The 115,343-nt window shown below is 40.8% G+C and carries 96 protein-coding genes and 2 tRNA genes (2 of these 98 cut by a window edge); 55 read left to right on the top strand and 43 right to left on the bottom strand.

The features are described 5' to 3' along the window. Together E4S40_RS12965 and E4S40_RS12960 are read right to left on the bottom strand one after the other, a co-directional pair. Positions 1 to 1,480, bottom strand: partial view of a carbohydrate binding family 9 domain-containing protein gene (locus E4S40_RS12965; RefSeq protein WP_135074818.1) — the 5' portion only. It extends 737 nt beyond the left edge of the window; only the first 1,480 of its 2,217 coding nucleotides appear in the window; the start codon lies at positions 1,478 to 1,480; its stop codon lies off the left edge, out of view. 166 nt (positions 1,481 to 1,646) lie between these two features. Beyond that, entirely contained in the window at positions 1,647 to 2,564 is a 918-nt protein-coding gene (locus tag E4S40_RS12960; RefSeq protein WP_135074815.1) for a DMT family transporter, read from the bottom strand. A 123-nt stretch (positions 2,565 to 2,687) separates the two neighbouring features. Here E4S40_RS12960 and E4S40_RS12955 point away from each other — a divergent pair, with 123 nt between their 5' ends. Then, a complete protein-coding gene (locus E4S40_RS12955) occupies positions 2,688 to 3,719 on the top strand; it encodes a proline iminopeptidase-family hydrolase (protein ID WP_135074812.1) in 1,032 nt (343 codons plus the stop codon). 29 nt (positions 3,720 to 3,748) lie between these two features. On the opposite strand, the gene E4S40_RS12950 is transcribed toward E4S40_RS12955, so the two are convergent. From E4S40_RS12950 to E4S40_RS12925, 6 genes are all read right to left on the bottom strand, one after another. Beyond that, positions 3,749 to 4,408, bottom strand: a complete 660-nt coding sequence (locus E4S40_RS12950) for a hypothetical protein (RefSeq protein WP_135074809.1) — start codon at positions 4,406 to 4,408, stop codon at positions 3,749 to 3,751. 165 nt (positions 4,409 to 4,573) lie between these two features. Continuing rightward, complete coding sequence (locus tag E4S40_RS12945; RefSeq protein ID WP_135074806.1) at positions 4,574 to 5,680, bottom strand: acyltransferase family protein; 1,107 nt, start codon at positions 5,678 to 5,680, stop codon at positions 4,574 to 4,576. Positions 5,681 to 5,771: 91 nt separating this feature from the next. Further along, positions 5,772 to 6,416, bottom strand: a complete 645-nt coding sequence (gene trhA, locus E4S40_RS12940; RefSeq protein ID WP_135074803.1) for a PAQR family membrane homeostasis protein TrhA — start codon at positions 6,414 to 6,416, stop codon at positions 5,772 to 5,774. Between the two features lie 4 nt (positions 6,417 to 6,420). Further along, the gene (locus E4S40_RS12935; protein ID WP_135074800.1) at positions 6,421 to 7,263 is read right to left on the bottom strand and encodes a sulfurtransferase; all 843 of its coding nucleotides are present in this window, start codon (positions 7,261 to 7,263) and stop codon (positions 6,421 to 6,423) included. Between the two features lie 104 nt (positions 7,264 to 7,367). Next, positions 7,368 to 7,967, bottom strand: coding sequence for a DUF2911 domain-containing protein (locus tag E4S40_RS12930; RefSeq protein ID WP_135074797.1), 600 nt, complete (start codon positions 7,965 to 7,967; stop codon positions 7,368 to 7,370). Between the two features lie 291 nt (positions 7,968 to 8,258). Further along, positions 8,259 to 11,705, bottom strand: a complete 3,447-nt coding sequence (locus tag E4S40_RS12925; RefSeq protein ID WP_135074794.1) for a ThuA domain-containing protein — start codon at positions 11,703 to 11,705, stop codon at positions 8,259 to 8,261. Between the two features lie 161 nt (positions 11,706 to 11,866). Here E4S40_RS12925 and E4S40_RS12920 point away from each other — a divergent pair, with 161 nt between their 5' ends. Then, positions 11,867 to 14,188, top strand: a complete 2,322-nt coding sequence (locus tag E4S40_RS12920; RefSeq protein ID WP_135074791.1) for a glycoside hydrolase family 3 protein — start codon at positions 11,867 to 11,869, stop codon at positions 14,186 to 14,188. A 41-nt stretch (positions 14,189 to 14,229) separates the two neighbouring features. Here E4S40_RS12920 and E4S40_RS12915 read toward each other — a convergent pair whose 3' ends face one another. The 12 genes from E4S40_RS12915 to E4S40_RS12855 all read right to left on the bottom strand — a co-directional run bounded on the left by E4S40_RS12915 (position 14,230) and on the right by E4S40_RS12855 (position 27,595). Then, the gene (locus E4S40_RS12915; RefSeq protein WP_135074788.1) at positions 14,230 to 15,375 is read right to left on the bottom strand and encodes a galactokinase; all 1,146 of its coding nucleotides are present in this window, start codon (positions 15,373 to 15,375) and stop codon (positions 14,230 to 14,232) included. 27 nt (positions 15,376 to 15,402) lie between these two features. Beyond that, the gene (locus E4S40_RS12910; RefSeq protein ID WP_135074785.1) at positions 15,403 to 16,428 is read right to left on the bottom strand and encodes a LacI family DNA-binding transcriptional regulator; all 1,026 of its coding nucleotides are present in this window, start codon (positions 16,426 to 16,428) and stop codon (positions 15,403 to 15,405) included. A 136-nt stretch (positions 16,429 to 16,564) separates the two neighbouring features. After that, complete coding sequence (locus E4S40_RS12905; RefSeq protein WP_135074782.1) at positions 16,565 to 17,542, bottom strand: M28 family peptidase; 978 nt, start codon at positions 17,540 to 17,542, stop codon at positions 16,565 to 16,567. Next, positions 17,532 to 19,025: a cysteine--tRNA ligase gene (gene cysS, locus E4S40_RS12900; protein ID WP_135074779.1), complete on the bottom strand. Its 1,494-nt coding sequence runs from the start codon at positions 19,023 to 19,025 to the stop codon at positions 17,532 to 17,534. Before cysS ends, E4S40_RS12905 begins: the two co-directional genes overlap by 11 nt. A 239-nt stretch (positions 19,026 to 19,264) precedes the next feature. Next, positions 19,265 to 19,483, bottom strand: coding sequence for a type II toxin-antitoxin system HicB family antitoxin (locus E4S40_RS12895; RefSeq protein WP_135074776.1), 219 nt, complete (start codon positions 19,481 to 19,483; stop codon positions 19,265 to 19,267). A gap of 380 nt (positions 19,484 to 19,863) precedes the next feature. After that, positions 19,864 to 21,390, bottom strand: coding sequence for a bifunctional phosphoribosylaminoimidazolecarboxamide formyltransferase/IMP cyclohydrolase (gene purH / locus E4S40_RS12885; RefSeq protein WP_135074773.1), 1,527 nt, complete (start codon positions 21,388 to 21,390; stop codon positions 19,864 to 19,866). A 94-nt stretch (positions 21,391 to 21,484) separates the two neighbouring features. Beyond that, complete coding sequence (locus tag E4S40_RS12880) at positions 21,485 to 22,705, bottom strand: succinylglutamate desuccinylase/aspartoacylase family protein (protein ID WP_135074770.1); 1,221 nt, start codon at positions 22,703 to 22,705, stop codon at positions 21,485 to 21,487. Then, positions 22,683 to 24,554: a CBS domain-containing protein gene (locus tag E4S40_RS12875; RefSeq protein WP_135074767.1), complete on the bottom strand. Its 1,872-nt coding sequence runs from the start codon at positions 24,552 to 24,554 to the stop codon at positions 22,683 to 22,685. Before E4S40_RS12875 ends, E4S40_RS12880 begins: the two co-directional genes overlap by 23 nt. A 121-nt stretch (positions 24,555 to 24,675) precedes the next feature. After that, positions 24,676 to 25,137 carry a hypothetical protein gene (locus E4S40_RS12870; RefSeq protein ID WP_135074764.1) on the bottom strand — a complete coding sequence of 154 codons (462 nt, stop codon included), beginning with the start codon at positions 25,135 to 25,137 and terminating at the stop codon, positions 24,676 to 24,678. A 65-nt stretch (positions 25,138 to 25,202) separates the two neighbouring features. After that, positions 25,203 to 25,763, bottom strand: coding sequence for a phosphoribosylglycinamide formyltransferase (gene purN / locus E4S40_RS12865; protein WP_135074761.1), 561 nt, complete (start codon positions 25,761 to 25,763; stop codon positions 25,203 to 25,205). A gap of 79 nt (positions 25,764 to 25,842) precedes the next feature. Further along, a complete protein-coding gene (locus E4S40_RS12860; protein WP_135074758.1) occupies positions 25,843 to 27,159 on the bottom strand; it encodes a S41 family peptidase in 1,317 nt (438 codons plus the stop codon). Between the two features lie 43 nt (positions 27,160 to 27,202). After that, complete coding sequence (locus tag E4S40_RS12855; protein ID WP_135074754.1) at positions 27,203 to 27,595, bottom strand: Dabb family protein; 393 nt, start codon at positions 27,593 to 27,595, stop codon at positions 27,203 to 27,205. Positions 27,596 to 27,737: 142 nt separating this feature from the next. Between E4S40_RS12855 and E4S40_RS12850 the strand changes: the two genes are divergently transcribed. Next, entirely contained in the window at positions 27,738 to 28,718 is a 981-nt protein-coding gene (locus tag E4S40_RS12850; protein WP_135076453.1) for an aldo/keto reductase, read from the top strand. 146 nt (positions 28,719 to 28,864) lie between these two features. Beyond that, a complete protein-coding gene (locus E4S40_RS12845) occupies positions 28,865 to 29,398 on the top strand; it encodes a hypothetical protein (protein WP_237563194.1) in 534 nt (177 codons plus the stop codon). Positions 29,399 to 29,685: 287 nt separating this feature from the next. Here E4S40_RS12845 and E4S40_RS12840 read toward each other — a convergent pair whose 3' ends face one another. From E4S40_RS12840 to E4S40_RS12810, 6 genes are all read right to left on the bottom strand, one after another. Next, complete coding sequence (locus tag E4S40_RS12840; protein WP_135074748.1) at positions 29,686 to 30,123, bottom strand: nuclear transport factor 2 family protein; 438 nt, start codon at positions 30,121 to 30,123, stop codon at positions 29,686 to 29,688. Between the two features lie 777 nt (positions 30,124 to 30,900). Further along, complete coding sequence (gene typA, locus E4S40_RS12830; RefSeq protein WP_135074745.1) at positions 30,901 to 32,706, bottom strand: translational GTPase TypA; 1,806 nt, start codon at positions 32,704 to 32,706, stop codon at positions 30,901 to 30,903. Between the two features lie 116 nt (positions 32,707 to 32,822). Next, positions 32,823 to 33,509: a hypothetical protein gene (locus E4S40_RS12825; protein WP_135074742.1), complete on the bottom strand. Its 687-nt coding sequence runs from the start codon at positions 33,507 to 33,509 to the stop codon at positions 32,823 to 32,825. Positions 33,510 to 33,522: 13 nt separating this feature from the next. Next, on the bottom strand, positions 33,523 to 33,870 hold the full coding sequence (locus E4S40_RS12820) for a PadR family transcriptional regulator (RefSeq protein WP_135074739.1): 348 nt from the start codon (positions 33,868 to 33,870) through the stop codon (positions 33,523 to 33,525). A gap of 82 nt (positions 33,871 to 33,952) precedes the next feature. Beyond that, the gene (locus E4S40_RS12815; protein WP_135074736.1) at positions 33,953 to 34,408 is read right to left on the bottom strand and encodes a YciI family protein; all 456 of its coding nucleotides are present in this window, start codon (positions 34,406 to 34,408) and stop codon (positions 33,953 to 33,955) included. Between the two features lie 6 nt (positions 34,409 to 34,414). Then, the gene (locus tag E4S40_RS12810; protein WP_317129228.1) at positions 34,415 to 35,794 is read right to left on the bottom strand and encodes a TIGR00341 family protein; all 1,380 of its coding nucleotides are present in this window, start codon (positions 35,792 to 35,794) and stop codon (positions 34,415 to 34,417) included. A 376-nt stretch (positions 35,795 to 36,170) separates the two neighbouring features. Here E4S40_RS12810 and E4S40_RS12805 point away from each other — a divergent pair, with 376 nt between their 5' ends. The 5 genes from E4S40_RS12805 to pgi all read left to right on the top strand — a co-directional run bounded on the left by E4S40_RS12805 (position 36,171) and on the right by pgi (position 41,494). Next, the gene (locus tag E4S40_RS12805; protein WP_135074731.1) at positions 36,171 to 36,533 is read left to right on the top strand and encodes a response regulator; all 363 of its coding nucleotides are present in this window, start codon (positions 36,171 to 36,173) and stop codon (positions 36,531 to 36,533) included. 617 nt (positions 36,534 to 37,150) lie between these two features. Beyond that, positions 37,151 to 37,948 (top strand): MlaE family ABC transporter permease, encoded by a 798-nt coding sequence (locus E4S40_RS12800; protein ID WP_135074728.1) that lies wholly within the window; start codon positions 37,151 to 37,153, stop codon positions 37,946 to 37,948. Positions 37,949 to 37,950: 2 nt separating this feature from the next. Continuing rightward, positions 37,951 to 38,703: an ABC transporter ATP-binding protein gene (locus E4S40_RS12795; protein WP_135074725.1), complete on the top strand. Its 753-nt coding sequence runs from the start codon at positions 37,951 to 37,953 to the stop codon at positions 38,701 to 38,703. Further along, the gene (locus tag E4S40_RS12790; RefSeq protein ID WP_135074722.1) at positions 38,700 to 39,680 is read left to right on the top strand and encodes an MlaD family protein; all 981 of its coding nucleotides are present in this window, start codon (positions 38,700 to 38,702) and stop codon (positions 39,678 to 39,680) included. The genes E4S40_RS12795 and E4S40_RS12790 overlap by 4 nt, the downstream gene beginning before the upstream one ends. A gap of 161 nt (positions 39,681 to 39,841) precedes the next feature. After that, entirely contained in the window at positions 39,842 to 41,494 is a 1,653-nt protein-coding gene (gene pgi / locus E4S40_RS12785) for a glucose-6-phosphate isomerase (RefSeq protein WP_135074719.1), read from the top strand. Positions 41,495 to 41,657: 163 nt separating this feature from the next. On the opposite strand, the gene E4S40_RS12780 is transcribed toward pgi, so the two are convergent. From E4S40_RS12780 to recQ, 4 genes are all read right to left on the bottom strand, one after another. Beyond that, positions 41,658 to 42,122 (bottom strand): gliding motility lipoprotein GldH, encoded by a 465-nt coding sequence (locus tag E4S40_RS12780; protein ID WP_135074717.1) that lies wholly within the window; start codon positions 42,120 to 42,122, stop codon positions 41,658 to 41,660. Further along, positions 42,103 to 43,413 carry a PSP1 domain-containing protein gene (locus E4S40_RS12775; RefSeq protein WP_237563193.1) on the bottom strand — a complete coding sequence of 437 codons (1,311 nt, stop codon included), beginning with the start codon at positions 43,411 to 43,413 and terminating at the stop codon, positions 42,103 to 42,105. The genes E4S40_RS12780 and E4S40_RS12775 overlap by 20 nt, the downstream gene beginning before the upstream one ends. 127 nt (positions 43,414 to 43,540) lie before the next feature. Continuing rightward, positions 43,541 to 44,830 (bottom strand): phosphoribosylamine--glycine ligase, encoded by a 1,290-nt coding sequence (gene purD / locus E4S40_RS12770; RefSeq protein ID WP_135074713.1) that lies wholly within the window; start codon positions 44,828 to 44,830, stop codon positions 43,541 to 43,543. Between the two features lie 14 nt (positions 44,831 to 44,844). Further along, complete coding sequence (recQ, locus tag E4S40_RS12765) at positions 44,845 to 47,025, bottom strand: DNA helicase RecQ (protein WP_135074711.1); 2,181 nt, start codon at positions 47,023 to 47,025, stop codon at positions 44,845 to 44,847. Positions 47,026 to 47,113: 88 nt separating this feature from the next. Between recQ and E4S40_RS12760 the strand changes: the two genes are divergently transcribed. Together E4S40_RS12760 and E4S40_RS12755 are read left to right on the top strand one after the other, a co-directional pair. Beyond that, positions 47,114 to 48,082: a KpsF/GutQ family sugar-phosphate isomerase gene (locus tag E4S40_RS12760; protein ID WP_135074709.1), complete on the top strand. Its 969-nt coding sequence runs from the start codon at positions 47,114 to 47,116 to the stop codon at positions 48,080 to 48,082. Positions 48,083 to 48,090: 8 nt separating this feature from the next. Continuing rightward, entirely contained in the window at positions 48,091 to 49,164 is a 1,074-nt protein-coding gene (locus tag E4S40_RS12755) for a mannose-1-phosphate guanylyltransferase (RefSeq protein WP_135074707.1), read from the top strand. Here E4S40_RS12755 and rlmB read toward each other — a convergent pair whose 3' ends face one another. Both rlmB and E4S40_RS12745 read right to left on the bottom strand, forming a co-directional pair. Further along, positions 49,165 to 49,941, bottom strand: coding sequence for a 23S rRNA (guanosine(2251)-2'-O)-methyltransferase RlmB (gene rlmB / locus E4S40_RS12750; protein WP_135074705.1), 777 nt, complete (start codon positions 49,939 to 49,941; stop codon positions 49,165 to 49,167). Next, a complete protein-coding gene (locus E4S40_RS12745; protein ID WP_135074703.1) occupies positions 49,914 to 51,149 on the bottom strand; it encodes a GWxTD domain-containing protein in 1,236 nt (411 codons plus the stop codon). Before E4S40_RS12745 ends, rlmB begins: the two co-directional genes overlap by 28 nt. A 61-nt stretch (positions 51,150 to 51,210) precedes the next feature. On the opposite strand from E4S40_RS12745, the gene E4S40_RS12740 reads away from it, so the two are divergent. Beyond that, complete coding sequence (locus E4S40_RS12740; RefSeq protein ID WP_135074701.1) at positions 51,211 to 51,987, top strand: class I SAM-dependent methyltransferase; 777 nt, start codon at positions 51,211 to 51,213, stop codon at positions 51,985 to 51,987. A 47-nt stretch (positions 51,988 to 52,034) separates the two neighbouring features. Here E4S40_RS12740 and E4S40_RS12735 read toward each other — a convergent pair whose 3' ends face one another. Continuing rightward, positions 52,035 to 55,016, bottom strand: a complete 2,982-nt coding sequence (locus E4S40_RS12735) for a glycosyltransferase family 117 protein (RefSeq protein ID WP_135074699.1) — start codon at positions 55,014 to 55,016, stop codon at positions 52,035 to 52,037. Between the two features lie 161 nt (positions 55,017 to 55,177). On the opposite strand from E4S40_RS12735, the gene trxA reads away from it, so the two are divergent. The 6 genes from trxA to E4S40_RS12705 all read left to right on the top strand — a co-directional run bounded on the left by trxA (position 55,178) and on the right by E4S40_RS12705 (position 59,920). Beyond that, a complete protein-coding gene (gene trxA / locus E4S40_RS12730) occupies positions 55,178 to 55,498 on the top strand; it encodes a thioredoxin (RefSeq protein ID WP_135074697.1) in 321 nt (106 codons plus the stop codon). Positions 55,499 to 55,585: 87 nt separating this feature from the next. Beyond that, positions 55,586 to 57,007, top strand: coding sequence for an MBL fold metallo-hydrolase (locus E4S40_RS12725; protein ID WP_135074695.1), 1,422 nt, complete (start codon positions 55,586 to 55,588; stop codon positions 57,005 to 57,007). Positions 57,008 to 57,112: 105 nt separating this feature from the next. Further along, positions 57,113 to 58,516, top strand: coding sequence for a hypothetical protein (locus E4S40_RS12720; RefSeq protein ID WP_135074693.1), 1,404 nt, complete (start codon positions 57,113 to 57,115; stop codon positions 58,514 to 58,516). Positions 58,517 to 58,544: 28 nt separating this feature from the next. After that, positions 58,545 to 59,126 carry a YeeE/YedE family protein gene (locus E4S40_RS12715; protein WP_135074691.1) on the top strand — a complete coding sequence of 194 codons (582 nt, stop codon included), beginning with the start codon at positions 58,545 to 58,547 and terminating at the stop codon, positions 59,124 to 59,126. Between the two features lie 12 nt (positions 59,127 to 59,138). Further along, positions 59,139 to 59,630 (top strand): DUF6691 family protein, encoded by a 492-nt coding sequence (locus E4S40_RS12710; RefSeq protein WP_135074689.1) that lies wholly within the window; start codon positions 59,139 to 59,141, stop codon positions 59,628 to 59,630. A gap of 205 nt (positions 59,631 to 59,835) precedes the next feature. Next, positions 59,836 to 59,920: transfer RNA gene (locus E4S40_RS12705), tRNA-Ser, on the top strand. Between the two features lie 74 nt (positions 59,921 to 59,994). Here E4S40_RS12705 and E4S40_RS12700 read toward each other — a convergent pair. From E4S40_RS12700 to mltG, 3 genes are all read right to left on the bottom strand, one after another. Further along, positions 59,995 to 60,909 (bottom strand): YihY/virulence factor BrkB family protein, encoded by a 915-nt coding sequence (locus E4S40_RS12700; protein WP_237563192.1) that lies wholly within the window; start codon positions 60,907 to 60,909, stop codon positions 59,995 to 59,997. Between the two features lie 66 nt (positions 60,910 to 60,975). Further along, positions 60,976 to 61,383, bottom strand: coding sequence for an acyl-CoA thioesterase (locus tag E4S40_RS12695; RefSeq protein WP_135074685.1), 408 nt, complete (start codon positions 61,381 to 61,383; stop codon positions 60,976 to 60,978). Further along, positions 61,383 to 62,435, bottom strand: coding sequence for an endolytic transglycosylase MltG (gene mltG, locus E4S40_RS12690; RefSeq protein WP_135074683.1), 1,053 nt, complete (start codon positions 62,433 to 62,435; stop codon positions 61,383 to 61,385). Before mltG ends, E4S40_RS12695 begins: the two co-directional genes overlap by 1 nt. Positions 62,436 to 62,569: 134 nt before the next feature. Here mltG and E4S40_RS12685 point away from each other — a divergent pair, with 134 nt between their 5' ends. The 5 genes from E4S40_RS12685 to E4S40_RS12665 all read left to right on the top strand — a co-directional run bounded on the left by E4S40_RS12685 (position 62,570) and on the right by E4S40_RS12665 (position 68,003). Beyond that, positions 62,570 to 63,700 carry a peroxiredoxin family protein gene (locus E4S40_RS12685; protein ID WP_135074681.1) on the top strand — a complete coding sequence of 377 codons (1,131 nt, stop codon included), beginning with the start codon at positions 62,570 to 62,572 and terminating at the stop codon, positions 63,698 to 63,700. Beyond that, positions 63,697 to 64,110 carry a (deoxy)nucleoside triphosphate pyrophosphohydrolase gene (locus E4S40_RS12680; RefSeq protein ID WP_135074679.1) on the top strand — a complete coding sequence of 138 codons (414 nt, stop codon included), beginning with the start codon at positions 63,697 to 63,699 and terminating at the stop codon, positions 64,108 to 64,110. The genes E4S40_RS12685 and E4S40_RS12680 overlap by 4 nt, the downstream gene beginning before the upstream one ends. 8 nt (positions 64,111 to 64,118) lie before the next feature. Continuing rightward, positions 64,119 to 64,748 carry an L-threonylcarbamoyladenylate synthase gene (locus E4S40_RS12675; RefSeq protein WP_135074677.1) on the top strand — a complete coding sequence of 210 codons (630 nt, stop codon included), beginning with the start codon at positions 64,119 to 64,121 and terminating at the stop codon, positions 64,746 to 64,748. A gap of 12 nt (positions 64,749 to 64,760) precedes the next feature. Next, positions 64,761 to 65,384 (top strand): WbqC family protein, encoded by a 624-nt coding sequence (locus E4S40_RS12670; RefSeq protein WP_135074675.1) that lies wholly within the window; start codon positions 64,761 to 64,763, stop codon positions 65,382 to 65,384. Positions 65,385 to 65,465: 81 nt separating this feature from the next. Further along, positions 65,466 to 68,003, top strand: coding sequence for an ATP-dependent Clp protease ATP-binding subunit (locus E4S40_RS12665; RefSeq protein ID WP_135074673.1), 2,538 nt, complete (start codon positions 65,466 to 65,468; stop codon positions 68,001 to 68,003). A 69-nt stretch (positions 68,004 to 68,072) separates the two neighbouring features. Here the strand turns inward: E4S40_RS12665 and E4S40_RS12660 are convergent, their stop codons facing one another. Further along, positions 68,073 to 68,360, bottom strand: coding sequence for a hypothetical protein (locus E4S40_RS12660; RefSeq protein WP_135074671.1), 288 nt, complete (start codon positions 68,358 to 68,360; stop codon positions 68,073 to 68,075). A 54-nt stretch (positions 68,361 to 68,414) separates the two neighbouring features. After that, on the bottom strand, positions 68,415 to 70,124 hold the full coding sequence (polX, locus tag E4S40_RS12655; RefSeq protein WP_135074669.1) for a DNA polymerase/3'-5' exonuclease PolX: 1,710 nt from the start codon (positions 70,122 to 70,124) through the stop codon (positions 68,415 to 68,417). Between the two features lie 202 nt (positions 70,125 to 70,326). On the opposite strand from polX, the gene E4S40_RS12650 reads away from it, so the two are divergent. From E4S40_RS12650 to E4S40_RS12635, 4 genes are read left to right on the top strand one after another with little or no spacing between them, the layout of a single operon-like run. Further along, positions 70,327 to 70,725, top strand: coding sequence for an EVE domain-containing protein (locus E4S40_RS12650; RefSeq protein WP_135074667.1), 399 nt, complete (start codon positions 70,327 to 70,329; stop codon positions 70,723 to 70,725). Further along, positions 70,722 to 72,344 carry a transcriptional regulator gene (locus E4S40_RS12645; RefSeq protein WP_135074665.1) on the top strand — a complete coding sequence of 541 codons (1,623 nt, stop codon included), beginning with the start codon at positions 70,722 to 70,724 and terminating at the stop codon, positions 72,342 to 72,344. Before E4S40_RS12650 ends, E4S40_RS12645 begins: the two co-directional genes overlap by 4 nt. 34 nt (positions 72,345 to 72,378) lie before the next feature. Continuing rightward, entirely contained in the window at positions 72,379 to 72,927 is a 549-nt protein-coding gene (gene pyrR, locus E4S40_RS12640; protein WP_135074663.1) for a bifunctional pyr operon transcriptional regulator/uracil phosphoribosyltransferase PyrR, read from the top strand. Positions 72,928 to 72,929: 2 nt separating this feature from the next. Further along, positions 72,930 to 73,856, top strand: a complete 927-nt coding sequence (locus E4S40_RS12635) for an aspartate carbamoyltransferase catalytic subunit (protein ID WP_135074661.1) — start codon at positions 72,930 to 72,932, stop codon at positions 73,854 to 73,856. A 3-nt stretch (positions 73,857 to 73,859) separates the two neighbouring features. Here E4S40_RS12635 and E4S40_RS12630 read toward each other — a convergent pair whose 3' ends face one another. Next, on the bottom strand, positions 73,860 to 74,468 hold the full coding sequence (locus E4S40_RS12630) for an outer membrane beta-barrel protein (RefSeq protein ID WP_135074659.1): 609 nt from the start codon (positions 74,466 to 74,468) through the stop codon (positions 73,860 to 73,862). A 96-nt stretch (positions 74,469 to 74,564) separates the two neighbouring features. On the opposite strand from E4S40_RS12630, the gene E4S40_RS12625 reads away from it, so the two are divergent. From E4S40_RS12625 to E4S40_RS12610, 4 genes are all read left to right on the top strand, one after another. Next, entirely contained in the window at positions 74,565 to 75,281 is a 717-nt protein-coding gene (locus tag E4S40_RS12625) for an ABC transporter ATP-binding protein (protein ID WP_135074657.1), read from the top strand. Continuing rightward, complete coding sequence (locus E4S40_RS12620; RefSeq protein ID WP_135074655.1) at positions 75,274 to 76,914, top strand: putative ABC exporter domain-containing protein; 1,641 nt, start codon at positions 75,274 to 75,276, stop codon at positions 76,912 to 76,914. Before E4S40_RS12625 ends, E4S40_RS12620 begins: the two co-directional genes overlap by 8 nt. Before the next feature lie 94 nt (positions 76,915 to 77,008). Continuing rightward, a complete protein-coding gene (locus E4S40_RS12615; protein ID WP_135074653.1) occupies positions 77,009 to 78,376 on the top strand; it encodes a cystathionine beta-synthase in 1,368 nt (455 codons plus the stop codon). Positions 78,377 to 78,399: 23 nt separating this feature from the next. Then, positions 78,400 to 79,053, top strand: a complete 654-nt coding sequence (locus E4S40_RS12610; RefSeq protein WP_135074651.1) for a DUF2189 domain-containing protein — start codon at positions 78,400 to 78,402, stop codon at positions 79,051 to 79,053. On the opposite strand, the gene E4S40_RS12605 is transcribed toward E4S40_RS12610, so the two are convergent. Further along, entirely contained in the window at positions 79,025 to 79,759 is a 735-nt protein-coding gene (locus E4S40_RS12605) for a lysophospholipid acyltransferase family protein (RefSeq protein WP_317129227.1), read from the bottom strand. The genes E4S40_RS12610 and E4S40_RS12605 overlap by 29 nt on opposite strands. Positions 79,760 to 80,073: 314 nt before the next feature. On the opposite strand from E4S40_RS12605, the gene rpsA reads away from it, so the two are divergent. Further along, the gene (gene rpsA / locus E4S40_RS12600) at positions 80,074 to 81,828 is read left to right on the top strand and encodes a 30S ribosomal protein S1 (RefSeq protein ID WP_135074649.1); all 1,755 of its coding nucleotides are present in this window, start codon (positions 80,074 to 80,076) and stop codon (positions 81,826 to 81,828) included. 356 nt (positions 81,829 to 82,184) lie between these two features. On the opposite strand, the gene E4S40_RS12595 is transcribed toward rpsA, so the two are convergent. Further along, a tRNA-Cys gene (locus E4S40_RS12595) sits at positions 82,185 to 82,255 on the bottom strand. 414 nt (positions 82,256 to 82,669) lie between these two features. Here E4S40_RS12595 and E4S40_RS12590 point away from each other — a divergent pair. The 22 genes from E4S40_RS12590 to E4S40_RS12485 all read left to right on the top strand — a co-directional run bounded on the left by E4S40_RS12590 (position 82,670) and on the right by E4S40_RS12485 (position 110,224). Beyond that, positions 82,670 to 83,932 (top strand): c-type cytochrome, encoded by a 1,263-nt coding sequence (locus E4S40_RS12590; protein WP_135074647.1) that lies wholly within the window; start codon positions 82,670 to 82,672, stop codon positions 83,930 to 83,932. A gap of 33 nt (positions 83,933 to 83,965) precedes the next feature. After that, positions 83,966 to 87,046, top strand: a complete 3,081-nt coding sequence (locus E4S40_RS12585; protein WP_135074645.1) for a TAT-variant-translocated molybdopterin oxidoreductase — start codon at positions 83,966 to 83,968, stop codon at positions 87,044 to 87,046. Positions 87,047 to 87,063: 17 nt separating this feature from the next. After that, entirely contained in the window at positions 87,064 to 88,428 is a 1,365-nt protein-coding gene (nrfD, locus tag E4S40_RS12580) for an NrfD/PsrC family molybdoenzyme membrane anchor subunit (protein WP_135074643.1), read from the top strand. Between the two features lies 1 nt (position 88,429). Continuing rightward, entirely contained in the window at positions 88,430 to 88,963 is a 534-nt protein-coding gene (locus tag E4S40_RS12575; protein ID WP_135074641.1) for a DUF3341 domain-containing protein, read from the top strand. An 11-nt stretch (positions 88,964 to 88,974) separates the two neighbouring features. Next, positions 88,975 to 89,601 carry a c-type cytochrome gene (locus E4S40_RS12570; protein ID WP_135074639.1) on the top strand — a complete coding sequence of 209 codons (627 nt, stop codon included), beginning with the start codon at positions 88,975 to 88,977 and terminating at the stop codon, positions 89,599 to 89,601. A gap of 2 nt (positions 89,602 to 89,603) precedes the next feature. Continuing rightward, positions 89,604 to 90,899 (top strand): quinol:cytochrome C oxidoreductase, encoded by a 1,296-nt coding sequence (locus tag E4S40_RS12565; protein ID WP_135074637.1) that lies wholly within the window; start codon positions 89,604 to 89,606, stop codon positions 90,897 to 90,899. Positions 90,900 to 90,922: 23 nt separating this feature from the next. Further along, a complete protein-coding gene (locus E4S40_RS12560; RefSeq protein ID WP_135074635.1) occupies positions 90,923 to 91,942 on the top strand; it encodes a cytochrome c oxidase subunit II in 1,020 nt (339 codons plus the stop codon). 24 nt (positions 91,943 to 91,966) lie between these two features. Next, positions 91,967 to 93,853, top strand: a complete 1,887-nt coding sequence (locus tag E4S40_RS12555; protein WP_135074633.1) for a cytochrome c oxidase subunit I — start codon at positions 91,967 to 91,969, stop codon at positions 93,851 to 93,853. Continuing rightward, the gene (locus E4S40_RS12550; protein ID WP_135074631.1) at positions 93,834 to 94,916 is read left to right on the top strand and encodes a COX15/CtaA family protein; all 1,083 of its coding nucleotides are present in this window, start codon (positions 93,834 to 93,836) and stop codon (positions 94,914 to 94,916) included. Before E4S40_RS12555 ends, E4S40_RS12550 begins: the two co-directional genes overlap by 20 nt. Next, complete coding sequence (cyoE, locus tag E4S40_RS12545) at positions 94,913 to 95,818, top strand: heme o synthase (protein WP_135074629.1); 906 nt, start codon at positions 94,913 to 94,915, stop codon at positions 95,816 to 95,818. The genes E4S40_RS12550 and cyoE overlap by 4 nt, the downstream gene beginning before the upstream one ends. A 1-nt stretch (position 95,819) precedes the next feature. Further along, on the top strand, positions 95,820 to 96,401 hold the full coding sequence (locus tag E4S40_RS12540) for a cytochrome c oxidase subunit 3 (protein WP_135074627.1): 582 nt from the start codon (positions 95,820 to 95,822) through the stop codon (positions 96,399 to 96,401). Between the two features lie 25 nt (positions 96,402 to 96,426). Beyond that, positions 96,427 to 97,203: a cytochrome c oxidase subunit 3 gene (locus tag E4S40_RS12535; protein ID WP_135074625.1), complete on the top strand. Its 777-nt coding sequence runs from the start codon at positions 96,427 to 96,429 to the stop codon at positions 97,201 to 97,203. Positions 97,204 to 97,223: 20 nt separating this feature from the next. Continuing rightward, a complete protein-coding gene (locus E4S40_RS12530) occupies positions 97,224 to 97,553 on the top strand; it encodes a cytochrome C oxidase subunit IV family protein (protein WP_135074623.1) in 330 nt (109 codons plus the stop codon). A gap of 75 nt (positions 97,554 to 97,628) precedes the next feature. After that, complete coding sequence (locus E4S40_RS12525; RefSeq protein ID WP_135074621.1) at positions 97,629 to 98,297, top strand: SCO family protein; 669 nt, start codon at positions 97,629 to 97,631, stop codon at positions 98,295 to 98,297. Continuing rightward, positions 98,284 to 98,835 (top strand): DUF420 domain-containing protein, encoded by a 552-nt coding sequence (locus E4S40_RS12520; RefSeq protein ID WP_135074619.1) that lies wholly within the window; start codon positions 98,284 to 98,286, stop codon positions 98,833 to 98,835. The genes E4S40_RS12525 and E4S40_RS12520 overlap by 14 nt, the downstream gene beginning before the upstream one ends. A gap of 29 nt (positions 98,836 to 98,864) precedes the next feature. After that, the gene (locus E4S40_RS12515; protein WP_135074617.1) at positions 98,865 to 99,110 is read left to right on the top strand and encodes a hypothetical protein; all 246 of its coding nucleotides are present in this window, start codon (positions 98,865 to 98,867) and stop codon (positions 99,108 to 99,110) included. Between the two features lie 55 nt (positions 99,111 to 99,165). Beyond that, the gene (locus E4S40_RS12510; RefSeq protein WP_135074615.1) at positions 99,166 to 102,870 is read left to right on the top strand and encodes an ATP-binding protein; all 3,705 of its coding nucleotides are present in this window, start codon (positions 99,166 to 99,168) and stop codon (positions 102,868 to 102,870) included. 38 nt (positions 102,871 to 102,908) lie between these two features. After that, complete coding sequence (locus E4S40_RS12505) at positions 102,909 to 106,367, top strand: hypothetical protein (RefSeq protein WP_135074613.1); 3,459 nt, start codon at positions 102,909 to 102,911, stop codon at positions 106,365 to 106,367. Between the two features lie 66 nt (positions 106,368 to 106,433). Then, positions 106,434 to 107,138, top strand: coding sequence for an SDR family oxidoreductase (locus E4S40_RS12500; protein WP_135074611.1), 705 nt, complete (start codon positions 106,434 to 106,436; stop codon positions 107,136 to 107,138). A 4-nt stretch (positions 107,139 to 107,142) separates the two neighbouring features. Next, a complete protein-coding gene (gene ispG, locus E4S40_RS12495; protein ID WP_135074609.1) occupies positions 107,143 to 109,125 on the top strand; it encodes a (E)-4-hydroxy-3-methylbut-2-enyl-diphosphate synthase in 1,983 nt (660 codons plus the stop codon). 55 nt (positions 109,126 to 109,180) lie between these two features. Further along, positions 109,181 to 109,375, top strand: a complete 195-nt coding sequence (locus E4S40_RS12490) for a DUF6728 family protein (protein WP_135074607.1) — start codon at positions 109,181 to 109,183, stop codon at positions 109,373 to 109,375. Between the two features lie 99 nt (positions 109,376 to 109,474). Continuing rightward, the gene (locus E4S40_RS12485) at positions 109,475 to 110,224 is read left to right on the top strand and encodes an NIPSNAP family protein (protein ID WP_135074605.1); all 750 of its coding nucleotides are present in this window, start codon (positions 109,475 to 109,477) and stop codon (positions 110,222 to 110,224) included. Between the two features lie 81 nt (positions 110,225 to 110,305). On the opposite strand, the gene E4S40_RS12480 is transcribed toward E4S40_RS12485, so the two are convergent. Together E4S40_RS12480 and sucD are read right to left on the bottom strand one after the other, a co-directional pair. Then, entirely contained in the window at positions 110,306 to 111,937 is a 1,632-nt protein-coding gene (locus E4S40_RS12480) for an ABC-F family ATP-binding cassette domain-containing protein (RefSeq protein ID WP_135074603.1), read from the bottom strand. Between the two features lie 123 nt (positions 111,938 to 112,060). Then, positions 112,061 to 112,942: a succinate--CoA ligase subunit alpha gene (gene sucD / locus E4S40_RS12475; RefSeq protein WP_135074601.1), complete on the bottom strand. Its 882-nt coding sequence runs from the start codon at positions 112,940 to 112,942 to the stop codon at positions 112,061 to 112,063. 114 nt (positions 112,943 to 113,056) lie between these two features. Here sucD and E4S40_RS12470 point away from each other — a divergent pair, with 114 nt between their 5' ends. Further along, a protein-coding gene (locus tag E4S40_RS12470) for an ATP-binding protein (RefSeq protein ID WP_135074599.1) crosses the window boundary here: on the top strand, positions 113,057 to 115,343 show its 5' portion. The gene runs 1,148 nt beyond the window's last position; only the first 2,287 of its 3,435 coding nucleotides appear in the window; it begins with the start codon at positions 113,057 to 113,059; the stop codon falls past the right edge of the window.

Raw genomic sequence — 115,343 nt, 5'->3', positions numbered from 1 at the left:
TTCGGACAAAACCAACTTCAGGAGCATAATTGGCACCCACGGCTTGAGACCGCATATCCAAGGACCATTTAGGAACGCTGTATTGAAGTTCGATACCAGCAGCGAAAGCACTATCTACGGCTACCTGATGGATGTTGCGGTGATAAAAGAACTTCCCTGTAATTCGGTTATCAGCTGATGCCAAATTGTAATCCACTCCAAAGGTTCTATCCCATGCATTGTACAAACTGTCAGAATATTCTTCCGGGCTTTGGAATGTTTGTTTGTTGACGAAAAAGGCGGAAATATTGGAGCGTGCGAAAACCTTTTGCTGGAGTGAAACCATGGAATAGTTGTAGGATGGTAAGCTCGCAGCTTGATCATCCGCTACTTGCATACTCAAAATTCCGACTCGCAAATTGTCATTTGCTTTTCCGCTCACTCTTGCGCCAAAGGGGATGGCGGATTCAATATTTTGACCGGTGCTTTCATCCCGAGAAACACCTATTCTTCTACTGAAAAAAGGTCGGGTACCTCTATTTCCATAATTTGAGAAGAGGTCGGCGTTTTCGAGAAAAAACTGTCGTCTTTCAGGAAAGAATATTTCAAAACGATCCAAGTTGGTGACTTGCTGGTCTACTTCTACTTGGGAAAAATCAGGGTTGACGGTCAAGTCTAAGTTCAGACCGGGAGTGATTCCATATTTGATATCAAATCCCGCATTAAAACCATGATTAGGTTCCGTATTAGTCTCAAAGTTTCTACCGGAGTTTGCTGAAATATAGGGGATGAAGGATAAGTTTTTTCCACTCTTTTTGGTCGGTTCTTCCCAACCTGCTTCCTTCAAAGCTGCGAGATTAAAGAGGGTGAAATTTCTAGAAATTGGAGCCCAAGTAGATCTTTCGGCACTTTCACTATCGATTCGGTAAAAATTTATATTCCAGGCAGTTTGTCCTTCATTGAAGCGTAGCGTGTTTAAAGGAATGGCCATTTCGGCTACCCAATAGCCTTTATATTGTTTGGCTTCACCTCTCCACACATTATCCCAATCCAGACTGAAAGAACTTTCACCGGTTCCTCCATTTGCAACCAAACCCTCTCTTCGAACTCCGAAAGGATTGATTCCGAAAGTGAAAGCATTTGTTCTATCCTGAAACGTATCGAATATGACGGTGAAATTATCGTTAGCAGCTCCCCGAAAATCTCTTCGTAAAGAGGGAGTCACGTATTCTCTATCTACATTTTCACTGTATAAAATACCTAGGACGTAGATGTTTTTATCATCAAAAAGGACTTTTGCTACGGATTGATTGACAGCCAGGGAGGAGTCAAATGGGAAATATTGCATCCAATTGTAGGCGGAATCTGCCATGCTCCATGCATCATCAATTACCCCATCAATTTCGATAGGGGTGTTTACCCTTTTGAATAGGATGTCCTGGGCACGGAGGCTACTAATAAGCAAAGTGAACCCAATAAGAAGTAGACTTTTCCTTAGCATAGTGCAAAATTAGGCTTACTCTCCTGGAGTAGAATGGGATTTATATTAGCGGTCTGAAATTGACCAACAGGGAATTAAACCTGAGTTTCCAAAAAGGGTTTTCTGAATAAGAGTTTTTTATGTAAGCGGGGTCGGTACTATGTTTTGTCCAAAAAAATAAGCTACTCTAGATTGCCTGCTTTTCCTTTTTACTCCAAGTCAATAAGCCTACGGTGATTAGGATAAGAATAGTCCCAATCCAATCCATTCCCAAGAAACTGACCTTCAACCAAAAAACTGCCGTCAGAGCTGCCGATAGTGGTTCCACGCTACAAAGTAAACTTGCCGTAGTCGCTCCGATAATCGAGACAGATCGCAAAAAGAAATAAAAGGCCAGGACGGTGCCAAACAGAATGATATAACCAAAAGCCAAAAATGTTCCTGAATCCCATGTGCCAGAAATAGTCCAAGGCTGTGTTATCAGGGAAAATGAAACACCTCCAATCAACATTCCCCAACCTGTAATAGCTGCTGGAGAGAAAGTTCGTAAAAGTCCCACAGGCTGTATCGTGTAAAAGGCCAAGGCAAGGGCGGATAGAATGCCCCAAAACAAAGCTTCTTTGGAAATTACCAAGACTTCCAGGGAACCATGGGTGACTAATAAAAATGTGCCAGATAAGGCTAAAATCAAGGCTCCATATTCAGCAAGAATAGGCCATTTTCTGTTTTTAATAGCATAAAAACCTACCACAAATACAGGGCCTATGTATTGGAGAATGGTCGCTGTGGCTGCGTTGGAAAGGGAAATGCTGTAGAAGTAAGTAAACTGTACAGCCACCATTCCTACAATTCCGAAAAGCAAAATCTGAAGAATGTCCTCGGGTTTTCTCCATACTGACAGAGCGGCTTTTTTTTCTTGGGTGAAGGAAAATAAAATCAAAATCAGTCCGCCTAAAATCATTCTCCAAGTGACCAACCAAGCAGGATCTAGGTTTTTTTGCTCAAAAAGATACTGGGCACAGGTTCCTGATATTCCCCAAAAAACCGCAGAAGAAAGCGCCATGAGAATCCCCGGAACTTTCTGATAGGAGGTGGCTTGAATCATGCTGGATTAAATTCAAGCGAAGATATTCATGGTTTTGGATTTTTGGATAGAGCAAATCAAAAATCAAAGACTCATTTGTAAAAAAGTCTCTTTCAGCTAATTTCAGGTGAAATTCTAAAGCTTATGAGAAATTATTTCTTCCTCTATTTGATCCTTGCGGTCGTTATTGTATCCTGTGGACCATCGAACAAATCAGAAGATCTGGAAGCTGTTGATCAAAGCTCTTCATCGGTTTTGGAGGAGCAGGTTCAGATGATTCCTATTAAAACTCCTTCTGGAGAATTTAAGGTTTGGACGCAGCGAATAGGAGAGAATCCAAGCATGAAAGTACTCCTGCTTCATGGAGGACCGGGGATGTCTCATTTGCAGTATGGTAATTTTAAAGATTACTTTCCTGAAGAAGGCATTGAGTTCATTTGGTATGATCAATTGGGTTCTGCTCGTTCAGATCAGCCCGATGATTCTTCACTTTGGACGATTGAACGATTTGTGGATGAAGTGGAGCAGGTTAGACAAGCTTTGGGTTTGAATAAGGACAACTTTTACCTTTTAGGACAATCTTGGGGTGGTATGTTAGGAATGGAATATGCATTTAAGCATCAGGAAAACCTCAAAGGCCTTATTATTTGTAACATGATGTCCAGCTTGGATGAGTATGAAAATTATGCTAAGGAGGTATTAGGCCCTCAAATGCCGGAGGAGGTATTTGCCGAACTGATGGAAATCGAAAAGAATGGGGATTTTGAAAATCCCAGATATATGGAGCTTCTTTCAGAGCACCATTATCCCTATCACTTTTTGAGAATGAACCCTTCGGAATGGCCAGAGGAAATTAATAAGATGATGGAATTGGTGAATCCTAATGTATATGTGTATATGCAGGGTCATAGCGAATTTGGGATCACGCCAGGAGCTAGCTTAAAAGGCTGGGATGTTCGAGATCAATTAAAAGATATCACTGTTCCGACTTTGGTAGTGGGAGCTACGCATGATACCATGGACCCTGCACACATGGAATGGATGTCAAAGGAAGTGGCAAATGGTCGTTTTCTATTGTGTCCAAATGGTAGCCATTTGAGCCAATACGATGATCCCGAACACTTTTTCCCGGGTGTGATTCAGTTTATCAAAGATGTGGATTCTGCTGAGTTTTAATGGCAGTTAATCTTAAATAGCAATCAGGGTTAAGAGTTCATATAAGCTCTGATTAAGTCATCAAAGGCTGGTAGTGTCGCATCGTCGTGAGTTTGTATAAACTGATGAAACTGCATGAATCCGTAGATATAGGGATTGTTTGAAACGGTATTGTAGTTTTTGTCAAAATATTCTTCGACTGTCATTCCTTTTGGAACAGGATTCGGTAAAATGGAGATAATATGCTGTGCAAATTTGTAGCATGCAGAAAGTTCAGAATCGGCACCATGCTTTCTCCACCATTGCATTCCCACTTGATTGGCAAACAATTCATTTTTGTAGGATCCTTTTTCATCTCCTTTTACAAAAAACTGAACCCCATGTCCCAGTTCGTGTGCGAGATAAAATCCATTGAAAAACAGTCCGAAAAGGCGTTTTCCTTCAGCTTCTGAACCTCCCATTTGTTGAAAGAAACCGACTGAATCCTTGCTTAGCTGATCATAAAAAGGAAGATTGACGGTTTTGGTAGCAGGATCAAAAAAAACCAAGGCTGGGGTTGTATTGATGATGACCTTTTCATCAAACGTCAAATTAGGATTGAGTTGATGAATATCTTGGACAAATGATTGGGTGATGGATGTGCCATCTTGAAGAAGTAGCTGAGTTTCTGAATAAGTCTTAAACCAGCCACTAGGAATTACATTGGACATTTTTAGAAAGTTGATGTGAAAATTTTTTAATGAAAAAACTTAATGAGGATGAATTAGATTGATTTCCTCATACATAAGATTGATCAAGATTTAAAATATTGACTTTTTCGCTCGATACCTAGACTTATTTTTCAAAAAGCTAGTTGGTGACTTCGAAGCCAAGATTTAAATCCTGAAGAAAATTCCTTTTCGGTAAAGGAAGTAGCACAACCCCCACATAGCTGCCAATGCACCTAGGGCAGCAATTAGGCCTAGACCGTGCTCTCCAACTCCCATCCAAGAAAATACGCCAGTAGTAAAAATCCCAACTGTTTTATTCATCCATCTCCCAAGCATTTCTGCAAAAAGGTAGATGAAAATGGAATTCATGCCTACAATTAGAAAAGGGAAGATTCCTTTTCGGCGGTTTTTGACATCAATCCACCAGTAGAAGAATGCCAAAGCGAGTAAAGCCCATCCACCGGATGCAAAGACAAAGGCAGTCGTACTGATTCGCTTAATGATTGGGGTGATGCCAGTCCAATCCAGTCCATATCCAATGATTAGCCCTATGAAACCAGCGATTATAAAGATTTTGATTTTGGAATTGGCGGATTTGTTGGAAAGTAAAAAGTTACCACAAATAGCTCCCCAAATAGTATGAGCGGCTGTAGGAATACAATTGATTGCTACCCATCCACCCTTGTTGATTTTGCCCATCAATAGCATATCGGTGTAGTTGCCGAAATTGCTTCCATGCTCAAAAGGAACTTCAGGATTATAGCTTCGATATAAAATTTCCGTTAAGGCCAAAAGACCTAATGAGACACCTAATTGGACTTTCCAGCCTTTATCCAAAAGGAAGTAAGTGACCAAAATGGTAAATGAGAGTTGGGTCAATACATTCCAAAGTTCAAACACCATTTTTCCGGCATAGACGCAGTGCAATCCCGTTCCAAACAAAAATAAAATGAGACTTCGCTTGAGGATGTGGAGGGTGATATGGCTATGGTTTTCTGCTAATGCCATTCGCTTATTGAGAGAAAATGGCATGGCTACACCGACTATAAACATGAAAAATGGCTGGATCAAATCCCAAAAGCGCAAACCATTCCACTCGTGATGAGTGAATTGAATAAAAAAGGATTGAAGGGAATTTCCCTCAGGGAAAAGTTCTAGAAAAGCTTCATAAACCCAAGCCGCCTCGGCAACTAACAAGAACATGGTTAAACCACGATAAACGTCTAAGGAAACAAGTCTTTGGGTGGGAGAAGGGGAAATGCTCGTCGTCATTATTCTGGGTGTATCCTTCCAATTTAAAAAAATGTCTTGAAAAGGGAGAATACAGGATTAAGAGGAAAGGGAGCTTATAGAAATTACTTAATCAAAGTAGTTCCAAAATCGCTATAAAATGGGAGACTGTTCCTCCCAAAACAAATAGATGCCAAATGGCATGATAAAAGGGTTTTTGGCTTTTTACATAAAAGTAGACGCCAATGGTGTATGATAAACCTCCTGCTGCAATCCAGAAAAGACTTTGAATGCTCAGTTGGTTGATTACATCTTGGATGAAAAAGACAGCCAACCAACCCATGGTCAAGTAGATAACGACGGATAAGGTTTTGAATTTTCCGGTAAAAAAGATCTTAAAGAAGGTTCCAATTAGCACAGAGCCCCAAATAATTGATAGGATGATCAGGGCTTGCTTGGGTTGGAGAATAGTCAAAACCATCGGAGAATAGGTCCCAGCTATTAGGAAATAAATTGAAATGTGATCCCATACTTGAAGCTTGGATTTCAGGCTTGGATTGACTGCGGCATGGTATGCCGTAGAGAAGCTATAGACCATCAGCACTCCCAAGCAAAAAGCTAGGACAGCTAGGAAGATTCCTGTAGAATCTAAGTTCCAAGATTTTTGAATTAAGAATGGGATACCTGCCAAAGCTAAAGCCAAACCGAATCCATGAGACAGGGTATTGGCTCGTTCTTCTTGTGCGGTTTGTGGCCTTTTTTTATTGGATGGAGTCATAAAATTAAGCTGAGCCTTTTCCTATGGGCTTATCATTCCGACTCCACTCACTCCAGGAACCTACATAGAGTTTGGGGATTTCCAAACCTGCTAAGTCCATGGCTAAAAGAGTATGGCAAGCCGATACCCCCGAACCACAATGCACAATGATGTTTTCTTGAGGAGTATTGCCTAAAACCTCCTGATATAGCTGTCGAAGTTTTTCAGGCTTTAAAAAATAACCTGAATCATCCATATTTTGAGTCAAAGGAATATTGATAGCTCCTGGTATGTGTCCCGCGATCAAATCAATGGGTTCCTGCTCGCCTCGGTATCGCTCAGCTGACCGAACATCAATGATGAAACTCCCTGCTTTTCCAGCTTTTTCCTCAACCTCCTCCATTGAGGCAATAGGTAAGTCCCATTTTGTTGCCGGGTAAGTAGGTTTAGGTTTTGGCTGGGATTTACCTTTTTCAAATGAATATCCTACTTCCTCCGCTGCCTGAATTCCACCTTCCAATACTTGAATTTTTTTATGTCCCAATGCTCGTAGCATCCACCAAAACCGGGCCGCTGAATTGGCTCCGTTCTGATCATCATAAACAACCACATGCGAATGCGGGTCTATCCCCAATTTTCCCAAGACATTACAAAAATCCTGAACAGCAGGAAGGGGATGACGGCCTCCAACTGCCAAGTTTTCCTTGATGTCTGCCAATTCCAAATTGGGATCTACAAATACAGCTCCTTTCAAATGACCGTTTTCATAGACTTCTTTTGGATTTTGGCTGTTTCTGGCGTCCACTAATACAAAATTCTCTTTTTGAGAAAGTTGGAGCAATTCAGTTGGGCTGATAATAGGTGACATGAGGATAGAAAAAAGATGTATTGTAAATCTATGGAAAGAAGGGGTTAAAAAACAAAAAATCCCACTTGTTATCAAATGGGATTTTAGGATTTAGGGTAGTTTAATTAGTTCAATTGGCTTTTAAACTGCTCCATTTTTTGATCTACTTGTGTATCGATAGGGAAGGTGACTTTGATAGATTCCCAAGCCATAGTTACAAGCGCGGTTTTGTTGTCATTGGCTGAAATGGTGTAAACCAAACGCTCGGTATTTCCACCTCTTTCGGTTGTCGCCTTGAAAGACACCAGGTCATCTTTTGCTAGGGCTTCCTCATCGATTTTTCCATCTTTCATATAGTTATAGATCCAAACTCCCTTACTATTGATATGAACTGTCCAGTCACCGCTCTCAGTAGGGGTCATAAAAATAGAATACTTTCCGGCCCGTACGTTTTTTCCAGCAATTGAAACGTCGGTGCTAAGCTCAATGGTAGTCTGAAGATTGGCTCCCGCTCTCCAAGTCACATCCCATTTTTCAATATCTCCAAAAATCTGTCTCCCTCGGACAGCAGGGGATGAATAGTCGATGCTGATTTTGGTGAATCCCACTACTTGTGAGACAGAAGCGGCAGGGCTCAAAGCCGGAGTTTGCAATTGAGCAAAAGCCGATAAGCTACATGCGAATAGAACCAAGACGGTTAATGCGAATAGTTTTGTGTGTTTCATTAGTTATTGGATTTGGGTTATAAGTTTCAAAACAAACTAGTCTTCTTGAAAGAAGTTTGGTTAAACCCGAAATATGCATTAGACTTCTTATTACGAGTCCAAATCGCTTCAAAATCAATCGCTTTGCTGCATTTAGCTCAATCACCGTAGCGGTGCTATGCTTCATTCGCTAAATGCTTGATTTTATTGCGATTTGATCTATCACTACAGATTCTAATGCATAATCCGGGTTAAAGCCCAAAAAAGAAACCGAGTTAATCAACTCGGTTTCTATATGAAATCTAATTTGGATTACTTGGCATTGAAGGTAATGCCAGCAATAATAAACATTCCTAGTTCTCCACTTTGAGGTTTGCTCAAAATGTAGATCTTTTGATTTCCATTCCCTACCTCAGCAGTCATTGGGATAGTAGCTTGTCCATACATCACAGGCATATTCGGATCTTTTACTGCTGGACCTTGTGTGTAAGTGCCTGAAGCAATCAATTCACCGGTTGGGCTACCCAATCGGATTTCGAAATCTACTGGAGTTTCGATTGGTTCTTGAGAAGCCACTGTGAAGGTTACAGATCCAATTCCTGTCAAATCATAGGCTGGAAGCGAGAAGTGAGCAGCTTCTCCAGGAACCATCAATAGATTTCTTCCCCCGAAGCTCATGCTTGTATAGCCATTGAAATCGGATGCCATTCCAGGATCGACACTATTCGCCAACAAGACCAAAGAAGCACTTCCTGTCAATGGTTTGATGTCTGCACCTCCATCGTCTGAATATGAAGCGTTGATCATCAAAGCTCCATTTGGAGAAGGAGTTTTACCCATCGTTGGGTCCAAAGTTCCTTTCGCTGGAAGACTTGGCTTCTGCTCACCTTTCAAAGAGAAGATGTAAGCGATCAAAGCATTCAAATCAGAATCTTTAATATTAGGATTTGCTGGCATGGCAGTTTCTCCCCAAACTCCTCCGCCACCATTTTTGATTTTATCCATCAAGTAGGCACGGTCACGAGTTCTGTATTTTTTAGCTACCTCCGTGTAAGCAGGTCCGATTGAAGCTTCACTTTCCTTGTGGCAAGTCTTACAGGTTAATGCCTGTACTAAAGCCTTTCCTGTCATCGCTTCGCTCATAACTTTATGTCCCATGTCAGCTTCCGCTTGATCGAAACCTTCGATGTAGTCTGCAGCTACATAAAGCTTGCTCATATCATCTGTGGAGTGATCTTCGTCAGTGACTGTTACCTCATAGGAAACTCGCTTGCCAGGGAAATAGAAAGACTGGTTTCCTTCTACTTTAATATTTACTTCCGGCGCGCTGTTACCTGCATAAACCAAAGCTTTCGGGCTTTCACTTGTCAAACCGGATGGATCAGAAGGAGTCACTGTCACTTCGTATTCCCCAATTTGATCAAATGTGGTGGTCAAAGTTGGGCTATCGGTTTTTTCAGTTTTTCCATTACCAAGATTCCAAGTATAGCTGATAGGATCGCCTTCAGGATCAGAAGCTTCTGCAGTAAAGGTTACCGTCAATGGCAAAACACCTGAAGATTTATCTACATTAATTTCTGTAACCACAGGAGGTCGGTTTCCACCATTGAAATCAATGCGAGAAAGTCCGGAATCAATGTTTTTGCTGAACCAGCCATTTCCATATTCCAAGACGTAGATTTTTCCATCTGGTCCCATCTCCATATCAATCAGGGCATTGAACTTGGTTCCAGGCATGAATGGCTCCATTTTGGAGAAATCTCCATTTTCCGCCATGGTTACCACTTTAACCCAACCTCTTACCCAATCATAGATAAAGAGTTTTCCATCGAAATAATCCGGGAATCGGGTATCAGCAGGATACAAATCAGAATAATAAACCGGTCCAGCCATGGCATTTCGACCACCTGTACCCACTTGAGGGAAGTCAGGAGAATTGTCATAAGGATACCAAATAAATGCTGGTTGAGCCGGAGGAAGGATCTTAATTCCCGTATTGTTTGGTGAATTATTTACCGGTCCGGCAGGATCAAATGCAGGCCCTGTTTCTCCTGTTTCGTAGTTGAATTCTCTGTAAGCGTAATTATTTCCTACAAAATACGGCCATCCGAAATTACCTGCCTGACGGGCCTGATTGACTTCGTCATAACCTTTTGGTCCTTTTACATCCAGAGAGTCTGCACGCGCATCTGGACCAACTTCACCCCAGTACAAGAATCCATTTTTCTGATCAACAGAAATACGGTAAGGGTTTCTATTTCCTTGTACATAGATCTCAGGTCGGGTACCTTCTGTTCCTTCCGGATACAAGTTTCCTTTTGGAATGGTATAGCTTCCATCCTCATTTACCTTAATTCGAAGGATTTTTCCCCGAAGGTCATTAGAGTTTCCAGAGCTTCTACGCGCATCCCACTGTTTTCTTCCTTCACGTCCATCCAATGGAGCATAGCCATTTAACGTATATCGAGACTCATTTTGGTTAAATGGAGTGGAGTTATCACCAGTGGAAAGGAATAGGTTTCCGTCTTTGTCAAATGCAATGGAACCACCAGTGTGACAGCAGATATATCGGTCAGAAGCTACGTCCAAAATCACCGTTTCTGAACTCATATCCCAAACTCCGTCTTTGAAGACAAATCGAGAGAGTCTATTGATTTCTTCATCACCAGCTGGAGCGTAGTAAACGAATACATAGTTGTTTTGTGCGTAATTAGGATCTTTTTGGAGTCCCATCACACCTTCTTCTGCATTCACTCCACGAATACCACTTTGCCAGTATACGTCCAGCTTGGCTACTTCGCTTAATTCATTTTTTTCATTGTCCCACAAGATGATCTCACCTCTTCTTTGTGCGATCAAAATGTCCAAGTTTGGCAAAACTGTCATCTCTGTTGGCTCGGTAAATTCCCCAACAGAAAGCATGGTTTTGGTAAATCTATTTTCCTCCGGAGTTCGCTTTTGCTTGGCTTTACTATAGTCAAGCACTCTATTGTCTCCAATTGCATATTGGATTCCAGCTAACAAGTGCTTCAGGAAGTTTTCCTCTTGGAAAGATTCCTTAGTATGGCCTCCGCCAGTGTAAAATGCACGACCTCCATCATAATCATGGTACCAAGCAATTGGATGCTCACCCATATCCATTCCTCCTTTATAGGAGTCCTCATCTAGCATGAGCAATTTGGTAGTCTGTGGATTTACCTCCTTGTAAGAATACCATTCATCGGTGCGCTCCCAAGGATCTGGTAAAAAGTCAACAGATGGATGCTTTTCTCCAGTTTTATGGATTACACCTGGCTGAACATTTGGGTTTGGATCGTTGATTCCAGGATGGTCAGCGAAGTAACCGCCTACCAATTTCCCGTACCAACCCCATTCATATTCGGTATCAGCTGCAGCATGAATACCAACATACCCACCTCCTGATTGGATGTAGCGCTCAAAATCCGCCTCTTGGTAGTGGTCTAGAACATCTCCTGTAGTACTCAACCAGATTACAGCAGCGTATTTTTCTAGGTTTTCTTCATTGATGTCAGCAGCATCCTCGGTAGCATCCACTTCAAATCCATTTTCAGCTCCCAGCTTCTCGATAGCTGCGATTCCGTCAGGAATGGATTCGTGATGGAATCCCGCCGTTTTGTGGAATACTAGGACTTTTGGATTTCCTTTTCGTTTGTTCGAACAGGATGAAAAAAACAAAGCTCCCACCACAAAAAGAAGCAGTAAGGCTCGAAGGTTTTTTAGGTTAATGATAGTATTCATGAATCAGAATTTTTTTTCAAATTAGGTAATTCTCAAAATAGCGCAGCTAAATAACTGAAATTCGGTGATTTTTGATGATAAAAAGCTCTATTTTTTCATTTTGAAACAATAAATATGGATATTTCCTATCGATTCTTAATCACCACTTAGACCCAATTGCTATGAAGGTTTCCAAATCACATATTCTAACCCTAGCCACTGCCTTTATTTTCTTTGCCTGTGAGAAAAATGAAACACAGGAAAAAAGTATTGGTAGTGATGTAATCATTTTGACTCAGTCTCAAGGTTCAACGCTAGGTTACTCCAAGTCTTCTGGTGTTCAATTAATCCAGGAAAACGGCCTTTATTTCAAAGACTTAAATAAAAATGGAGCATTGGATGCCTACGAGGATTGGAGATTGACAACAGAAGATCGGGCAAAGGACCTCGCTTCAAAAATGTCCAAAGAACAAATAGCCGGTTTGATGCTTTACAGTTCGCATCAGGCGATTCCGGCAAACCCGCAAGGTTTTGGAGCGGGAACTTATGGAGGGAAGCCAATCACAGAGAGCGGAATGCCCACTTCTAGTATATCGGATCAGCAAAAGCAATTTTTGGAAGAGGATAATCTTCGGCATGTTTTGATTACCCGAGTCGAAAGTCCCAAGATTGCAGCTGAATGGAATAATAATGTACAGGCCTTTGTGGAGGGATTGGGTTTGGGAATTCCAGCCAATAACAGTTCAGATCCTCGCCATGGTCCAGTAGCGAATACCGAATACAATGCGGGTTCGGGAGGGCAAATTTCCATGTGGCCGGAATCTTTGGGTTTAGCCGCGACTTTTGATCCGCAATTGGTAGAGCGTTTTGGAGAAGTTGCCTCCATGGAATACCGGGCTTTAGGAATTTCAACAGCTCTTTCTCCTCAGATTGATTTGGGGACAGAACCTCGTTGGAATCGAATCAAAGGTACTTTTGGAGAGGATTCAAGACTTTCTGCTGATATGGCGAGAGCCTATGTTGATGGATTCCAAACTTCAAAAGGAGAGGCGGAAATCGCTGGCGGTTGGGGTTTTCATAGCGTCAATGCCATGGTGAAGCATTGGCCAAGTGGAGGCCCAGAGGAAGGTGGTCGAGATGGACATTTTGCCTATGGGAAATTTGCGGTTTATCCGGGAAATAATTTCCAAGAGCATTTAGTGCCTTTTACAGAAGGTGCATTCAAACTTTCAGGACCGACCCAATCAGCAACAGCGGTTATGCCCTATTACACTATTTCTTTTGGTCAGGATTCTTTGGCTAATGGCTACTCTAAATATTTGATCACTGATTTACTTCGAAATACCTATGGCTATGATGGAGTGGTCTGTACGGATTGGTTGGTTACCGGGGATGAAGGTCCACAACCAGAAATTTTTGCAGGTAAACCTTGGGGAATGGAAGCCAATTCAATTGCTGAGCGCCACTATCAAGTGCTGATGGCTGGAGGAGATCAATTTGGAGGGAATAATGATAAAATCCCAGTATTAGCGGCTTTTGAAATGATGGAGGAAGACATGGGAGTTGAAGCCGCTCGGGCTAGAATTGAACTATCGGCTGTTCGCTTGCTCCGGAATATTTTCAATGCAGGGTTATTTGAAAATCCGTATTTGGAGCCTGAAAAAAGCCAAGAATTTGTCGGAAATCCAGATTTGATGAAGGAAGGCTACGAAGCACAATTGAAATCGGTGGTTTTATTGAAAAATAAGGAACAAGTTCTTCCGCTTCGCGAAAAGAAAAAAGTCTTTATCCCTCAAAAATATATTCCTTCCACCACGAATTGGTGGGGAATAAAAAGCGAAGCCCAATGGGTTGACGCAGTTAATTTGGGAATTGCTTCCAAGTATGTGGAATTGGTGGAAACGCCTGAAGAGGCCGATCTGGCATTGGTATTTGTGAATAGTCCTGAATCCGGTACTGGATATGATCCTGCCGATCGCGCTAAAGGAGGGAATGGCTATGTCCCGATTTCCTTACAATATGAACCCTATACCGCTACTTTGGCTCGCGAGCAAAGTATGGCAGCAGGCGATCCTGTAATCGCTCCTGAAATCACCAACCGAAGCTATAAAGGAAAGCGGGTAGAAACTGCGAATAATCAGGATTTGAAAACCATTCTGGAGACCAAATCCCAAATGAATGGCAAGCCTGTAATCGTGATTGTTAATGCCGCAAATCCTATGGTGATGGCTGAATTTGAGAAAGAAGTAGACGGGATTCTTTTCCATTTTGGAGTACAGGATCAAGTTGTTTTTGACCTGTTGACTGGAAATGCTGAGCCTTCAGCCTTACTTCCTGTCCAATTGCCTGCTTCCATGGAGACTGTGGAGACACAATTGGAAGATGTGCCTCATGATATGGAAGTATATGTGGATGAATTTGGTCATGCCTACGATTTTGCCTTCGGCTTGAATTGGTCTGGAAAAATTCAGGATGAGCGTGTAGAAAGGTATTCGAAGAAATAAAAAAGTAAATCAACCCCTTTGGTTTTATAAAGGGGTTGATTTTAAATCGATCTTGCTCCCTCGCTGATTTCGACCTGAATAAATGATGGAGCTTTTCCAAATTCCTTTTCATAGGAGTAGCCTATTTCTTCTTGAAATTCGGTAATCTTTTCCTTTTTTATCAAATTGATGGTACAGCCGCCAAAGCCTCCTCCCATCATTCTTGCTCCAAGTACCCCCGGGAATTCCCAAGCTTTTTGGGCTAAAAAATCCAACTCGGGGCAACTCACTTCAAAATCTTGACTGAGACTTTGATGTGATTTTTTGAGAAGTTCACCAAAAACCGCCAACTTATTGTCTTTCAAAACGGATGTTGCTTTAAAAACCCTTTCGCATTCAGAAATGACATGTTTGGCTTTGGGGAAAAGGTATTGAGGAAGAATTTTTTCGATTTCGACAAGTTGGGAAATCGTTAAATCTCGCAACGTTTTGATTTCGGGAAAATGTGTTTTCAAAAGTTCTACACTTTCTTCGCAAGCAGCTCTTCGCTGATTGTATGCAGTATCCGCTAAGGAATGCTTGACATTGGAGTTTACCAGCAAGAAGCAATATTCTCCTAAATTTAGTTTGACCTCCTCATGTTGATTTTTTCGGCAATCCAAAAACAAGGCTGTTTCCGCTTTTCCAAAAGCAGAGGCATAAGGATCCATTATTCCACAGTTGACTCCTGCATACTGATGCTCTGATTTTTGGGCATAGCGAACGATAGACAATTTGCTCAAATTGAGTTCAAACAAAGCCGAGAGCGCAGTACCTATCGAAACTGAAAGTGCCGCCGAAGAAGATAATCCTGCACCGACAGGGATATTTCCTCCAATCACCATGTCAAAGCCTTCAAACTTGTATCCGGCTTGATGCAATTGAGCCAAAAAGCCCATCACATAGTTGCTCCAATGACCTTTTTTTGGAGAAAATGCCTTCCAATCAAAAGTCGCTGATTCCTCAAAATCGAGGGAAAATAAACGACAATAGGGGAGTTGGTTTTTTTGAACTCCAACCCAAATTCCAAACTGAACCGCAGCTGGGAAAACAAATCCCTCTTGATAGTCGGTATGTTCCCCGATGAGGTTGATTCGTCCTGGGGCAAATGAAACAATGGGTTTAGTTTCAAAATGATTTTTAAAACTGTATCGAATTTGGGCTTCCATCAGATAGGGACATGAAGTCCAAGGCTTTTAAATGGTTCTTTGGGAGGACTTTCTAGGAACCAAAGTCGTATCCAAGACAATGGAAATTGGATCATCAGAAACCAATCCGTCCAGTTGGTCCAAAAGATGACTGACTGCCAATTTTCCCATTTCATATCCCGGTTGTGAAACGGTCGTTAATGGAGGTTCCACTACCGCTGAGGTAGGATTATTGGTAAAACCAGCCAAGGCTATTTGCTCAGGAACTTTAATTCCCACACTTTTCCAATAAGTCAAAACATCTACGGCCAATGGATCGATCATACAAAAAACCCCATCCGGAAGAGGATCCATTGCTGCAATCTCTTTGGCTATTCTTATGTTGTCCGCTTCTGTAAGATCGGTGACTTTGATAAAGGCCGGGTTTTCCTCAATTCCATATTCCCGAAGGGCTTTCAAATAACCTTCTTTTCGCTTTTTTGAAATATAAAGATCCTCTGGACCAGAAACATAAACAATGGATCTGCAGCCACTTTCCAATAAGTGGTTGGTGACCTGATAGGCTCCTCCGGCATCGTTGAAAGTCACTTTGGATACTGGAATATCTTCCTGAACCCGATCAAAAAGCACAAAAGGAATTTCTCGATTATACAATTCAAAAAGGTGCTCATAATGATTGGTTTCCCGACTTAGAGAAATCATCAAAGCATCTACCTGAGAAGCGACCAAGGTTTTTATGTTGGCGATTTCCTGATCAATGGATTCATTGGATTGGCAAATCATGACATTATAGCCACGCTTATTGGCGAAATCTTGAATGCCACTAATACAGGATGCAAAAAAGTGAGAAGTAATCTCAGGAACAATCACGCCGAGTGTTTTGGTACGGCTGATTCGAAGACTTTGTGCAAGCAGGTTGGGCTGATAGTTCATCTCCTTTGCTGTCTCCACGATTTTTCGCTTGGTTTCTTCGTGAAGTTCAGGAGAGTCTTTCAATGCCCGGGAAACAGTCGAGACGGAAACCCCCAACTTTTTGGCAATTTCCTTCATAGTGACCTGATGTCCTTTTTTCATGCGTACTTAGTTTTGGCCCGAAAATGGGTTAATTCCAATAATGATAGAATTACTAATATTCGACCTAAAATGTTTGAATTTCAGTAATTTCTATACTCTGCTGTTGGCAATATTGCAAAGTTTTTTCGAAATCCTATTATTCTTGGAAAACTGTAAACAAAACCGTTTCTCCTACGGCTTGTAAAGGACGCTTATCAATTAGGTCCATATTGTCCTGATGGGTATGGTGGTAATGTCCGAATCCATATTGAGGACTAAATTCAATGATGTCGATCATGGGTATTTGGCCAAATTCATTGACAAATAAATGATCATCCAAAATTTCGGGTGAATCCTGTGGAATGAAGAAGGAAGAATGTCCCAATTGAGCGGCATGATCCCAGACTTTTTTCAAAATCCCGGAAGCATAGCGTCTTGAGTAGCCTTCCCGGTAGAATCGAGCACCTTTTGCCCCAACTAAGTCAACTAGGATTCCATAATAAGCCGAGTAATTAGGAACATGCTTGTTTTTGGCCCAGTGTTGGGACCCCAGACACCACCAGATTTGAGAGTTGTCCCGCACGGTAGCTCTTTCCGGCTCTCCATCATCTTCTCCATCAAACAAAATAATATCGATCCCTACATCTGGCTTCAGTTCTTGACTTCCAATCACTCTGGCAATTTCCATTAAAACACCTACACCGGAACCTCCATCATTCGCTCCATCGATTGCTTCTTCCAAGCGTTCGGTATCCTTATCTGCAATCCGGCGAGTGTCCCAATGAGCAGCAAGAAGGACACGTTTTTTCGCATCAGGATTATATGAAGCAATGATATTGGTCAAATCCCAGGTTTGCTTGTCATAAGTGGTTGCTTGAAAATCCTGGGTTTGAACATTCCAATTCCAAGATTCTAATTTGGAAATAATCCAGTTCTTGGTAGCAGCATGTCCATTCGTCCCCGGTACCCTTGGTCCAAAATCCACTTGCTTCTGAATGAAATAATAAGCCGAATCCGAGTTAAAAGCAGGATAGGGTTTGATTGCGACCTGAGGGCTAGTGTTGTCCGTCTTTTTTTCGGAAGAGCATGCCCCTATGAAAAGAAGAATGACAAAAAACCAGATACTATTCTTCATAAGCCCAGTCGATTCGGTCTTTCATATCTTTCACCACAAATCCCATATCCTTCAATCCGGCGCGGATTTCATCCACTTTGGCGTAATCGCGGGCGGTTTTTGCTTCGCTGTAAAGTTTCAGCAATAAGTCTATCATGGATCCTTGATTGTCGCTTTTCTCTTCTATCAAGCCCAAGATGTCCGTCACGAATGTGATATACGTGTTTTTCAGCTTTTCAAAAACTTCCTCACCTAATGCAGCACTTTTCAATTGTCCGGTGAAAATGGAATTGATCTTTTTGAGCAAGTTGAAGAGATGACCAATTGCCTGCGCTGTATTAAAATCATCATCCATAGATCGGTAGGCATTGGCAATGCTGGATTCGATCTGCTGAATTTGCTTTTCATCCAAAGCTGTAGAATCATCAGCCTGATATTCCAAAAGCTGAGCTGTGCGCAGTCCATTGATCATCTTTTTGTAGCCCTTCTGTGCTGCCTTCAAAGCCTCGTTTGAAAAGTCCAAAGTAGACCGATAATGCGCCGTCAGCATGAAATAGCGGATAGTCATCGGGCTGTAGGCTTGGTCTAGAAGCTTATGGTTACCGGTGAACAGTTCCTGAAGGGTTATGAAGTTGCCCAAAGACTTACCCATCTTCTGTCCGTTGATGGTGATCATGTTATTGTGCATCCAGTATCGGGCAGGATCCTGATGATTGCAGGCATTTCCCTGTGCGATTTCGCATTCGTGGTGAGGGAACATCAAGTCCATTCCTCCTCCGTGAATATCAAATTGAGTTCCCAGATACTTGGAGCTCATCGCAGTACACTCCAAATGCCAACCCGGAAAACCCATTCCCCAAGGAGAATCCCATTTCATCAGATGCTCAGGGGCGGCTTTTTTCCAAAGTGCAAAATCAACCGAATTTCGCTTTTCACCTTGTCCATCCAAGTCCCTCGTACCACTCATCAAATCCTCCAATACTCTACCGGAAAGCTTTCCATATTGATTGGTTTGGTTGTATTTGAGCACATCGAAATACACCGAGCCATTTACTTCATAAGCTAAACCTTCTTTAAGAATCGCTTCCACCAAAGCAATTTGCTCAGGAATATGACCTGTTGCTCGCGGTTCAATACTAGGTTTCCAAGTATTGAGAAGGGCCATGTCTCTATGATATGTGTCCGTGTATTGTTGGGCTACTTCCATAGGTTCGAGTTGCTCGAGTTTGGCTTTTTTTGCGATTTTGTCCTCGCCTTCATCTGCATCTCCTGTGAGGTGACCTACGTCGGTAATGTTTCGAACATAGCGAACACGATAGCCCAAATGGGTCAGGTATCGATTCACCGTATCAAAGGTGACGGCCGGTCGGGCATGTCCTAAGTGTGCATCTCCATAAACTGTGGGGCCACAGACATACATTCCCACAAAAGGGGGATTAATAGGTTTGAATTCCTCCTTTTGTCGGGAGAGCGTATTGTATAGCTTGAGATTATGCGACTTCATAAGTCTTCAAAAGTACGAATTACGAATTACGAAATACGATGAGAGGGTGATCTGTTTTCAACAGACTCGCAAAATACAGGAAAAATGGGGGAGTTTAAAGTTAAAAATGGTGAGTTATTACGGTAAAACTCCCATTCCTCCAAGTAAGCAAGAGAAGACATCTTTAATTTTTCTCAGAAAGAAAAAAACCTCTGGCATTTATCACCAGAGGTCTTACTACTAAAATCTAACTACTGCTTTTAGGCAAACATCAATTTACCTTTAGGTTTTGGGATTTCCCTCCCCATTTCTTCTGCAGTTTCAATCCATTCTTGAATTACAAGCTCAACATTTTGAAGAGCTTCTAAATAACTAGCTCCATCGGCAGCACAGCCAGCAAGTTCTGGAACTTCTGCAATGAATGCTTCATCAGTATCGCTCCAGTAAATAATAATTTCGTATCGTGGATCAGTCTTCACTTTTTTTTAGGCTTAATTGATATTTCAATATAATTAATCTTACTTGTTTTACTTGATAAGGTTTTGCCTTACCATTCTTTTCTTGAAGATTAAGGATTTCTTCCACATCTTCTTTGCTAAATATGTGGTGACTACCTTTTATTCTTTCCGAAAAACCAAAAATCAAAATCAACTTCCTTAATTCTGTAAAGGTAATGTTAGGATCTGAGCTTCCTGAGAGGATTTTGGCTATCAGTTTTTCATATTAACCCATATCCTAAATTAATCTATTTATTGAATTTGGTATTCATTTTTGAAATCGATTTCCCCAACAAAAAAACCTCCGATTCCATAGGAAACAGAGGTCTTGATACTAAAATCTAACTACTTGATGCTTTAAATCAATGCTTAAAGTGTCTCACTCCAGTCATGACCATGCTCATTCCGTGTGCATCGCAATAATCGATGCTATCCTGATCTTTGATGGATCCGCCCGGCTGAACCACAGCAGTTATGCCCGCCTCGTCAGCAATCTCCACACAATCAGGGAAAGGGAAGAAGGCATCAGATGCCATAACAGCTCCATCCAAATCAAATCCAAATTCCTTAGCCTTAAGAATAGCTTGCTTTAATGCGTCTACTCGGGAAGTTTGACCCACACCGGAAGCAAATAGCTGTGAATCATTGCTTAAAACGATGGTATTGGATTTTGTGTGCTTGCAAACTTTGGCTGCAAATACCAAAGCATCCATTTCTTTTTCTGTAGGAGCCACTTTGGTAACCACTTTAAAATCTTCTTTGCTTTCAGTTGCCAAGTCTTTGTCTTGCTCAATCACTCCATTAAGAAGTGTTTTAATCATTTTGGTACCTGGCAGAGCCATTTTTTGGCGAAGCAAGATTCTGTTTTTCTTACCTTTCAAAATCTGCAAAGCTTCTTCGGTAAAATCAGGTGCGATTAATACCTCGAAGAAAAGACTGTGCATTTCTTTTGCAGCTTCTTCGTCCACAGTTCGGTTGGTTACCAAAACTCCTCCAAACGCAGAAACTGTATCGGCCGCAAAAGCTTTTTGGTAGGCATGTTTTACGCTGTCTGCAGTAGCACAACCACAGGCATTGGTATGCTTCAAAATGGCAAATGCAGTTTGATCAGGGAATTCAGCAATCAAATTCACTGCGGCATCAATATCTACCAAGTTGTTATAGGAAAGCTCTTTTCCGTTCAGCTGATCAAAAAGTTCATCCAAATCTCCGTAGAAATGAGCTGCTTGATGAGGGTTCTCTCCGTAGCGAAGTGCCTTGGCTTTGTTTTCGGAAACCTTCAAAGCAGGGATATTTTCGCTTTGATTGAAGTAGTTGAAAATATGCGTGTCGTAATGGGAAGAAACCTGGAATGCCTGAGCTGCAAAATAGCGTCGGTCTTCAAGGGTAGTTCCCCCGTCTTGAGACTCGAGTTTAGCTTCCAATTCTCCATACTGATCTTTGGAGGCTACAATAACTACATCTTTGAAGTTTTTGGCTGCGGCACGGATTAAGGAGATTCCACCGATGTCGATTTTCTCAATAATATCGGCTTCAGATGCTCCTGATGCTACTGTTTCCTCGAATGGATACAAATCAACAATTACCAAATCAATAGCAGGAATATCAAATTCAGCCGCTTGAGATACGTCTCCTTCATTTTCTCTTCTGTACAAAATACCTCCGAATACTTTTGGGTGAAGGGTTTTAACTCTTCCACCAAAAATGGAAGGATAGCTGGTAAGTTCCTCCACAGGAATAACTTCAGCTCCTTGTTCTTCGATAAATTTCTGAGTTCCTCCGGTAGAATAGATTTTTACTCCATGCTTCTTGAGGAGGGCAATGATCGGTTCGAGATTGTCTTTGTAAAAGACCGAAATGAGTGCAGATTGAATTTTTTTGACTGCCATTTTTTAGATGGATAGGTGAAAATTGCAAGAAGTTGCAAAGGTAGAAAAAAAGGGGAGAAGGCTAAGGGAAAATTAGCCTTAATCTCCTCTTTCTTTAGACCTTAAACCAAGTTTCGTTTTCATATTCCCTGTACCTGGATTTCCGCTCTCTATTCCAGATAATCAAGTGGGTTTGATCCCGCTGCACAAATCGATAACCGAAAAGATGGAAGATAGGCTTTACCAAAAATCTTGCGATTCTCAGATCTACAATCATGGAGTCTTTTTCTTTGGAAGCCCAACGCACCCCGGGTAGCCAAGTGATGATTTGATCCAACTTGTTTTTCCTCAGAAATGCAGAAAGTTTTAAAAATACCTCAGGTGTTTTTCGGATTAAGAAAAAGCCATCTTCACCTTTAGACTGATAAAGAGGCATGAATATCCGCGTGTTTTTATGGGCAAAAATTTCTTCTTCACCGTAGATCGCAAATTTTTCTCCCTTTTTTACCTCCTGAAAACTTTCAAAACCGGGCATCATTTGGAAAGGGATTTTTTGATCGACATGAAATCGAAAAATGATTTCATAGAAATTTTCATAAGGGCTGTATTTCTTATCCCAAAAAGCTAAATGCTGGCTTACTTGCATGTCCTCATTGGAACAGGCACCGGAGAAAGCCAGGGAAAGCTGAATAAAGATCTCATGGTTTTTGACAGAAATAGGGTCTTCATGCTGTCCTGCCTCAAATCCAAAAGACACATATCCCAGATCATTGATATAGGAAAGCACGGGGCCATCTATGTATTCTTCTATCCCTAAAATGAGCGGAACGGGAAATTTTCTCGCAAAAGTCCGATTGATCAGGCTGTCATTGACAGGAATAAAGGGGATGGATTGACTGGATGTAGTGTGAAGGTCAAAAAAATAAAGAGGGCCTGATTGATTTTTTATGATCTCTTGAATTAGATCGTGAAGTTCAACGAATTGCTCCTCATCCTCATTTGATGGGGTGAAATGACCATGATCCAAGGCAAATACATTTTTCTTTGTCCATAGTCGATTGAGGTCCCTTTTCTGGAATCGCTCTTTTCGCTTCAAAGCCCAAAGATTCCCGGCAATGGCTGTGATTTTGCCTTTTAGGGGAATTTTTTCTTCCCGGATTTTCTGGATTACTGATTTCAAAGCAAAAATCCCTGAGGGTTCATTTCCATGAATTCCTCCAAAAAAAATCAAATGAGGCCCGGGCATTTCTCCCTCCAATTGATCTATGATGCGATCAGTTGCAATTTCTTCTAGCTCGGTTTGTTGATAATCCTTAGGCACTTTGAAAATTTTCAAGGTCTTTTAGGGTAATGATCCCTACCAAATGGGTGTTATGAACAACTGGTAAGCATCCGATATTATGCTGCTTCAATTGCTCGATAGCATGGTGAATGGTATTAGATGGATGGGTGTAAATCACCTCTTTTACCATGATGTCTTTTGCCTGCAATTGGGAGCTTGGGTTTTGAATTTGATCCCAGTATTTTTGGAGATGTCTGTAGGTGATTAATCCTACTAACCTTTCCCGGTTATCCACCACAGGCAAATGATGGATATTATTCCATTGCATAAACTCCAGGGTAAGCCTTGCTGAATCTTCTGAATCGGCCGTAATCAAAGTGGTAGTCATAATATGCCCAACCTTGTTTGCCTTCGTTTCAAATTCATGTAAATCATTCACATCAGGCCAATCGTGAATAGGCTTTTCTTCTTGTTGATTATTATAGATTAATTGAGTCAAAGCCAGTAAGGCATCGTCGACTTTATGTTCTTTTTTTAAGATTCTATAGTTTTTGATCATCCACTGAGAGCCTGTTTGCTTTTGGATGCGCCCCTTGATGATAGCTAGATAGTTGGAGATGCTTTTGGGTGATATTCCCATTTTTTTGAGACCTTCTTCAGCTATTGGGATGAATACCTCCAAAATGAGCTGATTGGCAGGTACCCTTTTCCCCATCCAACTCATGCAGGTTTCATTTCCATACCGTGCTGCCCGAATGAAATTGGATTTGGCTTCCTCAAATTCCATCAGGCTAGTTAAATCATCGTATTCTTTGGGTCTTCCCTGCATCAAGCCAGCCCAAAAGGCAAAATTGGCTATTTCATCTACTGTGGTGGGACCAGCGGGTATGTACCTATTTTCTATCCGGAGATGTGGTTTGCCATGGAGTACTCCATAGCAAGGCCGATTCCAGCGATAGATCGTCCCATTTTGAAGATTGAGGGCCTTGAGTTTTGGGATGTTGCCTTTTTTGATCTCTTCCATGGAGTTTTGCTCAATCTCTTTTGTGAGTAAAATCCGGAAGCTGGAAAGTTCTCTTTTGAAAAAATCAACGATGTTTCCTCTTACCCAACTATTGCCAAAAGACACCCTAGCCTGTTTGGTGGTTTGAGCCTTGGACATTTTCCGGGTATCGATACTCTGTTGGAAAAGCGCAATTCGGGTTTCATTCCAAAGTTCTTTTCCCATCAATATGGGTGAGTTTCCTGCAACAGCCAAAACCGGTCCGGAGATAGCTTGAGCCCAATTATAGCTGGCTTCAAAATCGTCCGGATCAATTTGCAGATGCATTTGAAAGCTGGTATTGCAGGCTTCAAACATGACCGAATCATGTATAATCGACAATTCGTCGACGCCTGTAAAATTCATTCTGAAATTCCCCCCTCGGGCTTTTTTCATCAATTCATTGAGGGCAAAATAGCGGGGATTCTCAGTCATGTAGCTCAAGGACAATTCGTCGATGGAAATCGTTGGAAGAATGCCAGTTAATAAAATTCGATCCCCGAATTTGAAGCTTACATCCTTCGCTTTTTGGATTAACTGTTTCAGTTGGCTTTCCATTTTCTCGAAACAGTCTCCTTCAAAAAGAATAGGGTCCAGGTTAATCTCAAGATTGTACTTGGCTAATTCAGTGGTAAAGTGGGAGTCCTGAATTTGCTCCAATATTTCAGAAGCCTGATTGGTGGGGCGTCCATGATCGTTGATTAAGCAGAACTCCTGCTCAGCTCCAATCCGGATAATTCCCTTCTCCAGAAGCTTGTTTTGTACTAAATAATCGAGTGCCTGAAGATCTTCTAAAAGATGGCTGATAAAAAGATTTCGTGCCTGTACATTGGCGTCTAAACTGACTATGTGATCGCCCATTGATTTTAATAATTGAATTTCAGAGCTCAACTAACTAGCTCTTACCTTCAAATCTCAAAATCATTTTAAACTTTTTTAATGATGATTGTCATATTTTGGGAATTCTACAAAAAATTGATTTTCAGGGATTGGCGTTTCTCGATTTTCTAAAAAGTAAGGAAATCCAATAAGTTGTAATGATTACTAAAGTCCCGATTCCAATTCCATAGCTTAAACGCCAAAACCATCTCATGGCTTCCTGTCCACCCTGGAAGGATGCTTTTTCGGAGAAAGAGAACGATAGATTTCCAGCTAATAAAAATGAAATAGGAACCCAAAGTATTCCCAAAAGGATAATGATTTTCAGGAATGCAGAAAGAATTCTATTTAATAAGGTTGTAGGATTTCTCAGCTCTTGAATTCCCCAGTAAACGGTGAGAGGAAGTGCAATCATCCCTATCCAGGTGATAGGCGTTCCTAGAGGGATTTCATCTTTACAATCCAAGGCAATTGTTAGTAATGGAGAACCTGTGACTAGCAATAGTAAAACACTGATAGTAAGGATTAAGCTGGTTAGAAAATATGTCTTTCTTTTTAAATCCATCAATAATTGTTGCTATCAACTGCAAAATCTCCTTCTTCAGTGCAAGAAGTTAAAAAGTATTGAATCTAATCTATCAATGATTCTATTACTTCGGGATAATAGCGATGCTCTAAAGCATGAACTTTTTGAGCGATCATTTCTGGGGTATCCTCTGGGCTAATAGGGGTCGCAGCTTGGAAAATAATCTTGCCCTCATCATAATGCTCATTGACCAAGTGAATCGTAATGCCTGTTTGCTTATCTCCAGCAGCTTTGACTGCTTCATGAACATGCATTCCATACATCCCTTTTCCACCGTAATTAGGAAGAAGAGCAGGGTGGATGTTGATCATCTTATTGGAGTAAACATGGATGAGTGCATCAGGGATTTTGAGTAAAAATCCTGCTAAGATCACCCAGTCAACCTTTTCAGCCTGGAGCTTTTCCAAAAGAATCCCAGCATCCATTTCTTTTCTGGTAAAAGTGAAAGTAGGGACTTTGAATTTTTCAGCTCGCTGAAGGACAAAAGCATCGGGTTTGTTGGAGGCAACCAAGACCACTTCGGCTTTTGGGGAGTTTTGAAAATACTCCATGATTTTTTCGGCATTGGAGCCGCTTCCGGAAGCGAGTATAGCGAGGCGTTTCACGTTGGTTCTTTTTTTCGGAGTAAAATTAGAAAAGGCCCCTTGATTTTCACAAGGAGCCTTTGCTTTCTTTTTTAAAGGATCAAAATGCAGGAAATTCCTGCTGAAGACCAGTAAATGCGTCGATCATTTCCCAATTGGGTCGGTAAAATCCCTGTCTTAATCGACTGTTGACCGTTCCTTCTTGTATGTATTGAAGTGCTGCGGACAATCGCAAATCCCGGGTGTCACCCCAAGCAAATTGAGGACTGTCACTTACGCTGAAATCTGCCGGGAATCCATCAAAATACTCCGCCTTCCCTTGGGAATTAGCTATCGCGAAGGTGATGGGGACCAACTCGACATCATTGTCCTGCAATACCTGATTAAAACGTGCCAAAGGAAAAGATCCTACCGGTTTGCCAAAGGTATTGTCACCGATCAAAACCAATTCCATGTAAGGATCTAGGGCATTTATCACCAACTCAGAGGCTGAAGCAGTCCCTCGGCTAGTGATGAAAATAATGCGATCCAGATTGAGCGTTCCTAATTTTTTGAATATCTCAGAAGTATTGAAATTGCTTTTTACGTTATTGAGCTTATTGGTGTACATCAAGCGATCGGAATTACCAGGATTAATGAGGTAATTGTTGATCTGCTCAGCCACATCAACTGATCCTCCGCCATTGTATCTCAAGTCGATAATCATTTCAGAAACTCCCTGCTCCATAAAATACTTCATAGAGTTTTGCACTTCCCGGCTTTGAATTGGAGTGACATCCGGAGTCGCTTTAAAGCTTTGATAAACCCAATAGCCAACCTTTTTAGTGTCCAACTCAAACACTTGCTGATGCAAAACAGAATTTGACTGGTATTCCGCTTTGGTATTGGTTCGGGTAGTGATGCTGCCATCAGGCAAGCGGAATGTGAATGTATTCGTGATTCCTGGATCAGAAGGACCTAATTGAAAATCATAAACATTCCCCGATTTGTAATCGGCTAGGGGTTTGCCATTGATTTCTATGATCTCCCAACCTCTCTTCCAGCCGTCTTTTCCCGCAGGAGCCTCATCAAATACAAAGGTCAGATAGAGCCTTTCTTCAGCGTCGAATCCGAAACCAAATCCATGTCCTGCATTTCTACCCACGAAAGCATTTTGAAATGCTTCTTGCGTAGTCAGGTAAGAAAATCGGTCAAGCGGTTTAAAAATAATGGCATCCAAGAATTCTTCATTCGAAGAATAATCTCCAGTATTCACATTGGTAGGAAGCTCCATATTCCAATAGTACCATTCCTTCATGGTCGCGAAAATGGCATCCCGAACTTCATTGGATTGAGGCTGTGCTGAGGGTTCTTCAGGCGGATCACAGGCCCAAAAACCCAAAATCAACAATCCGAATACCCATCTGATATTTTTCATAGGCAGCTTTTTTTATCAAAACGGAAAAGTCGCCGTTTTGATTTTAAATCGCGATATCATAAACCTTAACTGTCTTCCACATGGAAGAGTACTTTTCGATAAACTCCAAGTGAAGCGGATCAACTTGGTAAGCAGCCTGATCTTCCAAACTATCAAAAAACAGGGTGCAGGACACATGCCAAGAATGGTCGACTACATCTCTTGCTTCGGTAGGAGCCGGGGTTCCGGGAATGAAATTTCCTACAGTTTTACACTGACCAAGCATAGGTACGGCTTTGGATAAAAATTCTTCCGTATCATTTTTATCATGTAGCCAGAAGAATACTTGGTGGATCATTTTTTGGTTTTTCATGTCTTTTGAAATTGAGGTGATAGGTAAGAAAGCAGCCGCAGAAGCAGCGGTTACAGTTTTAATAAAGTTCCTTCGCTTGTTCATGTCCCTATGGGTAAGGTTAAGATTCTTAAATATAGAGAATCTAATTCAGGAGAATTAAAAAGGCAATCCATTTTTAAAATGGATTCATTCTAATAGCTCGAAATAGTAATTTAGTGCTTCTGAAAACTCAATGAATAAAGCAATGAACTATAGAAGATTGGGGAAAACCGGTTGGAATGTATCCGAAGTGAGTTTGGGAACATGGCAAGTAGGAGGGGGCTGGGGAAAGCCTTTCCATCCTCAAACTGCCTCTGAGATTTTGCATGGAGCCTTTGACCGAGGAGTGAATTTTGTGGATACAGCAGATGTCTATGACGCTGGATTGAGTGAGGCAGCTGTAGGAAAGGCTGTTCGAGAACGGTCCGAAAAAATCTACGTGGCCACCAAATGCGGAAGAAGAATTCAACCACATACCAATGAGGGATATACACCCGAGATTCTGAGGAAATTCGTAGAGGATAGCTTGAAAAATACAGGTTTGGAGCGTTTGGATTTGATACAGTTACACTGTCCTCCGACTCCCGTTTATCTTCGGGAGGAAATTTTTGGGCTTTTTGAGGATTTGCAGAAAGAAGGAAAAATTGCTGCTATGGGTGTCAGCGTCGAAAAGATCAATGAAGCGATGACTGCCATGAAATATGACATTGTTTCTACAGTTCAGATCATTTTCAATATGTTCCGTCAGCGTCCTTCGGAAGTCTTTTTCAAACATGCACAGGTCAATGATATAGGGGTGATTGTTCGAGTGCCATTGGCTTCAGGCTTATTGACTGGAAGAATCACTCCGGAAACGACCTTTGGACAGGAGGATCATCGAAATTTCAATCGGGAAGGAGCTGCTTTTGATAAAGGAGAAACCTTTTCCGGGGTGCCTCTTGAAAAAGCTTTTCCGGCAATTGAAAAATTAAAAGAGGTTTTTGGAAATAATTTGGCGGCCTCTGCCCTGAGATGGGTATTGATGTTCAAGGAAGTCAGCACTGTGATTCCGGGTGCCTCTCGATTGGATCAGGTAATTCAGAATCTGGCTGCTGCAGAACTTCCAGAGCTAAGTACTAAGCAAATGGAATTGGTGGAGGAAATTTATGATTCATACATCCGAACAGCGGTTCATCATTTGTGGTAAAAATTGCCTTCCATGAAGGGAATCTAAAAATCAAAAAAATTAAAAAAGACCAAGGGAATTGCTCCTGAATAGAATTGACTCAATTGGATAATTCAAGTGAAAAAAAGCCATTAATAGGCGAAAAGGGTAGATTCCTAATTAAAAATATGCTCAGAGGATTCTTGTATCTGGGCCTATTGGTTATTCTTTTCTTTTTGATTCGGGAAGCCTTTTCGGAGCAGGAAAGACTGGAATGGTTTGGGAGCATTTATACCGACCCTTATTTGGTAATGACTGTTTTTATAGGCTCTGAAATCCTTTTTGGAATAATCCCACCGGAGATTTTCATGCTTTGGTCATTGGAGACAGGCTTGATAGGACCCTATTTTTGGAGTATTGGGCTTTTATCAGTCATTTCCTATGCTGCCGGGCTTTTCAATTTTAATATCGGGCTTACGATCAATCATAGAAGCAATATTCTCAAATCCAGAACAAAGTTTGTTCAGAAATACCTTGATTTGTTCAAGCGATTTGGGGGCTTTATGGTGATTGTGGCTTCCATTAGCCCGCTTCCTTTTTCGTTGATTGCATTACTGGGCGGTGCTGCGGGCTTGGAAAAACGAAAATACTACCTCTATAGCCTATTCCGTATCCTTAGATATTTTGCCTACGCCTATGTATTATGGTTGATTCAGGCTTAGGGAAAGGTTTTTTCTTTGCTCTGCTTGGTGCAGGTTTTGGAAACAATAGAAAGTTAAACAGTGCGTGGAGATACGGATGCGGGTAAAAGTTTTTTTATTGTATTAGTATTGTCTGTTATTATTTATCTGCTTTTTTGGTAGATCGCTACGAAACGGTTAGTATAACCGTCCGTTACGGGTTTATATGCGTTAATTTTCGGTTTGGCACAGACGTTAGCAATTCCGAGTGGATTCGGACGTAGTCGAATCCGCCGTAATTGCGGTTATTCATTGTTGGCAGTTGGCTTTTAGTCTTCAATTTTTGTTGAATGGATTAATGCAACTTTCCATTTTTCTTCAACCTTTCTCAAAACAGAACTTTCTACCCAATGAAATTTTCTAACCAAATTATTCTTCTCCATTTCAGACCGTAAATCATACACGATATAAGCAAAATCATCGACTATTTTTAATGTATGGATTTTGAATCTGTCCTTTCTGATAATATCAAGATGTTGATTCTTTTTAAAGTGTTCAATTTCTTGGTCAAGCGTCCAAATATAATCGCCATTTTCTATCAATAAGTAGTCCTCTGTACAGTTTTCCAGATAGCTTTGGACATCATAATTGCCTAATGCCTCATAAGTTTTTTTTAAAACTTGTGTGATTGCAATTGAATCATTCTTTATTTGAGATATAGAATTGTATGGTATAAAAAATAGAAGTATTAAAGTTATTTGTTTCATAATAAATAAGGTTGCGCTTTTTTGGATTTATATTTTCAGGCAGTAGTACACTTGCTTACTGCCAACTTACTTATTTGCGCCATAAAATGGCGGATAGTGTTCTGTTTTGGGTGGCTAAGCGCCATAAAGCTTTAAGAATTGTGGGGTTTATTTTTTTATAAATCATCAAATGGACTTTTTACTTTCTCCAGGCTCTTTTGGAATACATGCGTGAAGTATTCTATCGTTTTACTGCTTTATTCCCGGAAAAAAATCCTGAATGAAGCATAGGTACATCTTTCTCTAATGAAGTGGGTAGCCTAACTGTGCCTTTCAAATAAGTGTCTTGACTAAGAATAATGCTTCTTGTACTCATGGTCTAAAAAGGTGAAAATCCCTATTGATTTAAAAGTCCATTGAAAATAGTGAAATTTTTTAATCCACTAAAAGATTGTGTGATGAATCTTTTGCTGCTTTCAGGATATTGCTCTCGCAGTTCTTTCAAATCGCTGAAATTCAAATCCGAGCCTTTCGATCTTTTTGACGCGGTTTGAATGCTCACATTGGAAATGTTGATAGCTGGGATGTAAACAATGGAAAATTAAACCGTGCGTGAGGACACGCACGGGGGCAAATGAGGGGAGTTAATCCGTGCGTGGGGACACGCACGCATGCCGAAATCTTGATGGCTGTGAGTGAAGACACTCACAGCGGCTAGCCACCCAAAAAAAAGACCCCAAAGGTTGCAAAACCTTCGGGGTCAATCTTGATACTTGATACTAGCTACTTGCTACTTAGCTATGCTTCTTTCTTAGCCATTCTAGCTCTTTCATTTTCATCCAAATAGATCTTTCTCATTCGGATATTTTTTGGCGTGATTTCCAAGTATTCATCTTTTTGGATGTATTCCATGGCTTCTTCCAAGGAGAATCGTTTTGGCGGAGCAATACGGGTATTATCATCAGAACCTGAGGCACGCATGTTGGTTAGTTTCTTTCCTTTTTGAACATTCACCACCAAGTCATTGTCTCGAGAGTGTTCACCGATTACCTGACCTGTGTACAATTCATCTCCTGGCTCGATAAAGAAAATACCTCTATCCTGAAGTTTATCAATCGCATACGCAGTACACTGTCCGCCTTCCATAGAGATCAAGGAACCGTTGATTCGGCCTGGGATAGGGCCTTTGAAAGGCTCATATGCTGAGAACCGGTGGTTCATGATGGCTTCTCCTTGAGTAGCTGTCAAGACGTTATTTCTCAAACCGATCAAACCTCTGGAAGGAATTTTGAACTCCAAGTGCTGCAAATCGCCTTTAGGCTCCATCACCAAAAGTTCACCTTTTCGCTGAGTAGCTAATTCGATTACTTTTCCAGCTGTTTCCTGAGGTACGTCTACTACCAAGGTTTCAATAGGCTCACACTGTACACCATCAATTTCCTTGAAGATTACCTGAGGTTGCCCCACTTGTAGTTCATAGCCTTCCCGACGCATGGTTTCGATCAAAACAGACAAGTGAAGAATTCCTCGTCCATATACGATAAACTTATCTTCTGAATCAGTAGGCTCTACGCGAAGTGCCAGGTTTTTTTCCATCTCCTTCATCAAGCGATCCCGTAGGTGACGGGAAGTCACAAACTTGCCTTCTTTACCAAAGAAAGGAGAGTTGTTGATCGTGAAGAGCATGTTCATGGTTGGCTCATCGATCGCGATTCGTGGAAGCGGTTCTGGCTTTTCCACATCAGCAACAGTATCGCCGATTTCGAAATCTTCCAATCCAGTAATCGCACAGATATCACCTGCCTGAACAGTCTGAACTTTGTTTTTGCCTAATCCTTCGAAGGTATGCAGTTCTTTTACTCGCATCTTTTTGATGCTACCGTCTGCTTTGCAAAGGGCAATTTGCTGACCTTCGGAAACAGTTCCTCTTTTTACTCTACCGATAGCGATTCGACCAACAAAGTTGGAGTAATCCAAGGAAGTGATCTGCATCTGCAAAGTTCCTTCTTCAATTTTTGGAGAAGGGATGTATTCCAAGATGGCGTCCAGCAAAGGAAGAATAGAGTCTGTTGGGTTTTTCCAATCCGGTCCCATCCAGTTTTGCTTGGCTGAACCATAGAGTGTATGGAATTCCAATTGCTCTTCAGTAGCGTCCAAATTGAACATCAAGTCGAATACGGCTTCGTGAACCTCATCCGGACGGCAATTTTCTTTGTCTACTTTATTGACTACCACGATTGGAGTCAAGCCTAGTGAAAGTGCTTTTCCCAATACAAATCGGGTTTGAGGCATTGGGCCTTCAAAAGCATCAACTAGGAGAATCACCCCATCGGCCATTTTCAATACGCGCTCTACTTCTCCTCCGAAGTCGGCGTGACCTGGGGTGTCAATGATATTGATTTTGGTGTCCTTGTATCGGACAGATACGTTTTTCGAAAGGATGGTAATCCCTCTTTCCCGCTCCAAGTCATTGTTATCCAGGATCAAATCATCGAATTGCTGATTTTCCCGGAAGATTTTGGAAGCGTGGATGATTTTGTCGACTAGGGTAGTTTTTCCGTGGTCAACGTGTGCGATAATCGCGATATTTCTGATATTCTGCATGCTCTGCGTTTTTCAAGCCGCAAAGGTAGGTAAAAAAGATGGGAAGAAGGTTATGGCATTGTGAAGTATTCTTTGATTCTACTAAGAACTAAAATAGCACATGTTTTGGGTCAATTTCATACAAAGGCTGATTTTGATTTCAGTTTCCAAGCTTCATAGCTACTCAGGGAATGGATCACCACAATAAAGCAACAAGTGACAGAGAGATAATTCACCAAATAATCAGGGACTAGCTTATCCAATCCAAAAACCCGGGGAAGGTTAAGGAATACATTGTAGAAGTGAAGAGGAAGCGTCAAATAGGAAGTAAAATGATTGCTAAAGACTGATCTTACCCTGATTCCCGAATTTCCAAAAAGTGTTCGAATGGCTTTGGTTTTTTTACGTGACCTGTAAGTGATATAAAGCATAAAACCCACCAAATAAACCAAAGGAACCAAAAAAAGGATAATGACCTGCATCTTCCAAGTCAGTATATTTACCAATAGGGTCAAAATCCCAACCAAAGCGAGTGTGAAGGCCATTTTAGGCCAAGAGAAGTAGCTTTTGATCAAGGTCCATTGCGTAGAGCGGATGGATTTTTGAATATTCTTGTTGAGCTCACTCTGAATTTTATGGCAGTAGGCATAAGTCCATTTTTGATCTAATGCCTCTAATTCCTCGTCGAATTTTTCTTCCGGCAGATTTTCCAGATGACTGAGGTAGTGGTCATAAATTTCTCCGAGTAACTCAACCGCATAAATCTCTTTCTTAAGAATGGATTGTTGGACAGCCTGAAGTTCGGATGCGTTTAGCTTTCTCATTTAGATTGAAAAATTAGAATTTCAAATCAGGATTTAAGCCTGGATTAATGATACGTTGCATATTCTCCACAAAAGCCTGTAGCTCGGCAAGTTTGGAGCTTACTTCCTTTTTTCCGGATTTGGTCAAACTGTAATATTTCCGAACGCGATTATCTACTTGCTGGATTTCTGTGGTGAGCAGGCCTTCCGCCTCCAATTTGTGCAGGGCGGGGTATAGGGCCCCCTCTGTAATTTTGATTTCACCTGCAGTCAATTCCTTGACTTTTTGGGTGATTTCGTAGCCATACATTTTATCATTTTCCTCTAGAAGTTTGAGGATAATGGTTTGAAGGCTTCCTTTGATAAGATTATTGTTGGACATAGCAAAATAGCATCAATGCCCAAATATATAAAAAGATTATATACCTAAGAAAATTAGGTAATAAAAATATGCCAAATGAGGGCTAAATATCCTCTTTTTGAATTTTTGAATGAAGTTCAAGTAATAAAGGAAGGGCTGCTGAACCGTACCATTCTTTCAGTACCATTTTCAAAACCCCTGCCTGTATGGAAGGATCACTTTCGGTAAGTTTTTGAGCTTCTTCGAGTGACTCCACATTGAAAAAGAACAAACCCCGTAAATCTTCATTCCCAAAGAAGGGACCTGCTAGGACCATTTTCCCCTCTTCTGCCAATTTGTTGATATTGGCTAGGTGACCTTGCTGTAGTTTAGCACGTTCTTCAGCACTGTATTCATTAACACGGTCGCCTCGGTAAAGGAATGCAATCACGTATTTTTTCATCCCGTAATCATCAGCACCGAGTTTGGTGGCTAATTCTTGATCAAAATCCGGGTTTTGTGCGAAAGCTCCTCCGATACCTGCTAGGAAAAGGAAAAAGCTAAGATAAAGTGTCTTCATAGAGTATTATTTAAGGATAAGGGCAACTGTATCGGATTTGGTCCTGACTTTTAGCCAATTGAGCAATCTATTTGTTTCTGCTGTATTTGGTTTCCTGGTAAATTCCGCAAAAGCCATTAGAAGCGTATCAGTTTGGGCTTTTTCCAAATCACTTAATACCGTCCGGTTTAGGGTGAATTTACGCAAATTAGGATGGTTTATCTTTGCTTCTTGGGCAATTTCAGGACCCAAAGCCCGGATTTGTCCATAATTGGCTACTTCTTCCTCCAATAGTGCGATCCGTTCGTCCTTATTTCTGATGACTTCTTCATTTCGCTCATAGAGATCTTTGAGAATATCTGATCGAAGCACGTTGAGGTCGGTAGAGGAATTGCCGCTTTGCTGGATAATGATTTCCGTTCCACCCAAATTATAATCAGCTGCTTTGGATTTGGTGATTTCCAAAATCTCCTGATCCAATTCTTCTCCAATCAGCATCACTTCGATTTGTGGTGGATTGCTGGAATAATTGAAATTGGAATTTAAAACCTGGGTACGAGGGAACTTCATTTCAACCTGAATGAATCTTCTAGCTTGCTCCTGCCAGAGTGTTCGAACTACTATCCCATAGGCTAGGTAGACACTAGGAATGATTGTCAGTAACGTGAAAAGTGTGATGTAGGTTTGAACTCTTTTTTCCTTTTTTTCATCCATGAATTCCTTCTTTGGAAACTTCATAAATCGGACGATCAAATAGGTCGAAAGAGAGATGAAAACCGAGTTGATAAAGAAGAGATAAAAGGCTCCAAAAAAGTAATAAAAATTCATGGTGGCCAAGCCGTATCCTGCGGTACAAAGAGGGGGCATCAAAGCGGTCGCGATAGCCACTCCGGGGATGGCATTACTCTTCTCTTTTCGGGAGCCAGCGACGATCCCGGCAAGGCCTCCGAATAGGGCAATCAGCACGTCCCAAATGGTCGGTTCTGTTCGTGCCAAAAGTTCGGATTGAGCATCGTCCAAAGGAGTAAAAAAGAAGTAAATCGAAGAGGTCAAAATCGCTATGAAAACAGCCACTCCCAAATTGCGCAAAGAGCGTTTCAATAACTCAAAATCATTGATGCCTGCAGCTAGCCCAATTCCCATGATTGGACCCATCAAAGGGGAGATCAACATGGCACCAATAATGACAGCGGTGGAGTTTACATTGAGACCTATGGAAGCCACAAAAATGGCAAAGATGAGGATCCATAAATTGGCACCTTTGAACTCTACATTTTTCCGGATGTACTCTATGGTATCAAGTTCATCTTCCTTTCCCTCGTGTAAATCAAAGCGGTCTCGGAGGTAAATCAAAAAACGGATTAACTGACTTCCTTGTCTTTTTTTCGGGGCTGTTTGCTCCATCATAAGAATTCTGTTTATGCATGCAAAATACTTACATATAGGTAAAATCTATCGTGATTGAGTCTCCTTTTTTCTGGCCCGAAACTTGAAATAGGAGATAGGGGAGTCTTCCAAAGAATGATTTTTAAGAAAAAGATTTGCTATAATTTTTAATTAGAAAATAATTTAATAAATGAATCTTAACTAATTGATTTAAAATTAAATATATTGATTTTAGGACTCTCAAAATTTTGTTAGGCTAAAAAATTTAGGATAGACTAAAAATAAAACTTTCATTTAAAAATTCCCCTTTTTAGTATTTCGAGATATTTTTAACCATTGAAAATTCTATCTGGTATTTATTTTTCAAAAGCTCAGTAAAATCAAGTAACTAGAACTTATGCCTCGATTACTATTTTTAGACGACGATCGAATTCAGCATCTTTTAATGCGGAAGTTATTTCAGTTGCATCTTCCAAATTGGGACTATGAGTTTTTTGAAAATGCCCAAGCGGCCAAGACATGGTTGTCTCAAAATCCTGTTGAATTAATCATTTCAGATTTGAATTTAGAGACTGAATCCGGATGGGATTTTGCTGCTGAAATCAGTACTTTTTCGAATGCTCCCTTGGTCTTTTTGACCAGCAATATTTCACCTGAAGACAGTCAAAAAAAGGTGCAATTTTCTCAGGTAAAACTTCTCCTCGAAAAGCCTTTGAATGAGTCGGGATTTGCTCAGATTTTGGAGGTCTTAAATCAGTAAATTTTGTTCCCTTGAAAGGTGAGAACAAGACTGATTTTTCATTTCTATTTTGGTCCGAATTTTTGCCTCTTGATTCGAAATATCAAGTCCAAAATTCGTGATGAATTTTAGCCCCAATTTCTAACTAATAAATCGATTTTGAACAAGGGTCAAAATCTATATTTCAAGTCAAAATTCTTTTCTTTTTTCTAGGTATAAAGCGGTCTCAAGTGGATCAATTTTGGGTTAAATTTTAAGACTCATTTTAGAGGGAAATTGAAGTAAATTTTTCCTCTAATAATCCTGAAATTTTCCACTTGAAAGTGGACCTGAAACCTGGGATTTTGAATTGTCTTAAGGCTGTTATTCTTTGTTTTTTACTTTATCTCGACAAGTGTATTCAAAAAATTAAATTCAAAATTCTAGAATATGGCTCTAATGAAAGCTTTTATTTTAATGGTCATGAATGGATGGAAATCATATTTTAATCGAAAGCTCGTTATAGAATAAAATTTTGTTTCAGGTAGCTAAAGTTTCGTTAAATTTAAAGCTGATATTGAAGTCGTTGATTTTTATTTTATTTTCTTTGCAATGCTTCCTGCGGGTAATTAGACCAAACTCTTTAGATTTAGCATCCTATGGCTGAAGAAGCAGACGACCGTAAACCTTTCCTCTCGAAAAAAATCGACAAATTTTTCACAGGCCTCGCTGATGCCTGGAATTTTGTTAGGCGTTTTTGGCAAGAGGTATTTCTTCCACCTTATGAATTTAAGGAGGTAATTCATCAATGTTACCGGATTGGAGTGGAATCTCTTCCGCTTATTTCATTGACAGGGTTTATTGTCGGAATTGTATTTACCAATCAATCCAGGCCTTCTCTTTCGGAATTTGGAGCTACCTCTTGGTTGCCTTCATTGATTTCTATTGCTGTCGTTCGAGCAATGGGTCCTTTAGTGACGGCTTTGATTGCTGCAGGAAAAGTAGGGTCCAGTATTGGTGCCGAAATTGGTTCCATGAAGGTGACAGAGCAAATTGATGCTATGGAAGTATCAGCTACCAATCCCTTCAAATTCTTGGTAGTTACCCGAGTTTTGGCTACCACCTTAATGATTCCGATTTTGGTCATGTACACAGATTTTGTTGCCCTAATCGGGTCTTTTCTGAATGTCAATGCCAATGAATTGGTCAGCCTTTCCACTTTCTTCGTTCAGATTTTCGAATCAATTTCCTTCTTAGATATCTGGTCTTCTGTTTTAAAATCACTTCTTTTTGGATTTACCATTGGGATAGTGGGATGCTATAAAGGGTATCATTCATCGAAAGGAACCGAAGGGGTTGGACGTGCTGCTAATTCAGCAGTTGTTATTTCCATGTTCTTGATCTTTATTGAAGAATTGCTTGTTCTTCAGGTAGTAAATGCAATTCGAGGGATGTAGCCATGTCAAATAAAGTTGTTGAAATAAGGGGTTTGTACAAAAGTTTTGGTGACTTGGACGTCCTGAAAGGGGTTGACTTGGATCTATTTCGAGAAGAAAATTTGGTTGTCCTAGGTCGATCAGGTACAGGAAAATCCGTATTGATCAAAATCATGGTTGGCCTTTTGAAGCAAGATAAGGGTCAGATGGAGGTTTTGGGGCAAGAAGTTTCCAATCTTACACAGAAAGAATTGAATGCCTTACGGCTAAAAATTGGATTTTCTTTTCAAAATTCAGCTTTGTACGACTCCATGACTGTACGGGAAAACATGGAATTCCCGCTAGTTCGAAACATCAAGAATCTGACAAAAAAGGAGATCACATATAAAATTGAAGAGTTGCTGGATGCGGTAGGACTACCACAGACCATCAACCAAATGCCGTCTGAACTTTCCGGAGGTCAGAAAAAACGAATTGGTGTTGCGCGTACCCTGATTCTCAATCCTGAGATTATGCTTTATGATGAGCCTACTGCCGGATTGGATCCGATCACCTGTGTGGAAATCAATAATCTGATCAATGAGGTTAGGGAGCGATATAAAACTACTTCCATTGTGATTACCCATGACTTGGCCTGTGCAAAAATGACAGGCGACCGGATGGCGGTCTTGCTTGATGGTCAATTCAGAGCAATGGGTACCTTTGAGGAAGTATTCCCTCATGCAGAGGACAGGCGTATAAAATCATTCTACGATTATAATTTTATTGAATCATGAGAGGCGAAAATAAACGGTCCGTTATCGTCGGAATCTTTGTTTTTCTGGGAATTGCCATTCTTGTAGCAGGAGTTCTGACTTTAGGAGGGCAGCAGAAAAAATTTGTCAAATCCATATCGCTTAAAGCTGTTTTTGATGATATCGGCGGTTTGCAGACAGGAAATAATATCTGGTTTTCAGGTGTAAAAATCGGTACCGTGCGTAAGATCAACTTCTATGGTGATTCCCAAGTTGAGGTTGAAATGAACGTGGAGGAATCAGTAGCAGAATTTATTCGAAAGGATTCCAAGGCTACCATCAGTTCTGATGGTTTGATTGGAAATAAGATTATCGTGATTTATGGCGGTTCTACTCAAGCTCCGCCAGTTCAGGATGGAGACAGATTGGAGGCGGTGATGCCTTTGGATACGGATCAGATGATGGAAACCCTTCAAGTGAACAATGAGAACCTGGTTGAAATTACCAATGATCTCAAACTGTTGACAAGTAAGCTAGCGCAGGGAGAGGGTATTGTAGGAGCTGTGATGACGGATTCCTTATTGGCTGAGAATTTTAAATCCATTTTGGCCAACCTGAACCGAGCTAGTATCAACAGTAATCGCATGTTGGACGAATTGAATAGATTCTCTGGAAAGTTAAATGAGGAAGGAAATCTGTTCAATGATTTAGTAACCGATAAAGAAATTGCTCAGGATATACGCGCAACCATGGAGAGCTTTAAATCGGCAGCAGCAAATACTGAGGCTTTGACTCAGAAATTGACTGATATTTCTGAAAAGCTCAATGACCCGAATAATACTCTAGGTTTGCTTCTTAATGATCCGGAATTTGCTGAATCTTTAAAGAGCACCTTGATTAATACCGACTCTGCTACCTATAATCTGAACCGTGGAATGGAAGCCTTAGAATATACTTGGCCATTCCGAAAAGGATTCAAGAGGAAGGCTAAGGCAGAAGCAAAAGAACAAAACCAATAATTCATATCTCAAGCCCGTTGGAAATACCTGCGGGCTTTTTTATGGCTAAAAAAGTCTATTCAGGTTATTTTTAGCAATTATAAAATTTTCATTCCATCGGGATTAGATTCTTTATTCCCCAAGCATAAATCTTATTTTTGTGCCCAATCCTATTGAAACCTATGTTATCGAATATTAATCCTATACATACAGACGCTTGGGCTAGATTACAAAGCCTGTCTGAAAAATATAAAGACCTTACCATTTCCAGCTTGTTTTCAGAGAAGGAGCGCTTTGAGCGATATAGCCTGACCCTGGAGGATATCTTGGTTGACTACTCTAAAAACAGAGTCAATGATGAGATTTTTAAGGCTTTGTTGGATTTAGCTAGGGAGACCAAATTACATGAAGCTATTGAGGCCATGTTTTCAGGTGAACCGATCAATGGCACTGAAGGTCGGGCTGTATTGCATACTGCGCTTCGGAATCGTTCAAATACCCCCGTTTATGTTGATGGGGAAGATGTAATGCCTGAGGTAAATCGGGTTTTGGAGAAAATGAAGGTTTTCTCCAACAAAGTCCAAAAAGGACAATGGTTGGGATATACCGGAAAGCCTATCAAGAGCTTGGTAAATATCGGTATTGGTGGGTCAGATTTGGGTCCAGTCATGGTGACGGAGGCCTTAAAACCTTTCCAATCAAAAGATTTGGAAATCTTTTTTGTCTCCAATGTGGATGGAACCCACATAGCTGAAACTTTAAAGAAAGTCGATCCGGAAACTACCCTCTTTTTTATCGCTTCCAAAACCTTTACCACGCAGGAGACCATGACCAATGCGCATACTGCAAGAAATTGGTTTTTGGATCATGCAAAAGATGAAAAAGCTATCGCAAAGCACTTTGTAGCCCTATCCACCAACCAAAAAGGCGTGGAGTCTTTTGGGATCGATCCTGAAAACATGTTTGAGTTTTGGGATTGGGTAGGCGGTCGTTATTCCCTTTGGTCTGCCATCGGACTTCCAATTGCCTGTGCTATTGGCTTTGACAATTTCGAACAATTATTGGCTGGTGGTCATGCCATGGATTTACATTTTAGAAATTCCATGTTTGATCGAAATATCCCTGTGATTCTAGCTTTGATAGGGATTTGGAATACCAATTTCTTGGGAGCTTGTTCTGAGGCTATTCTTCCATACAATCAATACATGCATCGCTTTGCTGCCTATTTTCAGCAGGGGAATATGGAAAGTAATGGCAAGTATGTCTCTAGAACGGGAGAGAAGGTCAGCTATACTACAGGGCCTATTATTTGGGGAGAACCTGGAACTAATGGGCAGCATGCTTTTTATCAATTGATACATCAGGGAACCCATTTAATCCCTTGTGATTTTATTGCTCCTGCGATTTCGCATAATCCTATTGGGGATCATCATCAGAAATTACTTTCCAACTTCTTCGCACAAACAGAAGCTTTGATGAATGGAAAGACTTTGGAGCAGGTTCGAAAGGAAATGAATCAGGCAGGAAAGTCTGTTGAAGAAATTGATCGAGTTGCGCCACATAGGGTATTTGAAGGAAACCGACCTACCAATTCTATTTTAGTGAAAAAAATCACGCCTTACATTCTTGGGATGTTGATTGCCATGTATGAACACAAAATCTTCGTTCAAGGGGTAATTTGGAATATTTTCAGCTTTGATCAATGGGGTGTAGAGCTTGGGAAAGTTTTGGCAAGCAGCATTCTGCCTGAACTTCAAAATGATGAGGAAATCACCTCTCATGACAGTTCAACCAATGGATTGATCAATGCTTACAAGAAGATGAGGAGAGTATAATATAAAAGTATCTATTACCTTTTTTTGTCAGATTGAGCGGAGTGGGCTTCGACTCCGCTCAGCCTGACAATCGACTCCGCTCAGCTCGACCTTCGACTTCGTTCAGCCTGACAGTCGACTTCGTTCAGCCTAATAGCAGAAAGGCTTTCTTAAAAATCTTTTTCTATTCTTTCAATAGCTTGATTCCAACAGCTTCGACCCCTTTTAATTGTTCCTCCCGCATGTATTGGAGTAGTACAACCGAAGCCGTTTGCTCATTGATTGAAAGAGGGACAGTATCGAATTTTGTATAAGTACTGCCAAAGCCTTCTCCTAGTGGTTCTCCTTTAGGATCAAATAAGGTGATATCGATCAATTCATCCTGCAGGATATTTTTCAAAGAATCCCGCATCAACACTCGGATATAGCAATTGGAAAAGGGGTACTCATCTTTAAAGCGAACGCCTATTAAGGATTGACTTGGCTTTTCTGAAATAGATGAAATCTCATAAATAAGGCTGTCCTGCATTCCCCAGCCATTTGGAGAAATCGTCTCATAGGTTTCGTATATCCTGTTTTCAGAGCAGGATGTCAAGACGATTGAAAATGCAAATAGAAGTCCTATCCACTTATTCATCACCTTTTCCATTATTAGGTTTTTGGTTCTTTCTAGGTGGAAATCTACGTTTTTGACGTGAGTTGTTTGAATCACCGGATGCTGAAGCCGTTCCCTGATTTTGGTTTTTGGTTTCATTGGAACCAATATCCGGTTTTTGCCGTGGTTTTCTTCTTGGGTTCCTTCGCTTTTGGTTTGGATTGTTGTTTGCCTTTGCTTCCTCCCGAGGAGCATTTTGATTTACTTGTTTAGCATTTCCGATCTGCTGATTGGAATTAGAAGGTTGAGCTTCTTGATTACGAGGCCTATTTCGGTTCTTTTTCTTCTTCTTTTTCTTTTTGGAGAACTTCTTATCCAAAAGTTCCAATTCCAAAGTAGACTGTGCAGCCATGTCTTCCAGTTCGGTGGATTCATTCACCTGAAGGTTGAAAACTTTACCTCCCTGGGCATTGATTTCCAAAATTTCAATTACCCGATCACAACTGATGCTATGCCAGTCATTATCGTTATTGTAGCTAAACCACATCAATCGACGGAAGATATCAGTCTTCTGAAGCTTGGCAGGACCTTGCTCCGTTTGAAGAGGCTTTTCTACGGTTGGAATATTCTTGATAGCCTCGATGTAGGTGTCCAATTCGTAATTCAGGCAACATTTCAGGCGTCCACATTGGCCACTTAGTTTGGATGGATTTAGGCTGAGGTTTTGATATCTCGCTGCTGATGTACTGACATTTTTGAAATCCACAAGCCAAGTGGAACAGCATAATTCTCGTCCACAAACACCAATTCCTCCTAATCTTCCTGCTTCTTGGCGAAGGCTGATTTGGCGCATTTCTACCCGGATTCGGAATTCCCCTGCTAGAATTTTGATTAATTCCCTGAAATCTACCCGCTCTTCTGCGGAATAATAAAAAGTCGCCTTACTGTTATCTGCTTGATATTCCACATCAGACAGCTTCATTTTAAGCCCTAATTCCTGAATGATTTGGCGACAACGGTAAAGGGAAGGGATTTCACGGTTTTTAGCTTCCTCCCATTTCTCAAGGTCTTTTTGGTTGGCAATGCGATAGATCCGGGTGATATTATCATCATCCCGAATTTTTCGTTTTTGCATTTGCAAGCGAACCAATTCTCCCTGAAGGGAAACATAGCCAATATGATGTCCGCTTGGTACGTCCACTACCACAGGATCTCCTGTGTGAAGATCCAAATAATCAACATTTCTGAAATATTCCTTTCGACCTCCTTTGAATTTAACTTCAACAATGTCAAAGTTATCCACTTCGGGAATCCCCATGTGGGCCAACCAGTCAAAGGAATTCATTTTATTACAATCGCTCGTGCCGCAGGTTCCGTTATTCTGGCATCCTCCGGTACCTCCTGTAGAGGTGGAGCAGCTACTACATCCTGACATATATTGCTACAGGACCAAGTCCTGATTTGATTTGGGTTTATTTAATCAATTTGAGAATATCCTGTCCGATATCCTTTCGATAATAGTGGTCTTTCCAGCTGATTTTTTCGACTGTTGAAAAGGTCCGCTGCAAAGACTCTCTCAGGTCTTTTCCCCGACCTGTGATGGCTAATACCCTTCCTCCTTGATTGGTTAAATCTCCGGTTTCATTTCTTCCCGTTCCAGCATGGAAAATGGTCGTATTTTCCTCATCTGATGGGAGGGAAATTACAAACCCCTTTTGATAGCTTCCTGGATAGCCTCCGCTGACCATTACGACTGTAGTGGCATAATCAGGAGAAATTTCCAACTCATAATCTTTGAGGTTTTCGGTAGCAATCGCCCAAAGTAAGTCCACAAAATCACTTTCAATTCTAGGCAAAACGGCTTCGGTCTCCGGATCACCCATTCGGACATTGTATTCAATAACGTATGGATCTCCATTTTTATTCATCAAACCGATAAAAAGGAATCCTTTGTAAGGAATGTCTTCTGCTGCCAAACCAGCGACGGTAGGTCTCACAATTTGCTCTTCCACTTTGTCCATAAAGTCCTTATCTGCGAAAATAACCGGACTCACAGCTCCCATTCCTCCAGTATTCAATCCTGTATCTCCTTCTCCAATCCGTTTGTAGTCTTTTGCCTCTGGGAGGATTTTATAACTTTTACCATCTGTTGCTACAAATACAGAAAGTTCGATACCGGTCAAAAATTCTTCTACCACCACCTTTGCGGAGGCTTCTCCGAATTTTTGATCCAAGAGCATTTCTTTGAGAGAATCTTTGGCTTCTTCCAAAGTCTGGCAGATCAAAACCCCTTTTCCTGCAGCCAAACCGTCTGCTTTCAGGACGATGGGAAGACTTTGTTTTTCCAAATAAGCAAGGCCTTGCTCAAGTTGGTTTGCATCAAAGGTCTCATAAGCTGCTGTAGGGATTTGATGACGCTGCATGAATCGCTTTGAAAAATCTTTACTCCCTTCTAATGTGGCTCCAAGCTTAGATGGGCCTACTACAGGAATAGATCGAGTCGATTCCTCACTAGCCAAATAATCAACCAAACCTTTCACTAAGGGCTCTTCTGGGCCTACTACCACTAAGTCGATTTGGTGATTTAGGATAGCAGATTTGATTTTATCAAAGTCAGAAACGCCAATGGATAAATTGGTGGCTATCGCCGCTGTTCCGGCATTTCCCGGGGCGACAAAAAGTTGAGTACATTTTGGACTTTGTACAATCTTCCAAGCGAAGGCATGTTCACGTCCTCCGCTTCCAAGCAATAGTATATTCATTTAATTACTTCGATTTAATTAGCATGATCGGAAATAAACTTGATTCGATAGACTCGCAGCTCATCTTCTGCGAAATCTTCGTCTTCAAGTTCATCCAATGCAGCTTGAATGTTGTCGCTATCTGCATTCATAAAATAATCATGGACGATCTCCTCACGTTCCTCATCCATGATGTGATGAATGTAGTAATCGATATTAAGTTTGGTTCCGGAGTAGATAATCTGCTCTATTTCCTGAAGCAGTTCATCCATACTCAGATTGAGATTTTCGGCGATTTCATCTAGGTCAATTTTCCGGTCAATCTGTTGAATGATAGATATCTTCACCTTAGACCGAGCACCGGCAGTTTTTACAACAACCTCAGAAGCCGTTTCAATCTCATTTTCCTCCACATAATTTGCAATGAGTTTGAGGAAAGGCGCTCCAAATTTAGCGACTTTTCCCATTCCCACTCCATTGATTTGTGCCAGCTCTTCCCGTGTGGTAGGGTAGAGGGTAGCCATTTCTTCCAAGGAAGGATCTTGGAAAATGACATAGGGGGGCAGTCCTTTTGCTTTTGCTACTTTTTTACGCTCAGCTTTGAGCAATTCAAAGAGCTTTTCATCATAGGCTACTCCACCGGCAGATACATCCAATTCAGGTTGTTCATTTTGAATCTCCTGCTCATAGTCATGATCCTTGTAAAGATCGACTTCAAATGGATTTTCAAGGAAATCAAACCCCTTTGGAGTTATTTTTATGACGCCATAGTTTTCAATATCCTTTTCAAGGAAATTCATCACTAAGGCCTGACGAATCACAGAGGTCCAGATTTTGGAAGTCTCGCCTTTGCCTTTTCCATAGACAGGAAGTTCATTATGCTTGTAGCTTTCGATGTAATCATTGGTCTCACCCAAGATGACATTTACGAGATGATCCAAGCCAAATCGTTCGTGGGTTTGTTTTACGGCTTCAAGGACTGTTTGCAGTGGCTCCATTCCTTCGAAAGTCTCTCGCTCCCGCTTGCAATTGTCGCAATAGCCACAATCCTCTTCTAAGGTCTCTCCAAAATAATTGAGAATAAATTTCCTTCGACAAACTCCAGTTTCGGCATAGGCCGCCATCTCCTGTAAGAGGATTTTAGCATTTTCCCGCTCAGTGACTGCTTTGTCCTTGTTGAATTTGTCCAGCTTGATGATGTCTTCATAGCGATAAAACATCAAGCAGTGGCCTTCCAAACCATCTCGACCTGCCCGTCCAGTCTCTTGGTAATAACCCTCCAAAGATTTGGGTACATCATAGTGAATGACATAGCGAACATCAGGCTTGTCTATGCCCATCCCAAAGGCAATGGTAGCCACGATCACATCCACTTCTTCATTGAGGAAGTCATCCTGATTCTTCATCCGGACGGAGGGCTCTAATCCCGCGTGATAAGGGGCAGCATTGATTTGATTGACTCGTAGTAAGTCGGCGATTTCCTCTACCTTTTTTCGGCTGAGGCAATAAATGATTCCAGACTTGCCCTTATGAGATTTGATGAACTTAATCAGCTGCTTTTTGGTCTCGTTTTTCACTTTAGCCCGAACTTCGTAAAATAGATTAGTTCGATTAAAGGAGGATTTAAACAAGTCCGCGCTCTCCATGTGAAGATTGCGTTGGATGTCCTGCTGTACTTTAGGAGTAGCAGTAGCTGTCAGCGCAATGATGGGTAATTCTGGTGCGATTTGGGCGACAATGGATTTTATTTTCCGGTATTCCGGACGAAAATCATGTCCCCATTCAGAAATACAATGCGCTTCATCAATAGCCACAAAGCTGATTTTAGCGGATTTTAGAAACTCGATATTATCCTCCTTGGTGAGGGATTCAGGCGCTACATAAAGCAGCTTGGTTTTTCCGGCTAAAACTTCCGATTTGACCCGGTTTGACTCCGACTTGGTTAGCGTGGAGTTCAAGAAATGGGCATTGACTCCAATGGCGTTGAGTTGGTCAACTTGGTTTTTCATCAATGCAATCAAGGGTGAGATTACAATCGCAGTCCCTTCACTGACCACCGCAGGTAATTGATAACAAAGTGATTTTCCTGCTCCAGTGGGCATAATCACGAAGGTATTTCGATCTTTGAGAAGATTGTCAACGATAGGTTCTTGGTTGCCCCTGAATTGACTAAAACCAAAGATTTTCTTTAATTCCGATTTAACTTTCTCTTCCACTGTAATGGGTGATTAACAGGTGTCAAAATCTCAATAGATGGATTACTTTTATACCTTTGTACAATATTAATGAATAACGCAGGTAAAGTTGAATTTAGCGAAAAATATTAGAAAAACTGCCACGCGGGTTTTGCAAAATGAAGCAAATGCAATTAAAAACCTGATTGAATTTTTAAATGGTGATTTTGAGGCTTGTGTAGAGTCAATTTTAGCTTCAAAAGGTAGGGTAGTGATCACTGGGGTAGGAAAAAGCGCCATCATCGCCAATAAAATTGTAGCCACCTTAAATTCCACTGGTACTCCTGCCTTATTCATGCATGCAGCCGATGCCATTCATGGAGATTTGGGTATGGTACAGCAGGAAGATGTGGTGATTTGTATTTCGAAAAGTGGAAATACCCCCGAAATCAAAGTGCTAGTTCCCTTATTGAAAAAGAGAGGTTCCCTGCTAGTTGCCTTGGTTAGTAATACTAACAGCTATTTGGCAGAACAAGCTACTTATGTCCTGAATGCCACAATCGATGAGGAGGCTTGTCCGCTTAATTTGGCACCTACCACTAGTACGACAGCACATCTCGCCTTAGGGGATGCTTTGGCAGTATGTCTTCTAGAAGCAAAAGGATTTACTTCGGAAGATTTTGCAGAATACCATCCGGGAGGGTCTTTAGGTAAGCAATTGTACCTAAAAGTGGAAGATATTATCCGAAAAGATGAAATCCCTTTGGTTCGAGATACTGCTGGAATTGCAGACGTGATCGTGGAAATTTCCAGCAAGCGATTGGGAGCTACAGGAGTAGTCGATTCGGAAGGGAAATTAGTAGGAATTGTAACTGATGGAGACCTTCGAAGGATGCTCCAAAAAACCTTGGATATCCAATCTCTCGTAGCTAGAGATATCATGACACGAAATCCCAAAACAATAGCTAAATCCGAATATGCCATCCGTGCTCTGAATAGTATGAAAAAGCATAATATTACACAGCTGGTTGTCCTAGATGGCGAAAATATTGCGGGATTTATCCATATTCATGAACTTATGAGAGAAGGAATCGTCTAATCGAATCAATGCAGGAAAAACCTTTTATTGTCATCATGGCGGGAGGGATTGGTTCCCGTTTTTGGCCCTATAGTCGCAGAAAAAGACCCAAACAGTTTTTAGATATTCTTGGCACTGGACGCACTTTGCTCCAAATGACCTACGATCGGTTTCGAGAGATTGCCGAACCTGAACAGTTTTTTGTAATTACCTATCGGAAATATGTGCATTTGGTAAAGGAACAGCTTCCCGAATTGGAAGATCACCAAATTCTAAGTGAGCCCAACCGTAAAAATACAGCACCTTGTATTGCCTATGCCGGCTATAAAATTCATTCTATAAAGCCTGGTGCAAGCATGATTATCACGCCCTCAGACCACTTGATTCAGCAGGAGGGGAAATTTTTCAGTGCCATTAAAAATGCAATTAAAGCTGCTCAGACGGAAGAGAGGTTAATTACTATTGGGATTAAACCAAACAGACCTGAAACAGGATATGGGTATATTCAATATGTAGAGGGAAGTGGAAAAGAGGCTTTGAAGGTGAAGACTTTCACAGAAAAGCCTAACGTGAAACTTGCCAAAACCTTTTTGGAAAGTGGGGATTTTGTCTGGAATTCCGGGATGTTTGTATGGAAAAGTACCAGTTTGGTTCATGCCCTTGAAAAGCACATGCCAGACCTTGCAGAGGTATTCCATGAAGGAATGGAGAATTTCGGAACTGACAAAGAACCCGAGTTTATATCCAAAGCCTACACCCAATTCAAAAATATATCGGTTGACTACGGGCTAATGGAAAAATCCTCTGATGTCTATGTCATCTTGGGAGATTTTACCTGGTCAGATTTAGGGTCATGGAGAAGCCTTCATGAAATCCGGGAAAAGGATGAAGAAGGAAATGTAGTGGAAGGAAATGCCTTACTTTTTGATACCAAAAACAGTTTTATCAGGTCTGATTCTGAAAAGCTGGTTGTGGTCGAGGGACTTGAAAACTACCTAGTGAGCGAATCCGAAAATGTCTTATTGATTTGTCCTCTAGACGGAGAGAAACGATTCAGACAATTCGTGACTGATGCCCGTAAAAAAGGGGAGGATTTTATTTAATCAGGCCTTTCGCTGTCGGATAGCTTCATAAATAGCTACTCCTGCAGAAACCGAAACATTCAGGCTGTCGATATTTCCTGACATTGGAATTTTCACCTTGTCGTCTGCGATTTGAAGGATTTCAGGTGAAATTCCGCTTTCCTCAGAACCCAAAATCAAAGCAGCTGGCGCAGAAAAATCTGCTTCATACATTTCCTTTTCTGACTTTTCAGTAATTGCCACCAGAGAAAGTCCCATCTTCTGTAAATCCCGGCAAGCAAAAAACAGATTTTTGACTCTAGCAACAGGAATGAAATTAAGGGCTCCGGCTGAAGTTTTTACCGCTTCTGCATTGATTTGAGCACTTCCTTTTTCAGGAATGACAATAGCATCTACTCCAGCGCATTCTGCTGTACGGGCAATGGCACCAAAATTTCGCACATCGGTCACCTGATCCAAAACAAGAAGCAAGGGAGATTTTCCTACCGCATAGCAATTGTCAATGACATTGTCCAAAGAAGCGTAGGAAATAGAAGATAAATGAGCAATTACTCCCTGATGATTTTTTCGGGTAATTCGATTCAATTTTCCCTCTGGAACTCTGACAACAGGTATTCCTGCTTGCTTACTTTCGCGGAGAAGTTCTTTGATCAGATCATTGTTGGCATCCTTTTGTACGAGGATTTTATCAATTTCTCTAGCAGCGTGAATTGCCTCTAAAACTGCACGAGTACCAAAAATAAAATCTTTGTCATGTTCGCCTTTTTCGATCAAAAAGCCATCTTTCCGCTTCTCCATTGGGATATGTTTTTGAACCAAACCGGCTGATATGCGCGGGATCGGTTGAGAGTATAATAGTGGGGAATAAGAATATTCTTAACGCGCGCAAAGGTAAATCGAATTTTTGAACTTTCGCCCATTCCCTGATAGCTCCACACTTCCCGATCCAGGTAAAAATTGACTTCCTGAGGTGGTCCCATGATAATGTAAACCATTCCTTTGTCGGTTTTCCAACCTTCTTTGAAGTCTGTAAATAGAATATTTGCGAATTCAACTTGACGGAAATACTCTCGAATTAAGTCTTTGGCAATTTCTGGATTGCGGGTAAGTTTCAGCCAATATTCATCCAAAGCCTTCTTTTTATCCTGAGCCATTAGTAAAGTCTCGTGCTCTTTTCGGGTAGAAATGTAGGTCACCATTTGAACCATTTCATCCCAATCTCTCACTTTAGGAAAAACCTCATGTGTGGTCTTAATTAAGAGCCCTGTCAATTGGCTCGTATCCTGCTGAAAGAAATAATATCCTTGTGAATCCAGCGCTTTGGGAATATTTTCTAGGAAATCCCCTTGGTCAATTACCTCCAATTCTTTTGGAACGGGAGCTGGTTTGGTTTCCATTGGTGGATAGGGGACTTCAAAGTCCATAGGGTAAAAGAAAGAATGAATGTTTGGACCTTGGGTGGTTTTGAACAGTAAGGCTTCTTCAGCATTCAAATAGTTCTGGTCAAAAGGAACCTCATTTGCATAATAGGCTCCAAAAGTAGGATGATCTTCTACAAAAGGACTTTTCAAATCAATGTGGTAATAATATTCATCTCCCTGTCGAGTATCCAAGGCAGTAAATAGAACAATCGCTTGAGTTTGGTCAGCAGGTAGTATGATAGTTCTTTCGTAGACCCAGTGCCGGTCTGTATCATATCTCAGATCCTCAGAAGCAAAAAGTTGGGTATCTTCCGGTTCAATGCTTTGTTCATAGCTATTCAATATTGCGTAAGAAAAATTGTAAGCATTCAAGTCAGGATTTTCTTCAATCTTTTCCGCTACAAACTGTACACGATATTGATTGTCATCCACCTTGATGGGGATGATTTTTAATCCCAACCGGGAATATCTGGAATAGCGTAGTGCCTGATTAAGATTGCTCAGGTTTTGCTGGGCAAGCAAAGAAAAAGGGAAGCCGAGAACAAGGAGAAAAAATATCCGGATAAGGAGGTTTTTCTGCTTCATTGAGTTGATTTCAGAGGTTTTAAAAATTAAACTTACTTTTGCCAAAATAGTAAAATTTTACATGGCTACCTACACTACGGAAATTGCCTCAGATAAGTTGGTCAGTGACAATCCCATCCACCAACGATTACTCAAAGCCTATATTGCTGCCAAACCTTGGATCAGTGGAAAATTGCTGGAAATAGGTTGTGGAGAGGGAAGAGGTGTGGAAACTTTACTTCCTTTGGCTGATTCTTACATTGGGATTGATAAGATTGGAGAAGTAATCCAAGATTTAAAAAACAGGTTTCCCGGAGTGGATTTTCGTCAGGCAGTAATTCCCCCTTTCAAGGATTTTGCCGATGATAGCTTTGATACGATTGTGAGCTTTCAGGTAATCGAGCATATTCAGGATGATAGCCTTTTTTTGGAAGAAATTTATAGAATGCTCCGTCCCGGAGGAAAAGCCATTATTTCTACTCCGAACAATACCCATACCCTGTCTAGAAACCCTTGGCATGTTCGTGAATATGTGCCTCAGGAATTAATTGACCTATCTGCGGGAATTTTTGATAAGGTGGAGGCAAAAGGAATTGGTGGAAATGAAAAGGTTTGGGCTTATCATGAAGCCAACCGAAAATCCGTGCAAAAGATTATGCGATTTGATTTTTTGGATTTACAACATCGGCTGCCGGCCTGGATTCTTCGAATGCCATATGAAATTTTAAATCGGATGAACCGAAACAAACTTCATCAGCAGCAAGGAGAATCTGTGGTTCAGATTAACCACGAAGATTATCCTTTGGTCGATGATCCTGCAGAGGGTTTGGATTTGTTTTACATTCTTTGGAAGAAATAAAAATCAAAAAAAAGGCTGGAAATTTTCACTTCCAGCCTTTTCAGTTTTTATCGTCTCGGTAGTAAAGTTCCGGATTCTTCCGGTCCAAGTAAGGATTCCATTCTTGTGCGAAGTTCCTCAGCTTTTTCCTCATAGCCCCGCTCTTCCAATAGTGGGATAAAATAGCGGATCATTTCGATCGAAATCATCATATCCCGATCATAATCCCTGTTTTCAGCCAGGTAAAACTCAATCATATCCAAAGATCGCTTGGACACTTTGTCTACGATATCCAAAGCAGTTTCGTCTTCACCTACTTCGAAAAACAAAGGAACCGATTGTCCATTCGATAGGTCATAAGGAATGGCTTCGTCTGGCATGACTTGGAGGTTCTTATTTAAGATTTCAGAGGCTTTATCCAACTCATCCCGGTCCAATAGTGCCATGGCAATACTATTCGCTGTACTTCTATGGTTAGAAGCAAATCTTCGGTATTCCTCATCCAAATAGGCATTTGGATCATCCATTCCACGGAAGGCAAATTTCTCCATGTAATTTTCATATGCCAACTCAGCATTTACCAACTCCTCGCGAATGAAGGAAGGTTTGCGAATAGGAAGAAGTCGATAAGTTAATCCTTCCATGACCACATGATCCTCCAAGTTTAGACCAATAGTAGCCAAAGAGGTATTGTTGAAGTAGATCGGTCGCTCCCAGTTATTGGAAGCTATTAGGTCGATCAACATCATGGTGCCCTTGCTTACATATTGCCCTTTGATCTGAAGATTAATTTGAGGAGCAAAGAGCGGCTCGAATTCGTAAGGGATAATTCCTTTTTGGAATACGGAAGCACTGTCCACTTCTAAGATTAAGTTTCTGGAAGGAACCATATTGATTTCGCTTTTCCCTCCTGTTTGCATCTTCAATAGATTAGAGCCAGAATTCAAAAGCTTCAAATATTCCCTAGCGGAAATCGCATCCAATCCATCTCTTTCCATCACGAATAACACATCATTCGTTCCTTTTTGATAGCGTTCAGGAGCTAAAGAGAATGGAAGTGGTGCAGATTCATTGGCTGGTCGGGTCATTTGATCCACATACCAGTCTGTATCGAAATAGCTGAGTACGATTACCCGAACATCGGTGCGGAAACCTTCCACTTCTTGCACATACCAAAGCGGGAAGGTGTCATTGTCACCTCCGGTGAAAAGGATTGCATTTGGAGCGCAAGATGCCAAGAAATTTCGGGCTGCGTCTACAGAGAAATAACGTCCATGACGATTGTGATCATTCCAGTTTTCGGAAGCCATCAAGCCTGCCACTGGTAATGTTAACAGTGTAGCAATAATTCCTGCAGTGGTTAGATTTTTGGTGAATTTTTGAAGTCCTTGTGCAATCGCCATCACACCTAGTCCAGCCCAAATAGCAAAGGCATAGAAACTACCCACGTAAATGTAATCCCGCTCACGAGGTTCGACAGGAGGAGAGTTCAGGTAAAGCACCAAGACTACTCCCATCATCAGGAATAGCATCAGGTTTACATAGAAAGATTTTGGGTCAACTTTAGCCTGAAAGAAAAGACCGATGATTCCAAGCAAAAGCGGGAGCATCAGATAATTGTTGTGTCCTTTATTTTCTTTGATGTAATCAGGGTACTTATCTGAAAGCGCATCTGTTAAGCCAATCCAAGGAGCGTCAGTAAAATTGCTTTCCCTTCCCGAGAAATTCCACATGAAATATCTCCAGTACATATGTCCAAGCTGATGGCTGAACATAAAGTAAAGGTTGTCTCCGAAAGTAGGATCTTGTCCTTCTCGGAGTCCTAGTTTTTGACGATAAATCCGCTTGTGGTTTTCCTGAGTAGAATAGATACGAGGAAGAATGGTTGTCTTTTCTTTTTCGTAAGTGTTGACAAGTTGGTAGTCTGCGATTTCGTATTTGTCTTTTCCTTTTCTGTAGATTGGATCACCTTCTTCCTGATCCACTAGTTTGGCTGTGAAATACTGTCCATGAAGCAAAGGACGATATCCATATTGCTCCCGCTTCAGGTAGGAAACAAAGCTGATGATATCTTTCGGGCCATTCTCGTTGATAACAGGGTCTTGATTTGCGCGGACCACGATCAGCGTATAGGAACTATAGCCGATAAGGATAAAAATCAAAGACAAAAGAATCGTATTTAACCCTGCTAACTCCTTTCTGTAGGAATAACGGTAAGCTGCATACAAGGCTCCCAAGAAGGCAATGATGAAAAAGATAATTCCTGATCCGAATGGAAGTCCAAGACTATTGACAAAGAAAATCTCGGTAGAACCGGCCAAACTAGGTAAGCCAGGAATGATGATATTATTGATAATAACCAATGCAACTCCCCCTAAAAGGAAAGCTGCTGCTGCTCCTTTGAGGTTTGGATTAGGGTATTTTTTGAAATAATAAATTAAAGCCAAGGCAGGGAGGGTCACCAAATTAAGAAGGTGGACACCAATTGATAAACCAACTAAATAAGCAATGAAAATCATCCATTTATTGGCTTCTTTAGGATCTTGGATGACGTCCCATTTCAAAAATGCCCAAATCACAATTGCAGTGAAAAAGGAGGACATGGCATATACTTCCGCTTCAACTGCAGAAAACCAGAAGCTATCGGAGAAAGTGTAGATTAAAGAACCTACAATACCCGCTCCCAACAAACTGATGGTTTGAGCTTGGGTTTCCTGTCCTGGAAGAATACCGAGAAGCTTTCTTCCAAAAAGGGTGATAGACCAAAACAAAAATAAAATGGTCAGACCTGAGAAAACCGCTGAACCCACGTTCATCCAATAGGCTATTTCCAGTTCATTGCCAAAGGCCAAGAAACTGAACATACGGTAGACCAATAAAAAGAAAGGTGCACCGGGAGGGTGAGGTACCTGTAATTTGTAGGAAACGGCTATAAATTCTCCTGGGTCCCAAAAACTGGCTGTTTCTTCAACAGTAAGGATGTATACTAGCGTTGCTATCACAAACATCACCCAGCCGGTGATGTTATTGAGTTGCTTAAAATTGGGCATCAATACGATAATTTTTGACGGACGAAAATAGGAAATTTATTCCCAAGTGGTGGATTTTTAGCACTTTTTAAAATTTGGAAAAATGCGTTCTTGTGATAAATATTACTGATTGAGCCGATTGTCGGCCTCTATATTTGTTGCATCATTAAAATTTGCAGACAATGAGTGCACAGCCAAAAACCTTTCAGGAATTGATCAATGGGGAGACCCCGGTGTTAGTAGATTTCTTTGCTACTTGGTGTGGCCCTTGCAAAATGATGCAGCCGATTCTGGAAGATACGGCAAGACAAGTGGGTGATCGACTGAAAATCGTGAAAGTAGATGTGGATCGTAACCCACTAGCTGCTTCAACTTTCCAGGTTCGTGGGGTTCCTACTTTGGTTCTTTTCCAAAAGGGAAAAATCCTTTGGAGAGAGTCAGGAGTAGTGCCTGCTCATCACTTGGTGAAGGTCATTGAATCACATTTGGGGGTAAATGCTTGATCCCGAAGTGACAAAAGTCATTTAAGACCCTAAATTCCATATCTAAATTTGAAATATTATTTGATAGAAACTAAATAAACATAACCTATGAAGATCGAACAAATTTATACCGGATGTTTGGCTCAGGGAGCCTACTACATCGAGTCTGATGGCGAGGCCGCAGTGATTGACCCTTTGAGAGAAGTTCAGCCATATATCGAAAAAGCTGAGCGTAGAGGAGATAAAATCAAATATGTATTGGAAACTCACTTCCATGCAGACTTTGTATCCGGACATAAAGATTTAGCTGCTAAAACTGGAGCAAAAATCGTTTATGGTCCTACCGGTATGAAAATGGGATTTGATGCCATTATCGCTGAGGATGGACAAGTTTTCGAATTGGGTAAGGCAAAAATCAAAGTGATTCACACCCCAGGTCATACAATGGAGTCTGTTTGCTACTTGTTGATCAACGAGGAAGGAAAAGAAGAGGCTTTGTTTACTGGTGATACTTTGTTTATCGGTGACGTAGGCCGACCTGATTTGGCTCAAAAAGTAGTAAAAGACTTGACTCAGGAGAAATTGGCAGCTCATCTGTACGATTCTCTTCGAAACAAGATCATGCCTCTTCCAGATGATTTGATTGTATATCCAGCTCACGGAGCAGGTTCTGCTTGTGGTAAAAACATGAGTAAGGAAACTTCCGATACCTTAGGTAATCAGAAGAAAACCAACTATGCGCTTCAGGATATGACCAAGGAAGAGTTTATCAAAGAAGTATTGACTGGTTTGACTCCTCCTCCTGCTTATTTCCCTCAAAACGTAATGATGAATATCCAAGGATATGACAGCATTGACGAGGTATTGGAAAGAGGTATTAGACCTTTGTCTCCTGCAGAATTTGAAGCTGCAGCCAATGAAACTGGAGCGATGATTTTGGATACAAGAGACGCTCAGGTATTCGCAAAAGGTTTTATCCCTAATTCAATTAACATCGGAATTGACGGAAGCTTTGCAGTATGGGTAGGAGCGATGATTCCAGACCTGAAGCAAGAAATCTTGATCGTAGCTGAGGAAGGCCGTGAGGAAGAAGTGGTAACTCGATTAGCTCGAGTGGGATATGACTTTTCCATTGGTTACATCAAAGGTGGATTCAAAGCTTGGAAAGAAAGCGGACATGAAGTTGATTCTATCACTTCTATCACAGTAGATGAATTAGCGAAAATTCAAGAAGGAGATCCAAGCATTCATATTCTAGATGTAAGAAAGAATTCTGAATTCTTGTCAGAACATGTGATCGGAGCTGAAAATGCACCGTTGGATTACATCAATGACTCCATGTTAAAAGTAAAAAAGGATGAGACTTACTACGTGCATTGTGCAGGTGGTTACAGATCCATGATCTTTAACTCAATTTTGAGAGCGAGAGGATATGATAATCTCATCGACGTTGCTGGTGGATTCACAGCAATCAAAGAATCGGGCAAATTCAAAGTTTCTGATTATGTGTGCCCGACCACCCTACTATAATGAATCCTGTAGAAAAGTTGCTTTAAGAAAATGGCAGGCCGGTAGGCTTGCCATTTTTAGTATAAACCCATCAGATGTGATCAAAGTCACAATTCTAACATGAAAATGAAACGCAATTTTGTTTTCCTTTTGGTGGTCTTAGGTCTAATGGCTGTTAATGCTCAAAATTTATTTGCGCAGCATGGTCATGAAACCAAAGAAGAGCCTACACAAGAACGTCTCTTTGGGAAAGTTCTGGAAAGTGGTTCTTTTGAATTCCATCTTCGTTCTTTCTTTATGGCGACAGTGAATCAGGGAGACCTGATGGATTATAGTACCTGGGGAACGGGTGCAGGGCTTGGATATTTCAGTCCTCGATGGAAAGGATTTGGAGTTGGGTTTAGCGGATTCTTTGTTTTCAGGCATTATGAAAATAACATCCAAAAGAAAGATCCGATTACCGGGGTTGGTAACAGATATGAAATTACCCTTTATGATGTTCATCACCCGGCAAATCATAAGGATATGGATCGATTAGAAGAGCTATTCATTTCATATCAAAAAGAAGATCTTTCGATTTGGGCTGGAAGACATCATTTCGAAAGTCCGCTTTTGAATGCTTCTGATAACCGCATGCGTCCAAACCTTTTCAGTGGAATTTCCATTGATTATACGCCAAGTAATTTTCATTTCAATGGTGCTTGGTTTACCCATGTGATTTCCAGAGGGTCATTGGAGTGGTTACCTGTTGAGGAATCATTTGGATTTTATAATACAGGTAGAAATCCTCTAGGCGAAGATGAAAGTTATAAGCATCACGTAGAATCGAAGGGGATTGGGATTGTTGGAGTGGAATACTTGAAAGATGATCTTCACATCCAATCTTGGAATTACCTTGCTGAGGGAGTATTTGGGATTTCTTTTCTTCAGGCTACCGGTACTGCTAAATGGGGCGGAAAAGTAGATGGAGTATGGGGAGCCCAGGGTTTTGCTCAAACGGCTATAGGAGATGGAGGAAATCATGATCCTGCAAAAGCTTATATCCTTCCTGGGGAGAAATCCTATGGAATAGGCTTTCGAGCAGGTATTAAATGGCCACACGCCTTGTTGACTGCCAACTATTTGGGAGTTTCTAATCATGGCAGGTTCTTGTTTCCAAGAGAGTGGGGAAGAGAGCAGTTTTTCGTCAGTCTTCAGCGCGAGCGATTTGAAGGACTTGGTGGAGGAAGCTCATTTATGATCCAATACGACCACACCTTTATACATGATAAATTAAAGGTCAGTTTTGGAGCTTCTCATACTGATACTGCAGATTTTGAAGATGTCAGATTAAACAAATACGGTATTCCAAACTATTACCACTTTAGTGGGTTGGTGGATTACCGCTTTGATGGGTTCTTTAAAGGATTAGATTTGCAATTGTTGGTAGTTGGGAAAAAACAATATGCCAACCAAGTGACTCCGATAGAGTATGTGATCAATCGGGTGAATATGGTAAACACATCAATTATCTTGGATTATAGATTTTAAAAATAGAATAAACAATAAGTAAAAACAGATGAATCAATTTATGGAATGGATTACACAACCTTGGCCTTGGTACGTAGCAGGTCCGCTTATCGGATTGACAGTGCCAGCGCTATTGATTTTGGGGAATAAAACCTTCGGGATATCTTCCTCCTTGCGACATGTTTGTGCAATATGTGTGCCTTCAGGTATTCCTTTCTTTACCTACAACTGGAAGAAGGAAATTTGGAATCTTTTGTTTGTCCTAGGAATTTTAATTGGTGGTTTTGTGGCTACTAATTTCCTAGCAAACCCGGATTCTATCATTGTATCAGAGGCAACACAGGCGGATTTGAAAGCTTTGGGTGTGACAGATTTTGGCAACCTTCTTCCTGCTGATATTTTCTCTTGGGAAAACCTCTTTACTGCAAAAGGCTTGTTGTTCTTTGTTGTTGGAGGATTTTTGGTTGGTTTCGGTACCCGCTATGCTGGAGGTTGTACATCAGGCCATGCTATCATGGGAATCAGCTCTCTTCAGTGGCAGTCTGTATTGGCGACTACATTCTTTATGATTGGTGGTTTCCTAATGACCCACGTTTTACTTGAGCCATTAATGAAATTAGTAGGATTTTAAAATTTAGAAGAAATGAAAGTAGCAGAAAAAGAAAACCCTTCAAAGAACATATCCTACACCACTCTTGACAAAAAGCCATACGAAGAGAAAGGCTTCGAATTACTTAAATACCTCATTTTGGGGGTGTTGTTCGGAATTGTTTTTGTCAAAGCTGAGATTATTTCTTGGTTTAGAATTCAGGAAATGTTTAGACTACAATCCTTCCATATGTATGGAGTGATTGGCTCGGCGGTAATTACCGGGATTATATCGATCCAAATCATTAAGCGCTTTAATATCAAGACGATTCACGGAGATACGATCAATATTCCTAAAAAGGAGTTTCGAAAGGGACAAATTATTGGTGGATTTATCTTTGGTTTGGGATGGGCATTGACTGGAGCATGTCCAGGTCCTTTGTTTGCCCAAATCGGTGGTGGCTATACCGTGATTTTGGTGACCTTGATTTCTGCCCTTGCAGGAACATGGGTTTATGGTCGATTCGCAAATAAATTACCGAATTAACACACAAATATTCAAGAGAGCCGCTGTTTGAAAAATCAGCGGCTTTTTTTGTTAGCCTCGGAAAATCAACGAGATAAGTTTTGAAATAGAGAACATTAAAAATTTTCGAGAAAAATCGAGTTGAAAAAAGTCCAAAAGCCTTTTGCAAAATTCAGAATCGTCTTACTTTTGCAAACCGAAACGGAGAAAGTTCGAATCGGAAAATAGAGGAGTGGCAGAGTGGTCGATTGCGGCGGTCTTGAAAACCGTTGTACCGAGAGGTACCGGGGGTTCGAATCCCTCCTCCTCTGCAAAACAAAAGAGCCTGATGTTTTTCATCAGGCTCTTTTGTTTATCTATCATTAATGTTTTTCAAGGTTTACGATCATTCCTCATCGTAATCAATCTCCGTATACTTTTCTTCGGCGATTCGTTTTTTCTTTTCATCCATTAAGTCCAAAGTCACATTAATCTCAAAGGAGATCAATACAATCAGAGAGGTGATGTAAAGCCATAGCATCAAACCGATAAGGGTACCGATAGATCCATATAGTTTGTTGTAGCTTGCAAAATTGGTTAAGTAGTAAGTAAACACATAAAAGGTAAGTGTAATCAACAGGCCGGCTACATTGGAACCCACAGAGAAAAAATGCCACTTATCGTGCACGGCAGGAGCATTTCTAAAAATGAAAGCTGAGGTGAAGTAAAATACCATCAGTAAAACCAAGAACTTCAGGGCATTAAAGAGAAAAATCAAAAAACTGGAATTGAAAAGGTGGGTGTTTTCAACGCGCTGAATAGCAATGGTTCCGAAAATCATGATCGTACTTGCCGCACAAATAGTCAAAACCAGAATAAAAACAATGGAAACAGCTATCAAACGGCTTTTGAAAAAACCTCTACTTTCTTTTGTTTGATACACCGAGTTGAAAGAACTCATCATGGAAACAACTCCTTGGGTGGAGGCAAAAAGGGCGAAGAAGAAACCAAAAGACAAAAGGCTTTGCCGAGGTTTGGAAACAATATCCATGATTGTTCCCTCCATTTCCAAGTAAATTTCCATTGGAAGAATTTCCCGAACAAAATTCAAAATATTCTCTGTGGTGACTACTGGAAAGAAGTCTTGGATATAAGGAATAAGATTTAGCAAAAAGAGAAGAAGAGGAAATAAGGCAATAATAAAACTGAATGCCATCGACCCAGCTCGCTCGTTTATATCATCTTTCTGCAGTTGTTGGATGAAAAGCTTGGATGTGTCGTAGAGGTTTTTGTCCGGATTGCCAAAGTGGAATTTACGCAATCGCAGAAGCTGTTGGTGAATTCTATCCTCTATTTTTCGAATGTGCTTTTTGACCACAGATTCTAATTATTGAAAAAAAGGTTTCAATAAAGCTAATAAATTCTGTGGGGGTCTGGTAGGTTGGTGGTTTTCTTTTTTCAAAAATGCCAAAACCGTCCAGCCTTCCGTGATTAATTCTCCCAATTCATTGAATACCTCATATTCAAACCTGATTTTCACACCGGGAAGAGTAGGGATTTTGGTTCGAATGGTGAGTTTTTCATCGTATTTACCTGGTTTCAAATACCGAAAATGACTTTCCAATACTGGCATCATCACACCTTCCTCTTCCATTTTTGCATAGGAAAACCCAATCTGTCGCATGGCTTCGACTCTACCTACTTCAAAATACATGGCATAATTACCATAGTAGACATAACTCATTTGATCGGTCTCCGCATAGCGAACGCGTATTTGGGTGTCTGCTTGATACATTATTGGAAAATTTTAGCTCGGTTCAATGCCGCTTGATAGCGTCTTGCATTAGCATTGTGCTGTGCCAAATTAGTAGCAAAAACGTGGTAACCAGAAAAATCCTCTTTGGCACAGAAGTATAAGTAATTGTGCTTTTCGGCATTCAATACGGCATCCAATGCAGTAATATCCGGTAAATTAATTGGTCCGGGAGGAAGTCCGGGATACATGTAGGTATTGTAAGGACTATCTGTCTCCTTATGGACATTTAAAACCCTCTTTATGCTGAAATCACCTAAGGCGAAGATTAAGGTTGGGTCAGCCTGTAATGGCATATTCAAACGAAGTCGATTTAAATAAACTCCCGCAATCCGGTCGCGCTCATCATTTTTTTGACTTTCGGCCTGCACAATGCTAGCAAGCGTGATAACTTCTTTTTGAGTCAATCCCAAAGCCTTTGCTTTTTCTTTTCGCTCATCTGTCCAAAAGGCTTGATATTCTCGATACATGCGGTCAAAAAGTGCGTCGGGGCTAGTATTCCACCAAACTTCGTAGGTATTTGGAATAAACATTCCCATGATACTTTCTTCCTCAAAATCAAATTTTCGGATATATACAGAATCCTGAATTAGGGTTAAAAATTGCTCCGGTTCCATTTCTAGATTAGCAGTAATTTTTTCTGCCAAATCTTCTTTGGTTCGGACATTATTGAATGTGATCCGGACAGGTGTTTGATCTCCTGAGCGAAGCAACCTTACCAATTCAAGGTTAGTCATTCCTGGTCGAATACTGTACAATCCAGGTTTGACCAATTCCTGATAGTCCAAAACCTTGGCTACAAAACCAAAACTGATAGGATCATTGACGATTTTTTCTTCGAAAAGCTTATTAGCAACGTATTTGTAATTGGCGTTGCTAGGAATCCGAAAAGCAATAGGATCTCGATTTTCACTTTCTACCAATACATTCGGACTGAAAAAAACCTGATAGAAATAAAAGGTCATCGAAATCCCCAAAACCGAGAAAGTGATAATCAGGATTAGTAAAAGTTTTTTCTTTTTGTCTGTGAGCATGATGGCAAAAATAGGAAAAGGTCTTCGTTTATCATTTAGGCAACCTAAATGAAGGAAGAAAAGTTGATATAGCGTTGTTTGGTAATATCTTTAGTTTTAATATTTTTATTTCGTAATAATTTAATTCTCCCGCTATGCGCAAGTTATTTTTCTTCTTTTTTTTGGTCCTGTTTGGATGTGAAAAAACTAAAACTCCGCAGGACGTTTGGACTGATACTAATTCGAAAATTCTTGAAAGTGATCGAATATCCTACGAAATGAAAATGATTTGGGAGGATCCAAACTTTCATGAATTTGACACCTCTTTTTATTCTTTCTTTTCAGAAAAATATCCTAATGATTTTTTTCCATACAATTATATCGGTACCACTGAAAATCGATCTTTTTCATACATTTCCAATGAGCTCAAATCTATTGACCATGATAAAAAAACAGTCGAGATAATTCTTTACGAACAATTTCCAATGGATTTTGAATACAGTGCTTCTCAGAATACCTACTTGAGTTTTTCGCCTATAGGTCTGCTTCAAAAAGAAGATTGGACCTATGTATTGGATACTGTCGTGGACAATAAAGTTTTCATGGATTTCATGCGAATTGAAATGGATACTACAGTGGATTCAAAGCATGTCCTTCTTCAGCAACATCTTTTTATAAACCCTTCTAATTCACTTCCAGAATGGTATAGTAGAAGACTGTACCACGATGGAAGGAGGAATCAGTTAATTGAGGTTTATTTTTCCAATTACAATTTTAATCTCCAAGATGGACTATTTGATCAACAGGTTCCAAAGGACTATATCTCGAATCTTTACGGCCAAAAAGAAATTTCGATGAAAGCCTTAGAGAAAGGGATGAAGGCTCCCGATTTTGAACTTTATAATTTGGAAGGGGAAAAAGTAAGACTTTCTGATTTTCGGGGAAAAAAGATATTTCTTGATTTTTCAATGATCAACTGTGGTTGGTGTAAAATCGCCTTGGAAAAGATGAATCAACCCGATTTTGCCTTTGCTGAAAATATGGTTCCTTTCTATGTAAATCCTGTTGATAATCCTGATAGGCTCAAAAAATATAATGAGATTGTATCTATACCTTTTCCAGTATTGATTGATGCAGAAGAGGTTGGGAAAGACTATGGAGTCGGAGGGTATCCTACCTTCTTTATCATTGATGAAAATGGAATAATTGAACTTTCCCAGGTAGGATATTCGGATTCTTTAATGATCCAATTGAATAAGTTTAAAGGGGAAAACACAAAACCATGATAATTCCCGTTACCTGCGCAATAATTATTCAGGATCAAAAAGTTCTAGCAGTTAGGCGTTCCAAATCCATGCCTTTGGCTGGTTTTTGGGAATTTCCGGGAGGAAAAATAGAAGAGGGGGAGAGTCCTGCATCTTGCATCATCAGAGAAATAAAAGAGGAACTGGGGATTGAAATTAAACTTGGCGAAATATTGCCGGCATCTGACCATGCCTATTCCCAAGAGAAAGTGATACGCTTGATTCCATTTTCAGCGATAATTCATTCAGGAGAAATCAAACTTTATGAGCATGATCAGTTGTCTTGGCTAGGTGCAAACGAACTTTTTGAAGTAACTTGGGCACCTGCTGATATCCCCATTGTTTCCTATTTGAAGGAACATTGGATATCCATTGTCAATGGAATAAAATGAATTGAGATATGTCTGCCGAGTTTATCAAATTATATGAGGAAAATCCCGATCCAAAAAGAATCAGGCATATAGCCGAGGTGTTGCGAAACGGTGGGGTGGTCATTTATCCGACCGATACGGTTTATGGGATAGGATGTGATATTACCAATCAGCGGGCAGTAGAGCGAATCGCCAAGATTAAAGGAGTAAACCCGAAAAAACATAATTTTTCATTCATCTGTGCAGACCTAAGCGATATCGCTCAATACACACGAGTAATTGATAAACCAGTCTTCAAAATGATGAAAAAGGCCTTTCCCGGCCCATTTACTTTTATTTTGGAGGCAAGTTCCCATGTACCGAAAATCATGCAGATGAATAAGAAAACGGTAGGAATTCGTGTGCCAGATCATAATGTTCCCCGGATGTTGGTGGAGGAACTAGGTCAGCCCATTTTGACGACTTCCATCCATGATGAGGACGATGTGATTGAGTATAGTACGGATCCGGAGTTGATTTTTGAGAAGTATCAAAACTTGGTGGATGTGGTCATTGATGGTGGTTATGGACAAAATGTTGCTTCCACTATTTTGGATTGTACCGGTCCGGAGGTTGAAGTTTTGAGACAGGGATTGGGAGATTTGGAAGATATTATTTGATGTTGGTATCGGATGAAATCTATCATATCTGACCTATTTTATTTCCCCAATCTCGAATATTTCTGTTCCCTAATTGGAGTTGATACACTTTATTTAAATCCGCGGGATCATTATAAAAGAAAGTCTTATTTCAACCGAACTCAGATTCGCTTAGCAAATAAAGTGGAGACACTTTCTGTTCCTATTGTGGGTAGGCGACCCAATATCCCATTAGGAAAGATTGAGATTGATTATAATCAGAAATGGCAAAAAGTTCACCTCCGTGGAATCCAAAGTGCCTATGGGAAAACTCCTTTTTTTGAATATTTCTTTCCCTACATCGAAGATATATTTGAGCGAAAACCACAATTTCTTTGGGATTTAAACAAGCAATCGCTGACAATCTGTCTTAAGTTGCTTCAGCTTCCTGTCAATTTGGAAATATTACCCGAAGACTTGGTTTTTACTGATTTGGAGGACCAAAGGGGGCTAATTACACCCTCAGGGCATTTTTCGGACCGTGGGATTTATCAACCAGTACCTTATACCCAGAATTTTGGCTTAGACTTTGATCCCAACCTCTCAGTTCTGGATTTGTTATTTGCTGAAGGACCGGGTGCCAAACGCATCTTGGAAGAGTCTTTAAAAAAACATTGAACATTCGTTAAAATGATTGTGTTTTTAAAACAAATTCGGTAACATACGTACAGTATTTATAATTATTCAGAAAGGAATTAAATGGAAGCAAAATTTTCGAACAGAGTCAAGGAGGTGATCTCTCTCAGTCGTGAAGAAGCGCTTCGCTTAGGTCACGATTATATTGGTACTGAGCACCTCTTGCTGGGGATGATTCGTGAAGGCGAAGGGGTAGCTGTTTCCATTCTAAAGAAGCTAGGGGTTCCATTGGATGAACTTCGGGCTTCGATTGAGCGGGCAGTTCGTGGTACTGCCAACCACAATGTGAAAAATATGGCTAATATTCCACTGACTCGTCAGTCGGAAAAAGTATTGAAAATCACTTATCTGGAAGCAAAAATTTTCAAAAGCCAATTGATTGGCACTGAGCACTTATTGCTTTCCATCTTGAGAGACGAGGAAAATATCGCTACTCAGATACTTAATAAGTTCGATATCAATTACGATACAATTAAAGATATGCTTGAAATGCAGTCCGATCCGGGTGTAGCTCCACGCTCTAGAGCGGAAGCAGACGATGCGGATGATGACGGCTCCAAGCTTTTCGGTCCTTCCGGTGGAGGTTCCAGTTCTTCGAAGTCAGGAAGTGAGAAATCACGAACGCCAGTATTGGATAATTTTGGTCGGGACTTGACCAAAATGGCCGAGGAAGACAAATTGGATCCAATTATCGGACGGGAAAAGGAAATCGAACGAGTAGCGCAGATCCTTTCTCGAAGAAAGAAAAACAATCCAATTCTTATCGGTGAGCCTGGTGTTGGTAAAACTGCCATCGCTGAGGGTTTGGCACTTCGTATCGTTCAGAAAAAAGTATCCCGAGTTCTCTTCAATAAGCGGGTTGTTACTTTGGATTTAGCTTCACTAGTGGCTGGAACCAAGTACCGTGGCCAATTCGAAGAGCGAATGAAGGCGGTCATGAATGAATTGGAAAAATCACCAAATGTGATCCTTTTCATTGATGAGCTTCACACCATTGTAGGTGCTGGGGGAGCTTCAGGGTCTTTGGATGCATCCAACATGTTTAAGCCAGCTTTGGCGAGAGGAGAAATCCAATGTATCGGTGCGACTACACTAGATGAATACCGTCAGTACATCGAGAAGGATGGAGCTTTGGCTCGTCGTTTCCAAATGGTAATGGTTGACGCAACCACACCTGAAGAAACAATCCAAATCCTCAATAATATCAAGGATAAGTATGAGGATCATCACAATGTAAATTATACAGATGAAGCAATCGAGGCTTGTGTAAAGCTCTCGGACCGATATATTTCCGATCGATTCTTGCCAGACAAGGCAATTGATATCCTAGACGAAGCGGGTGCTCGCGTGCATATCAACAACATTCATGTTCCAGAAGAAATTTTGAAACTGGAGGCTGAAGTTGAGGAGATCAAAGCAGAGAAAAACCGTGTAGTTAAATCTCAGAAATACGAAGAGGCTGCTCAGCTTCGGGATAAGGAGAAGAAATTGCTTGAGCAATTGGATTTGGCAAAAGCCCGATGGGAAGAAGAGTCCAAGACTAAGCGATTCACAGTTGACGAGGATAATGTCGCTGAGGTTATCGCAATGATGACTGGAATACCTGCTAAGCGTATCGCTCAAAATGAGGGCAATAAATTGCTCAATATGGGTGAGGAGCTTAAGGGAAAAGTTATTGGTCAGGATGAGGCTATCAAGAAATTAACTAAGGCGATTCAGCGTACCCGAGTGGGCTTGAAAGATCCTAAAAAACCAATCGGTTCCTTTATTTTCTTGGGACCTACCGGTGTCGGAAAGACTGAATTAGCAAAAACCTTGGCTACCTATCTCTTTGACAAGGAAGATTCCTTGATTCGAATTGACATGTCAGAGTATATGGAGAAATTCTCTGTTTCCCGATTGGTGGGAGCGCCTCCAGGATATGTTGGATATGAAGAAGGTGGTCAATTGACCGAAAAGGTGAGAAGAAAGCCTTATTCCGTGGTCTTGCTTGATGAGATTGAAAAGGCTCACCCTGATGTATTTAATATTCTGTTGCAAGTATTGGATGATGGAATTCTTACCGATGGATTAGGTCGTCGAGTTGATTTCCGAAATACTATCATCATCATGACTTCCAATATCGGGGTTCGTGATTTGAAGGATTTTGGTGCAGGAATAGGTTTTGCTAACAAAGCGAAACAGGATAACATGGACGAAATCATGAAGTCTACGATTCAGTCTGCGTTAAAAAAGGCATTCAGCCCAGAATTCTTGAATCGTCTAGATGATGTGGTTGTCTTCAATTCTTTGTCGAAAGAGGATATCTTCAAGATCATCGATATTTCATTGGCGAAGTTATTCCATAGAATCACTGATTTGGGATACAAGATCGAGTTAACCGAGAAGGCAAAAGAATTCTTGTCCGAAAAAGGATATGATCAGCAATATGGAGCTCGTCCGCTAAACCGTGCAATTCAAAAGTATTTGGAAGATGCGGTTGCCGAAGAAATCCTGAAGGGGGATCTGTCCGAAGGTGATATAATTACAGCAGATTATGATGGGAAATCTCCGGAATTGACTATCACGGTGAAAAAGAAGAAAGAAAAAGCAGAAGAGTAATTCGATCTGCCACAAAATATAAATCCCAAGGTTTAAGCCTTGGGATTTTTTGTTTTAGTACGTTTTGAATTAAAGAGAGAAAATGAAGAAAACTAAGGCAATACCTAAGACCAAAGTCATTACTTTGGCTTTTTCCAAGTCTTCCTTTTTTACTTTTCGTTTTCGGAGAACCATCACAGAAAGTCCCAACCCAAACATTTGGAGTAATAATGAGATTCCATTCAAAGGTCCCATTGGAGCCTGAACCAGTTGGAATTGACTGTTGAAAATCGACAGGGTTCCAAGTAGGATTCCAGTGATTCCGAAAAGAAAAGATCGTTGTAAAAGTACGCCTTCAGGCAAATCGGTCCATTTCATAAGGTAAAATTGGGGTTTGGCGAAGATAGGAATTCCTTTGGATACAGAAGGATCCTATTTTTTAATCATTTTCTTTTTTCGATCGGAAAAATATTTCTCGATTTCTTCACAGGACAGTGCATTGAGGGTCATTTCTTTGGTTAGCCCACCTTTTCTTCCGACTAAAACACCGTATTTCATATCTCCATATCCAGCTACTTCGTGCGCATCGGGATTGATGGATAACATGACTCCTTGGTCCATTGCATAGCGGACCCATCTCCAGTCCAAATCAAGTCGCCAAGGATTAGCGTTTATCTCAATCACAACCTGATGTTTGGCGCAAGCATCAATGATGGTTTTGTGGTCGATGGGATAGCCTTCTCTTCGAAGCAGAAGCCTTCCGGTAGGATGTCCAAGGATAGTGGTATAGGGATTTTCAATAGCCGTGAGCAATCTTCTAGTCGCTCTCTTGATGTCCATGTTTAAAATGGAATGAACGGAAGAAACCACAAAATCGAATGTCTGCAAAATATCTTCCGGATAATCCAAACTGCCATCCCCTAAAATATCCGATTCGATTCCTTTGAATATTTTGAATGGGGCGAGTTCCTGATTTAGTTGATCAATTTCTTCCTGTTGTTTGATCACTCTTTCGGTTTCCAATCCTCCTGCATAACTGGCAGTTCGTGAATGATCGGAGATGCCTAAATATTCATACCCCATTTCTTTGCATTGCTCAGCCATTTGCCGCAGACTGTTTTTACCGTCGCTGTAGGTAGAGTGGTTGTGCAGGATTCCTTTCAGGTCACTCTCCTCCAATAAAGTCGGGATCTTATGCTCCTTTGCTAATTCTACTTCTCCAAATCCTTCTCTCATCTCAACAGGAATGAATTGAAGGTGATGCTTAGAGAAAAACTCCTTTTCGTCTTTAAAACCATTCACTCGAAGAGCATCAGCAATAGTAGTTTTGGAATCAATTTGACTTTGAAGGTGCTGAGGACTCGCAGAAAGTGCGTAGGATTTAATGGGAAATTCTTCAGGACTCGTAAAATAAATAGTGAATTGTAGGTCCCAGTCCTTTATTTTTCCTCTCAGAGTAAAGGGGCCAGAAAGGGATTTATCGACTTCGAAGTCCTTAAGTTTTGCCAGTTTATGCTGAATTTTTGGGATATCCTTAGTGGCGATTAACCATTCGGCTTGAGAAATGATTTCCATTTTCCGTGCAAACTCACCGACTGGAGCAATCAAGGAATGCGAAAATTCATCTTTTAATTTTTCTGTTAGCTCATTTATGTATTCCTCAATGTCAGCATAGAGCCACTTCCCGGCATTGGAGGCTTTAAATTCCAAATTTTGGATGATGGTTTCCTGGGTTTTCTCACCAAACCCTTTGATTTTGGCTACTTTTCCGCTTTGGCAGGCCTCCATCAATTCATGGGTGGAAGTAATGCCCAATTCCTCCCAAAGGGTTTTTACTTTTTTCGGGCCAAGGCCTTTTATTTGGAGAACTTCCAGAATTCCTTGTGGGGTTTTGTCAATCAAATCACCCAAAAGAGGAAAGGATTCGGTGGATTTCAAAGACTGAATCGCCTCCAAAATGCTCTTTCCTACCCCGGGGATTTTTCCTAATTCTTCATCACTAAGCTCCATGATGTCCGCATCACCCCGCTCTAGAGAGTTGAGTGCTGACTGATAACTTCTGATTTTAAAGGTATTTTCATCGTGAAGCTCCATTAACTGGATGCAGAGCTTGAGTTTTTTGAGAATAGTTTTATGGTCCAAAACAAGGAAGGTTTAATTACGTCTACTTAGACAAATGTCCAAAAATATTGTTTCAAATTAAAGTTGAATCGGGTATCTTCAAAAGAATGGCTTAAGTCTACGTAGGAGTATAATTTTAAGCCATGGGAAAAAAATAAATGGAATTAGAATCCTTCAATTTGTGTTTGGAAATTATACCAAAACTAAACCATTGAATTAGGTTATGAATTATTGGATGGTAAAAAGTGAACCAAATTCCTACTCTTGGGATGACTTTGAAAAAGCTCAGGAAGATATCTGGGATGGGGTTAGAAATTATCAAGCTCGGAATTACCTGAATGAAATGCAGGTCGGGGATCAGGTGCTATTTTATCACAGCGGAAAGGAAAAAGCAGTGGTAGGGATTGCCGAAGTTTCTTCAGCTCCACTTCCTGACCCAAAAGATGAAGCTTGGACAGCCGTAATGCTGAAATTTAATCGGCCTCTAGCCAATCCGGTTACCCTAGCTCAAATAAAAGCAGAGGATAGGCTTTCGGATTTACCCATGCTTAAACAATCCCGGCTTTCTGTTCTACCTGTTGGAAAGGATGAGTTTGAATTGATAGTGAAAATGTCTTTATGAGAAAAGCGATTGCGATTTGCTTACTGCTATTTTTTGGAATACCTGCATTTTCGCAGGTTGAATTTGAATCCCGTTTTGAAATCGAATCAGATTATTTTGACCCCCATTTTGAAATGGTTCGGTATGGGGAAAATCTTGTTGCTTTTCGGACACTTGCGAAGCGTGCTTTTTCTGTAGACCGGATTTTTCAATATATCATCTTTGATGCAGCACTGAACACTGAAAAAGGCCTGATCGAACTTCCTGTACAGCCAGGTTATGATCTAATTGGCTATGATTTGGATGGAGATTTCTTGTATGCCCTTTTTCAGCGAGGAACGGGGATTTCAGGTGAAAAATATGTCCTTAAGATTGATTTGGTAGGCTTGGATGCCTTTGAATACTCCGTAGAGAACTTGCTTGATTTAGAGCTTGCGGAATTTTTGGTTCAAAATAATCGGGTCATTTTCATGGGGTCAGCCAATATGCGTCCTGTAGTTCAGGTATATGGTTTAGACGACAAAACAATTCATACCGTCCAAGGGGTATATGGAAATGATACCCAGATTCTTCAGATTCGAAAAATGCCTGAAATAGAAGCCTTTGAGGTTGTTTTGAGTAGAAAGGGTCAATACCGGGATAAGGAGGTCATCCTGAATACTTATGATTTGCTTGGGAATCTTCTTCGGGAGATCAGAATCGATCAATTTGGCGATGAAGATCAAGAAATTATTGAAGCTTTGGTGGTTCAGGAGGACCTATACAGAAAGGCTATGATTGGTTCTTTTGGCTTGGCAAGGAGGGATTCTTATTTAGGAATGTACCGAACCGAAATCAATGAATTTGGAGAATATGATACAAGGCTGTATACGCTGGAAGATTTCCCCAATTTTTTCAATTACCTCGATGAAAAAGGAAAGGCAAAAAAGGATGCCGAAGTACTCAAACAAGTAGATCGGGATAAAATTCCAAGTATTAGAAATGTGTATTCGATTCGGGAAGTTAGGCAAGAGTCAGATGGCTTGTATGTGTTTTTCGATCATTACAATATCATCAATTCCCGTGGAATCAATCGCGGATGGCCTTTTTCCCCGACAGGCATGTATCGTTATGACCGCTGGAGTAGGATGAATTACTCTCAGGATTATTGGGATCCCATCACGGTACGTCGCTTTAATCAAGGTCCTCTTCAGATTAATACTGAATTCAGTTACATCTCTGCGCACTTTGTCAAATTAGGTGAAGACGGGAGAGTAGTTTGGGATAATTCGGCTACCTATGATGATTTATTGACAGATCTTCCCGAGCCATTTGGTGAAATAGCTATTGTAGGTGATGAATTTTATCATGCCTATGTGCGAAATGATAAAATACGCCTGGCCTATATCAAGAGCGGAGAAAAGAAATTCGATAACATCGATTTTGAGTTGAAGTTGGTCAATGAAAATGAGCGGATTGCGGATACAGATATGACAAGCCTACGATTGGTGTATTGGTATGACCGGTATTTTCTGCTTACCGGAAATCAACGAATTCGCTATCAAAAGGAAAATGGACAGGCGGCTACACGGGAGGTTTATTTCTTTACGAAAGTGATGGTTTCGGGTGACCTCTATCAACCTGAGCAAGTCGAAGACTAGAATTTCTTTTTATATTTACCCGCAAATCCGACACATGCAAAAACGGCTCGTTTTAAATCAGCAACAAATCCAAATCATCCTGAAAAGATTTTGTCATCAGCTGATCGAAAATCACGATAATTTTGATAATACAGTACTGCTAGGCTTGCAGCCAAGAGGAATTATTCTGCTTGATCGAATCGTAGAGGAGTTGGAGAAGATATCCGGTAAAAAAGTCCCGGCAGGCTATTTGGATGCGACTTTTCACCGAGATGATTTTCGGCGGAGAGATTTTCCTCTTAAAGCGAATGAGACAAAGATTGATTTTTTGGTGGAGGGAAAAAAAGTAATTCTTGTGGATGATGTACTGTATAAAGGAAGATCTGTGCGGGCAGCCATGGATGCAATGATCGCCTTTGGAAGACCTCAAAAGGTAGAGTTGATGGTCCTAGTCGATAGAAAACTCACAAGGGATTACCCTATTATGCCGGACTATTTCGGAATTCGGGTCAATACAATTGATACCCAATATGTGGTCGTCGAATGGGCTTCCCAAGGGCAGCCTGAAGATGCAGTTTGGATTACAGAAAAAGAACAAAAATAACCATGTCGCAACTCAGCACCCGCCACCTCCTTGGAATCAAAGATCTAACCGAAGCGGATATTCAGTTTATATTGGAAACTGCCGAAAACTTCAAAGAGGTCATCAATCGACCGATAAAAAAGGTGCCTTCCCTTCGCGATATTACCATTGCCAATATATTTTTTGAGAATTCAACCCGAACCAGACTTTCATTTGAGCTTGCCGAAAAGAGACTTTCTGCCGATGTGGTAAATTTTTCATCAAGCAATAGCTCAGTAAAGAAAGGGGAGACATTAGTCGATACTGTAAATAATATCTTGTCGATGAAAGTCGATATGGTTGTGATGCGGCATAGTAGTCCAGGAGCGCCACATTTTTTAGCGAGAAATGTAAAAGCCAATATCGTCAATGCTGGAGATGGAACTCATGAGCATCCTACCCAAGCCTTGCTAGACGCCTTTTCCATGCGAGAAAAATTGGGTGATCTTCAAGGAAAAAAAATCGCGATCATTGGAGATATACTCCATTCTAGAGTAGCGCTATCGAATATATTTTGCCTTCAAAAACTTGGAGCCGAAGTGATGGTTTGCGGACCTATCACTTTGCTTCCAAAGCATATCGAAAGGTTGGGAGTAAAGGTGGAGTTGGATGTAAGAAAGGCACTTGCTTGGTGTGATGTGGCAAATGTCCTTCGAATTCAGCTTGAAAGACAGCAGATTAAATATTTTCCTAGTCTTCGAGAATATTCCTTGTATTACGGAATCAACAAAAAAATGCTTGAAGAATTAGACAAGGAAATCGTAGTGATGCATCCTGGACCGATTAATCGTGGGGTGGAATTGGCGTCGGATGTTGCCGATTCGGACCACGCCATCATTCTTCAGCAAGTTGAGAATGGAGTCGCAGTCCGAATGGCTGTATTGTATTTATTGGCAGCGGTGAAAGCCTAATGCTTAGTTTTTCCGCCAACGGCCTCCTCCTACATAAAATCCAAGAGTAAATCCAAAGTATTGGTTGATTGCTTCGCCTATTACTGTTCCGCTGGTGTCTTGAAGATTGGAGTTTGGGATAAAATTGTATTCCGCTCCCATTCTAAACTTACCCAATTCAATACCAGCACGGACCATTGGTGCCCATTTGAAGTTAGCCTCCAAATTCCCGACATCCACATCATCAATATTTGAAGCGTCAATTTCAACTGAGCTCAGGCCATAATAACCAAAACCAGCACCGATGTATGGAGCAAAATTGCTTCCTCCATTATTGAAATAATAATCGAAAGTTCCAGTAATGGATACATTTCCTGACACTTCTCCTTCATAATCTTCCGTGATGTCATAGTATGTGACATCCTTTGCTAATCCAGCAACGCCAAATCGAATACCTACATTCATGTTATCTGCGACATTGATTTTGGGTTCTAGATTGACTAAGGCTCCAATTCCCCCATCTTTTGGCATAGCTGGGCCTAGTTCGAGTCCCATTCGGAATTTGCCCGCTTGTTGCGCGTAAGATGCTGCTCCTATACCAAGCAAAATGATTAGTGTGAGAAGTTTTTTCATCGTTTGTTTAATTTTTTCGATTAGCTGTCAAAAAAGGTTCCAAAACGTCTAAACTTCCCTCAAAGAATTCTAGTTTTAATCCAAAATTCAATTTTTATGCTGCTTGTTCAGAATTTGATTAAACGGTACGGGAAGCAAAATGCTGTCAATGACATCTCTTTTGAGCTTCAAGGAGGGGAAGTTGTAGGTCTTTTAGGACCCAATGGAGCAGGGAAAAGTACCACCATGAAATGTATTGTAGGATTGCTTCGAAAAACTTCTGGAGAAATCACCATTGGTGGATATGATCACCTGTCGGTAGAGGCCAAACGACTTTTTAGCTACATCCCTGAGACTCCTTATGTCTATGATTTACTCACTGTGCAGGAACATCTTCAATTCATAGCTCAAGCTTATGGGATTCGGGATTGGAAAGATAAAGGCATGGAATTATTGGAAACCTATGATTTGACGGATAAGGCAAAGAAACTAGGAAAAGATCTTTCCAAAGGGATGAGGCAGAAAGTTTCTATTTGTTGTGCTTTGTTGCCTGATCCTCAGGTTTTGTTTTTTGATGAACCGATGATCGGATTGGATCCGAAAGCTATCCGAAACACTAAACGTATTTTCAGAGAACTTAAAGAAGCTGGGAAAACCATTTTGGTCAGTACGCATTTGATTGATTCGGTAGAGACTATCGCGGATCGAATCATGATTTTGAAGGAGGGTAACATCATTGGGAATGACACACTTGAAAATCTGAAAAAGCAATTTGAGCAGAAAGAGGGTGGAAGCTTGGAGGATATATTTTTAGAATTGACCAAAGATGAATGAGGTAAAATTACTTTTTAGAAAGGATCTCTGGGTTCTCAAAAACAACATTTTACTGATTCTTAGGAACCCGGCAAGGCTGCTTCCTTATGCTGGCCTGATCGGCTATTTCTTCTTTATCTACACCATGCGGATGAAGGATAGAGCAGAAAGGCTGGATAATACTATTCCAGAACTGGATGTAAATGGATTGCCTGAAGTGGACTTTGCAACTCAGAATATCGTGGGGGGAATTACCGTCGTTGCTTTAGGATTTTTATTGTATCAGCTATTTCGAGCGACAAAGCGAAACGTTAGCTTTTTTACCATGGCTGATGTCAATTTACTATTCACCGGTCCCGTCAAACCTCAAAACATTTTACTTTATTACAAGGGAAGGTCAATATTACCCTCTTTGGGTGGTAGTATTATTTTTCTGGTTTATGGAGGAAGTCAAATGGCAGGCTCTTTCGATTTTTCCTTGGGAAATATTGTGTTCATTTTATTGGGCTTTGCCTTGTTCTTTTTTATTCTTTCGCCTATTCGATTTTTGATTTATACCCTTCATACCAAGTATGATATTTTGGAGCAAATCAAGACCGTCATTACCGTATTGGCAGTGCTTTTAGCGATAATGATTTTGATTCCGGGATTAATGGCTGAGAAATTTTGGCAGGGGATGTTTTCTTGGATTGCTTCACCTTGGTTTGATTTATTTCCCTTTGTTGGTTGGAGTAGGGGAATGATGGGCTACGTTGTCCATCAAAATTTGATTCTTGCCTTTGCTTTTTTGGGATTGTATATTTTGAGCTACTACCTCATCGTTCGGTTGGTTATTCAATTTGCCGGATATTATTATGAGGATGTGTTAGAGGCGACCAAGTCCAATGAAGTGCAGCGGGACAAGGTCAAAGGAAAGCGTGAAAATTCAGAGGCTAATTATAGTCTCAATGCAAAGAAACAATTGGCTCTACCGGATTTTGGTGTAGGGGCAAAGGCCTTTTATTGGCGAAACTATGTGCATTCCAGTCGGCAGGATTTTCATCCGCTTTTTGGCGTGTATAGTTTGATTCTAGCGGGATTAGGAGTTGTTTTTGCTGTTTTATCTCATTTTGATTGGTTTTCCCATAAAGTATTGAATGGGTATATACTGGGGATTTTAGGGTTTTACTTTTTAGCGGGAATTGGTCGAGCTTCAGTGGGAGATCTTAAGAAACCCTATTTCTTTTTGGCGCCGGCCACTTGGACGGCAAAATTCTGGAATGTCATCAAACTTGACCTTGTTCAGATCACCCTTTTTGCAGTAGCTATGATTGTGCCCTCGGTATTAATTGCGGGACTTCATATTCTCGTCATTCCCGTTTTTATCCTTGGGATCTTGTTGGCTTATATGATTGGGCTTTGTATTAATTTGATTCCTCAGATTTCTTTAGAACAAGGTTGGGACCGAAAGCTGATAAAGCCCATTATGATGATCGGGATCTTTCTTTTTGGAATAATCCCGGCTTTGGTATTGGGGATTTTGGTTTTTGTATTTACCAAGCAGTTTGTCTGGATGCTATTGACGGTGACAATTGGGATGAGTTTCGTAGCTGCCATCCTTATTCATGTAGCTTTGGATGTTTTGTCTCGATTGGAGTTTAAGGAGGAAAATTGATCAGACAGTCTAAGCTTGGTAATCTTTTAATCTTCATTCGGCTGAGGCCAAAAAAATCTTTTAATTTTGCCCCAACCCAAATAAAACTACTACCATGATTTACAACTCCATCATCGAAACCATCGGGAATACTCCGATGATCCGTCTCAACAAATTAGCTAAAGGAATCAAAGGGGATGTCCTGGTGAAAGTGGAATATTTCAATCCAGGGAATTCCATGAAGGATCGTATGGCAATCAAAATGGTGGAGGATGCTGAGAAGGCTGGTATTTTGAAGCCTGGAGGAACTATCATTGAAGGAACTTCTGGGAACACCGGGATGGGTTTGGCTTTGGCTGCTGTGGCAAAGGGCTACAAGTGTATTTTCACCATGGCTGATAAGCAGTCCAAGGAAAAGATTGATATTCTAAAAGCTGTTGGCGCAGAAGTGATCGTTTGTCCGACAAACGTTGCCCCTGAAGATCCGAGATCTTATTATTCTGTAGCAAGAAAGCTGAATGCTGATATTCCAAACTCTTTTTACCCAAATCAATACGATAATTTGTCCAATACAGCGGCTCATTATGAGACGACAGGGCCTGAAATCTGGAATGATACAGAGGGAAAAATCACCCATTATGCAGCTGGAGTTGGAACTGGAGGCTCCATGTGCGGAACAGCAAAGTATTTAAAAGAGCAAAATCCAAATATCGTTACCGTTGGGATCGATACCTATGGTTCTGTTTTCAAAAAGTACAAGGAGACAGGAATCTTCGATGAAAAGGAAGTTTATCCTTACCTGACTGAAGGGATTGGAGAAGATATCCTTCCGAAAAACGTCAATTTTGATGTTATCGATCATTTTGTAAAGGTGACTGATAAGGATGCCGCGGTCATGACTCGTAGATTGGCTCGAGAAGAGGGGCTTTTTGTGGGTTGGTCTTGCGGTTCGGCAGTTCATGGAGCATTGGAATGGGCCAAAGAAAACCTCAAAGAAGGAGATGTAATGGTGATTATTCTTCCAGATCATGGTACCCGCTATCTGGGTAAAGTCTACAATGATGACTGGATGCGAAATCATGGTTTCTTGGAAGATAAGAGCTATGCTACAGCAAAGGATATTATTGGTAAAAGACCTTCAGACTATTCCTTGATCTCGGTGAAGCCATCGGATTCCGTGAGGGATGCGATTGCTTTGATGAATAAGACCAGCGTTTCTCAAATCCCAGTTTTAAATGGTGGGGAAGTAGTAGGCAGTGTCACAGATACAAAATTACTATCCAAAATCATCGAGAATCCAGTTTTGAAAGATGCGCATGTATCTGATGTAATGGAAAGCTCTATGACTTTTGTGGCTGGTGATAGTACGTTGGATGTACTTTCTTCCATGATTGAAAAAGAAAAGGCAGTCCTTGTAAGAGATGATTTGGGGAAAATTCATATCATTACAAAACATGATATTTTAGAAGCCTTTACCAATTAACGTCCATGGTCAATCCCCGAAAAATGGAGCAAATGCTTCATGATCCCGTTGATTTTAGTATTGACAGAGCCTTGAAAAGAGGCTGGGAAATGTTTAAAAGCAATCCAGGCCTATTCATCGCATTTTTCATTATTATGATCGCTGTCGCGGCTGGAGCTACTTATTTTCTGGAAGACTTTGCAAGTTTGGTTACTATTTTTGTCTCTCCGGCCTTAGCTGCTGGGTTTTATTTGGCTGCAAATCGGGTCAGTAGAGAAGAACCGCTTGAGTTTCGCCATTTCTTTGATGGCTTTAATTTTTGGTTTCCTGTGGTGGTGGTTTCTTTGGTGTCTGGGATTTTGACTGTCTTTGGAGTAATTGCACTTATTATCCCCGGGATTTATTTGGGAGTGGCCTATTCCTTCTCCATGTTATTTGTGATTTTCGCAGGCACAGAGTTTTGGACCTCCATGGAATTTAGCCGAAAGTTAATCACTCGAATCTGGTGGCGATTTTTTGCCTTCCTTATTTTACTCCTTGTGATTAACATTGTAGGGATTCTGTGTTTGGGAGTTGGCTTTTTGATTAGTGGCCCAGTATCCTATTTAGCAGTTTATGCCGCATTTGAGGATTTGACAGGTCCGTATTTGGAGGAAGAAGAGCATAAAATTACTCTTCCTCATGAGCCAGAACCATAGCCTCCAAACGATTTCTACATTGATCGGTAAAGTCCAGAACAGCACTGTCTGAAGATACTGGTGGATGCATAGCTTGGGAAAAATAAATCCGGATTTTCCCAGGTCTTAGCAGCAAAGAACCTCTTTTCATGATTCGGTCTGCTCCGATTACCGCCATCGGCATAATGGGGATTTTGGTTTCTATTGAAAGCCGGAATGCCCCTTTGTGAAATGGGAGAAGCGTTTCTGAAGTATCATTTCGAGTTCCTTCGGGAGCGACGACTACTGATTTTCCTTTGGATAAAATGGTAATCAATTTGGCAAGACTTTCCTTTCGAGACTCAGGGGATGTCCGATCCACCCAAATGGCAAATTTTCCCACTACCCAACCGAAAAAAGGGATTTTGGATAATTCCTTTTTTCCTAATGCCCGTAATTCCTGAGGAATAGCCATAGGAATAACCGGTGCATCTATAAATGAACGATGATTGAAAATAAAGATGTAGGGTTGTTTTCGATCAATGAATTCCAATCCTTGGATTTCATATCGGATTCCTGTCAAAAAAGACCAAATCCCTGCCCAAGCTCGGATAAAGAAAAAGGATATGCGATCACCTTTTTCTGAAATCATCATGGGAATTACCATGAACAGGCCGAGTACAAGCATCAAAGAAATAAATAGCAAGGCTGAGTAGATGGTATAAATTGCCTGAAAGAACTTAATCATTCGGAATTTTGGTTAAATTTGGGTTCGAAAATAATCCTTTAACTCTTTGCTTGCATAGGCCCCGAAGCGTTTCGGGGCCTGTTTTTTTCAAGTCTACTCTGAATTCAGAAGAAAACCAATGTCTTTGGCATTCTATCCTTGAATTTCTCTACTCATTTTTTGAGATGCTTTCCACAAATAAAAGAAAATCAGTACCTTTGCAGTCCGTTCGGGTGAATGGGGTGTTTTAGTAGGTTCTAAAGCGCTGATTGTCAAACAAAAAACCGCAGCTTCAAGACCCGGTTGCTGTTGGATTTTCAGGGTCAATAATTATTATGTCTAACAATTCAGATTTTAACTGGGAAAACTTCGAAACCAAAGGGTTTGGAGAAGGCTATTCCAAAGAGCAGCGTGAACAAATGGCTGCTATGTACGAAGGTACATTGAACGAGATCACTGAGAAAGAAGTGATCAAAGGAACCGTAGTAGGTGTGAACGACAAGGACGTGATCATCAACATTGGATTCAAATCTGACGGTTTGGTGCCTTTGAACGAATTCCGTGACTTGGAATCTATCAAGCCAGGCGACGAAGTGGAAGTATTCATCGAAGAGCAGGAGAATGCTTTGGGTCAATTGATCCTTTCCCGCAAAAAAGCAAAAATCGTTAAGGCTTGGCAAGATATCGAAAGCGCGTTTGAAAATGACAGCGTGATCGAAGGTCTTGTGAAGAGAAGAACCAAAGGTGGTTTGATCGTAGATATCTACGGTGTAGAAGCCTTCTTGCCAGGTTCTCAAATTGACGTGAAACCTATAAGAGATTTCGATATCTATGTAGGTAAGAAAATGGAAGTGAAAGTGGTGAAAATCAACCACGCTAACGATAACGTAGTCGTTTCTCACAAAGTCTTGATCGAGAAGGATCTCGAGAAGCAAAAAGCAGAAATCCTCAACAACCTAGAAAAAGGTCAGGTATTGGAAGGTGTGATCAAGAACATGACCAACTTCGGTGTATTCATCGACTTGGGTGGTGTAGATGGATTGCTTCACATTACCGATATCTCTTGGGGACGAATCAATCATCCAGAAGAAGTATTGCAGCTTGATCAAAAAGTTCAAGTTGTTGTTCTTGACTTCGATGATGACAAGAAACGAATCTCTTTGGGCATGAAGCAGTTGACTGCTCATCCTTGGGATTCTCTAGCTGCTAACCTAGAGGTTGGTTCTAGAGTTAAAGGTAAGATCGTAAATGTAGCTGACTACGGAGCATTCTTGGAATTGGCTCCTGGTGTAGAAGGCTTGATCCACGTATCTGAAATGAGCTGGTCTCAGCACTTGAGAAACCCTGCAGACTTCGTGAAAGTAGGAGACGAAATCGAAGCTGTAGTATTGACTTTGGACAAGGAAGAAAGAAAAATGTCTTTGGGAATCAAGCAATTGACCGAAGATCCTTGGACTAAGGAAGATATGGCTACCAAGTATGCTGTAGGTACTAAGCACAAAGGTGTAGTAAGAAACTTGACCAACTTCGGTTTGTTCTTGGAATTGGAAGAAGGAATCGACGGATTGGTTCACGTATCTGACCTTTCTTGGACTAAGAAGATCAAGCATCCATCTGAATTCGTGAAAGTTGGTGATGAGCTAGAAGTAGCTGTATTGGAACTTGACGTAGAAAACAGAAGATTGGCTTTGGGTCACAAGCAATTGGAAGAGAATCCTTGGGATACTTTTGAAACTGTATTCCCTGTAGGTTCTGTTCACAAGTGTACTGTAGTATCCAAAAACGATAAAGGTGCTGTTCTTGAGCTTCCTTACGGATTGGAAGGTTTTGCTACTTCCAAAAACTTGGAGAAAGAAGACGGATCTCAAGTTGAGGTAGGAGAGTCTTTGGACTTTAAAGTGATGGAATTCTCTAAGGATGACAAGCGTATCGTTTTGTCCCACACTGCAACATTCAAAGAGGATGTGAAGCCAGTTGCTAAGAAGGCTACTAAGAAGAAAGAAACAACTCAGGAGCCAGTTGAAAAATCTACTTTAGGTGATTTGGATGCTTTGGCAGAATTGAAAGAGAAAATGGAAGGAAAGAAGTAATTCTTCCTACTATATTATAATGGAAACGCCGGCTGAATAGTCGGCGTTTTTTGTTTCTATATGGTGTAAGAGGATAATTAATAAGAAAACAAGGAGAATCTCGAATCCTATGCGTTTTTGAATTCAAAATTCGCGAATGGAACTACCTGTCGTCAGCAAGGTTCTAACCGCTGTACAAGATTTTGGATTTGGAGAATAAAAATAAAAAAGCATCCCGATGTTCAGGATGCTTTTGATTTCTGAGGTCGCGAGCAGAGCTGCCTATCGTCAGCCGGGTTCTAATCGCTGTACAAGATTTTGGATTGGGAGAATAAAATAAAAAAGCATCCCGATGGTCAGGATGCTTTCGATTTCTGAGGTCGCGAGCGGATTCGAACCGCTGTACAAGGTTTTGCAGACCTCTGCCTAGCCACTCGGCCACGCGACCTTTTGTTTTTATTTACCCGAGAGCCTGAAAAGATCCATTAAATCAACCTTTGGGTCCCGAATCGGTTGGCAAAGGTAGGCAATATCCCATTTTGAGCAAAAGGTCTATCTCGATTTTTTTTCAAAGTCTAGAAAACCAAAATTCCAGCAAAAAAGCCTGAGGACTCAAACCAAAAAACCAAGCTTTTTCTCAGCTTTCTTTTTCTGATTCAGATCAACCTTATTTATATTAATTCTAAATAAATATCAGTAATGATTTTCAATTGTAACCTATTGTAAATCAATAGTATATAATTATAAATAGAATTTCATTTTCTAAACCATCTTAAAAAATTCCATATTTGAAAAATAAACCCTTGATACTACCTTTGCAGGGGTTAAAGAGGACCGAATAAACTATTTAATTAGCAATAATATGTTATCCAAACGCTCGTTAGTAGGAGTTCCATTGAAATTCCACACGCTGGCATTGCTGTTTTTATTGTTCCTGGGTGGGCAGGCTTTTGCTGTTGATCCGGCAGTAAGCGACAGTGAAGAAGCCATTGCGGCGGGAAAGACAGTTTTCAACGCAAACTGTAAACAGTGTCATAAACTAGATCAGAAAGCAGTAGGTCCTGCACTTCGCGGAATCACTGACAGAAGATCTCCGGATTGGGCAAAGAGCTTCATCAAAAACTCACAGGCTGTTATCGCTTCTGGTGATGACTACGCTAACGCATTGTATGCGGAGTACAACAACTTGATGATGCCTTCTCATGAATTTTTGTCTGACGCTGATTTAGACAATCTCTTGTCCTACATCGAATACGGTGACAAGGTGGATCCAGCTGCTGCAGCTGCTGCAACTGCTGGTGCCGCTGGAGGCGAGGGTGCAGGTGGAGGAATTCCAACTGAGTACCTAACCATCATCGTGGTTGTTCTTGTTATTGTTCTTTTGTTGATCCTGATTGTTTTGGGATTGATTATTTCTATCCTTACTAAATATGTCAACAAGCAGGATTTAGACGAAGACGACAAGGAATTTATCTCCCAGAAATTTCAATTAGGAAAAGTCCTTAAAAGTGATGCTTTTGTAATCATCGTAACTGCTTTGGTGGTGGCATTGGTTGCAAAGACTGCAATTGACGGCTTGTACTCAGTGGGTGTTCAGCAAGGATATGCGCCTACGCAACCTATTGCTTACTCACACGCATTACATGCAGGTACTTTGGAAATTGAATGTCAGTATTGCCACACTGGTGTAGAAATCGGTAAATCAGCAAACATTCCTTCTGCTAACATCTGTATGAACTGCCACATGCATGTCCAAAACGTACAGGGGCAAGAGGGCGTTTCTCCTGAGATTCAAAAAATCTACGACGCGATTGATAACAACCAGCCAATTGAGTGGGTTCGCGTTCACAACCTTCCTGACCTAGCTTATTTCAACCACTCTCAGCACGTGAAAGTCGGTGGTATTGAGTGCCAGACTTGTCACGGTCCTATTCAAGAGATGGAAGTGGTATACCAATATTCTTCCCTGACAATGGGATGGTGTATTGACTGTCACCGTCAGACTGAAATCGCTGCTGGTGGAAATGAGTATTATGACAAATTGGTACAACTCCATGCTGACTCCAAGGATGCCTTGAAAGTGAAGGACATCGGTGGTCTTGAGTGTGCAAAGTGTCACTACTAAAATCATTCTGAAATTCTATTCCTAGATCATAAAATGAAGGAAACTAAAAAAACATACTGGAAAGGGCTTGAGCAACTCAGCAACGATCCGGAGTTTGTTAAAAACGCAGATAGGGAATTTCCAGAACTTCCCTCTACGCTTTCTGAGGATGGAAATGCTTCTCGAAGAGACTTTCTCAAACTAATGGGCTTTAGCTTAGCAGCCGCCTCTTTGGCAGCTTGTGAGGCTCCTGTTAGAAAAGCAATTCCTTATGTCAACAAACCTGTTGATATCAATCCTTCCATTCCAAACTATTACGCATCAACCTTTGCTTCTGGTGGTAATTATGCTTCCATCGTAGTGAAAACTCGGGAAGGTCGACCAATAAAAATCGATGGAAATGAGCTTTCTCCTATTAATAAAGGAAAAGTAAATGCCATCGTTGAAGCTTCTGTTCTTTCACTATATGATAAAGAGCGTTTGACTGGGCCTTACTTGGGTGGTCAAAAGACCGATTGGTCTAGCTTGGATGCAGAAGTGAAATCAAAGCTTGCGGCTGCAGGTTCTGTGAAAGTTGTTGCAAATACCATCCTTTCTCCAACTACCGAGAAAGCCTTGCAGCAGTTCTCTGATGCTTTTGGTGCAGAAGTGATCATGTACGATCCTCTTTCCAATTATGGTATTGCAAAAGCTTCTGAAACCTACTATGGTCAGGCTGTAGTTCCTTCTTACTTTTTCGATAAGGCCAAAACCATCGTATCCTTTGGTGCGGACTTCCTAGGATCTTGGATTTCTCCAATTGAATTTGCTGGTCAGTATGCGAAGACTCGTAAAATCAGCAAGGAAAATCCTGTGATGTCTCGTCACTTCCAGTTTGAGTCTAACTTGTCTTTGACTGGTGCTAACGCTGACTATCGTACTCCAATTAAAGCTTCTCAAAGTGGATTGGCAGTATTGGCACTATATAATATGATTGCTTCCAAGGCTGGAGCATCAACCGTTTCTGCTCCTGCAGTTGAGGTGGCTCACCTGGAAAAAGCAGCAAATGAACTATGGGCTAACCGAGGCGCATCTTTGGTAGTTTCTGGTTCTAACGATCCAAACGTTCAAACTGTAGTTCACGCAATTAATGAATTGCTTGGAAATAATGGTTCTACAGTAGATTTTGGTTCACCTGTAAATTTCCGCAAAGGAAATGACGCAGAGATGAATCAATTCGTAACCGACTTGAATGCTGGAAGAATCGGTGCAGTTGTATTCTATAACTGTAACCCAGTTTATGATCATCCAAGAGGTGCTGAGATCGCTGAGGGAATCGGTAAAGCTCGATTCAGTGTAGCGACAAACATGACCATGGATGAGACATCTTCTTTGGTACAGGCCATTGCACCGGATCATCATTATTTAGAGTCTTGGAATGACTTCGAACCGAAGCCAGGACATTTCTCTCTTTCTCAGCCTACCATTTCTCCTTTGTTTGACACTCGTCAGGCTCAAGATTCTTTCTTGGTATGGGCTGGTGACAACACTTCTTACTATGATTTCTTGCAACAAAGCTGGGAATCTAGTTTGTTCACTCAAATTGAGACTGGTGGTGAGTTCCAGGAATTCTGGGATCAGTCTCTTTATAATGGTGTTTTGGCAATTGAAAGAGAAAGTGCAGTAGTCTCTCCTGTAGGAGATGTAGCAGCTGCAGCCTCTGCTGTTGCTAGAACTTACAGTGCTGATAATTCAGGTGCTGAATTGGTTGTTTATACCAAGGTGGCTATCGGTAATGGTACATTTGCTAATAACCCTTGGCTTCAAGAAACTCCAGATCCAATTTCTAAGGCTACTTGGGACAACTATTTGACTGTTTCTCAGAAATGGGCAACAGAAAATGGTGTAGCTATGGTTGAGGAAAATACTCGAAAGGCAACGATCAATGTGAATGGCAAGCAATTGACTGTGCCTGTATTGATACAGCCTGGACAAGCTGAAGGTACTTTCGGTTTGGCACTGGGTTACGGAAGAACTAAGGCCGGTCGAGTAGGCAACGGAGTAGGGGTGAATGCTTATGAGCTCCTAGATGCTTCCGCTGGCTTTGTTAATTTTGATATCACTTCTGGGGTAACTGTTGAAGTTACTGCAGATACTTATAAGATTGCTAGAACACAGACCCATCAGACTTTCATGGGTCGTGAAAACGTAATTCAGGAAGCTACTTTGGCTGAGTACAAGCAAGATGCTTCAGCAGGTAGATACAAGCCTGAGATTTACAAAGAGGGTGAATTTGTTAAGCCTTCAAAAATTTCCCTTTGGAAAGGTCATCAATATTCTCAGCATCACTGGGGATTGGCGATTGACATGAACTCCTGTATCGGATGTTCTGCTTGTTCTGTAGCTTGTCAGGTTGAAAACAACGTGGCAGTTGTAGGTAAGCAAGAAGTCTTGAATCGTCGTGAAATGGCTTGGATCCGTATCGATCGATATTATTCTTCCGATGCGGCAGCTGATGATTTAGATGGATTGGAGAAGGCTTCAGAAAACCCTGAGGTTACCTTCCAGCCAATGATGTGTCAGCAGTGTAACAATGCGCCATGTGAGACAGTATGTCCGGTTGCTGCTACGACCCACTCCTCTGAAGGTCTAAACCAAATGACCTACAACCGTTGTATCGGTACTCGTTACTGTGCAAACAACTGTCCTTACAAAGTTCGTCGATTCAACTGGTTCAAGTACCATGACAACTCTCAGTTCGCTGGAGTAAACGTAGCTCAAAACGATGATTTGGGCAAAATGGTATTGAATCCAGACGTTACCGTTCGAGCTCGAGGTGTAATGGAGAAATGCTCCATGTGTGTACAGCGAATCCAAGCTGGAAAACTGGAAGCTAAGCGTGAAAAGCGTAAGGTGAAAGATGGAGACATTAATGTAGCCTGTGCGGTTGCTTGTCCTACTGACGCCTTAGTATTTGGTGATATGAACGATCCAGAAAGCCGAATTTCAAAGCTTTTGAAGATCGAGGAAAACACTACTTCAGCTTTGAAAGAAGTGAATGAAGAGCGTGCTTACCACGTGTTGGAGGAAATCAACGTGAGTCCAAACGTATGGTATTTCACCAAAATCAGAAATAAAGACAAAAACGAAGCGTAATCATAATTTTACAAACTATGCAGGTTACTTCATCCGTACGTCAGCCATTAGTCACCGGCGGTAAAACCTATCACGACGTCACGCACGATGTTTCGCGTCAAGTGGAAGGCAAACCATCCTTGGCTTGGTTTCTGGCCTTTTTGACTGCCGCTGGCGTGTTGGCACTTGGAGCCATCGCCTTGGTTGCTACCCTTTGGGAAGGAATCGGGATGTGGGGTCTAAACAAAACCATCGGTTGGGCTTGGGATATCACCAACTTCGTGTGGTGGGTCGGTATCGGTCACGCCGGAACACTGATCTCAGCCGTATTGTTGCTTTTCCGCCAAAAGTGGAGAACATCCATTAACCGAGCTGCAGAAGCGATGACCATTTTCGCGGTTATCTGTGCGGCGATGTTCCCGGTAATTCACATGGGACGTCCTTGGATCGGTGCTTATTGGGCTCTTCCGCTTCCAAATACCTTTGGATCTCTATGGGTAAACTTCAACTCGCCTCTTTTGTGGGACGTGTTTGCGATCTCTACCTATTTCTCTGTTTCCTTGGTATTCTGGTATATCGGATTGATACCTGATTTCGCAACTATCCGAGATCGAGCTACTGGATTGAGAAAGACTATCTATGGTGCGCTTTCGTTTGGTTGGGATGGTGCAGCAAAAACTTGGATGAGATATGAATCTGTATCCTTGATTTTGGCTGGTTTGGCTACCCCTTTGGTACTTTCAGTACACACTATCGTATCCTTTGACTTTGCAACTTCAGTGATTCCAGGATGGCATACTACGATCTTCCCTCCATACTTTGTGGCAGGTGCGATCTTCTCTGGTTTTGCGATGGTATTGACCTTGATGATCATTACTCGTAAGGTCTTTAAATTGGAAGATTACATTACGATGGGCCATATCGAATTGATGAATATTGTAATCATCATCACGGGTTCCATTGTAGGTATTGCATATATCACTGAATTCTTCATTGCGTGGTATTCTGGTGTTGAAGCAGAACAATATGCATTCATCAACCGTGCAACTGGACCTTACTGGTGGGCATACTGGTCAATGATGACCTGTAATGTGATTTCTCCACAGTTGTTCTGGATTAAGAAAATCCGTACTTCTATCGTTGCAACCTTCATTCTTTCTTTGGTGGTAAACATCGGAATGTGGTTTGAGCGATTTGTAATCATCGTTACCTCTTTGCACAGAGACTTCTTGCCTTCTTCTTGGGCAATGTTTTATCCTACTTGGGCTGATGTTGGGGTATACATGTTCACTTTTGGTCTATTCTTCACCTTGTTCTTCTTATTCGCTAAGTTTTTCCCTGTGATCAACATGGCAGAGGTGAAGTCAGTGTTGAAATCTTCATCTGAAAAAGCTGCTAAATAATATGGAAAGAGATACTCATTTTGTCTTAGGCGTATATGAGGACGAAGATGTCCTAATGAATGCCGTCAAGCAAGTACGAACAAGCGGAGTGAAAATCCACGAGGTTTATTCTCCTTATCCTGTCCATGGACTAGAGCATGCTTTGGGATACAAGCGAAGCAGACTTCCGATTGCAGCATTTTTATTTGGAATGCTTGGAACATCCCTGGCCTTGACTATGCAGTTTTACATGATGAAGTTTGACTGGCCGATGATTATTGGTGGTAAAGATTTCGCGGCTTTCCCTGATTTCATCCCTGTTTCATTTGAAATGACTGTATTGCTTGCTGCATTCGGTATGGTTGGTGTATTTATGGTTAGCTCAAACTTGAAACCTTGGGCTCAACCTCGAATTTTCGATCTCCGAATCACGGATGATAAGCATGTGATGGCAATTGATTTGGCTGTCAACTCTGGCATGGGAGAGGAAAAAATCAAGGAAATTCTTGCATCCTCCGGTGCTACTGAAGTGAACAATAAAAGTTTTGACGAGTAATTCCCGATAGTATGAAAATGATGAATAAACTTGGGATTTTGGGAATAGCATTGGCTGGGACATTCTTCGTAGGCTGTAGAGCTGGGGAAGATAATCCTGGTTTAGAATATGCCCCTCAAATGTACCATTCTGTTCCTTACGAGCCTTTGTCTCAAATAAAAGATGAAACACAAGGTTCTTGGCTTTCCAATCGGGAGGACGAAAAGGGTGAGTTCTTTAACAGTAACGTAAACAATCCTTATGGAATGAATATGCGTGAGCCTGTTGAAGGCACTGTTCCTCGCAATAAACATGGTATGCTTCCTTATCGATTGAAAGCATTCGAATTGGAGCAGGCTGGTTTGGTTGAGAATCCTTTGACTGTTGATGATGCTATTCTTAAAGAAGGAGAGGTTCTTTTCAATCAATATTGCTCGGCTTGCCATGGTAAAACTGGTGAGGGAGATGGCAAAGTAGGTGAAATCATCGGTGGTGTGGCTAACCTAAAAGGTGGAGCTTATATCAATCTTCCAGAGGGACACATCTTCCATGTCATCACAAAAGGTAAAGGAAGAATGGGGGCTCATGGTTCTCAAATCACTCCTGAAAATCGTTGGAAGATCGTTTCCTATGTTAAACAAGTAATTCAGAAGCAATAATCATGGCTCACGAAGTTCAGAATTTTAACCTAGATCAGAAATTTGATTTCACTGCTGGAATCAAAAAGTCTATCATGACAGTGCTCCTTATTGGGGCAGCCTTGCTAGTGGTAGGAATTGTATTGGCTATGATGGGCGGAGGACATGCTGAAGAAGGAGCAGAGGCTGGAGGACATGCTTTCCACTGGTATCAAAGACTATTCGCTAACATTTGGATCAATAACGTGTATTTCACAGGTATTGCCATTGTTGGTGTTTTCTTCTTTGCTATTCAATATGCTGCTCAGGCAGGTTGGTCTGCACCTATTACTAGAGTAATGCTTGCTTTTGGTAACTGGCTTCCAATTGCTGCGATACTAATGATTGCAAGTTTCTTTGTAATGGGGCATGATTTGTTCCATTGGTGGCATGCTGAGCTTTTCGACAAAGCTTCCTCTGAATACGACGCAATCATCGATGGTAAAGGTGCATTTTTCTATTGGCCTATGGAGAAGGGGACTTTCCCTGTTTTCTACATTGCTAGGATGATTATATTCTTTGGTTTCTGGGTATTCTTTTTTACCAAGTTTAAGAAAATTGCAGCTGCTGAAGATCAATTGGGTGGAACTTCTCATTGGTTTAAAATGAGAAGCTGGTCTGCTTACTTCTTGGTATTCTTTGCAGTTTCTTCTTCAATTTCTGCTTGGGACTGGGTAATGTCAATCGACACACACTGGTTCTCAACGCTATTTGGATGGTATGTATTCTCTTCTTGGTTTGTTGCAGGTTTGTCTGCTATTACCTTGACAGTTATTTTCTTGAAAGGAAAGGGCTACTTGGAAATGGTAAATGAAAACCATGTTCATGATCTAGGAAAATTTGTTTTCGGTTTCTCTATTTTCTGGACATATCTATGGTTTTCCCAGTTCCTTTTGATCTATTATGCCAATATACCTGAAGAATCAGTTTACTTTATTGAGAGACTGAAGAGTGACGTGTATGGAGGGTTCATTTTCGTAAATATTGGGATGAACTTTGTATTGCCTTTCCTAGTTTTAATGACTAGAGATGCCAAGCGACATGGAATTTTCCTTAAGTTAGTATGTACGTTGTTGATTGTTGGGCACTGGGTAGATTTCTTCCTGATGGTTCAGCCAGGTACTTTGGGTCACAACGGAGGTATCGGATTTATGGAGATTGGAACGTTCTTGGTTTATGGTTCAGCGGTGGCGTTGGTTGTGCTTGGAGGTCTGGCCAAAGGAAATTTGATCCCGAAAAATCACCCAATGCTTGAAGAAAGCTATCATCATCACATTTAATACAAACTCGAAATAGTTAAAACATGTACGGATTTCTAATTGCAGTTGGGGTTGTTCTCCTCCTTTCCATTGTTTGGATGGTTTACCGTATCCAAACCTTGGTATCTGTAGTCAAAGGCTCTGACAAGAAAGTTGCTACCGGAAGTAATAAGGTGAATGCCTTTTTGTTTCTTGTGTTTTTGGTGGCGATTGGCGGTTTGATGTTTTGGTATTCTATAAAAGAATTCCACAATTATCAGCTTCCTATAGCTTCCGAACACGGAGTAGTTACAGATAATTTGTTCTGGGTTACGATGGCAGTTACTGGTATCGTATTTATAATTACTCACATTTTGCTTTTCATCTTCCCATACAAGTATCAGTATAAGGAGGATCGTAAAGCAACTTTTTATCCAGAGAACAATAAGTTGGAGGTTATTTGGACAGTCGTTCCTGCAATAGTTCTTGCTATTCTGGTAATCACGGGATGGATGGCTTGGTCTGATATCACAGCTCCGGCTCCTGAAAAGGCTCATGTAGTTGAAATCATGGGGTACCAATTCGCTTGGGATATTCGATATCCAGGTCAGGATAATGTGTTGGGGGACTATGATTATAGACTCACTTCTGCTGTGAATCCTATGGGTGTCGATTTTACAGATCAAAATTCTGTAGATGACTTTCCATCTCCAGTAGTTGTAATTCCAAAAGGAGAGCCGGTATTATTCAAGATTAGAGCTAGAGATGTATTGCACTCTGTTTTCGCTCCTCATATGCGATTGAAAATGGATGCGGTACCTGGTATGCCTACTCGTTTTTGGTTTGTGCCTACTAAGACTACAGCTGAAATGAGAGCAGAGCTAAATGATCCGGAATTCGTATATGAAATCGCTTGTACTGAGATCTGTGGCCGTGGTCACAACTCCATGAGAAGAGTGATTGAGGTTGTTGAGCCAGAGGAATACCAAAAGTGGCTTACCGAACAAAAGACCTTTCTTCAAATGAATCCTGCCTTGGCTGAGGGTATAGAAGTAGAGGTGAAAGAAGTGGCAGAAATTCAATAAAGAAAAAACACAAAATCAATAATTATGGCTACAGCATCTGTTGCAACACATGATACAGCACACGATCATCATGATCATGAGCATCATGACAATTTTGTGACCAAATATATCTTCTCTACCGATCACAAAATGATCGGTAAGCAATTCCTGTTGACAGGTATATTTTGGGCATTAATTGGTGGTCTATTATCTGTTCTTTTTAGACTTCAACTGGGTTTTCCAGATATGAATTTGGAATGGCTCAGACCATTACTAGGTGGTTGGATTACTGAAACCGGTCAATTGGATCAAACCTTCTACTTGGCCCTTGTTACAATGCACGGAACCATCATGGTGTTCTTTGTATTGACAGCAGGCTTGAGTGGTACATTCTCCAACTTCCTAATTCCACTTCAAATCGGTGCCCGTGATATGGCTTCCGGTTTCATGAACATGTTGTCGTACTGGTTCTTCTTTATTTCCAGTGTGATTATGTTCATTTCCCTATTCATCAAGACTGGTCCTGCTGGTGGTGGATGGGTTGTTTATCCTCCTCTTTCAGCATTGGAGCAAGCTATTCCAGGTTCTGGTCTTGGTATGACCCTTTGGTTGATTGCGATGACCTTCTTCATTGCATCTTCTTTGTTAGGAGGTATTAACTATATCACTACTGTAATTAACCTTCGGACTAAAGGGATGTCCTTCTCAAGACTTCCATTGACCATTTGGGCTTTCTTCCTAACTGCGGTTATTGGTTTGTTGTCTTTCCCTGTATTGTTTGCTGCCGCCTTGTTACTAGTATTTGATAGAAGCTTCGGTACTTCTTTCTACCTATCCGATATCTACATCGGCGGTGAGGCTTTGCCAAACACAGGTGGTAGCCCAGTATTGTATCAGCACTTGTTCTGGTTCTTGGGTCACCCTGAGGTATATATCGTATTGTTACCTGCTTTGGGTATTACTTCTGAAGTAATTGCCACAAACTCAAGAAAGCCTATCTTTGGATACAAAGCGATGATCATTTCCATGTTGGGAATTACCATCCTTTCTTTCATCGTATGGGCTCACCATATGTTTGTGTCTGGAATGAATCCTTTCTTGGGATCCATCTTTATGTTCTTGACATTGATCATTGCAATTCCTTCTGCAGTTAAAGTATTCAACTACTTAACAACACTTTGGAGAGGTAACCTGATTTTCACTCCTGCAATGTTGTTCTCCATTGGTTTGGTTTCTTTCTTTATTTCTGGGGGACTTACGGGTATTTTCTTGGGTAACTCTGCGATTGATATTCAATTACACGATACGTATTTCGTAGTAGCTCACTTCCACTTAGTAATGGGTTCTGCTTCATTCTTTGGATTGGTGGCAGGAGTTTACCACTGGTTCCCTAAAATGTTTGGTAGAATGATGGATGCCCGATTGGGATATGTACACTTCTGGTTGACATTTGTTGGAGTTTACATGGTATTCTTCCCGATGCACTACATTGGTATCGCAGGATTCCCTAGAAGATACTATTCTTGGACAGGTTTTGAGTTCTCAAACATGTACACTGATTTGAACATGTTTGTGTCTGTAGCTGCTATTATCACCTTTGCTGCTCAGTTCATCTTCTTGTTCAACTTCTTCTACTCTATGTACAGAGGAAGAAAAGCGACTCAAAACCCTTGGAGATCCAATACCTTGGAATGGACTACTCCAATTCACCCTGGCCACGGAAACTGGCCTGGAGAAATTCCAACTGTTTATCGTTGGCCTTATGACTACTCCAAGCCTGGTGCTAAGGAAGATTTTATTCCTCAGACAGTTCCACTTTCTGCTACACCAGAGTCCAATCTTCCGCATGAGCAAGAGCTTGTGAAATTGGAGCTGGAAATTATGAAAGAAGAATCCGAGGCTTTGGTTGCTAATGAAGCAAAAGAATCATAAAGAAATTAACAGCTTCCGCCGAATCAGCTTGATGACGGTGGTAGCTGTTTATTTTCTCATCTTGGTCGGAGGGATTGTTCGAAGTACCGGTTCAGGTATGGGCTGTCCCGATTGGCCTAAATGTTTTGGGAGCGTGATTCCACCAACTAGTGTGGATCAGCTCCCAAAAAATTATCAGGAGATTTACCTTGAAAAAAGGCTGGCTAAAAACGAAAGGTTTGTAGCTACACTTGAAAAATTGGGTTTTGAAAATGCTGCTTATCGAATAGCTACGGATAAGTCCATTTTGGTTGAGCAGGAATTTAATGCTACTAAAACTTGGATTGAATACGTGAATCGATTGATAGGAGTAGTTATCGGACTGTTTATCATTCTGACAGTTTGGAGATCCTTCAAACTTTGGAGTCGAGATAAATGGATTCCTACGCTATCTGTTCTTTCTCTGATACTCGTGCTTTTCCAAGGTTGGATCGGTTCTTTGGTAGTTTCGACCAACCTCCTGGAGTGGATGATCACGCTTCACATGATTTTGGCTTTGGTTCTTGTCGCTCTCTTGCTCTACATCAACCATAGAGCCTTGCATTTGGACGGAGAAGAAAATGCTATTAATCGAGTTCCATTAAAGCTTAAAACTCTACTAATTGTTGGGACTCTATTGATGCTGGCGCAAGTTGTCATGGGGACTCAAGTTCGAGAGCATATTGATCAAATAGCTTTCCAATTAGGTGGGTTAATGCGTGATACTTGGGTGGAAAGTGCAGGGTTGATCTTTATAATTCATAGATCATTTTCCCTTATCCTATTAGCTATTCATGTGTTGTATTTCTTTTGGGTTTTTCGATATACTCACAGGAAATCTTCAACAAATCTGTGGTCGCAAGTGCTAGTCCTTTTGATTCTATTGGAAATAGCTTCTGGAATTGGAATGGCCTACTTTGCCATTCCGGCGTTTCTTCAGCCCATTCATTTATTAATTGGGTCTTTGATCATAGGAGTTCAGTTTATCTTGATTCTCCAGCTTAAAACCCAAAAAGGTTTGACAATAATTTCAACTCCATCATGAGGACAGTTGGTGTGACTGACCAAAATATTTCGCAGGGACTGATGATTCGAATCAAGGCATATGCTGAACTTGTAAAAGTTCGGTTGTCTGGCTTGGTTACATTCTCAGCTGTGTTTGGGTATATTCTAGGAGATTCAAATCCAACTTTTGGTTGGGCTGGTTTCTTAGGATTAGCATTAGGTGGTTTTCTCATTTCGGGAGCATCAGGTGCCGCCAATGAGATCATGGAGCGGGATTTGGATAAGCTCATGAAGCGAACTCAAAATCGTCCCCTACCTCTACAAATCATCAGTGTAAAAGAAGCAACATGGTTTACCATCTTGGTAGCCATTATGGGTATTAGCCTACTTTGGATATTTACTAATCCTTTGACAACGTGGTTGGGAGTATTGAGCATGATTTTGTATGTTTTTGCTTATACTCCTTTGAAAAGGGTTGGTCCTATTGCTGTTTTTGTAGGAGCAATACCTGGAGCAATGCCTCCTTTATTGGGATGGACAGCAGCAACAGGGGCGATTAGCTACGAAGCTCTCATCATTTTTGGAATCCAGTTTATTTGGCAGTTTCCTCATTTCTGGGCTATTGCTTGGGTAAGTGATGAAGATTATAAGCGTGCGGGCTTTAAGCTTTTACCAAGTGGGGGCGGTAAAGACCTGAATACTGCGATTCAAATCATGATTTATACCCTGTTTTTACTACCTCTAGGTTTACTCCCTACTTACTTTGGATTAACAGGTTTGAATTCAGGTATTGTAGCTACGATTTGTGGAGTTCTTTTTCTCGCACAGACATTCACCTTAATGCGTGACTGTTCAAGAAAATCAGCTTTGAAGATTATGTTTGGTTCTTTTCTCTATTTACCAATTGTACAGATAGCTTACCTATTAGACAAACTACCATAACATGGAAAAGGAACTGAAATATGTGGATTTGGTTGAACAGCCAATATCCATGCACCCTAAAAAATTTGCCCTGTGGCTATTTATGGTTACTGTGGTGATGATATTTGCTGCTTTAACCAGTGCATATATTGTAAGACAGGCTGAAGGGAATTGGTTGGAATATGACCTACCGGAAATTTTCTGGTTTACCTCCGGGATAGTACTATTGAGTTCAGTCTTTTTACACTGGGCTTATATATCTGCCAAGAAAGATAATTTACTACAGTTGCGGATTGGAATGAGTATAGCCGTGGCACTTGGAATCGCCTTTTTGGTAGGACAGTGGTATAGTTGGGTTGCATTAGTTGATCGGCAGGTTTTCTTTGTAGGTAACCCATCCGGTTCATTCCTGTATGTTTTCACCGGTTTGCATGGGCTTCACCTAATAAGCGGTGTGATATTTCTGATTATTGTATTAATTTCGTCCTTCAGATATAAAGTCCATTCACAATCTATGGACACAATGGAAATGGCCACATCTTATTGGCATTTTCTTGGCGGATTGTGGATATATCTCTTTATGTTTTTGCTTTTGAATCATTAATTTACCTGGTACAAATAAATAACATATGTCTGCGCATTCTACTGCAATAGGAGTTAGCTCGAAAAGGGGCACTTGGGGAGGTGGTAACGAACCTCTCAAGGCTAGTTATGGAAAACTGATGATGTGGTTTTTCCTATTATCGGATATTTTCACCTTCGCTGCTTTTCTGATTAGTTACCTTTCGATTCGATTGAGCTATCCAGCTTATGAGGGTCCTCTTGATACTTTCATTGGATCTAATGAATACTGGCCGGTTCCTGAATTGGTTTTCGAGGCAGTTCCTTTCCTTCATGGTTTCCATGCTCCTTTGGTCTTCGTCGGAATCATGACTTTCATTTTGATTTCAAGTTCTGTTACCATGGTATTAGCTGTGGAAGCTGGACATAGGAATGATAGAAATGACGTAGTAAAGTGGATGCTTTGGACTATGGTAGGTGGTATAACCTTCCTTAGCTGTCAGGCGTGGGAGTGGAATCACTTCATTCATGGAACAGATGCAGGTTCTATCATGACCTATATCAATTCTCTAAGCAGAGAAGTGACCGAGACTGTTTTTGGAGCTAACCTAGTGGTCAACGAATATGGACCGCCTGCTTTTGCTCAGCTGTTCTTCTTCATCACCGGCTTCCATGGTTTCCACGTGACTATTGGTGTGGTCCTATTATTCTTGGCTTTCTATCAAGCTGCAGTAGGAGTATATGATCGAAGAGGTCATTATGAAATGATTGAAAAAATCGGTCTTTACTGGCACTTCGTTGACTTGGTATGGGTCTTCGTATTTACCTTGTTCTATTTGATCTAACGCATTAAAGAAATAAAGAAATGGAAATCCAAGATTCTAAATCTACGCTTCAAGTTATTCCTAGGAATAATGAAAAAATAAAGAAAATCTGGAAAACGGCTGGAATTCTTTTAGCTATCACAGTAGCTGAATTTATCATGGCCTTTACCATGGAAAGAGGTTTGCTTCTCTATGCTTTGTTTATCATTTTAACTATTTGGAAGGCCAAATACATTATGATGGAATTTATGCACTTAGGTGATGAAGTGAAGCCTTTGTTTTACTCCATTATTGTTCCTTTGATTTTCTTGGTGTGGTTGCTTATTGCACTAGCAAAAGAAGGAACAGACATCTTTATGATGCGCTGGTAGAAATAAATTAAAAAAGGATAAAAAAAGTAGGTTGAGGTGTGACACTTCAACCTACTTTTTTGTTGTAAGGACATCATGAAAGGATTGAGGATTTTACAAGGATTTGTATTGGCTTGTATCTTATTGATACCCATATTAATCATTTTGTTTCTTAGAAACTTTGGCGAGAACCAATACGACCTACCCGTATTTTATGAAAATGGCGTGAGTAATCCATTTATGGAATGCCCTCCCAATGATAGTACTCAACATTACATTCCGGAATTCACCTTTACCAATCAAAATGGTGAAGCCATAGGGAGGAAAGAAATGGAAGGTAAAATTACCATTGTTGATTTCTTCTTCACTTCATGCCCGAGTATTTGTCCAATTATGTCCAAGGAAATGGAGCGGGTAAATGACATGTTTCGAGACGAACCTATGATTCAAATCATGTCCATCAGTATTGACCCGACTTATGATACTCCTGAGGTTTTGATGGAATATGCCGAACGCCATCATGCCATTCCAGGCAAATGGCATTTTTTGACCGGATCACCTGAAGAGACCTACCAATTGGCTAAGTGCGGTTTCGTGCTTCCGACTGTTGATGGGATGGGAAACCCGGATGATTTTATACACAGCGATAAGTTTGTCCTGATTGATGAGTTGGGAAGAATCCGAGGGTATTACAGTGGGACAAACAGAGAGGACGTAGATTTGTTAATGTTAGAAACAAAAGTGTTGCTTCATGGAAAAAAATAATTCCATTCTTCAAAACGAATCCAAGGTTAAAAATTGGATAGTGTTTGTTTCGGTATTAGTTCCGATTCTAGTTGCTGTTCTTCTTTTTATGCCCCAAAAAGTAAATGTGGGAGCTGAGTGGGTATATTTTCTACCCCACCTAAATGCTGTGATCAATTCTGCCGCCAGTATTGCTTTGATCTTGGGGTTGATTTTTGTAAAACGGAAAATGTATAACTACCACGGTGCGACCATGAGTGTGGCCTTTGTTCTTGGAGCTATTTTCTTGGTTTCCTATGTGGTTTATCATGGAGCAGCTGAAAGTACCTCTTTTGGTGGCGAGGGTTGGATTCGTCCGGTTTATTATTTTCTATTGATTACCCACATAGTTTTTGCAGCAGTGGCACTATTTCCAATTCTTTTCGCTTATTACTATGGATATACTGACCAGCGGGTAAAGCATAGAAAAGTAGTTAAATTTGCTTATCCGATTTGGTTATATGTATCCGTTACAGGTGTAATTGTATATTTGATGATAGCACCGTATTACACGCATTAAGTAAATCCAGAAGGATAAAGCAAAAAAACATGAAATTGAAATCAGGCTTGTTGATTATTTTCTTTTTTGGCTTTCAAATAGCCACATGGGCGCAATGTGCCATGTGTAGAGCTTCTGTAGAAAATAATGTCAGCAATGGAGATACTACCATCGGTGCAGGTTTAAATACTGGAATCCTTTATTTATTTGCCATGCCCTATTTAATCGCCTTGGTAATTGGCATATTGTGGTATCGCGCTGCCAAAAAAAGGAAGTCAAAAATTGCAATCCGATAATTCTCATAAGAGCAAAGTTTGAATCAAGACTTTGCTTTTTTTATTTTTAGAGTAAATGAGCTCAAATATCAAAAGGCTGATCATTTTGATCAGTGCCCTTTCCCTGCTTATCGTTTTGATTGTGAATTTCTTTTTCTTTCAAAAGAGCGAGGAAGAGGGATTTTATCAAGCCGTACAGGAAGAAATAATCCAGATAGATCGGGAGTTTGACGAAGATTTTGTACAAATCCTCATGGATGTTCGTCCCGATGAGCAATTGAGGTTTGAGCAAGTCGCTACTCCCGATAAAAACCACCCATTTGTAATATTAAACTCCCAAGGTCAACTTCTTTATTGGACAGATTTTTCGCTCAGTTTTGATGTTGATCAAGTTGATTTAAATAAGGAGTATCAAATATTGGAGGATCCCTATGGGACTTTTCTCCTGAAGACTAGAAAGTTTTCTCGGAATGGGGATTCCTATTTTGTGGTTCATGCATTCCGATTGTATTGGCCAGGCTCTATTTCCAATGATTATTTGCTGACAGGAGCAAATCGCCGCTTGTTCGGAAATGATCAAATTCAAATATCAGAGCCTTCCCAAAATGCTGCTTTTTTAGTGACGAACTCAGCAGGAATTCCTCTTTTCGGATTGGACTTTGAGTTTGGCTATCAGCCTGCAGGACGTATTGCTAATCCTGCTATTTTAATCTTCTTCATTTCTGTATTTCTTCTGTACTTCATCCTCAGCTCAGATTTTGTTCTGCGGAAATGGCGGAAAGGGAGAAGATGGCAGGCGATAGGCTATGGAGCTTTGGTCTTTTTTGCTTTCCGTCTGGTGATGCTTCTCCTGAGTTTCCCTGGATCTTATTTTAATCAGGAGCTTTTCGATCCAACTAATTATGCATCATCTTGGCTTAATCCAAGTTTAGGGGACTTGCTGATTAATACACTTTTCGGAGTTTTGGTAGGTGGGATGCTTGCCTACCAATTCGCGACCCCCGTAGTACAGAAAAAAATCAAAGTTTTGGATACCAACCGAGACCATCAGGTTTTTTTCGGGATCTTTCTTTTGATTTCATCTTTAGGGTTTTTCATTGTTTGGTTCCTTCCTCAAGATTTGATTGAAAACTCCCAATGGTCTATGGACATCTCAGCCATTCCGACTTTTGGATGGTTTGAAGGTATTAGCTTTTTGATTGTCTTCCTTTGGGCGGGCGTATATGCGATGTTTAACCTGACATTGGTTAATCTACTATTTGAACTTCGATCTGATCGAAGATTTTTCATAAAGTATTTATGGATCTTTGGAGTACCAGTTGCAATTGTTCTTTTTCTAATTTCAACTTGGTTGGGAATTTCTTGGTTAGTCCATCTTGGATTTATTTATGCCATTATCCGTCTGAAGCTGTTTGATCATGTTTTCCGGCTTGGACTCAATACTTTCCTAACTTTTTTCTTTGCCAGTCTTATCTGTTCAATTATTGCCGGTCTTTCTACTTTTCAAACTGAGCGGGAACAGTTGAACCAATCTAAAACTCGCTTTGCGAATCAGAATTTGATTGAAAGTGACGTGATGACCGAATTTTTCTTAGGAGAAGTTTTCGGAAGAGTGCAAGCTGACCTGTTCATCCAAAATCGATTGGCTGATCCACTTCTTTCCAAAGAGCCCATTGAAACAAAAATCCGGAGAATTTATCTCGATAATTACTTTGATCAATTTGAGGTAAATGTGCGCGTATTTTCTTCCAATGGCCAGGATTTGATCAGTACTCAGGATTCCAGAAGCTTTAATGATTTGCGGGATCAATACATTAAATCAGATTTTTTGACTAGTCAACGCGGGCTGTATTTCATTCGAGGAAATCAAGCTGATCAGGGTAATCAATTTGTGGCATTTATCCCTGTGTTACGTGATGGCAGTACTTTGGGGACGGTTTATTTAGAATTGAAGCAACTGAGAGTACAGCCAGGCTCGGTGTATCCTCGTTTACTTTTGGACAGGGAGTTTAGTGATCGTCTAGATCCTGTGAGCTATGACTATGCGGTTTTCAAAGAAGGAGAGCTAGTACGAAATGTTGGAAATTATAATTACCAAAGTTCAAGTCTTTCCAATCGTTTAGGAGAAAGCAAACTTTTCCGATCAGGAATTCATGCTGATGGATATCACCATTTGGGTATTCAAAATGGAGAAGAGCTAGTTGTGATTTCTTCTCCCAATCGGCCATTTTCTTACTTTTTAGGAAATATTTCCCTCTATTATGTCGTATTCATTATTCTGACATTTTCTGCCATCTTAATCAACGCCCTGCTAAAAGGGTATAGAAAGTGGGAGTTTAATTATTCCACCAAGCTTCAGCTTTACCTCAATTTTGCTTTTTTCTTCCCCATTATCATTATTTCCATCATAACCATAGGCTTATTGGCAAATAGCTACCGGGAAGATTTGGATAGACAGTATTTTCAGAAGGCTTATTTGATTCGTGGGAATTTGGTCAATTTTCTTGGGAATCGAACTCCATCAGAAGTCAATTCAGAATCTTTGGAAGAAGAAGTGGTGGGTTTGGCAAACACAGTGGCTTCAGATCTTCATTTGTATGATTCTGCGGGGAATTTGATGGCAACCAACCGACCGAATATTTTTGATAAGAAAATTCTTTCCAAGCGGATTAATCCCTTGGCGCTTTCGGCAATAATTGAAAAAAATCAAGTTCAATTTCTAGCAGACGAGCAGGTTGGAAAGCTTTCTTACAAATCCGTTTATTTAGCAATTCCAGATCCTCTGGGTTCTGGGATTTCGGGAATTTTATCGGTGCCGTTTTTTGAGTCTGAGTCTGAGCTGAATGCTCTCATTGCAGATGTATTGAGCAATATTTTCAATGCTATTGTGGTTATTTTTATCCTCTTTTTAATCGTTTCCTATTTTGTGTCCAAGAATCTAACTTTCCCTTTCCGCCTGCTTACGCAAAAGTTAAAAACCACCAATTTGGAGAATAACGAACCCATGCATTGGGAAGCAAAGGATGAGATTGGTTTGTTGGTGAATGAATACAACAACATGCTTTACAAGCTGGAATCCAGTAAAAAAGTATTGGCTTCTACCGAGAAGGAATCTGCTTGGAGGGAAATGGCGAAACAGGTAGCTCATGAAATCAAGAATCCTCTTACTCCAATGAAACTGACCTTGCAGCACTTGCTCCGACTTGAGCAAGAAGGAAGGTTGGAAAATACTAATAAGCTTCGGGAATCTTTTGAGACCTTGATTCACCAAGTAGATGCTTTAAGTGGAATCGCATCCTCATTCAGCACTTTTGCTAAAATGCCACTACCCAAAAATGAGCGCATGAATTTCAAGGCAGTCCTTCTTAAAGTGATCAAGCTTTTTATGAATGACGAGCGTGTAGAGTTGACATTTAAAGATGATTCCTACTCCGATGAAATCCCAATAAAGGGAGATGATAAACTGTTTGGTCGGGTGATTTCTAATTTGATCATCAATGGAATTCAAGCGGTAGAGTCCGGAAAAGTCCCCAAAATCAATGTTTGGCTTTGGATGACAGAGCAAGATGTCTTTTTGGAAATCACGGATAATGGAAAAGGAATCCCGCCTGAATTGAGGGATAAAATTTTCATTCCAAATTTTAGTACCAAATCAACCGGCTCTGGATTAGGTTTGGCAATTGCAAGAAGCGGCGTGGAGACGGCTGGTGGGAAAATTTGGTTTGAAACTGAAATGGGAGTGGGGACTACTTTTTATCTAACCTTTCCACTGACGGAATAAGGAGCTTTTGCTACCTTAAAGGAGAGGCTAAAAAAGCTATGAGGACCTGGGTGATTATTTTATTGCTACTATTTGGCTCAATTATTCAATTGAGGGCCCAGGAAAAGTGCCGACAATTTTCTGTAGAATCCCTTCGTACAGGACTGGTTTTAGACTCTCTTTCAGTTATTGAGGAAAGTATTCGACTGCCTTCACCTTTTGAAAAATCCTTTTCCTTTGACCTAAGCAAAAATCAGCTTCAAGTTAGCATACCTGAAGATTATCAGGCAGACAGCATATTAGTTTGTTACAGGACTTTTTCTGTTCGGTTTGATCAACCTGTTTCAAGACGAACTTTGTTGGTGGATTATGATTCAACTGCTCGGTTTTACGATAATACTGTGCTCAGACAGGAAGCGTTTGACTTTCGGGAAGAGCTGTTTCCGAGTACCAACCTCTATAAATCAGGAAGTTTAACGCGAGGAATTTCTGTCGGAAATACTCAAAATGTATTTGTCAATTCAGCCCTAAATCTCCAATTGGAAGGAGAAATTGCTGAAGATCTTCGGATTCGAGCAAGTATTACCGACCAAAACGTTCCTTTTCAACCTGAAGGAAATACCCAACAATTACAGGATTTTGATAATGTGCTGATTGAATTGTACAATGATGATTTTAATCTAGCGGCAGGGGATGTGGTTTTGCAGCAGCGACGATCAGAATTTCTTCGATACTATAAAAACGTTCAAGGACTTCAGCTTACCACCAAATACAAAAAAGGTGGATGGGAAGCGAGTACACAAGGATTTGCTTCTGTAGCCAAGGGAAAATTCGCTTCAATTCTTGTCCCTGCTTTAGAAGGTGTATTAGGACCTTACCGATTGACCGGGCCTAATAACGAGCGATTCATAATCGTTATGGCAAATTCTGAGCGTGTATTTGTGGATGGGAAACAACTTCAGAGGGGATTCAATGCAGATTATGTAATTGATTACAATCAGGCTGAAATCACCTTTACTCCTTCAGTGCTGATTACCCAATATTCTCGGATCCGTGTGGATTTTGAATATGCGGAGCGGAATTTTTCTCGTTCAATTTTGGGTGCAAATCACTTTCAGACTAATGGTAAGGCTGATTTTTACTTAAACTTTTATCAGGAGAAAGATAATCGAAACCGTCCCTTGTTTCGGGAATTTACTCAAGAAGAATTAGCTCTATTGTCAAATGTTGGGGATCAAGTCGAAGAAGCGGTAATTCCAAGGATAGATAGTGTGGCTTTCGACCCCAATAAGATTTTATATGAACGTGTGGTGGAATTGGATGGGGCTGGAAATGCTTTGCAATATTATCGATATAGCACCAATCCTGAGTTAGCGCACTTTGAATTGGCTTTTTCCCTCGTTGGAAGTGGAAAAGGGGATTATCGACGCGTGAATCAATTGGCCAATGGAACAGTCTATGAATATGTGCCTCGAATAAATGGTCAATCTCAGGGCGATTATTCCATATTGACCCAACTTCCAGCTCCTGATAGCAGAAGGATGATTACCGCAGGAGGAAGCATTAAGTTAGGAGAAAAGGAAAAAGTTTATTCCGAATTAGCTTGGTCGGCACGGGACAAAAATCTGTTTTCCGATTTGGATGATTCCGATAATCAGGGTTTGGGGTGGAAAATTGGTTTGAATTCAGAAAACCGTAAACTCAAATTTATCCCCGAATACACTTTGCAAAGTCAGGTTGAATTCGAGTATAATTCCAAGAATTTTTCATTCATTGATCGATTTCGATATATCGAATTTGATCGGGATTGGGGGATAGATCCCAATTTGGTAAATCAGAGTTCTGCAACAGAGAAATTTCTAAAAGCCAATTTGGCTTTAGAAAAGGATTCTAGGAATAGATTTGATTATCAGCTGTATTTAAGGAATAGACAGGATATACTAAATGGTCATCAGCATACCGCCAACTGGAACCTGGAATTGGCTCGAAGGTGGAGGCTTAGAAATGAGTTTTTCCTGTTGGAAAGCAATCAGGATTCTGTCCACTCGGATTGGGTACGATACCTCGGGGAAATATCCTATCAATCAAGAATTTTAGTTCCTGGTTATCGTTTTTCTATTGATCGAAATGCTGTTCGAGCTGCAGAAACAGACTCTGTCCTTCGGACAGCAATGAATTTTCAAGAGCATCTAATTTTCATTCAAAACCAAGATAGCCTTAGGCTTAAATTCCGGTCGGATGCAGCTTGGAGAGAAGACCGAGCTCCATTTGAAGGTAATCTTCTTTCAGACACCAAAGCTTTTACTGGGAACATTAGACTTAAAAAACAATGGGCCAAACATAGCCTTCAATCTACTTTCACTTATCGAAATCTTCGTTACCTACTTCGGGATTTACCGGAGGAATTGACCGTGATGGGAAAGGTGGATTATTTTGGAAGTATTGGGAAAAATCTGATTCGAAACGAATTGAGCTATGCCTTGGGGAATGGCCGAGAGCTCCAACGGGAATATGTCTTTTTACCCGCTCCAAATGGAGATGGTACGCACACCTGGCGGGATGATAATGAAGATGGGATACAGCAGCTGAATGAATTTTACTTGGCGATCAATCCAGAAGAAAAACTCTACATCAAGGTGTTTGTCCCAACGGATACTTATGTTCAGGCCTACACCACGATTTTGAATTATCGAATTCAGGCGGGCTTCCCAAGAGAATGGCAAGAGGCTGGAGGCTTGAAAGGGTTTATTTCCAAGTTTTCGAATACTTCCAGCTTAAGTGTGGAGAAAAAGGTCAGTTCCAATGATTTTTTAGATCGTATCAATCCCTTCATTGGCTCTTTGGATAGGGAGGATATTCTTTCCCTTCGTCAGGTGATTCGCTCTAGCTTTTTCTTCAATCGTGCTTCGGCAAAATATGGATTGGACCTTTCCTTTTTTGATTCCCAATCCAAGCAACTTTTATCGGGAGGATTTGAAGATCAGATAAACCGGGATTGGCGGTTCAATTCTCGCTATAATATCGGTGGGGATTTGACAATTCGCTTGATGGGGAATAAAGGTGAGAAGCAGTCTAATTCTGATTTTTTGGATAATCGTAATTATACCGTGGATCAATTTGGGGTGGGCCCTGAACTAGCTTGGCAACCCAATCCTTCGTTTCGCTTCACAGCGAATTATAATTTCACGCAGAAAAAGAATCTTGAAAATCTCGAATTGGATGAACAGGCATTTCTTCATCAATCAGGAGTCGATATTCGCTTTTCCAAAGCTATAAAAACCACTATTACGGGATCGCTTAAATGGATTGAGATCGATTATAATGGGGTTGTGAATTCACCAGTCGGATATGAAATGTTGCAGGCCTTGACCCCCGGAACCAACGTGACTTGGTCTATCAATTGGCTTCAAAAAATAGGAAATGGGCTTCAATTAAACTTGGTCTACGAAGGCCGAAATTCTCAAGGATTGGATCAAATCGTCCATGTGGGACGAATGCAGGTTTCTGCACTGTTTTGATAAAAAAAATATAACTTTGTCTCTTGTAGATAGTTGTCATACTAACTATTAAAACACGAACAAAATATGCGGAAAAGCATCCTCGTTACAGGTGGAACAAAGGGAATCGGTCGGGCAATTTGTTTTCGTTTTGCTCAGGAAGGTTTTGATATTGTCACCTGTTCCCGTCATGAATCTGATTTAATTGAGTTGAAGGAAGAGCTTGAAAACAACTTTCCGGGAATTCGTGTCCTAGCTGAACTTGCTGATTTATCCAAAAAAGAAGAGGTATTTGCTTTTGCTGAAAAAGCCAAAAAATTTGCCTCAATTGATGTATTAGTCAACAACACTGGGGTATTTCTTCCGGGTGCTATTCACGACGAACCCGAAGGTAATTTCGAGTTGATGATGCACACCAATCTTTTTTCCGCGTACTACTTGGTCCGTGAAATTCTTCCAGAAATGATGGAGCGAAAATCCGGTCATGTATTTAGTATGGGATCAATTGCCGGAACTACCGCTTATCCCAATGGTGGAAGTTATGCTATTTCTAAATGGGCCATGCTAGGCATGACCAAATGCTTGCGGGAAGAAATGAAGCCATTTGGGATAAAGGTTACTTCTATTTTACCCGGAGCCACCTTCACAGCAAGCTGGGAAGGAGTGGATTTACCCATAGAACGATTTATGAAAGCTGAGGACGTAGCAGATACTGTATGGGCAGCCTACAACCTTTCCCCATCCTCAGTTGTTGAAGAAATTACGATAAGACCCCAACTCGGAGATATTTGATATCATGGAGCCATTGATTCATTCCTCAGAAATTCATTATTGCGACAGCTTGACGAAATATAGCCGTCGAAAAACTATTCCTGTCCGTGTCGGTGACGTCATCATCGGAGGGGATAATCCTATCGTAGTTCAATCCATGACTACAGTGGATACCATGGATACCCAAGGTTCGGTAGAGCAATGTATCCGAATGATAGAAAGCGGGTGCCAATTGATTCGTATCACCGCTCCGAGTATCAAAGAGGCAGAAAATCTCAGAAATATTCGAAATGAGCTTCGCAAAAGAGGATATCAAACGCCTTTGGTAGCAGATATTCACTTCACCCCAAATGCTGCAGAAATTGCTGCCCGAATCGTTGAAAAAGTTCGGATCAATCCTGGTAATTACGCAGACAAAAAGAAATTTGAGGTAATCGAATATACCGATGCTAGCTATCAAGAGGAATTGGAGCGAATTCGTGAACGCTTCCTTCCTTTGGTGAAAATCTGTAAAGAGCATGGAACAGCTATGCGCATCGGTACCAATCATGGTTCACTGTCAGATCGAATCATGAGCCGGTATGGAGATACCCCTCTTGGAATGGTGGAATCGGCTTTGGAATTTTTGCGAATTTGTGAGGAGGAGAATTACCACGATATCGTGATCTCTATGAAATCTTCCAACACACAGGTGATGGTGCAAGCCTATCGATTGTTGGTACAGAAATTAAATGAGGGAGGCTTTAAGCCCTATCCATTACACCTAGGAGTGACAGAAGCCGGAGAGGCAGAGGATGGTCGAATCAAATCTGCGGTAGGAATTGGAACTTTATTGGAAGATGGTTTAGGAGATACGGTGCGAGTTTCTTTAACCGAGGATCCTGAGTTTGAGGCTCCAGTTGCCAAAGCTTTAATTGACCGATATACGAACCGAAAAAATCATTCTGAGATCCCAGCCATCAACGAATATCCTATCAATCCTTTCGATCATACGAAGCGGGAAAGCAAGGAGATCTATAATTTTGGAGGACAAAATGTTCCTCGTGTGATCACGGATATTTCTCGTGTGGAGAATATTTCTGAAAAGGAAATGAAAGCCGTGGGTCATTTTTATCTTCCTGAATTGGACAAGTGGAAGATGAATGATTTGGGGTGCGATTTTGTCTATTCTGGAAATAATCCTATCCCTTTCATGCTTCCTAATGGAATGCGGGAAATTCAGAATTATGAGGTTTGGAAAAATGCTCAAGATCAAAGCAATAAGTATCCTTTATTTTCATTACATGAGTTTCAATCTGCAAGTGCCTACCATGCAGAATTGAATTTTCTAGAAGTTTCTGATACAGAAATTGAATCAATCTCTGATTTGGTCCAAAATCGAAAGGATTTAGTCCTAATTCTGAAGACATCCAATGCACATGGAATGCCGGCCTTGAGAAGGGCTTTTGTGCGTTTGATTCAGGAAAACAATTCAATTCCAGTTGTAGTCAAGGTTAGTTATCCAGATCAAACAGCCGATCAAACCATGCTGTATGCAGCTACCGATGTGGGTGGATTGTTAGTAGATGGATTGGGAGATGGCATTTTGATTTCCCTTGAAAAAGAAGGAGCGCATACTCGTGAGGAGATTTTAGAGCAGATCAAATTGCACAACAATGTCTCTTTTGGGGTTTTGCAGGCAGCTAGGACCCGCATGTCAAAAACCGAATATATTTCCTGCCCATCTTGTGGAAGAACTCTGTTTGATTTGCAGGAAACCACCGCGATGATTCGGAAGCGCACGGATCATTTGAAAGGTGTCAAAATTGGAATCATGGGTTGTATTGTAAATGGTCCTGGGGAAATGGCTGACGCAGATTATGGCTATGTGGGTTCAGGAAAAGGAAAAATCACCCTATACAAAGGTAAAGAGGTGATTAAGCGATCTGTTCCTTCGGAAAATGCGGTAGACGAATTGATCGAAATCATCCGCGCAGATGGGATGTGGACCGAACCGGAAACTATTTAATAAAAAATTAAACTTATCCATCCGCTTAGCTGTTGGCCAAGAAAAGTGAGAGAAAATGGCAGAGAAAAATAAAGTCAAAGAGTTTTTCAAATTGGGAGAAGTCGGCAACTACTTTATCCGAGTATTTCAAAAGCCCGATCCCAGTAAAAAAACCAACTTCAATCTACGAATGATGCATGGGATCAATAAAATTTCCATCATCATGTTTCTATTCGCCATCATTGTTTGGACCATAAAACGCTTGATGTAAGCGGAGTAGAAATAGAATTTGAAGGCTGTCGTAAAAAACGATAGCCTTTTTTGTTGAAAAGCAGTATTTTGATGTTTCAACTTAACAATTCACCCAATCATGAGAACTTTATTAGGAAGTTTATTTCTGTTGTTTTTTACCTTTTCATCTTTGGCGCAACAGCAGCCTTTAAATAATTCGAAGTATTACGAACTCCGGATTTACACGGCGCATCCAGGTAAATTGCAAGATTTGGTTAGCCGATTTGAAAATCATACAAGGTTCCTTTTTGAGAAGGCCGGTATGGAAAATATTGCCTATTTTCTCCCAAATGATCCAAATGAAAATAAGTTGTATTACATCCTAGGTTATCCCGATGTGGAATCAAGGGATCAAATGTGGCAAAAGTTTTTGAATGATCCTGATTGGAAAAAGGCATACGAAGAATCAAGAAAAAATGGTCCTTTGGTTCAATCCATTCAGGAAATATATATGGTTCCGGCTCCGGGATTAAATGAAAAATCCATTTCAGGAAATTCAGGGATTTTCCAACTGCGAACTTATACCTGCTTTGATGATAAATTACCCAATCTTGAAAAGCGCTTTAAGGATCACACGCAAGATTTATTTGCAAAGCAAGGCCTGATTAACTATCCTTATTTTGAAACTGTTGAAAAAGACGGAAGTCAACCCAAATTAGTCTATCTCCTAGGTCACCGGGATTTGGAAAGCTTTGAGCAGGCATTTTCTAATTTTATCAAAGACCCAGAATGGATCAAAGCAAGAGATGAGTCAGAGAAGAATGGAAAAATCGTGGAGAAGGTAGATGCGGTGTTTTTGAAAACCCTGCCTTTCTCTCCTATGAAGTAATAGACTGTAAATCGTAAACGGTAAATAGTAAGTTGGTTTCAACACCGCTAACTATTTATCGCTTACTACTTACAATTCATCCTACCTCTCTACTTCCTTCAAATTCTCAATTTTTTTATTTCTCAGGAATCCATTGATGTCCTCGAAGTGTTCTTTTACCCGTTTGTTGCCAAATTCAAAAACCTTGGTTACCAAACCATCCAAGAAGTCCCTATCGTGAGAAACTACGATTAATGTACCATCGAAAGCCTTCAAGGCATCCTTGATGATATCTTTTGTTTTCATGTCTAGGTGGTTGGTTGGTTCATCGAGGATCAATAGATTGACAGGCTCCAATAATAATTTGATCATCGCTAACCGGGTTTTTTCACCACCTGAAAGGACTTTTACTTTTTTGTTGATGTCGTCACCTTTAAACATAAAGGCTCCCAAAATATCCTTGATCTTGGTTCGGATTTCACCTACTGCGATGTGATCGATGGTTTCAAAAATGGTCAAACTTTCATCCAAAAGTGAAGCTTGGTTTTGAGCGAAATAGCCAACCAAAGCATTGTGTCCCAATTCACATTTTCCTTCGAATTCAATCTCACCCATGATGGCTTTGATCATGGTGGATTTACCTTCTCCGTTTTTCCCAACAAAGGCTACCTTCTGTCCCTGCTCAATAGTCATGGAAGCATCTTTGAAAACCACATGGTCCCCATAGGATTTGCTCATTTCATCCACGATAACTGGATATTTACCGGATCTGGGAGAAGGAGGGAAGCGCAATTTCAAGGCTGAAGTGTCCACTTCATCCACTTCAATGATTTCTAATTTTTCGAGCATTTTTACTCGGGATTGTACCTGAAGCGTTTTGGAATAGGTGCCTTTGAAGCGCTCTATAAATTCAGTAGTCTCTGCAATGAATTTTTGCTGTTCTTCGTAGTGTTTTTGCTGCTGCTCGCGACGTTCTTTTCTCAACTCCAAATAGTGACTGTATTTCGCCTTATAGTCGTAAATCCTCCCCATGGTCACTTCAATGGTTCGGGTGGTGATATTGTCAACAAAAGCTCGGTCGTGAGAAATGACCACCACAGCTTTCGCTTTGGTCATCAGGAATTCTTCCAGCCACTGTATAGATTCGATATCTAGGTGATTGGTTGGCTCGTCTAATAAGATCAAATCGGGATCTTTCAATAGAATCTTAGCCAGTTCTATCCGCATTCTCCAACCACCGGAAAATTCTGAGGTGGGTCGATTAAGGTCCTCCCTTTTGAAACCAAGTCCCAACAAAACCTTTTCCACTTCAGCCTCATAGTTCACTTCTTCGATGGCATAGAACTTTTCACTCAGTTCAGAAACCTTTTCAATGAGTTTGAAATAGTCTTCCGATTCATAATCCGTTCGCCTAGTCAACTCCTCATTGATTTGATCAATCTCTGACTTCATATTCAGGTAGTCGGCAAAGGCTTTAGCAGTCTCCTCCGCCACGGTGCAGTCATCCGAGGTAAGGAGATGCTGTGGAAGGTAGGCGACTACAAAGTCCTTTGGATACGAGACCGCACCTGAACTGGGTTTGTTTACTCCAGCTATGATTTTAAGCAGGGTAGATTTGCCAGCTCCATTTTTGCCCATTAGGGCTATTTTATCAGTTGGATTGATGGCAAAAGAAACATTGCTGAAAAGGGTGTTGCCGCTGTGAATCACAGCTATATTATCGACTGAAAGCATGATCTAGATTTTCGAAGCACAAAGGTAGATGGATCTCTTTGATTAAGCGCAAAGGCAAATAAAAAACCGCTTCGAATTCAATCGAAGCGGCTTAAATATATTTTCAGATTCTGAGCAGATTATTTATGCTCCAACTCCCAAAGCTTTTGCCATGGTTTCTCCGATTTCAGCGGGTGATTCTGCTACATGGATTCCATTTTCTCTCATGATTCTCATTTTCGCAGCAGCTGTGTCATCAGCTCCACCGATGATAGCACCGGCATGTCCCATTCTTCTTCCTGGAGGCGCTGTCTGTCCAGCGATGAATCCCACTACAGGCTTTTTATTTCCTGTTTCACGAATCCAGCGAGCAGCTTCTGCTTCGTAGTTACCACCGATTTCACCGATCATCACGATTGCATCAGTTTCTGGGTCGTTCATTAGCATTTCCACAGCTTGCTTTGTAGAGGTTCCGATGATTGGATCCCCTCCAATACCAATAGCAGTAGATACACCAAGACCAGCTTTTGCTACTTGGTCAGCAGCTTCATAAGTTAAAGTACCTGATTTAGATACGATGCCGATTCTACCTTTTTTGAATACAAAGCCTGGCATGATTCCCACTTTTGCCTCTCCTGGAGTGATTACACCAGGGCAGTTTGGTCCGATTAGGATAGCTCCACGCTCTTTGATGTAAGGCTTAGCTCGCATCATGTCTGCTACTGGAATTCCCTCGGTAATTGCGATAATCACTTTGATGCCTGCATCAGCCGCTTCCATGATTGCGTCCGCAGCAAAAGCCGGCGGAACAAAGATGATAGAAGTATCTGCACCAGTCTTTTCCACAGCTTCTTCTACAGAATTAAAGACAGGCTTGCCCAAATGCATCGATCCTCCTTTTCCAGGAGTCACGCCTCCGACAACTTGGGTGCCGTATTCGATCATTTGCTGCGCGTGAAAAGAGCCTTCAGAGCCGGTGAATCCTTGTACGATCACCTTGGAATTTTTATTGACTAGTACACTCATGCTTCGTTTGTTAAAGTTTCGCACAAAAATAAAAGAAAGCGTCCGCTGACAAAAGAAAAGCAAAACAATATCCATGTAATTCTGCATTTCCGATCTTTTCCTAACTTGTGAATTATGAATCGCTACCTCTTTTTGGGAATATTTGTTGGCATTTTCCTTTTTAGTGGAAAACTAGTCGGGCAAACTTTCAAGTTTGATCTAAATCCAAAAGGGGTAAATCTCCCAGTTCAGAATATTTTTCAAATCGAACAGGATACTTTAGGGAGGATTTGGTTTTCCACCTCAAGAGGCGTTTTTTATTCCGATGGGATCCAGACTCACTCTATTCCAGATAGCCTTCGATCAGAGTTTGATTATCAGATTTCCATCCACAGGGATGAGGAGGGAATGATATGGTTGTACAATGATCGAGGGGAGTTTAAGTTTTTCAAAGGAGGATATGGAAATTGGGAAGGAGTTCAATTTCCAGGATTAAATGAGGATTTAGGCCGTTTAGGCTTCATTCAATTTTTCACCAAAGGAAAGCAAGAGGATAAGGAATATTTAATTGATTTACCTGATTATTTACTCCATGTCAAAGCTGATGGTGAATCCGAACGAATTTATAAAGAGCCATTTAGAAATTTGAGCCTGACCCACTGGGCTGAGCAGGAGGGACAGCCCATATTTTATTTTTTGGAACATGGTCCATATACATTCGATTTGGCTTGGAAGCCGCTAAAACTGGAGGGGATTGCCTTACCTTCTCCACCGTTGATGGTAAAAAAATCTCCAGAAACAGGTGAGTATTATTTTTTGGGGAAAGGATACTTGGCCAAAGGTTCCTCCATTACCAATCCTCAGATTCTTCTTGACCAAAACTTTAATCAGAATTACCCCTCCTACAATAATTTGTTTGGGATGGATTTTTCGAAGGGAAGTGTTTTTTATTTTTTCAATTCTAGCCTTAGAAAATTGAAATTTGGTTCAACTAGACCATTATTGATTGACTCCGAGGAGATTTTTCGGGTATTCATGTTACAGGATTTTTTGATTGATCAGGAAGGTCTTCTCTGGTTGGGAAGTAGCAGAGGAGTAGCGAATATTAATAACCTAGCTTTTCAGAATTACTCTCGCTTGAAGTCCGGATTACTTTCTGATGAAGTGACAGCCATTTCAAACCTCCCTTCAGGGGAGTATTTATTGGGATTTAATAATGGAGTTCAGAAAATTTCCAGAACAGGAGTCAAAACCTTGTATGAATATCCCTCTTCAGGAGCATCTCCTACCAGCAGGGTGGTGAATTTTACTGAGCCAGTGGATGGAGGAGTCTGGTTTTCAGCTTCTTTTAATGGAGTAGGAAGATTGGATTTAAAGACAGAACGAATTGAGGTTTTTAATCCACCGGGAGAAGAAAACATCGCATCTGTTCAAGTTGCAGGAGATAGTTTGATCATTACTAGTTCGGGTAATCTCTATTTTGCCTCAGTAAAGGATCGAGGAGAAGCTTTATTTAAAAATGATTTAAGAAAGGAACTAGAAAATGTATTTGAGGGAAATTTTTATCATTTACGAAAAGCAGGAAAACTCTCTGATGGTAGATTGATCGTCATGCGTGCCAGCCGCTTGGAGAATCCCAATCCATTGATACAACTTCCCGGGGTCCTAATTGCAGAAGGCTATGATTATCTGGAGACTGCAGAAGGTCTTTTATTAGGGACAGAAGAAGGTGTAAAGATAGTAGTAGAGGGTGAGGTAAAAGCCTACATTCCAAATGGAAAGCCTATCAATAACCCTGTGTTTTCGATTTTGGAAGATAGCCAAGGAGCCAAGTGGTTTGGTACAGATGATGGGGTTTTTAGGTATAAAAGTGACTCCTTGCTTCATTTCAATGATAAATCTGGATTACCAAATAATGAAACGAATCGAGGAGCATTAGTTGAAGGAAATTATAATAGGATACTAATAGGAACTATTGAAGGGCTGACTATCTATTTTCAAGATGAAAAATTCATTTCAAAGGGTATACCACGACTCAACCTCAATTCTGTTCAAGTTGGTGGTGAGGAAACTTTGGGAAAAAGCACTGTCAAAACTTCCTATACTAATAATACACTTGAGATAGATTTTGATGCGATAGCATTCAATCGTGAAAAGGAACTATGGGTTCAATACCGGTTGATCGGTTTAGAGAAAGACTGGCAATTGCTCAAGGATCCTAAGTCAAATCGGATTTTTTATCCCAATATTCCTCCTGGTAATTATCAATTTGAAATCAAGGCCTCCTTTGAAGGAGAGCGATTTTCTCCTACTTATAGTACAGCATCTTTTGAGGTTTTGCAGCCCTTTTACCTTAGGTTTTGGTTTATTGTTTTGGCGGCCTTATTCCTCATCGGTTTAGGTTTTTTGATCCAGTCTTTTT

The organism is Algoriphagus kandeliae, assembly GCF_004571135.1.
Lineage (GTDB): Bacteria > Bacteroidota > Bacteroidia > Cytophagales > Cyclobacteriaceae > Algoriphagus > Algoriphagus kandeliae.
This window is presented reverse-complemented; position numbering and strand designations above follow the sequence as displayed.

What these genes read in the sequence shown, in the direction of transcription:
- E4S40_RS12960 (WP_135074815.1), bottom strand. Translation starts at nt 2,564, where the DNA reads ATGATTCAAGCCACCTCCTATCAGAAAGTTCCGGGGATTCTCATGGCG.
- E4S40_RS12955 (WP_135074812.1), top strand. Translation starts at nt 2,688, where the DNA reads ATGAGAAATTATTTCTTCCTCTATTTGATCCTTGCGGTCGTTATTGTA.
- E4S40_RS12950 (WP_135074809.1), bottom strand. Translation starts at nt 4,408, where the DNA reads ATGTCCAATGTAATTCCTAGTGGCTGGTTTAAGACTTATTCAGAAACT.
- E4S40_RS12945 (WP_135074806.1), bottom strand. Translation starts at nt 5,680, where the DNA reads ATGACGACGAGCATTTCCCCTTCTCCCACCCAAAGACTTGTTTCCTTA.
- trhA (WP_135074803.1), bottom strand. Translation starts at nt 6,416, where the DNA reads ATGACTCCATCCAATAAAAAAAGGCCACAAACCGCACAAGAAGAACGA.
- E4S40_RS12935 (WP_135074800.1), bottom strand. Translation starts at nt 7,263, where the DNA reads ATGTCACCTATTATCAGCCCAACTGAATTGCTCCAACTTTCTCAAAAA.
- E4S40_RS12930 (WP_135074797.1), bottom strand. Translation starts at nt 7,967, where the DNA reads ATGAAACACACAAAACTATTCGCATTAACCGTCTTGGTTCTATTCGCA.
- E4S40_RS12925 (WP_135074794.1), bottom strand. Translation starts at nt 11,705, where the DNA reads ATGAATACTATCATTAACCTAAAAAACCTTCGAGCCTTACTGCTTCTT.
- E4S40_RS12920 (WP_135074791.1), top strand. Translation starts at nt 11,867, where the DNA reads ATGAAGGTTTCCAAATCACATATTCTAACCCTAGCCACTGCCTTTATT.
- E4S40_RS12915 (WP_135074788.1), bottom strand. Translation starts at nt 15,375, where the DNA reads ATGGAAGCCCAAATTCGATACAGTTTTAAAAATCATTTTGAAACTAAA.
- E4S40_RS12910 (WP_135074785.1), bottom strand. Translation starts at nt 16,428, where the DNA reads ATGAAAAAAGGACATCAGGTCACTATGAAGGAAATTGCCAAAAAGTTG.
- E4S40_RS12905 (WP_135074782.1), bottom strand. Translation starts at nt 17,542, where the DNA reads ATGAAGAATAGTATCTGGTTTTTTGTCATTCTTCTTTTCATAGGGGCA.
- cysS (WP_135074779.1), bottom strand. Translation starts at nt 19,025, where the DNA reads ATGAAGTCGCATAATCTCAAGCTATACAATACGCTCTCCCGACAAAAG.
- purH (WP_135074773.1), bottom strand. Translation starts at nt 21,390, where the DNA reads ATGGCAGTCAAAAAAATTCAATCTGCACTCATTTCGGTCTTTTACAAA.
- E4S40_RS12875 (WP_135074767.1), bottom strand. Translation starts at nt 24,554, where the DNA reads ATGGGCGATCACATAGTCAGTTTAGACGCCAATGTACAGGCACGAAAT.
- E4S40_RS12870 (WP_135074764.1), bottom strand. Translation starts at nt 25,137, where the DNA reads ATGGATTTAAAAAGAAAGACATATTTTCTAACCAGCTTAATCCTTACT.
- E4S40_RS12860 (WP_135074758.1), bottom strand. Translation starts at nt 27,159, where the DNA reads ATGAAAAATATCAGATGGGTATTCGGATTGTTGATTTTGGGTTTTTGG.
- E4S40_RS12855 (WP_135074754.1), bottom strand. Translation starts at nt 27,595, where the DNA reads ATGAACAAGCGAAGGAACTTTATTAAAACTGTAACCGCTGCTTCTGCG.
- E4S40_RS12850 (WP_135076453.1), top strand. Translation starts at nt 27,738, where the DNA reads ATGAACTATAGAAGATTGGGGAAAACCGGTTGGAATGTATCCGAAGTG.
- E4S40_RS12845 (WP_237563194.1), top strand. Translation starts at nt 28,865, where the DNA reads ATGCTCAGAGGATTCTTGTATCTGGGCCTATTGGTTATTCTTTTCTTT.
- E4S40_RS12840 (WP_135074748.1), bottom strand. Translation starts at nt 30,123, where the DNA reads ATGAAACAAATAACTTTAATACTTCTATTTTTTATACCATACAATTCT.
- typA (WP_135074745.1), bottom strand. Translation starts at nt 32,706, where the DNA reads ATGCAGAATATCAGAAATATCGCGATTATCGCACACGTTGACCACGGA.
- E4S40_RS12825 (WP_135074742.1), bottom strand. Translation starts at nt 33,509, where the DNA reads ATGAGAAAGCTAAACGCATCCGAACTTCAGGCTGTCCAACAATCCATT.
- E4S40_RS12820 (WP_135074739.1), bottom strand. Translation starts at nt 33,870, where the DNA reads ATGTCCAACAATAATCTTATCAAAGGAAGCCTTCAAACCATTATCCTC.
- E4S40_RS12815 (WP_135074736.1), bottom strand. Translation starts at nt 34,408, where the DNA reads ATGAAGACACTTTATCTTAGCTTTTTCCTTTTCCTAGCAGGTATCGGA.
- E4S40_RS12810 (WP_317129228.1), bottom strand. Translation starts at nt 35,794, where the DNA reads ATGATGGAGCAAACAGCCCCGAAAAAAAGACAAGGAAGTCAGTTAATC.
- E4S40_RS12805 (WP_135074731.1), top strand. Translation starts at nt 36,171, where the DNA reads ATGCCTCGATTACTATTTTTAGACGACGATCGAATTCAGCATCTTTTA.
- E4S40_RS12800 (WP_135074728.1), top strand. Translation starts at nt 37,151, where the DNA reads ATGGCTGAAGAAGCAGACGACCGTAAACCTTTCCTCTCGAAAAAAATC.
- E4S40_RS12795 (WP_135074725.1), top strand. Translation starts at nt 37,951, where the DNA reads ATGTCAAATAAAGTTGTTGAAATAAGGGGTTTGTACAAAAGTTTTGGT.
- E4S40_RS12790 (WP_135074722.1), top strand. Translation starts at nt 38,700, where the DNA reads ATGAGAGGCGAAAATAAACGGTCCGTTATCGTCGGAATCTTTGTTTTT.
- pgi (WP_135074719.1), top strand. Translation starts at nt 39,842, where the DNA reads ATGTTATCGAATATTAATCCTATACATACAGACGCTTGGGCTAGATTA.
- E4S40_RS12780 (WP_135074717.1), bottom strand. Translation starts at nt 42,122, where the DNA reads ATGGAAAAGGTGATGAATAAGTGGATAGGACTTCTATTTGCATTTTCA.
- E4S40_RS12775 (WP_237563193.1), bottom strand. Translation starts at nt 43,413, where the DNA reads ATGAATTCCTTTGACTGGTTGGCCCACATGGGGATTCCCGAAGTGGAT.
- purD (WP_135074713.1), bottom strand. Translation starts at nt 44,830, where the DNA reads ATGAATATACTATTGCTTGGAAGCGGAGGACGTGAACATGCCTTCGCT.
- E4S40_RS12755 (WP_135074707.1), top strand. Translation starts at nt 48,091, where the DNA reads ATGCAGGAAAAACCTTTTATTGTCATCATGGCGGGAGGGATTGGTTCC.
- rlmB (WP_135074705.1), bottom strand. Translation starts at nt 49,941, where the DNA reads ATGGAGAAGCGGAAAGATGGCTTTTTGATCGAAAAAGGCGAACATGAC.
- E4S40_RS12745 (WP_135074703.1), bottom strand. Translation starts at nt 51,149, where the DNA reads ATGAAGCAGAAAAACCTCCTTATCCGGATATTTTTTCTCCTTGTTCTC.
- E4S40_RS12740 (WP_135074701.1), top strand. Translation starts at nt 51,211, where the DNA reads ATGGCTACCTACACTACGGAAATTGCCTCAGATAAGTTGGTCAGTGAC.
- E4S40_RS12735 (WP_135074699.1), bottom strand. Translation starts at nt 55,016, where the DNA reads ATGCCCAATTTTAAGCAACTCAATAACATCACCGGCTGGGTGATGTTT.
- trxA (WP_135074697.1), top strand. Translation starts at nt 55,178, where the DNA reads ATGAGTGCACAGCCAAAAACCTTTCAGGAATTGATCAATGGGGAGACC.
- E4S40_RS12725 (WP_135074695.1), top strand. Translation starts at nt 55,586, where the DNA reads ATGAAGATCGAACAAATTTATACCGGATGTTTGGCTCAGGGAGCCTAC.
- E4S40_RS12720 (WP_135074693.1), top strand. Translation starts at nt 57,113, where the DNA reads ATGAAACGCAATTTTGTTTTCCTTTTGGTGGTCTTAGGTCTAATGGCT.
- E4S40_RS12715 (WP_135074691.1), top strand. Translation starts at nt 58,545, where the DNA reads ATGAATCAATTTATGGAATGGATTACACAACCTTGGCCTTGGTACGTA.
- E4S40_RS12710 (WP_135074689.1), top strand. Translation starts at nt 59,139, where the DNA reads ATGAAAGTAGCAGAAAAAGAAAACCCTTCAAAGAACATATCCTACACC.
- E4S40_RS12695 (WP_135074685.1), bottom strand. Translation starts at nt 61,383, where the DNA reads ATGTATCAAGCAGACACCCAAATACGCGTTCGCTATGCGGAGACCGAT.
- mltG (WP_135074683.1), bottom strand. Translation starts at nt 62,435, where the DNA reads ATGCTCACAGACAAAAAGAAAAAACTTTTACTAATCCTGATTATCACT.
- E4S40_RS12685 (WP_135074681.1), top strand. Translation starts at nt 62,570, where the DNA reads ATGCGCAAGTTATTTTTCTTCTTTTTTTTGGTCCTGTTTGGATGTGAA.
- E4S40_RS12680 (WP_135074679.1), top strand. Translation starts at nt 63,697, where the DNA reads ATGATAATTCCCGTTACCTGCGCAATAATTATTCAGGATCAAAAAGTT.
- E4S40_RS12675 (WP_135074677.1), top strand. Translation starts at nt 64,119, where the DNA reads ATGTCTGCCGAGTTTATCAAATTATATGAGGAAAATCCCGATCCAAAA.
- E4S40_RS12670 (WP_135074675.1), top strand. Translation starts at nt 64,761, where the DNA reads ATGAAATCTATCATATCTGACCTATTTTATTTCCCCAATCTCGAATAT.
- E4S40_RS12665 (WP_135074673.1), top strand. Translation starts at nt 65,466, where the DNA reads ATGGAAGCAAAATTTTCGAACAGAGTCAAGGAGGTGATCTCTCTCAGT.
- E4S40_RS12660 (WP_135074671.1), bottom strand. Translation starts at nt 68,360, where the DNA reads ATGAAATGGACCGATTTGCCTGAAGGCGTACTTTTACAACGATCTTTT.
- E4S40_RS12650 (WP_135074667.1), top strand. Translation starts at nt 70,327, where the DNA reads ATGAATTATTGGATGGTAAAAAGTGAACCAAATTCCTACTCTTGGGAT.
- E4S40_RS12645 (WP_135074665.1), top strand. Translation starts at nt 70,722, where the DNA reads ATGAGAAAAGCGATTGCGATTTGCTTACTGCTATTTTTTGGAATACCT.
- pyrR (WP_135074663.1), top strand. Translation starts at nt 72,379, where the DNA reads ATGCAAAAACGGCTCGTTTTAAATCAGCAACAAATCCAAATCATCCTG.
- E4S40_RS12635 (WP_135074661.1), top strand. Translation starts at nt 72,930, where the DNA reads ATGTCGCAACTCAGCACCCGCCACCTCCTTGGAATCAAAGATCTAACC.
- E4S40_RS12630 (WP_135074659.1), bottom strand. Translation starts at nt 74,468, where the DNA reads ATGAAAAAACTTCTCACACTAATCATTTTGCTTGGTATAGGAGCAGCA.
- E4S40_RS12625 (WP_135074657.1), top strand. Translation starts at nt 74,565, where the DNA reads ATGCTGCTTGTTCAGAATTTGATTAAACGGTACGGGAAGCAAAATGCT.
- E4S40_RS12620 (WP_135074655.1), top strand. Translation starts at nt 75,274, where the DNA reads ATGAATGAGGTAAAATTACTTTTTAGAAAGGATCTCTGGGTTCTCAAA.
- E4S40_RS12615 (WP_135074653.1), top strand. Translation starts at nt 77,009, where the DNA reads ATGATTTACAACTCCATCATCGAAACCATCGGGAATACTCCGATGATC.
- E4S40_RS12610 (WP_135074651.1), top strand. Translation starts at nt 78,400, where the DNA reads ATGGAGCAAATGCTTCATGATCCCGTTGATTTTAGTATTGACAGAGCC.
- E4S40_RS12605 (WP_317129227.1), bottom strand. Translation starts at nt 79,759, where the DNA reads ATGATTAAGTTCTTTCAGGCAATTTATACCATCTACTCAGCCTTGCTA.
- rpsA (WP_135074649.1), top strand. Translation starts at nt 80,074, where the DNA reads ATGTCTAACAATTCAGATTTTAACTGGGAAAACTTCGAAACCAAAGGG.
- E4S40_RS12590 (WP_135074647.1), top strand. Translation starts at nt 82,670, where the DNA reads ATGTTATCCAAACGCTCGTTAGTAGGAGTTCCATTGAAATTCCACACG.
- E4S40_RS12585 (WP_135074645.1), top strand. Translation starts at nt 83,966, where the DNA reads ATGAAGGAAACTAAAAAAACATACTGGAAAGGGCTTGAGCAACTCAGC.
- nrfD (WP_135074643.1), top strand. Translation starts at nt 87,064, where the DNA reads ATGCAGGTTACTTCATCCGTACGTCAGCCATTAGTCACCGGCGGTAAA.
- E4S40_RS12575 (WP_135074641.1), top strand. Translation starts at nt 88,430, where the DNA reads ATGGAAAGAGATACTCATTTTGTCTTAGGCGTATATGAGGACGAAGAT.
- E4S40_RS12570 (WP_135074639.1), top strand. Translation starts at nt 88,975, where the DNA reads ATGAAAATGATGAATAAACTTGGGATTTTGGGAATAGCATTGGCTGGG.
- E4S40_RS12565 (WP_135074637.1), top strand. Translation starts at nt 89,604, where the DNA reads ATGGCTCACGAAGTTCAGAATTTTAACCTAGATCAGAAATTTGATTTC.
- E4S40_RS12560 (WP_135074635.1), top strand. Translation starts at nt 90,923, where the DNA reads ATGTACGGATTTCTAATTGCAGTTGGGGTTGTTCTCCTCCTTTCCATT.
- E4S40_RS12555 (WP_135074633.1), top strand. Translation starts at nt 91,967, where the DNA reads ATGGCTACAGCATCTGTTGCAACACATGATACAGCACACGATCATCAT.
- E4S40_RS12550 (WP_135074631.1), top strand. Translation starts at nt 93,834, where the DNA reads ATGAAGCAAAAGAATCATAAAGAAATTAACAGCTTCCGCCGAATCAGC.
- cyoE (WP_135074629.1), top strand. Translation starts at nt 94,913, where the DNA reads ATGAGGACAGTTGGTGTGACTGACCAAAATATTTCGCAGGGACTGATG.
- E4S40_RS12540 (WP_135074627.1), top strand. Translation starts at nt 95,820, where the DNA reads ATGGAAAAGGAACTGAAATATGTGGATTTGGTTGAACAGCCAATATCC.
- E4S40_RS12535 (WP_135074625.1), top strand. Translation starts at nt 96,427, where the DNA reads ATGTCTGCGCATTCTACTGCAATAGGAGTTAGCTCGAAAAGGGGCACT.
- E4S40_RS12530 (WP_135074623.1), top strand. Translation starts at nt 97,224, where the DNA reads ATGGAAATCCAAGATTCTAAATCTACGCTTCAAGTTATTCCTAGGAAT.
- E4S40_RS12525 (WP_135074621.1), top strand. Translation starts at nt 97,629, where the DNA reads ATGAAAGGATTGAGGATTTTACAAGGATTTGTATTGGCTTGTATCTTA.
- E4S40_RS12520 (WP_135074619.1), top strand. Translation starts at nt 98,284, where the DNA reads ATGGAAAAAAATAATTCCATTCTTCAAAACGAATCCAAGGTTAAAAAT.
- E4S40_RS12515 (WP_135074617.1), top strand. Translation starts at nt 98,865, where the DNA reads ATGAAATTGAAATCAGGCTTGTTGATTATTTTCTTTTTTGGCTTTCAA.
- E4S40_RS12510 (WP_135074615.1), top strand. Translation starts at nt 99,166, where the DNA reads ATGAGCTCAAATATCAAAAGGCTGATCATTTTGATCAGTGCCCTTTCC.
- E4S40_RS12505 (WP_135074613.1), top strand. Translation starts at nt 102,909, where the DNA reads ATGAGGACCTGGGTGATTATTTTATTGCTACTATTTGGCTCAATTATT.
- E4S40_RS12500 (WP_135074611.1), top strand. Translation starts at nt 106,434, where the DNA reads ATGCGGAAAAGCATCCTCGTTACAGGTGGAACAAAGGGAATCGGTCGG.
- ispG (WP_135074609.1), top strand. Translation starts at nt 107,143, where the DNA reads ATGGAGCCATTGATTCATTCCTCAGAAATTCATTATTGCGACAGCTTG.
- E4S40_RS12490 (WP_135074607.1), top strand. Translation starts at nt 109,181, where the DNA reads ATGGCAGAGAAAAATAAAGTCAAAGAGTTTTTCAAATTGGGAGAAGTC.
- E4S40_RS12485 (WP_135074605.1), top strand. Translation starts at nt 109,475, where the DNA reads ATGAGAACTTTATTAGGAAGTTTATTTCTGTTGTTTTTTACCTTTTCA.
- E4S40_RS12480 (WP_135074603.1), bottom strand. Translation starts at nt 111,937, where the DNA reads ATGCTTTCAGTCGATAATATAGCTGTGATTCACAGCGGCAACACCCTT.
- sucD (WP_135074601.1), bottom strand. Translation starts at nt 112,942, where the DNA reads ATGAGTGTACTAGTCAATAAAAATTCCAAGGTGATCGTACAAGGATTC.